The organism is Streptomyces sp. NPDC051569 (assembly GCF_044454085.1).
GTDB lineage: Bacteria > Actinomycetota > Actinomycetes > Streptomycetales > Streptomycetaceae > Streptomyces.
Map to the genome: position 1 here is coordinate 27,346 of NZ_JBITDJ010000001.1, position 114,757 is coordinate 142,102.

The following is a 114,757-nucleotide window of genomic DNA, read 5'->3' on the forward strand; positions in this document are numbered from 1 at the left end:
GGGGGGGGGGGCCCCCCCCCGCCCCCCCCCCCGCGCCCGCCGCCCCGCCCCGGGGGGGGGGGGGGGGGGGGGGCCCCCCCGCGGGCGGGGGCCCCCCCCCCCCCCCTTCCCATGACCGAGAACAGTGCTTGTCGACACCGTTCAGGGCGAGCCCCTACCACCGATTCCCGGCCTGGTGAAACCTTCGTATCTCCGGATCCTGACCAGGCCGTCGCCAGTTCCGCGACGCGGTTCACGCCCTGCCGCCGGGAGATCTTGCATGCCGCCGATTCCGAACCTTCGTACCGCCCCCGCCATTGCCACCGACGACCCGTGGAGCCGGTTCTACGAGTTCATCGGTTACGCGGTCGGACAGCAGTGGAGGGATCAGGGCGCATCGCTCAGCTCCTCCAGTGGCTCGTCGTCGACGCGGGCAACCGCCGGCCCGCCGAAGGCGCGCCCTGGAGCCGGCAAGGCCGCCTGAGGGCTGTACTTCTCGGCATCCTCGATTGGGATGATCCGTACCTTGTCCTTCGTGCCACGAGGCCCGGGGCGGACCGCGATCCGGTGAACGACCATCGACAGGGCTTGACGCTTCGCCCAGGCCTCCAGCCCCTCCCACTCGGTGAGGATGCCCCGGAAAACCTGAGGGCTCGGGGCCACGGCCGGCACCGGCACGCTCTCCCGCTGCTCGATCTGCGCCTCCAACTTGGCGATCGCGTCGGTCAGCTCCCGATAGCGGTGCTCGTAGCTCTCCAGCTTGATCATGCCCTTGGTGTAGAGCGTGACCAGCCGCTCCAGTTCGGCGTTCCGCTCGTTGAGCTGCGCATACTGATCCACTTCAACGGGCCGTGCCACCGGGGTCGCCGCGGCCTCCCTGGCCGAAGTCGCCGCGATGGTGTCTCCCTCCGGAGTGACCCGCGACACCAGGAACGAGCGGACTGCCTCTTCCACGACGGTGAGGAGCACCGTGCCACCCGTGCACGTGGCCCCGCGCACCTTCGCCGAGCAGCGGAAGAACACCGAAATCCCGCTGTCACCGTTCTTCCGCTTGTACTTCGTGCTACCGGACACCATGCGCCAGCCGCACAGATCGCAGTAGATCAGGCCCGTCACGCTGTGAGCCGGGGAATTGTCCCGAGTGCTGCCCGCCCTGCGTCCCCGCCGCGCCTTGTACGCCGTCCAAAGATCCTCGGGAACGAGCGGATCGTGAATCCCCTTGATCCACTCGATGCCGGGAGCGTCTACATGGCTGCTCCCGAGCTCCTTCCGGTACTTGGTCGGCTGGTGGCGTACGTAGCCCGCCTGGTAGCCGCTGTCGAGCATCCGGTACCACTTGCCGATGGTCAGGACCGCGCCTTCGCGGGTGCGCAGGCCGCGGGCTGTCATGTCGACCACGATGCGGTTCATCGGCTCTCCGGCCGACAGGCGCTCGAACATCTCCCGTACGTAGGCGGCTTCCGACTCCTCGACGTGGAGGGCTCCCACGCGGCACTTCTCGCAACGGGAGTCAGGATCCCCCTCCAGCGGGCGCCGGCACTTTCCGTAGCCGAATCGGAGCTGGCCGTCGTGAGTGACGCCGCGGTTGCGTCGGTGGTCGTGGGTCTCCATCCAGGATTCGCGACTGCGGTCGACCTCGTACTCGGCGACGATCAGGTGCGTGTTCCGGCCGAGCCGACCGCCGCTGCTGGAGGTATCGATATCCTCCTTCGCCGCTCGGATCTCTCCGCCGGCCTGCTCCAGGCGCTTGATGTTGTACGAGCTCAAGGTCGCATCACGCCCGAACCGTGACCAACGCCACACCAGGACGACGTCCGCTTCGCCCCTTTTAATCCGCTGGATGATCTGCTCCACCTGGCGTTTCGCGAAGTACTTGCCACTCAGGTTGAGGTCCTGCAGGACGTCAACGACGACCATGCCCTCGCGCTCCGCCAACGTGTTGCACGCGTCGATCTGGAGTTCGGGTGAGATCTTCTCGTCCTTGTCCCTGTACCGTGATACGCGCACGTAGATGATGGCGCGCTTGGGCTGCTGTGGAAACGGGGAGCCGGTGAGCAAGCCTGGAGTCACGGCCGATCCCACCCTTCTTGATCCTGAGCGGACGTTTGCTTCATGAGTACTAGTATCGGAATCGTCGGTCTGCCGAATGTCGGCAAGTCGACCCTGTTCAACGCCCTGACCAAGAACGACGTGCTGGCGGCCAACTACCCGTTCGCCACCATCGAGCCCAACGTCGGCGTGGTCGGCGTGCCGGACGCGCGCCTGACCAAGCTCGCGGAGGTCTTCGGTTCCCAGCGGATCCTCCCCGCCACCGTCGACTTCGTCGATATCGCCGGCATCGTGCGCGGCGCCTCGGAGGGTGAGGGCCTGGGCAACAAGTTCCTGGCGAACATCCGTGAGTCCGATGCGATCTGCCAGGTCATCCGCGCCTTCAAGGACGAGAACGTCGTCCATGTCGACGGCAAGGTCTCGCCCAAGGACGACATCGAGACGATCAACACCGAGCTGATCCTCGCCGACCTCCAGACGATCGAGAAGGTCCTCCCGCGCCTCCAGAGGGAATCGCGGATCAAGAAGGACGTCCTGCCCAAGGTCGCGGCCATCGAGGCGGCCCAGGCCATCCTGGAGACGGGCGAGACGCTCTTCTCGGCGGGCATCGTCCAGGGCACCGAGAAGGCCGAGCCGCTGCACGACCTGCACCTGCTCACCACCAAGCCGTTCCTCTACGTCTTCAACGTCGACGAGGACGAGCTGACGGACGACGCCTTCAAGGACGAACAGCGCGCCCTGGTCGCCCCCGCCGAAGCGATCTTCCTCAACGCCAAGCTGGAGTCGGACCTCGCGGAGCTGGACGACGAGGAGGCCCTGGAACTCCTCCAGTCGGTCGGCCAGGAAGAGCCGGGCCTGGCCACCCTCGCCCACGTCGGTTTCCGCACCCTGGGCCTCCAGACCTACCTGACGGCAGGCCCCAAGGAATCCCGCGCCTGGACGATCAAGAAGGGCGCGACGGCCCCCGAGGCGGCCGGTGTGATCCACACCGACTTCCAGAAGGGCTTCATCAAGGCCGAGGTCATCTCCTTCGCCGACCTGGTCGAGACGGGCTCGGTGGCCGAAGCCCGCTCGGCGGGCAAGGCCCGCATGGAGGGCAAGGAGTACGTCATGCAGGACGGCGACGTGGTGGAGTTCCGCTTCAACGTCTAATACGTTCAGCGAAAGGCCGTCTGACCTGCGACGGAGCGGGTCGGGCGGCCTTCGCGGTCCGTACAGAGTCCGCAGCGTGCTGGATGAGCCCGGCACGCGGGGGAGCGGCTACGCCGCTTCGTCGACCTGTGGCTGGGCCTCGGCGGACTGGTCCGCGTACGCCTTGTCGACGGCGGCCCGGGTCCGCTCCTCGGAGTCGGGCCACAGGTGGGTGTAGATGGTCAGCGTCATGGCCGCGTTGGTGTGGCCGAGGCGCTCGGAGACCGTCTTCACGGACTCGCCGTGCTTGATCAGCAGGCTGGCGTAGTGGTGCCGGAGGGCGTGGGGTCCGGTGCCCTTCGGTATGCCGGCCTTCGCGCAGGCCGGCCGCCAGGACCCGTCCATGAAGTGCGTGTAGACCACGGGTCCGCCTTGCGGCGCCGTGAAGATCCAGCTCTCGGGCCCATCGGCGGGGAAGTCCCGCAGGTGGGCCTTCATCGAATCCACCGCTATGCGGGGGGAGCGGGACCGTGCGGTGCGATCGAGCGGTCTTGGGCGGGCAGACGTACACGCCGTGCCTGGCGGTCTGCTGGATCTGCTGCTCGACCGAGACGGTGGCGTGCAGCAGGTCCACGTGCCGAAGCTGGAGGCCGAAGAGCTCGCCAGGGCGGAGCCCTGTGCAAGCGCCCAGCAGGACCAGGCCCCTGTAGCGGCCGGGTATCTCCTCGGCCGGCGTCCGCACCTGCGCGACCGCGAGCGGTAACACCTTCTTCCGGGGCGCGGAGGGCAGCTTCGCGTCGGTGCAGGGGTTGTGCGGAATCATGCGGTCGCGGACCGCTGCCCGGAAGACCGCGTTGAAGACGGTGCGGGAGGTGCTCGCGGCGAGCTTGTGGGTGGTCGTCAGGCTGGTGATCCAGCTCTTCACGTCACCGGGCTTGATCAGCCCAAGATGTGGCGTCCTCCCAGAAGCAGACGGGGCAGATCTCGTACGAGCCGGGCATGGCGTCGAGCACGCGGTGCCCGCAGCAGGGACAGGGGTAGGAGTCGCTCACCTGCGCAGTCTCGTTGCAGGTCCGGCCGGTGCGCCATGAATTTCTCCGCCTCGGGACCCCCGGCCAGTCCGCAGCCAGTCTGCAGGAGCCCCGTAAACAGCCGTCGGGAGCCAACGCATGCCAACCGGGAAATCCCAGGTCAGAGCCCTGGAGGGGGCTCCGTCGCAGGTCAGGATCAGACCGCGGACGTTCCGCTTCAGTCTGGCCAGTCCTTGATGGCAGCCTTGAATGTGAGGGCTGCAAGTCCGCTCTCCGTCCCTCGGTGTCGTTGGGGCGGTGGCACAACCTGGTGCGGGGGCCGGGGCCAGCGGTGCCCTATCGCCCAGGACCGCGAGTCGCTCGGGTCGCCTGGCCTTTCGTCGTGATACGACTGGGCCCTATGGGGGATTTGCGCTTTTATGTAGCCACATGTGGCTTCGTCCTGGAACCCTGTCGAAGGTGCGGAGCGGTGGTCCCGGCAAGGCTTGTCCGTCTCCTGGACCAGGGGCAGGAGAATTGAGGAGCCGAGCATTTCCGGCGTCCGTCCTGGCCGGGGTCGGATCGTGTGTGCCGTCGCGCCGGGTGGCCAACGAGGAGTTGGCGGAGCGCTTGGGCCGGTCGCCCGAATGGATCTTCCAGCGCTCCGGCATCCGGTTCCGGCACGTTGTGGAGCCGGGTACCACCAGCGGAGACCTGGCTGTCGCTGCCGGTCGCGAGGCGCTCTCCCAGTCGGCACTGGGCGATGTCGCAGCCGTAGTCGTGGCCACCACATCACCGGACAGGCCGTGCCCCGGTACCGCCCCGAGCGTTGCCTCACGCCTGGGGATGACCGGGGTGATGGCGCTCGACGTCCAAGCAGTGTGCGCTGGCTTCGTCTACGGCCTGGGGGTCGCCCAGGGCCTGATCGCCGCGGGCACGGCTGACAGCGTCCTGGTCATCGGCACGGACACGCTCTCGCTGAGCGTCGACCCGGGCGACCCCACGAGCATGCTCTTCGGCGACGGCGCCGGCGCCGTCGTGCTGCGTTCGGGCCGTCGCGAGGAACCCGGCGCCCTCGGGACCTGCGTTCTGGGCAGTGATGGCGATGGTCGCGATCTGATCACCGTACGCTCCGGCGGATCCGAGGAGCGCTCACAGGCCGGCGGGGCTCCGGCAGACCCATATATGCGTCTGGAGGGGCGCGAAGTGTTCTGGCGAGCCGTGGAGCACATGGCTTCCGCCTCACGCGCGGCGCTGGACGCCGCGGGGTGGAAGCCGGAGGAAGCGGACCGGATTGTCGCGCACCAGGCGAACGCTCGGATCTTGACCATGCTCGCGCAGCGGTTGGGCGTCACGGCGGACCGTGCGCTGTCCAATATCGAGCAGGTCGGTAACACCTCGGCTGCGTCGATTCCGATCTTGCTCGATCACGCCAGCCGCGCAGGGGACCTTGAGCCCGGACACCGGATCCTGCTCACGGCCTTCGGCGGCGGCCTCACCTGGGGTGCCACGACTCTTGTGTGGCCACATCTCGAACGTTCGCACTGACTCGTCCCGGAGGAACGGCATGTACGACACTTTGGCGCACATCCTGATCGACAGGCTTCAGGTGAGGCCCGAGCTGGTTTCCCCCGAGGCCACGCCGGCGGCCCTCGGACTGGACTCCTTGTTCGTGGTGGAACTGTCCCTGGTGCTGGAAGAGGAGTCCGGACTCAGGGTCGGCTTCGACGAACTCTCAGAAGCGAACACCATCGCCGAGATCGCACGGTTGCTGCAGGACAGGCAGAACGCGCCGGCCTGAGACCTGAGGCAGCAGACCGTCCCGGCGTGGACTGTCGTCGATGCTCCCGGGCACCGGTTCGGAGGGGCCCGCCGATGTAGCGGATCCCTCCGAACCGTAGGCGCGAGGCGCTGCCGAGAGTCCGTCAGCGGCGGATGGCACCCGGAGGGCGCCGGAATACCAGGGCGTGCACCGTGAAGCGCGACCCGTCGAATTCCGCCCGCCCCTCCGCCCGCAGTTCCTTCAGACGGATCTGCAGGGTCTCCCTGTGCTCGGCGTACGCCAGCAGCGGGATGTCCATCTCGAAGATCTCGAGCGTCTCGGCCTCGTAGCCACGCGAGGTGAGTTCCGTGACGGTTCGGGGGATGTCGGCGAGGGAGGAGTGCGCCATGAGCAGGGAGCCGCCCGGCGCCAGGAATCCGTCCACACGGTCGACGACAGCGTCGTACACCGCGCGTCCACCCCTCCGGGCGACGAGGGCCGTCTCCAGCCCGTCCCCCCTGGCATAACTCGGATCGTGGGGAAGGTGCGGCGGGTTGGTGATCACCAGGTCGAACCGCTCTTCCGGTGTGTACTCCTCCAGCGGCGAAGTGACACACGTCAGCCGTGAGCCGTCGAGCCCGTTGGCCGTCACGTTGGCCACGGTCTGGGCGACGAAGGCGGGATTGATGTCCAGAGCGGTCACCCTCTCGGCACCGGCCGCGAGCAGGGCGACGCTGTAGAGCCCGGAACCGGCTCCGAGGTCCAGGGCGTTGACGCCCTTCAGCACGGGGGCGTCGTCACCGTTGAGCGCGCTGAGCAGGCTCAGTCCGCAGTCGGTCGGGAACAGGACCTCTGTGGGGTCCTCCACCATGAGCCGCAGACGCATGCCGCGGAACTCGAAGATCCCGCACGAGGGCCGGGCCTCCCACAACGAACCGTTCTCGTCGGCGGGCAGCACACGGCGCCGTATCGGCGTGCGGTCAGGAGCACTGGTCATCGGAGCGGAAACCTTTCAGGGGGGAGGGGACAGCCGACGGGGTCCGACGGGCGGAGGGCGGAACCACGGGGGGTTCCGCCGCTCCCGGCGCGTATCCGGCTCGGTCGGTTACTCGGTGAGGGCGGACAGCACGATGCGTACGGAGTCGTCGGCGATGCGCTGTGCGCGCGACGCCGGAACCAGGCCCTCGACGTAGCCGAAGTTCCACGCGAGCCTGCCGTGACTGGTGGTGGCCGCCGCCACGATGGCGCCCATCACCGAGACGCCTGTGAGGAACTGAGCGCCGTCGATCCGCCAGTGGCCCGACTGTTCGGGGAAGTCGTAGCGGCCGACGTTGGACAGGCACAGGTTGATCGGCCCCTCCTCGTCCATGAACCGCATGAACGACTCGCTGTCCGCCAGCGACCCGGGGCCTGCTACGCGCGGCAGGCTGATCGTGGCCAGGTGGTCCTGCCGCTTCCGGCGCCGCACCACGTCTTGGCTGATGCTCCGGGCCATGGGCCACAGCGACTGGCCGGGCTCGTATCGGACGCGGGACGGGACCGTGGCCACGTAGGTGCCGACCTCGTCGGCAGAGACGGGTGGTTCGAGGTCGGCGCGGAAGTCGACCGGCGAACCGATCGAGAAGTGCGCGGCGGCCGGGGTGCCCGCGTCCCGGGCGACCGCCGACACCATCGCGGCGGCCAGGGCCCCGTGAACGGTGGTGCCGTTCCGCTTGGCGGCCCGTACCAGGAGTTCCATCCGGTCGGCGGAGAGGGACCGGTGCTCCATCCGGGTGCGCCGCTGCTCGAACGGGACGTGCTCGCTGGGGACGACCCGCTGTGCGGGGCGGGTCAGGGACGCCTGTTCCTCCCGTCGCATCATGGCCTTGAACCCGGTGATACCCGACGGGCCCCGGTGGCGGCGCGGGAGCAGGTCGTCCGTCGCGGGAAGGACCCGCCGTGGAACGGCCTGCGGCGATGCGCCGTCGTCCAGCCGCGCTGCGAGTTCGATCCATTCGCGGACCAGGGACAGGCACGTCTTGCCGTCGGCGATGACGTGCGAGACCGTCAGCAGCAGGTCGTGGACGTCTCCTCCGTCCTCGTCCTCCGTCCCTCCCGAGGTGATCACCACCGCGCGCAGCAGTGGCCCGGTGCGCCAGTCCAGGCCCTCCGCGAGTTCGCGGCCGTCGACCTCGCGCTGCCACCGGGTGTCGGCGGCGGGATCGTCCGGTGACACCCGGACGTGCCGGAGCGGGATCTGCCGCCCGTCCAGGGGGACGAAGGCGGGGTGCGCTCCGGTGCCGTCGTCGGTGATCGCGACGCGCAGCAGGGGGTGCCGCAGCTGGAGGATGTCCAGGGCGCGGCGGTGCAGCGACGGGGACAGGTTTCCGTGGACCCGGGCGCGGGCGATGACGTTGAGCGGTGAGGTCAGGTCGGCGATCCAGTACAGCCGTTCCAAGGGGCTCAGGTCCCGTCGGACGCTGCCGGGTCCGGCGGCCGGCCCCTCCGGGTAGGTGAGGGCCTGGGAGGTTTGCCGGACGAGGACACGGCGGGGTACCAGCCGGAAGTAGGTGTCGCGGATCAGACGCCGGTGCGGGCGGGTTCCCTGGGTCAGTCTGTTCATGCTGCGGGAGCCGGCCACCATGGCCCGCGTGCGGTCGCGGCGTAGTTCCTCGTACGCGCGTAGGGCCCGCACCGGATCGTGGTTCGCCGTCAGCTCGGCCAGCGTCCGTGCCAGCACGACGGCGTCCTCCATGGCCATGCCGGCCCCTTGGGCGAGCGTGGTCAGCATGGGGTGGGCGGCGTCGCCGAGGAGGGTGACGGGACCGTCGCCCCACCGTTCCAGGAAAGCCCGGTCGCGTGAGGGAACGGTGAGGATGTCCGCCTCGGGGGTGGTCTCGATCACCGCCCGTACCTCCTCGGCCCACCCCTCGTACGCCTGTCGGACGGCGTCCTTGACATGACGCGGGGCGGGCGTCCCACGGGCGGTGCTCATGGCGGCCCACCAGTAGCACCGGCCGTGGCCGATGTCGATGAGGCCGAAACGCTGTCCGCGCCCCCAGTAGTGGCGTACGGCGCCCCTGGTGAGGCGCGGGTGTTGGAAGGGGACGATGCCGAGCCGGAAGAGGTGGTCACAGTCCCGTGACCGCTCGGGTCCGACGAGGTGGCGTCGTACGGCCGAGTGGAACCCGTCGGCGCCGATGAGGACGTCCCCGCTCGCCGAGCGGCCGTCCGTGAAGCGGACGGTGACCCCCGGGCCTGCGGTCTCGAAGCCGGAGGCGGTCGCCCCCAGGTGGACCGGGCAGTCACCGGCTTCCGTCAGCAGGGCCTCCTGGAGGTCCGCGCGGCTGAGGCAGAAACTCTGCGCGCCCGCCTGCTCGCAGGCGTCCTCGAACGGCAGGTCTCTGATGAGACGGCCGCGTCGGTTCATGATCGTGAACGACTCCACGGCCTGACCGCGCTTGTCCAGGCCCAGGTCGATGCCGAGGCCGGTGAGGGCGGTGACGGCGTTACTCATGACCGACAGACCGGAGCCGGCTTCGCGCAGCTCGGTGGCGCGTTCGTACACCTCGACGTCGACGCCGACGCGCCGGAGCGCGACCGCACACGTCAGACCGCCGATACCGGCGCCGATGACGAGGGCTTTCACAGGACGTCCCGATGACATGGTGTCAGCCCACCCGCCCGCTTCGGCCGGAGTCGGCGATCAGCTCGGCGACGCTGTTCGCCAGATGTGCCACGTGCGGCTCTTCCATGATCGTCAGGTGGTCTCCGGGGACGCGGACCGTCCGGATCCGTCCGCTGGTCATGGCGCTCCAGCCGTTGCAGGGGTCCTGGTGACGGGTTCGGGCGGCGCCGTGCATGGCGGACAGGACGGTGGGCAGCGGTTCCGCGGCGCGGATCAGCGTGAGGTCCTGGTCCTCGCGCGGGGGGCGGTAGGCCAGGGTCGCGTGCCAGTTCGCCCGGTAGACGTCGAACAGGCGGCGGACGACGGCCCCGGAGCTGCCGGCCGGCAGGACACCCCGCTCACTCGCGACGCGGGCCATGTACGTGAACATCTCCTCCAGCGAGCCGAGCCCGTCCGGGACGGTTCGAGCGGGTGCCGTGCCGCCGTCGCGCGGCCAGAGCAGTTCGTGGAAGAACCACTCCGGCATGGCCTCGTCGTCGTGCGGGGAGCGCGCTCCCTGGTCCAGGGCGGTGGTGTCCACCACCAGCAGGGTCACCCGCTCGCCCTCCGCCCGCAGCCGGCGGGCGATCTCGAAGGCGACGAAGCCGCCGAAGGACCATCCGCCGACGGTGTAGGGACCATGCGGCCGTACCGTCCGCAGCGCGGCGAGATAGCTGTCGGCGAGGTCCTCCACCGTGCACAGCGGTGTGGTGCCGGGGTCGGCTCCGGCCGCTTGGAGCGCGTACAGCGGCTGGTCGGCCGCGAGGTGCCGGGCGAACGCGACGTAGCACAGCACGGTGCCACCCATCGGGTGGACCATGAACAGCGGCGGGCGGGCGCCTTGCGGGCGGATCGGCACCAAGGGGTTGAAGGCGGCTTTCGCCCCACCGTCGCGCAGCCGTGCCGCGAGCCCGGCGGGGGTGGGCGTCGCGACGAACTCGGCCAGAGGGAGGTTCACCCGGTAGCGCTGTTCGATCCGGATCACCAGCCGCATCGCGGTCAGCGAGGTGCCGCCGAGATCGAAGAGGCTGTCGTGCGTCCCCGCTGTGTCCAGTCCCAGCACGTCCGCCATCATCTCGGCGAGCGTCTGCTCGTACGCGTCGCGCGGCCCGGCGTCGGGAGCGCGGCCGGGGGCGCTCAGCGGGGTGCGGCGCAGCGCGGCGTCGTCGCGCTTGCCGCTGGGGGTCAACGGCCACCGGGACACCCATTGCAGGTGCGAGGGGACCATGTAACCGGGCAGGGTGGCGCGCAACCGCTCACGGATGCCGGACAGGTCCTCGTCCGTTCCCTCGCCGAGGAGGAAGGCGGCGAGGAAGGTCTCGCCGTCCGCCCGCTCGCGGGCCACGACCGCGGCGTCACGCAGACCGGGGTGCCGTTCCGCCAGGCCGGCCACGGCCAGTTCCACCTCGACTGGTTCCACGCGGAAGCCCCGTACCTTGACCTGGGCGTCATCGCGTCCGAGGAAGACGACGTCGCCGCCCGGAAGCACCATGCCGACGTCGCCCGTGTAGTAGAGCCGGCGGTCTTCGTCCGCGAAGGGGTGCGGGAGGAAACGCTCCTTGGTCAGGTCCGGGCGGCCCTCGTAGCCGTCGGCCAGGAAGTTGCCGCCCAGATAGATGTCGCCCCGTGCCCCGGTCGGCACCGGACGCATCCGCTTGTCCAGGACGTGCACCTCGGCCCCGTCGATGGCGCGGCCGATCGGCGGCAGCGCGGGGAAGGCCGCGGGGTCCCCCGTCATGGTGAACGCGGTGACCACGTGCGTCTCGGTGGGACCGTACTGGTTCTCCAGGACGCCTCCCGGGAGCCTGGCGCAGAACGCGCGGATCTCCGGGGTGACGCGCAGCTGCTCGCCGCAGGTGATCACCATCCGCAGGGTTGGTGGTGTGATGTCCAGCGTGCCGGCTGCTTCCGCGAGTTGCTGGAGGGCCACCGGGGGGAGGAAGACCTGCTCGACGCGCTCACGGTCGAGCAGGCGCAGCAGCGCGGGCATGTCGCGCCGCTGCGCGTCGTCGGCCAGGCACAGGGTGCCGCCGGAGCACAGGGTGGAGAAGATCTCCTGGAAGGAGATGTCGAAGCTCAGTGGTGCGAACTGGAGTGTGACGCCGCCTGGGACCGCGCTGGGCGCCGCCGCCTGCCAGGCCACCAGGGCGGCCAGGGTGCGGTGCGGCATGACGACGCCCTTGGGGGTCCCGGTGGAGCCCGAGGTGAAGAGGACGTACGCGGTGCTCCCGTTGTCCGATCCACCCCGCGCCGGGCACACAGGTGCGGGTGCGGCCACCGACTCGGCGGGCAGCAGCAGCGCCGGGTCACCGGCGAGGTCGGCGTGCGCGGACTCGGCCACGACGCGGAAGGGCCGGGCCTGCTCCACCATGGTGGCCAGCCGGGCGGGCGGATAACTGACATCCATGGGGACGACCGCGCATCCGGCGCGCATGACGCCCAGGAGCACCGCCATGGTCAGCGGGGACCGGTTCATGGCGACCCCGATCCGGGCGTTCGCCGGCGCGCCGAGCGCGTACAGCCGCCCGGCCACGTTCTCCGCTGCCTCGGCCAGCCGGGCGTAACTCCACCGTTCCCCGCCCGCCACCACGGCGGTCGCGTCCGGAGTGCGCGCGGCCTGTTCGGCGAAGCGGGAGACGACCGTGGGGTGCTCCGCCGGGGAGGCAAGGAAGGGGCGGGGGGCGAGGAAGGCAAGGTCCGGCGCTTCGTCCGGGTGGTCCACCAAACGGCGCAGGACGCTCAGATAGCCGTCCGCGTAGAGGTCGCCCTGCTCGGCCGCGAAGGTCTCTCCGTCGCAGTCGATCCGCAGCCACGTGCCGGTGCCGTCCGGTTCCGTGATCGCGTTCACCAGGAGGCGGAAGTCGTTCTCCTCCCAGGTGCGGAACTCGACGAGGCGCACACCGGGCAGATCGAATACCCGGGAAAGCTGGTGGAAGTGCACGTAGTTGAAGGCGGTGTCCAGCACGGGGCCGCCGTGGTCCTCCTGGATGGCGCTCAGGGGGTAGCGGCGGTGGGGGTGGTCCTCCTGCTCCTGGCGGAAGCTTTCGCGCGCCACCTCCAGCCAGTTGTCCCGCGCGGTGTCCAGGCGTACGGGCACGGTGTTCAGGAAAAGTCCGGCGGTGCGTTCCGCCCCGGCCATTTCGGGCCGACCATGGGTGATGAGACCCGTGGTGACGTCACGGGTGCCGGCGAGCGCCGCCAGCGTCAGGGTGTGCGCCGCGAAGAGCACGGACTTGACGGGCAGAGCGTGCTCGGCCGCGAAGCTCCGCATCCGCTCGACGAGGGCGGCGGGCAGGTCGAGCCGTCGGGAGGCCGGACGGTGTCCGGTGCTGGGCAGATGGGGCGAGAAGGATTCGACCGGCAGGGGCTCACAGCCGTCCAGCCTCTCGCGCCAGTAGCGCCGGGACTCCGGCGAACGCAGGGCGGCCTGCTCCGACCGCACGTGGGTCGCCGGTGAGGGAGGCGCCGCTACGTCCACGGGACCGGTGTCCAGGCCGAGGCCGTGGGCGTAGTCCTGGAGCAGTTCCTGGAGCAGCGTGGCGACGCTGCCGCCGTCGAGGAGTGCGTGGTGGAAGCTGAGGACCAGGTCGACGGCGGCGGGACGCACGTGGGCGCGGAACAGGTACAACGGCGGCCGGTCGAACGCGTAGGGGTGACGACGGCGTTTCTCGATGTGCGCGACCACCTCGGCCTCGGCCGTCGTACTGTCCAGCGGACGCAGGTCGGCGATCTCCAGGCCGCCGTGCACCCGGGGCAGGACGACTTGCAGTGGTTCGGCGCCCTTCAGGTCGAAGGCCGACCGTAGCGCCGGATGCCGTACCGCCAGCCGTTCGAAGGCCCGACGGAACTCCTTCTCGTTCCAGGGCATCTCCAGGGTGTACCGGAAGACGTCCCGGTACCTGGCCGACGATTCGTGCCTGCGGCTGTGGTAGAGCAGGCCGAGTTGGAGCCGGGTCAGCGGGTAAGCGTCCTCGGCCTCCTGGAGACGGGCCCGGTCCACGTCGGCCACGAGGGCGAACGGAGCCGGGCCGACCTCGGACTCGGACGCGTCGCACTCCACGGCGTACGGAGCGAGGCCGGATACCGTCGGGTTCCGCAGGAGGTCGGTGAGCGAGAAGCGCAGGCCCCGGGCCTCCGCCTCGGCGCGCACCCTGAGCATGGTGATCGAGTCGCCGCCGAGGGTGAAGTAGTCGTCGTGCACTCCCACGGTGTCATGGCCCAGGACGTGGGCCCAGACCTCGGCGAGGACCGCCTCGGTACGGTTGCGCGGCTGCTCACCCCCGGCGGCACTCGGGGTCTCGTCCGGCGGTGGAAGGGCGCGGCGGTCGGCCTTGCCGTTGGGGGACAGCGGGATTGCGTCGATCCGGGTGAAGGACGCCGGAACCATGAACGCCGGCAGCGCCTGTCCGAGCCGCTCGCGCAGCAATACTGTGTCGATCGCGGTCTCGGCGACGTAGTAGCCGGCCAGGACGGTTCCCCGGTCGGCGGTAGTGCGTCCCACCACGACGGCGTCCCGAACCCCGGGGACCGCGCGCAGGGCGGCCGCCACCTCCCCGGGCTCGACGCGCTGGCCCCGGATCTTGACCTGGTCGTCGATCCGTCCGAGGTACTCCAGGGTGCCGTCCGCGAGCCACCGGGCCAGGTCCCCGCTGCGGTACAGGCTGCCACCCGGCACGAACGGGTCGCTGCCGAACTTCTCGGCGGTCATCTCCGGACGGCCGAGATAGCCCCGGGCGACTCCGGCTCCGCCGATGCACAGTTCGCCGGCGACGCCGACGGGTTGTGGCAGGTCGTCGGCGCCCAGCACGTACAGCCTGGTGTTGTCGATCGGTCGTCCGATGGGAACCCTTCTGACGCCGCGGGCGGGGTCGGACGGGCAGTCGTAGGACGAGACGTCGACCGTCGCCTCGGTCGGGCCGTACAGGTTCACGAGCCGCGCCGAATGTCCGGCGCCGCTCTCGCGGCGGCACCGGTCGGTGAGGCGGTTGAACCGTTCGACCTGCGGCCCGGGCAGGGCCTCGCCGCTGCAGTAGACGTACCGCAGGGTCGCGATGCCCCGGCGTGCCGCCGCCGACTCCTCCAGCAGGTCGAGGAACGGGCCGAGCATCGAGGGGACGAAGTGCACGGCGGTGACCCGGTGCTCGCGGATCGCCCGGAGCACCTCGCGTGGGTCCCGCTGGCCGCCGGGTGGCAGCAGGGCCGCGGTCGCGCCCTCGACGGCCCACCAGAACAGCTCCCACACCGAGACGTCGAAGGAGACCGGCGTCTTCTGCAGGAGCACGTCCCCTTCTACGAGCGGGTAGCGGCGCTGCATCCACGCGAGGCGGTTGACCACGCTGTGGTGCTCGACCATGACGCCCTTGGGGTGCCCGGTGGAGCCGGAGGTGTAGATGACGTAGGCGAGGTCACGGGAGGTGGCGACCGGCTCGATCGGGGCCCCGCTGCCGGTCAGCAGGTTGTCCATCCGCCGGGCCGCCACGTCCGGGGGGAGGCCGGCGGGGTCGCCGTCATCGACGATCACCAGCTTGGCGCGGCTGTCGCGCAGCAGGAAGTCCACCCGCCCGGCCGGGTGGCCGGGGTCCACGGGTACGTAGGCGCCTCCGGACTTCAGGATGCCGAGCAGCGCGACCGGCAACCGCGGCCCCCGCTCCATCATCAGCGCGACGCGGTCGTTCGGGCCGACGCCCTCCGCCCGCAGGGCCCGGGCGACGCGGTTGGACTGCTCGTCGAGCTCGGCGTAGGTCAGCGTCCTGCCGGACGCCGTGACGACGGCGATCCGTTCCGGTCGGGCGGCGGCCTGGGCCTCGAACAGCCCGTGAAGGGTGGCCTGGTCCGCGTAGCGCACCTGAGTGCCGTGCGCGCGTCCGGCGGTGAGGTCCTCGTGCTCGGCCGGCGTCAGCATGGGGACATCGCGGAGCGGTCGGTCCAACAGGTCCAGACCGTGTTCCAGGAGCGTCGTGAGGTGACCGGCCACGGCGGTGATGGGGAGGTTCTCGTCGAAGACGTCGCGGGCGTGGTCCAGGTCGACACGGACATCGTCCGTGTCGTCGAAGGCGGAGACCAGGACGCCCAGTGCCTCCTGGTCGTGCGAGGGGGCCATTAGGGCGCTGCGCCGTACGACTCCCGGAATGTCCGACCGGGACCAGTTCACGGAGGAGAGCGTCACGTCGAAGAGCTGCCGCGGGACCCCGGCCGCCGGGGAGGTCTCGCGCAGGATGTCGCCGAGCGGGAGCCGCTCATGACGTCGGAGCCGGCGGGTCGTGCCCTGGATCTCGGCGAGGAGTTCCCGGACGGTCAGCCCGCCGGGGGCCGTGACCCGTAGCGGAAGGGTGTTGGCGAACTGGCCGAGGACATCCCTGTGCCGCCGCGTCGGACGGTTGAGGAAGGGGACGCCGAGGACCACTTCCTCGCTGCGGTGCTGACGCGTCAGGCAGGTGGCGAGCATGGCCGCGACGTAGGTGAAGGGCCAGTGGCCCATGGCGCGGACGCGGCCGATGAGGGCGCCGTCGATCACGAACGAGTGGCGCCCTCGTTCGCGCGGGCCGTTGCCCGTGGTACGAGTGAACAGCGCGGGTGTCACGCCCGCGAGGTACTCCCGGTAGAAGGCGCGGTCGCGGTCGCCGTCGGTCCCCGCGCGGTAGGCGGAGTCCTCCTCGATGAACCCCAGGTAGGAGGGGGCTTCTCCGGTGGTGTTCAGCTGGTCGCTCTCCTGGGCCCGGGTGTATTCCCGGAGGACCTCGTGGCCCAGCCGGTCGAGGGTCCAGCCGTCGGCGACGATGTGGTGCGCCTTGACGTACAGGTGCGTGACGTCCGTGTTCTCCAGGAGGACCGTGGCCTCGACCAGGGGGCCGCCGTCGAGCGGCAGGGCGCGTGCCATCGACGCGCGCATCCACTCAGCGCGGGCGGTGTCCGGTTCGGGCGCGTGGGAGAGGTCGATCACGGCGACCGGGACCGTCTCCTGCGCCACCCGCTGGAAGGGGACGCCGGCGCTGTCGGCGAACCGCAGCCGGAACGTTTCGTGGCGGTGCAGCACGCGTTCCGCGCAGGCAGCGAGCCTTTGCGGGTTGACACCACCCTGCAGACGCTCGTGGAGCACGCAGTTGAACTGCGGTGATTCTGGCGCTCGGGATCCGATGGACCAGACGTCTCGCTGGTACGACGTCAACTGGTGCGGTGATCCGGGGTTGATGCTCAACTGTGGCAGTTTCCTTCGAGCCGAACCGGGATCTCCCGGTGGCCGTTGAAGATGAGGGAGGGCAGCGGGGTCAGGCGGTCGGATCCGACGGCGAGTTCGAGGGCCGGGAACCGGGAGAAGAGCGCGGACAGCGCGATACGGCCTTCCAGGCGGGCGAGTTCCGCTCCCAGGCAGTAGGTGGGACCGTGGCTGAAGGCCAGGTGCTCGCGGGCGGTGGAACGGGTGATGTCGAAGAGGTGGGCTCCCGAGCCGTGTACTCCGGGATCGCGGCCGACAGCGGCGTAGTTGATGACGAGGGCGTCGCCCCGCTCGAACGTCAACCCTGTCAGTTCGTCGTGCAGGTCCTCGGTGGGGAAGCGCATCATGAAGTTGGCTACCGGGGCCTGGTGGCGCAGCGTCTCCTCCACGACCCGGTCCCAGCCGACCCGGCCCGACACGGCCAGGTCCAGCTGTTCCCGATGGGTGAGCAGGTTGACCACGGCGTGGTCGAGCAGGTTCGCCGTGGTCCCGTAGCCGGCCCCGAGCACCAGCCAGATGTTGTCGGCCAGCTCCCGCTTGTCGAGCAGGCCCTCGCGATGTGCGTCGACCAGTGCGGTGGCGATGTCGTCACCGGGCTGATCGGTTTTGAGCACGATCAGGTCCGCGAGGAGCCGCGCGGCCTCCGCCTCGGTGTCGCTCGCCTGCTCCGCGCTCAGGTCGGTGGTGAAGACCATGTCGTTGACAGCCTGGAAACCGTCGTGCATGGCCTCTGGTAGTCCGACCAGCGTGGTGACCGTCCGCCACGGTAGCCGTGTAGCGAACCACTTCCGCAGGTCCACGACCCCGTCGGGGGCCAGGGCGGCCTCCCGGGCGAGGTCGTCCAGCAGTGCGGTGGCAGTCTCCTCGATCCACGGGGCGAGCGCCCGTACGCGGCGGGCACTGAACGCTGGCACCAAGGGATGACGCAGCCGGCTGTGGTCGGGCCCGTAGGCGGTCTGGACGGTGCGGATGTCGACCCAGATCCGCAGTGGCCAGTCGGCGGGAAGGTCACCGTTGACGAAGGCAGGCCAGTGCTGGTGGGCGTCCTTGGAGATCCGGGGGTGGACCAGTAATCGGCGGACGAGACCCGGGTCGGTCACCGACCACGCCAGTACGCCACCGGGCAGTTCGACCCGGGCGGCGGGACCCAACGCACGCAGTGTCCCGGCTTCGCCGTGGACGTCTTCGGCGCTGCCGTCCAGGCGGTAGGGGCAGCGGTTCCGGGAGGGCGGGGAGGGCATGGCTTACGACCTCGGCGGCGGTAGTGGTTGCTCAGTGGCGAACGGCGGTCAGGAGTGCGTAGCGGAGCTCCGGGACCTTGCAGAAGAACCACTCGCCCAGGTCGGCCGCCGCCGCCCATTCACGTGACGTCTCGCCACTGGAGTTGTTCGCGGCGTTCCGCCAGCCGCTGATCATGCTGTCGTAGCAGCGCCGGACGTTCTCGGTGATGTCGACGTGGTCCACCACCTCCAGCCCGGCTTCCCGCAGCAGCTCCCCGTACGTGTCGGTGGTCAGCGAGAACTTGAAGTAGGCGTACGCGTGGGCCATACGGGCCGTGTCCGGGCCGTCGAGCTCACCTGCGAGGCTGTGCTCGGCGATGACCAGCCGTCCGCCGGGACGCAGGACCCTTGCAATGTGTCCGAGAGCTGCCTTCTTGTCCTTCATGTGCATCAGTGACTCGATGGCGTACGCGCCGTCGAAGGTCTCGTCGTCGAAGGGGTTTTCCATGGCGTCGGCCAGCCGGAAGGCGGCTCGTCCGGGAAGCTCCGGCGGCTGGGGACGGCTGTTGGCCAGGTCCACCTGGTAGTCGCTGACGCTGATGCCGGTGATCTGCACGGCGTGGTGTGCGACGATGCGCGCCGCGGTGCTGCCGTGGCCGCAGCCCACGTCGAGCAGATGCTGGCCCTCGGACGGGGCGAGGCGTTCGGTGACGAGGTCCGTCAGCCGGTCGGTCGCCGCCTGCATCGGGCTGTCGTCCGCTTCGTCGTCCCAGTAACCGACGTGGATGTTGCCGCCGAGAGCACGGTCGTACACATCCGTGTGCTGGTTGTAGAAGGTCCCCACGTCGCCGGACGTGTGACGGTGTTGCGTCAGCATGAGGGTGTTCTTTCACGTCGTAGAGCCACGCACGATGGCTGCGGCGGCGGATCGGCCGGGCCTGCGCGACTAATCCTGTGATGCGAGGAGCGGTAAGCGTGTCGATCATGACAAGCACGCTGGTCAGTTCGGGCGGATGAGGTGAGGGTTCGTCGTTTCGGGAGACCGGTGTCACCCGTCCGGCAAAACGGCGCGGGTTCGAGCAGCAGCGGAAGGGCCATGAAGTGCCCCTGGTGGCACCGCGGCTGAACGCCGCAGGTCACGCGGTTACCTGGTCGTATCCATCAGGCCGGGAGCCGCAACCGCACTCCGAGTGCCACCTGCCGGTCGGGCAGGGGCCGCTACCTGTGGCACGCGCCCGCCCGGGGCGGGTGAGTGGATGCAGGGAGTGCGGTCGCGGTATCAGCGTGTGTGGATCAGATCCGCTCAGACGCGCCCGAAGAAGAGGCTGCCCGGTGCGTTCGGGTCGTTCGACAGGAAGTGCTCACGGACAGCGCGGATGAACTCGTGGCGCGAGATCGCGCCGTCTCCGTCGGTGTCCAGCTTGGTGAACATGTCCATCGCGTCGGGTGCGTCGCTCTTCCACACGTCCCTCAAGAAGCGCGCGAACTCGTCCTTGCTGATCTCGTTGTCGCCGTCCACGTCGATGACGTCGAAGATGGCGTGACCGCCGCCCTCGGTCACGTTGAGTCGGCTGGTGTCGATGACCGCGAGGCGGTTGGCCGTGACGAACTGGTCCTTCGTGAGCCGGTCCCCGTCCACGCCCGCGTGGCGCAGAAGCTCCAGCCAGTAGATCTGGCAGAAGGTCTGGAGCGCCCTGGCCCGGCGGTCGTTCTTGTCGAGGCGGTACGCCTGGATGTAGCGGTCGGCGAGCTTCTGGTAGTCCGACCAGTCCAGATAGCCGTCGTTGTTGGCGTCCATGGTGTCGAAGGTACGTTCGAGCTTGGTGGTGATGACGTCCTGCTCAGCAGTGGTCACGTGTCCTCCTTGGGGACGAAGGGCGGGTGTCGCGAGAACCTTTCCTCGGGGGGCGCCTAGCGGAGGAATGCCCGACCCCTCTCTTCACCGGTTTGGCCCAACCGTGCCACCCGCAGGAGTGCATCCGGCAGAAACTCTCGCACTCATCGAGGCCCTGCTCAACGGGTACGGAATGCGGCGCACGCTTGCCGGACGCCGCTGATCACGGGTTCCGCGGACAAGGGCTCCACGCGAATCCATCCAGGGCCGTCCGGCAACAGCCTTTACTGTGAGGCACTCAATACCGGCTAGGGGCGGGCAAACCGGAAACCGACTGTGCGGCCAGCGCCCGAACGGCAGGCGGGCGAGCGGCACGTCCACGGATCGCTGGGGATGCGGCCCCGTCCGCCTCAAAGTTCTCCACGGGAGTGAATGCGTGTCCAAAACGTCGAGTTTGATGTCACCTACGGGTCGGGCCGTTCTGATCACCGGGGCCTCCTCCGGCCTGGGGGAAGCCTGTGCGCTCCATTTGTCCCGAGTCGGCTTCCATGTTGTTGCCGGAGTTCGTCGGCCCGAGGACGGAGAACGGCTGCGCGCAGCCGCGACCGGCCGGCTGTCCCCGGTGATCGTCGATGTGACGGATGAAAAATCGGTCCAGACAGCTGTGAATGAGGTCACCGAGCTGGTCGGTGAGGCCGGGCTGTGGGGGCTGGTCAACAACGCGGGCATCGCGGTCACGGCTCCACTGGAATGCGTGCCCATGGAGCAGATGCGCCGGCAACTCGACATCAACGTCATCGGCCTGGTGCAGATGATCCAGGGATTCCTGCCGCTGCTGCGAGCCGGTGCCGGGCGGATCGTCAACGTGTCCTCCGGCCTGGGGAACGTGGCTCTTCCCTACCTCGGCCCCTATGCCGCCTCCCAGTTCGCGAAGGAGGCCCTCAGTGACGCCCTTCGCCGCGAGCTCGCCCCGCAGCACATCCCCGTCGTGGTGGTGCAACCGGGCGCCGTCCTGACCCCTCTTTGGTCCAAGATGGCCGACGCGGGCAACCGGGCTCTGGAGGGCGCTCCCGAGCCGGTCCAGGAGCTCTATCACCAACCGTTCCTCGGGTTCATGGAGGCCAACGAAACCTCGGCCCGCGCCAGCCGCACGACCGTCGACGATGTCGCGCGGGTGGTTTTCCGCGCGCTGGTCGCCAAACGGCCCAAGACCCGGTACACCATCGGCCGGGACGCGACCGGCAGCCGGGTGCTGTCCAGGCTGATGCCCGACCGGGCCCTGGACCAGATCTTCGGTGGCACATCGGTATGGACGAACCTCAGGAACTGAATGAGCTTCGGCCGCTGCCGTACGGTCCCGCAGAACGCGATGCGGCCGGCGCCCCTCATCGAGGCGGACCAGGCCGAGACGACGACCGGATCCGGCGTCAGCACCCAGGCGGCGGGTCGAGGGGCGGCCTGTGAGGCGACTGAGCTGCCGGTGCTGGGATAGAACTCCCGTGCTGGCACGGTGCTGGGATGGGCACCCCAAAAACCGCGTTTTCGCAGGTGGGAGCTCTGCACCAAACATTCCGCTTCAACGCGGGATCAGCTGCCCTGGACGGTGGAGCGATCCCCGACGTGCACGACCCGCACCACCGGCTCACCGTTGTCGACCGTGCAGGCGACGCGATGGTCGCCCACTCGTAGCCGGCGGCGTCCGGGCCGGGAAGCGCCAGGAGGTGTATTTGCTAAGGCTGGTTGACAAAGTAGCCTTAGTATATGAACGAGGACCTGGACCCTGACGCGGTCGCCTCAGCGCTGCTGGCGAGTATCAGCGTGCTGGTGCGACGGGTACGCCAAGTGCCCACCGACGGCGGACTCACGATGCCCGAGCGGACCGCCCTGTCGCACCTGGACCGCTCGGGCCCGACCACTTCCTCGGCGCTGGCCCGGGAGGTGCAGATCACCGCACAGGCCATGGGGGCGACGCTCAGCACGCTGCGGGCCCGTGGCCTGGTCGAACGCCGCCCGGACCCGAACGACGGCAGGCGCGTGGTGCTGAGGGTGACGGACGCCGGTCTGGAGTCGCTGAAGAACAAGCGCAACGCGCGGACCGAACTCATCGCCGGGGCCCTGACCAGCGGCACGTTCACCCCGACGGAGCTGGAGCGGCTCGCGGCAGCCGCGCCGCTGCTGGAGCGGCTGGCACAGAACATCTGATGCCGAGGGAACCGTGAGGAAGCAGGCCGATGACGGATCCCCCCGAGAAGCGCGCCCCCGAGCCCGGCAGCCGGCCGACATCCACAGGAGAGGCAACCATGGCACTGACAACGATCGACCCCCTGTCCGCGCTCGTCGTGATCGACCTGCAGAAGGGCGTTGTCTCGGCCCACACCGACGATCCGGTCACCGCCGTCGTCCAGCGGGCGACTCACCTGGCCACCGCGTACCGGCGGCACGGGCTGCCCGTGGTCCTGGTCAACGTCACCGGACGCGCGCCGGGACGCACCGAGGCCGGATGGTCCGGAAGCGGCGCCGCACTGCCGACCGGCTGGGCCGATCTCATCGACGAACTCGATGTCCGGCCGACCGATCACCTGATCACCAAGCGGCGGCGCAGCGCGTTCCACGACGCCGGACTCGACACCCTCCTGCGGGACCTGGGCGTCACCCAGATCGTGCTCGCCGGCATCTCGACCAGCGCGGGCGTCGAGTCGACCGCACGTTCGGCCTCCGACTACGGCTACCACGTCGTCCTGGCCACCGACGCCATGAGCGACCCCGATGCCGACGCCCACCGCCACAGCATCGAACGCGTCTTCCCCAGGCGCGGCGAAACCGCCACCACCGCCGAGGTCATCGACATGGTCGGGGCCACGCGATGACCCTGCTCGGCCGACTCCTGAAGAATCGCAGAGCGGGCGAGACCCACACGGCGTGGAACCTGCCCAACCTGCGGGGCCCCGAGCTGCTGGCCCTCACCAGCCGACACTTCGGCGACGGCGGCTCCATGCCGCTGGAGCACTGCGCGAAGACCATCGGCGGCGCCGATCTCTCCCCCCACCTGGCCTGGACCCCGCTCCCGCCCGGCACCGCACAGCTCCTGCTGGTCGTCGAGGACATCGACGTTCCCATGGCCAAACCCGCCGTGCACTGCCTCGCCCTGATCGACCCGGCAGCCGGACACCTGGAGCCCGGTGCCCTGGCCGCGCGGCGACCCGGCCCCGGGGTGCGGGTGCTGCGTTCCACCCTCGGACGGGGCTACCACGGTCCCGCGCCCATCAAAGGGCACGGGCCACACCGCTACACCTTCCAGCTGTTCGCCCTCGCGACCCCCGTGGACAGCGCCCGCGACGCGACGCCGGTGGACCGGGCGCGGCCCCGCGCCCTGCTGCCCGCCATCACCGCACCCGTCCTCGACCGCGGCCGGCTGACCGGCGTCTTCGAACGCTGACCCCAGGCCCAGGACCAGGCCGCCACACAGGCAGCGTGCCCGGGGCCCTCCATGACGCGACCGCCGAGGCGTGCGGCAGCGTCCGTCCTCGCTGGAGCCGCACCGGCGGGCGCCACATGGCGTACGCGGACTTCACGTAGCCGCAGCCATGTGGCTGCGGCTACGGTCCGGGCCGCCGGAGTCGTGCCCGCGGTGTCCCCACGGTCAGCTCTCCTGCGTCCGGTCGCGGAGCGCCCGCTCGACGGCGTTCTGTACGAGGGCGTCCTCACGCAGCTTGCGCCGTGCGCGGTTGCGGCGCGTGACCAGGAACGCCACGACGATGGCGGCGATCACTACGACGACCAGCAGCGACAGCGTCCACGGGACGGCCCAGCCCTGCGTGGTGGCCTCGACCGGCTTGAGCAGGTTGGTGGAGCCCGACGGGTCGGCGAGTACGGGCGTGAGGGTCGCGGTCGCGGTCAGCTTGAAGCCGGGTGCCACGCCGTGGACGGGTACCTTCACCTTCCAGCTCTCACCGGGGAGCAGCTCCGGCGACGGGGGGATCTCGCCCGCGTCGGTCCGCAGCCACCCGAACGGGCCGGAGACGGAGGCCTTCTGCTGGGCCGACAGGCTGGCGTTACCGGTGTTGTGGATCGTGTAGGTGATGTTGGCGTCGCCCTTGGCGAACGGGTTGAGCGAGCCGGCGTAGTCCACGCGGAGGTTCTCGATCGCGAGGCTCGGCTTCAGTTCGCCGCTGACACGCAACTTGACCCGGATGCCGAGGCGCCGGTCCACGTTGATGCCCTCGGCTTCGTCGGACTGCTTCAGGGAGGTGAGGATGCCGCCCACGTAGTCGCCGGGGGTGGCGTTGTCCGGAACGGTGACCGTGAAGGGGACCTGGACGGTCTTGCCGGGCTTGATCACCACGTGGTCGCTGCCGGCGTGGACCCAGGCGCCGATTCCCTTGGACTTCTTGTCCTTGGTGAGCAGGTCGAGCTGGCCCGTCTCGGTGGTGTATCCGTCGGCGGTGTAGACCGCGAGTTCGAGCGGGACCTTGCTGCGGTTGGCGACGACCATGGCGTCCTGGATCTGGCCACCGGGGTTGATGCTGTGGCTGAAGCTGGAGCGGTCGTCGCCGTAGCTGTTCTCGGCTGTCCGGACCGTCCAGGCGACGTCGCCGTCCTCCGCCTGGGCGGGGCCGGCGGACACCCCCGCGACCGCGATGGCGGCGAGCAGGGCCAGGACGACGGTGCGAACGAGGGCGGCGAGGGTGCCCGTCCGGCGCGGTGGGGGCGCGTGCATGTCAGGGTTCTCCTAGAAACGGGAGGCGGGGTAAGCACCCGAAGGTGCCTACCCCGCCGGTGAAACGGATCGATCAGCTGCTGAGCGCGGTGATCGTGAGGGTGGCGCGGTAGCCACCCTTGTCGACGCTGCCCGGGATCTTCAGATCCAGGTCGGCGCCGAGCTTGGCCGTGCCCTTGGCGTGGCCCTGCTCGGCCCAGCCGAGGCCGCGCGAGACGGAGAGACCCTCGCGGCCGTCGTCGTAGCCGGAGGCCACGGACCCGTTGGCCTTGGCGCCGGCGCCGGCTTCGAGGACGTTCGGCGTCCAACCGAGGTAGGCACCGGAGAACTTCTTGCCGGCGTCCTGGAAGTCACCCACGCTGGCCGAGATCGACCACGGAGCGCGCGAGCGGCGGTTGTCCGACACGGCGATGGGGTTGATCTTGCCGGTCGCGGCGAAGTAGTCGCCGTCGTAGTCCTTGGCGGTGCCGAGGTCCACCAGGCCGTTGTAGCCGTCGATCGTCCAGCCGAACTCACCCGGAGCGGCGTCAGGCACGTTGACCTGGAGGTCCTGGCCGTTGCCGTGGTACGGGCGCACGGTGACCTTGTCGACGAGCGAGCCGACGGGCTGGTCGGCGCTGGTGTTCTTGCACAGGCTGCCGGCGTCCGCGTTCGGGGCCGCGCAGGTGCCGCTGCGGAGGTTCTCGACGACGAGCTTGTCGTTGCGCACCTGGACCTTGACGTAGGTGCGGACGTGCTCCTGGTTCTGAACCGAGTTGTACCAGTAGCTGTTCGGGTTCAGCGGGTCGGCGCCGTTACCGGCACCGCTCGTGCCGCTGCTGTCCGGCTTCGTGATGTCGTAGTACTTCGAGCCCGAGGCCGAGTTCGCCGTCACGTAGAGGACGCCGCCAGGACCGGCGGTGACCTCGGAGGCACCGGGCTGCTCGTCCGGGTTCGCCTTCGCGCCGTTCTTGATCAGGTAGCTACGGGAGTAGCTGTGGTCGTGGCCCTGGAGGACCACGTCGACACCGAGCTTGGAGAAAGCGGTCGGGAAGTCGACACGACGGACCTTGTTGTCCGAGTCCTTGGCGTGGGAGGCCGGCGAGTAGATCGCGTGGTGGTACGTGAGTACCTTCCACTTGGCCTCGGCGCCGTGCTCGTTGATGACGTCGGTCACGTACTTGATGTGCGCCGCGTCACCGCCGCCACCCTGGGAGGTGGCGTAGCTGTTGCTGTTGAGGTTGATGAACAGCACATCCTTGTAGATGTACCAGTAGTCACCACCGGACGTGTTGGACGACGGGTTCCCGTTGGAGTACAGCGGGCCCGAGCGGTCGGTGTTCGGGGTGAACATGTGCTGCTCGTAAGCCTTGCCACCGACGTCGTGGTTGCCGATGGTGGCGGCCCACGGGTACTGGCGCAGCTTGTCGGGCGCGAGGAAGGAGGACCAGTGCGACTCGTTGTTCGCGGTCTCGACCTGGTCACCACCCGACACCAGCATTTCGGCGTTCGGGTTGGCGGCGAGGGCGACGTCCAGCGTGTCCTTCCAACCGGCCTGGTCCTGCGCCAGGTCCCCGGAGGAACCGATCTGCGGGTCGCCGAGGAACAGGAAGTCGTAGTCGCCTTCGAAGTCCTGCGTCTTGAAGGAGTACGCCGGGGACCAGTCGCCCTCGGAGCCGGCGCGGTAGGAGTACTGCGTGTGCTCCTTCAGGCCGGTGATCGTCGCGTGGCGGTTGAAGCCGCCACCGGTGGCGACGTTCGCTCCGCCGACAGCGTCGAAGGTGGCGGAGTCGGCCGGGAACTGACCGTTGACCAGGTCCGCGGTCCGGGCGACCTGGAGCTTCTGGGCGGTGTCGGCCGTGGTGTACCACGTGACGATGCGCTGCGACTCGTTGGCGCCCACACCGAGGATGATGCTGCCGGGCGTGGCGGAGTCCGCCGCGCTGGCGGGCGATGCCATGCCGCTGCCCAGGGCAACGGTCAGGCCCAGGAATGCTGCTGTGACCCCTGTGGCGACGCGGCGCCGCGCGGACCCGGAGGTCTGTGCCGAGGTGCTCAATGTCATCAGTTTTCGTTCCTTTTGTGCACGTGAGTGCATGGAGTGGAGAATATGAAGATCTCGTCGCTGGGTGAACTGATGGCAAATGCGACCTATGGACCGGCTGAACTTCCCAAGAGGCCTGAGCGGTATCAGAAACCCAAAACCCGCTGCATGAACCACAGAAGACCCATGGCGGCCACTCCTGCCGAGATCGTGCCGGTCGCCCAGAGGCCGGCCTTCGGCGCACGGCGGCGCAGCAGGATCAGCAGGGGGAAGAGTGCCGCGATGATGGCCAACTGCACGGCCTCGATACCGACGTTGAACACCAGCAGGGACCACAGCAGGGTCCACGACCACGCTTCGTCGATGCCGAGCGCGCCCGCGAAGCCCAGTCCGTGCACGAGGCCGAAGGCGAACACCACTCCGAGGCGGAGCCATCCGGCCCGGTCCAGGGCGAAGTGCCCGCGTCCCGCCGTCTCCAGCTCGGTGGTGTGGTCGTCGCCCCGCCGGATCCGCCACAGGTGCCAGCCGGCGACCACGGCGATCGACAGCGCGATGACGGGCTCCACGATGCTCGCGGGCACCTCGACCAGCCCCAGGGCGGCGAGCAGGAATGTCACCGAGTGCGCCAGGGTGAAGCTCGTGGCCGTGAGCACGATTTCGCGCGGGCGGCGTGATCCCGCGATGAGCGCGAGCAGGAACAGGACGTGGTCGATCCCGCCCAGCAGGTGCTCGGCGCCCAGGCTGAAGAACTCCCAGAAGCGCTCGTACCACGCCTGGCCCATGGAGAAGGACGGGTGATCGGCGTCGAGCGCGGCGCTGCCCGAGCGGCCGTCGATCTCGTAGGTGACGATCGTCTTGGTGTCCTTCACGAAGCCCTGGGCATCGGGGAACAGTTCGCTGCGCACCGTCGGGTCGTCGGCCACTCCTGAGCAGGCCCAGTCCAGCGTCAGAACGCTGTACGGCACGCCCTCCCGCTGGCGCATCGTGAAGTCGCCGACCTGGGTCGGCGTGCACGCCGTGCCGTCCGAGGCGACCGAGAAGCGCTCGGTGGCGTAGCTGACGGCCGACTTCTTGTGGGCGTTGAGCGCCGCGGCCTGTGCGTCGGTGTCACCGGCCTCGAACGCTTCGGTCCCCGCCTGGAAGAGGGGGTCGTCGCCCGCCGCGTCGGCGGCGGATACGACGAGGAGGTCGTACTCGAGTTCCAGCGTCGTCCGTATATGACCCTTGTCGTCAGCTGCGACATGGGCGTACACGGTCGACGAGAACCCGTGGGCGAGCGCCGGCTGGCCGGCGCCCAGGAAAGCGATCACGGCCGCGGTGATCCCGATGATGCTGCGGCGGACCCTGGGTGACATGTTGCTCCTTCAGGTTGCCACTGCACGTTGAGCGCCGGAAGTGAACAACATCCGGCCCATCGGCGAACTGCGGAACAACATGTTCGAAAACGACACGCGTGGAGGAAGGCGGCAGGAAAACAGATAGGAGGATGTAGGTGCACCATCCCCCCTTACTCGGAGGAAGATCGCCTTGCGCACCCCACTTCGGGCCTTCGCCATGCTGGCCGCGGCCGCCGCGCTGGTCACCGCTTGCGGCTCCGGCGACGACTGGTCAGGGCCGCACCCCGCACCCGCCGCCATCGGGGCCCTCGGCCCGGGGTTCGCCGACTCGCCGCCCGCCCCGGAGGCGACCGTCACGCCGCGGCCCGGCTCCTGGACCGGCGTCCGTCCGTCGAAGGGCTACCGCGTGGTGCTGCTCACCTCGGGCGACGACCGCCCGACCAAGAACCTGGTGGCGGCGGTCAAGGACTGGGCCCAGGAAGAGGACGTCGACCTCAGAACGGTCGTCCCCGAGAATTCGTCCGACTTCATACCCAGCATCGTCAGGGCCATGGACATGGGACCGGACCTCATCGTCAGCGCGGGCAACGACCTGATCGACCCGCTCGCGGCGGTCACCGCGAGCCACCTGTCCCAGCAGTTCCTCGTCGTGGGCGCGGAACTCGCCGAGCCCACCGGGAACGTCACGGCGGTCGACTGGTCCGGCGCGTCGTTCCGCGGCGAGGGGCTCGGTATGTCCTCGACGTACGACGCCGGCTCGTTCACCCCCGAGCGCTGCGCGGCAGCCATCAGGGCGGGCGCCGCTGCGGTGCTCAGCGACCTGACCGGGATCGTGCTCTGGCTCGACAAGCACTGAGGGCTCTCCCGCGACCACGGGTCGGGGAAGAGCTGCCGCGCCGGTCCGCGCCGGAGACCCGGGGCACGGTGGGGAGTTCGAAGCGGCGTTCGCGCTGCTTGCACGTTCGGCGGGTGGCCAGGCACCACCTCGCCGATCCGGCACACAGGAAGCCCAGAAGGGGCCGACTCCTCCGGGAGGCGGCCCCTTGCCGTATCCCGTCCCGGGCCGGCGCCGGACGTCCGGCTCGCGCGGGACGCCCTGATCCGCCGTCAGCGTTTGCTCGTCAGCGGGAATCTCCGCGTGGGTGCGTGGGTGCGTGGGTGCGTGGGTGCGTGGGTGCGTGGGTGCGTGAGTACGCGGGGGGTCGGTTGTCGGTGCCGGACGGTTCTCATCTGCGCACCTGCGTGTATCCCCCCTGCCCCCTTCCCTTGTAGTTCGGTGTCGGGCCAAGAAAGATGCAGGTCATCGCGGGCGCGACGGTGCGTCGAACATCTGATGTCCCACTACCGGGCCCGGGCTCTCCGGGCCGCCGGAGGCACCTTTCATGTCACCACACGTTTCACGCCGATCTGTGCGCGCGCCTGGCCGCGCGGGCCTGTCGGTCCTGCTCGCCATGGCGGCGGCCCTCAGCGTCACGGGTGCGGCGCTTCCCGCGCGGGCGGCCGGACCGGCGGCGGCGACCGCCACCGATCCCGCGCCGGTCACCGAGACACCCGCGCTGGTCGACGGTCTGGCCGACTCGGCGGACGCCTCCGTCCCCGCCGCGACGGCGGCCCGCGCCCACCTGAGCGGGCACCGGGACCGTTACCGGATTCCCTCGCCCGACCGGGACCTGGTCACCGACAACGTCAGCACCGACGCCGACGGTTCGGAGACCGTGCGCCTGGACCAGCGGCACAAGGGGCTGCCGGTCCTCGGCGCCCAGTACGTGGTGCGGATGACGCACCAGGACGGCAAGCGGACCGTCACCGGCACCTCCGGCTCGTACTTCACCGGGCTGGACGTGGACACCGCCGGGGCGACGCTGCCCGCCGCAACCGCCGTGAACCGTGCGGTCCAGCAGGTGCGGGCCGGGCTGGCCCAGGGCCCGCACCGGTCCGCTCCCGCGAAGGACGACTCCGCCGGTCTGTCCGGTACCGACCGCGGGCTGACCGTCCTGCCCACCGGCAAGGGCGTACTCACCCGGCACGTCACGGTGCGCGGCACCGACCCCGCCACCGGCACGCCGGTGGTGCAGGAGGTTTTCGTGGACGCCGCCACCGGCGTCACCCTCTTCCAGTACGGCGGGCTGCGCACGTTCACCGCGCCCCCGCGGACGCCTGGCGCCCCGTACGGTGGCGTAGCGGCCGGCTCCGGACACAGACCCGGCACGCCGGCCAAGCCCACCAAGCCCGCGACGCCGGCCAAGCCCACCAAGCCCGCGACGCCGGCCAAGCCCACCAAGCCCACCAAGCCCGGGAAGCCCGGCAGCGGGTCGACCGCCGTCACCGGCAGCGGAGCCCTCCTCGGCGGCGGCACCGTGTCGCTGAACCTGACCAAGGACGGAGCCACCGGCCAGTACCTGCTGCGCGATACCGCGCACATGGCGGACACCAGGCAGAAGAACGTCATCGAGACCTGGGACGCCTCCAGCCTGTGGTACCAGGATCTCTCCGGCGAATGGCCGGACGGCATCGTTCCGCTGACCTCGCCCACCCCGAAGACCGGCCCGGAACTCACCGAGTCCGGTGCGGTCGACGCGCACTGGGCGGCCGGGAAGGTCTACGAGTACTACCGCGGCACCCACGACCGCGACAGCCTCGACGGCCAGGGCATGTCGATCAACTCCCTCGTCGGCGTCACCGACTACGGCTACCAGTGGGTCAACGCGTCCTGGGACGGCACCAAGATGGTGTACGGCACCGGGGACGACGAGTACCGCTCGCTCGCGTCCGACATCGACGTGGTGGGCCACGAGATGACCCACGGCGTGGTCGAGCACACAGCGAACCTCGTCTACGCGGGCCAGTCCGGCGCCATGAACGAGGCGATAGCCGACTACTTCGGCAACGCCATCGACGTCACCGTCGACCGCACGCCGATGAGCGATCCCCGGGCGAGTCTGATCGGCGGGGACCTGTGCCGGACCCTGGCGCCGAAGGACTGCGCGTTCCGTGACCTCAACGACGGCGCCACCACGCAGAAGAACTTCACCGGCCTGCCCCTCGGCTCGTCCTTCGACAACGGCGGCGTGCACCTCAACTCCACCATCTTCGGTGGCGCGCTGTGGGACATCCGGGAGAGCCTCGGCGGCACGCTCTCGGACCGGATCGTCTACCGGGCGCTGACCTCGTACCTGGCTCCGCTCGACGGTTTCGACGAGGGCCGGGACGCGGTCGTCGCCGCGGCGAAGTCGCTCGGTGTGAAGGGCGCTCAACTCACCGCGGTGAAGAAGGCGTTCGAGGACCACGGCATCGTCCCGGGCTGGGAGAAGGCCCTGGGCGTGGACAGCGACACCCTGCTCGGCAGGCTCGGAACCCAGAAGCAGTACGTCGGCTCCGGTAACGAGCCCAGCGCGGCGGGCGGCTGGTGGGCGGTCTCCAAGTCCAGCGCCGACAGCACCGCGCCGTACGCCGTGTGGGTCGGCCGCACCGACGGCAAGGGCAAGCCCCGGCAGGTCTCGGCCGACGACGGCCGGTACCACCTCAGCCCGGTCACGGACGGCAAGCGCGTGGTCTGGGTGGCCGTCGGGGACACCTTCGACATCATGTCCGCGCCGGTGGAGGGCGGGAAGGCGAAGAAGCTGTACAGCACTCCCGACGAGATCAGCGGCCTGAGCGTGGACGGCGACACGGTGGCCTGGTCCGAGGCGGGGGAGACCGGTCTGCAGCGCGTGTACTACCTGAAGGGCACCGCCACCTCCCCTCGGACGGTCCCGGTGAGCAAGGACTACGACGGGGCACAGGCGCCTTCCGTCAAGGACGGGCGCATCGCGTACAACCACAGCGGGCTGTTCGGTGACGCCTATGGTGTCGTCGTCGAGATCTACACCATCAAGACCGGCAGGACCGCGCAGCTCGGTACGCCCGCACAGGCGGAGTGGATCAGTACGCCCGTCGCCACCGCGTCGGGTGTGTACTGGCTCGTCGACAGCGACTGGACCGACGATGATTTCACCACCCTGCGCCGGGCCGGCCTCGACGGATCCGGCGTCACCGATCTCATCCCGGAGAGCGCCCCGAACGCGGTCCGCGGCTGGGGCGTCACCGCCTCCGAGACCGTGATCACCCTGACGGTGTACCCCTCGTACTACGCCGTGCCCGCGTCCTACAACGACACTCTGGCGAAGCTCCACCAGTTCACCGCGAAGGGCGCCCCGATCGGCCGCGTCTCGTGCGCCCGTGGCCAGCAGTCCGGGGCGGCGGCCGACACCGGCAACCGCGTGGTCTGGATCGACACCACCACCACGGACACCGATCTGGTGACCCGTGGCCGCCCGGCGGGCAGCTGCGCCTGACCGACGCCGTCCCCCCTGCGGGGACCGTGACCTGACAGCCTCTCCATGTGACAAGGGGCCGGCTCCTCCGGGGGCCGGCCCCTTGTACGGCACGGAGGATCTGCCGGGCGTGGAGCACGGTATGCGGGCCGCACGCACAACTCATCACTTCGGGTGAAACTCTGGCCCATGCTTGCGGCAAACAACCTACGGTTGCGAGGCTGTTGCTGTCTGTCAACCTGATGGGAGTGGCCAGTGGCCTTCGGTGAGCAGCCCGCCTATCTGCGCGTTGCGAGCGATCTGCGCGAGAAGATCGTCAACGGTGCGATGCCGCCGCATACCCGTCTTCCCTCGCAGGCCCGCATTCGCGAGGAGTACGGCGTCTCGGACACGGTCGCGCTGGAGGCGCGCAAGGTCCTGATGGCCGAGGGGCTGGTGGAGGGCCGTTCCGGGTCCGGTACGTACGTACGGGAGCGGCCGGTCCCGCGCCGGATCGCCCGCGCCGGCTACCGCCCGGCCGCCGGTTCCAGCCCGTTCCGTCAGGAGCAGGGGGAGAGCGGCGCGCACGGCACCTGGGAGTCCCGCAGCGAGCAGGACGAGGCGAGTCCGGAGATCGCGCTCCGGCTCGGCATTCCGTCCGGCGACCGGGTGATGCGTACGCGCTACCTCTTCCGGGAGTCCGGGGAGCCGCTGATGCTCTCCACCTCCTGGGAGCCCCTCGCCGTCACGGGGCGCACGCCGGTGATGCTGCCCGAGGAGGGGCCGCTCGGCGGCTGCGGGGTGGTCGAGCGGATGGCGGCCATCGGCATCGTCGTGGACAACGTGCTGGAGGAGGTCGGCGCGCGCCCGGGGCTCGCGGAGGAACTCATGGCGCTCGGCGGTGTGCCCGGTCATGTCGTCATGGCCGTCGAGCGGACGTATTACGCGTCGGGGCGGGCCGTGGAGACGGCGGATGTGATCGTCCCCGCCGACCGGTACCGCCTCGCGTACCACCTCTCGGTCAAGTGACCGCCGTTCGGGCGCCGTCGGTCGACCGGGGGCGCCCGAGGGGCTGATGTGCCGACAGGTCGGATGTCGCCGTATCGGCCCCATGGATCCGCGCTCGACCGTCGTCGTGGCGCGTCGTGGCGCGTGGTGGCCGGATGGGCATCTCTTTGGAAAAACCCGCATCCGCTGAGTGAAGGTCAGGCGTAGGCTCCGGCATATGCGGATTGCGGTTTCCTGGGGATGTGCGGAGATAAGCGGGCCGGCGGCCGGAGGGGTGCGATGATCGACGACGGTGCTGCGCTCCCCTGGCTCGTGATACGGCAGGACGACAACGGCAACCGCTACCGGGTCGGCCGGTACGCGACCCAGGACGAGGCGCAGAAGGAAGTCGACTCCCTCGGCGGGCGCGGACACAAGCAGCTCTACTGGGTGGAACGCGTCGGCCAGGCGGCCCTCTGACGGAGCGTCCCCGACCCTCCCCGGACGGGTACCCCGCGTTACGCTCCGGCCCATGAGCGATCGTGTGGTGGTGGCGGGTGCCGTGTACGACCGGGGGCGGCTGCTGGCCGCTCGCCGCAGCGCGCCGCCCGAGCTGGCGGGCCGCTGGGAGCTGCCCGGGGGCAAGCTGGAACCGGGGGAGGGGCCCGAAGAGGCCCTGGTGCGCGAGCTGCGGGAAGAACTGGGCGTGGAGACGCGGCCGGTGGAGCGGATCCCGGGCGAGTGGCCGCTGAAGCCCGGCTATGTGCTCCAGGTGTGGACGGCCCGGCTCCTCTCCGGCGAGCCCCGGCCCCTGGAGGACCACGACGAACTGCGCTGGCTCGGCCCGGACGAGACGGACACGGTCGACTGGCTCGACCAGGACCGCCCGGCCGTGGCCGAGGCCGCTCGCCTCCTCCGCGCCGCCTCGCAGGACGCCGCGAGCTGAGAAGCTGTTGTCCGATCCCCGCTGGGCTCGGAACGCCTGGCACGGACGGCGAAGCGCGTCCTGCGGACGAACCCGCTCCCGAGCGGCGCACCCCGTCCTGAGCCGGTCTTCGCCGGCACCGTCATGGAGGCGGCGCTGAGGGGGCGGGTGCTGACGGGCCGTGCGCCCCCCACGGGCCGTGCGTACTCCATTGGTGCCACCGTGCGCCCGCTGTGACGGTAGGTGCCGTAAATATCGGGTATGTGGCAATCAACCCCCCTAAAAAGGATGTGGGCCCCCGTCGGTCTTGGGAGTGATGGGCTTGATCCACCCCGAGGGCGCCGGCGCCGAGTGGATCTTCCCTGGCGAGCCGGGCGCCGTGCGGACCGCCCGTCACGCCGTCCGTGACACGCTCCACACCTGGAACACTCCCCCTGCCGTCGCCGATGTGGCGGTCCTGCTGGTCAGTGAGCTGGTGACCAACTCCCTGCGTCACGCGTCGGGCCCGATCGGAGTGCGGCTCGCGCTCCGCCCCGTGGCCCCCGGCCCGGACGGACCCGAGGGCGCCGTCGCCACCGAGCGCGCCTCGCTGCTGGTCGAAATCTCCGATCCGCTGCCCGATCCGCCGACCGCGCGCCTCGCGGGTCCCGACGACGAGGGCGGCCGGGGGCTGCAACTCGTCGCCTGCTCGGCCCGCCGGTGGGGCACGCGGAGGGGTAAGACTGGTAAGACCGTGTGGTTCGAGCTGCCCCTCCCTGGTTAGAAGTGGGGAGGGACAGCGATCACGCCGGAGCAGGTTCGGACAGAACGAGACCGTGCTGTGATCGTGAACGCCGTGCCGACCGGGGCCGCGGTGCTGAATACTGCGGGTAAGGCCGGTCCGGTGCGTGAGCTGGAGGGGACGGTCGCGTGAGCGAAATATCCGGTACGACGGGCGACGTCGTATGGCAGAGCAGTCCGCCGGGCTCGATCTATGACTACATCAGGGCGGCTTCTTTCTCGATCGGTCCTGACGGGCTGGTCGAGCAGTGGAGCCTGCGGGCCACGGAACTGTTCGGAATAGCCCCGCACGAGGTCAGGGGCAAGGATCCGGTCGAGGTGTTCATGCCCGCCGAGCTGCGCCGGCGCGGGCACCGCAAGATCAGCGAGATCCTCGACGGCAAGGAATGGACCGGCCTGGTCCCCTTCCGCTGGGACGGCGCGCACGCGGGCCGGGGCGCGCGGGGGGAGCACAGCGCACGCGAGGGGCGCGGGGCGTACGGGGAACGCGCGGCGGACGGGCTCGCCGAGGTCTATGTGATGCCGAGCGAGACGGAGAGCGGCGAACGGGGCGCGCTCTGCATCGTCGTGGACGTCCGGGCACTGCGCCGGATCGAATCCGACATCGCTTCCTCACAGGCCGTTTTCGGCCAATCTCCCTTCGGCTTCCTGCTGTTCGGTACCGACCTCCGGGTCCGCCGCGCCAACCAGCGCTTCGCCACCGTCTTCGGCGGGGCGGCCGACGACCATCGCGGCCGTACGGTCCACGACTACCTCTCCCGTCCCGAGGCCGAGCGGATGACCGCCGCGCTGAAGCGGGTCCTGGAGACCGGCGAGTCCGTCACCGACCTGCCGCTCGTCGGCAGCAGGCCCGGCGGCAACGAACGCCGCCACTGGACGATCAACCTCTATCGCGTGCACAGCGGATCCGGCCGCCCCATCGGCGTCGCCGGCATCGGTACCGATGTCACCCGCCGCCATATCGCCGCCCGCGAGGCGGCCAGCGCCCGCCGCAACCTCGCCATCCTCAACGAGGCCGGCTCCCGCATCGGCAACTCCCTCGACCTGGAGACCACCGCCCGCGAGCTTCTCGGCGTCGCCGTCCCCGGCTTCTGCGATCTCGCCTCCGTCGACCTCTACCAGTCCTTGCTCACCGGCGAGGAAGCCGCCCCGGGACACTGGGGCTCCTCCCGGGCCGAATCCGGCGGCGGCAGCGCGCGACTGCGCCGGGTCGCCTTCGCCAGCGCCGTCTCGGACTCCCCGCTGGCCGTTCCCGGCGGGGCGGACGACGAGAAGGGCGTCCCGCCGGAGGTCGGCGCCGTCCACCGGTTCCCGTTCAGCTCACCCAGCGCGAACGCCCTGCGCACCGGCCGGGTGCAGTCCGTCCCCGGCGAGGCCGGCAGTCTCGTCCAGTCCACACTCGCCGTCCCGATGGTCGCGCACGACACCGTCGTCGGGCTCGCCCAGTTCTCCCGTACGAAGGGGAGCGAGCCCTTCGGCGAACGGGACCGGGCGCTCGCCGTCGAGCTCGCCGCCCGCGCCGCCGTCTGCATCGACAACGCCCGTCTCTACCGCAGGGAGCACGAGCGCGCGCTGATCCTGCAGCGCAGCCTGCTCCCGCCGGGCGATCCCGAGGCCGCCGGGCTGGACATCGCCTGCCGCTACCTGCCGGGCAACACCGCCACCGAGGTGGGCGGCGACTGGTTCGACGTCATCGAACTGCCGGGGCATCGCACCGCCCTGGTCGTCGGCGATGTCATGGGACGCGGCCTGCGGGCCGCCGTCGCCATGGGCGAACTGCGTACCGCCGTACGCACGCTCGCGCTGCTCGACCTGGAGCCCGCCGAAGTCCTCTCCGCGCTCGACGAGATCGCCCGCGGCCTCGGCACACCCGGCGGAACCCAGCAGTCCTCGCGGGCCGCCCACAAGTCCCGTGACGCGGACCTCTCCGAGGTCTACCTCGCCACCTGCGTCTACGCCGTGTACGACCCGGTCACCCGGCGCTGCACCTTCGCCAACGCCGGTCATCTGCCGCCGGTCGTCGTCGAACCGGGCGAGAAGGCGCTGCTGCTCGACGTACCGCCCGGCATGCCCCTCGGGGTGGGCGGGGAGCCCTTCGAACAGGTGGAGGTCGATCTGGCGGAGGGCACGCTGCTCGCGCTCTACACGGACGGACTCGTCGAGTCCAGGGACCACCCGCTCGACGAGGGCCTGAGCGGCCTGCGGACGGCCCTCACCAACTCCGTACGCCCGCTGGAAGACGTCTGCGACCACGTCCTGAACACCCTCGACACCCGGCACGGCGAGGACGACATCGCTCTTCTGATGGCCCGCATCCAGGGGCTGCCGTCCGAGGCGGTCGGCGACTGGCGGCTGCCGCGCGAGCCGCGCTCGGTGGGCCGCGCCCGGGAACTGGCCCGCACCCAGCTGCTCGCCTGGGACCTCGAACCCCTGGTGGACACCGTCGAGCTGCTGGTCAGTGAGCTGGTCACCAACGCCATGCGCTACGGAGAGGGCGAGATCCGGCTGCGCCTGCTGCGCGACCGTACGCTCGTCTGCGAGGTATGGGACGGGGGTCTGGTGCAGCCGAGGCGGCGGCGGGCCCGCGAGACCGACGAGGGCGGCCGCGGGCTGCAACTGGTCGGGCTGCTCAGCGCGGCCTGGGGGTCGCGCCGGACACCGCACGGCAAGACGGTCTGGTTCGAACTCGCCCTGCCGGACGGCGACTCGGCGGCCGAACCGTCGGTCGACCAGCTGCTGAGCATGTTCTGACCGGGGGGCGCCGCCCGGACCCGCTCGCCGCCCCGGTTCGCGTCGGCCGCTCCTGGTGAGCGCGGGCGGAGGGGAGGCGGCGTCAGAAGAGGCCGCCGCCTCCCATCCGGCCGCGCGTGCCACTTCCGCCGAAACCGCCCGGACCGCCGCCGGACCGGCCGAACCCGCCATCTCCGCCCTGCCGCCCGTATTCCCCCGGCCCGTATCCGCCGCGCCCGTACCCGTACCCGCCGCCGTCCCCGCCACCGAACGGGCCGCCGTACCCGCCGCCGTCCCCGCCACCGAACGGGCCGCCGAACGGGTCGCCGAGGAGGATGCCGCCGAGCACGCCGCCCGCCAGCCCGTCCTCCGCTCCTGACGCACCGCCGGGGTCGTACGGGGTCCCGTACGACCGCACGTCCCGCTCGGCGAGATCCTGGGCCTGCCGGGCCAGCGCGTCCGCGCGCCGCGCCTCGGCCGGCGCGCTCTCCGGGTCGCCGGTCGCCGCGAGGCCCCGGGCCCGTTCCAGCCGGCGCTGCGCCTCCGCCAGCCGGGTACGGGCCTGGCTGCCGACCGCCCCGCGATGGGTGGTGACGTAGTCGGCGGCGGCGCCGATCGCCGACCGGGCGGCGAGCATCGCCTGGTCGAGCAAGGTCCGCGCCCGCAGGCCGTTCTCCTCGCGCGCCCGGGACCCCGCCAGCGCCTCTTCGAGCACCGCGGCCGCCTCCACGACCCGGCGCAGGGCGTCGATCGGGTCGTACCGCCCGGAGTCCCGCTCGCGCCGAACCTCCGTGACCACCGCTTCCGCGCGGCCGATCCTGCCCGGGAGGCCGTCCGTCGGGGCGTCCCCCGCCGTCCCCCGCAGCAGGGCGCGGGCGTCCGCCAGGTCCGTCTCCGCCTCGATGAGCGCGCCGGGGAGCTTTCCGGCCGCCTCCGCCAGCTCCAGCGCGCGCCGCTCGACGGCTTCGACGAGGGTGGTCGCCTGACCGGCGGCGCTCTCCGCCGCACGCACCCGCACGGCCGCCTTCCGGTTGTCGCCCGCCTCGATGAATTCCCGGGCGCCGGCCAGCGCGGCCGAGACGAGGACCAGCCGGTCCCCGGCCTGCTCGGCACTGTCCGAGACCGGCGAGGACGCCGTGTCGGCATACCGCGTGAGCAGTGCGGTGAGCGTGGACCGCGCGGTGGTGACGCGTCCCGTCAGCTCGCGGAAGGACGCGGTGACCGTGTCGACGTCGCCCGGCGCGTTCCGCTCCCGGTCGCGCAGCCGGTCGAAGGCCCCGGACTCGGCGTCCAGCCTGCTGTCGGCCTCCGCGCACCGGGAGATGATCTCGTCCAGCATCCGGCGCCGGGTCGCGTCGTCCGCCGGGAGGGCGTCGTCGAGCTGCTGGCGCAGCCGGAAAGCGGCGGTCAGCTCGCTCTTCGCGAAGGCCACGGCGGCGGTGAAGGGCGCGGTGGCCTCCTCCCCGAACCGGGCCGTGGCGAAGCCGAGTTCCTCCTGGCTCGTGCGTACGGCGTCGTCCGCGCCGACCAGAACCAGACCGGCCTTGTCGTCGAGTTCCGGCAGCGGGATCCCCGCCGGCTGGAGGGTCCGCCCCGGCCTGCCCCAGACCCGCAGGGCGCTCTGCGGTGTGGTGCGGTCGGCGGCCCGCCGCTTGCGGCGCGTACGCGTGTACGCGGCGAGGACCAGGGCTCCGCCGGCCACGACGATGGGCAGCACCAGATTGCCCGCCGCCCCTCCGTCGGCGGCGCCGCCGCCCGGGTCGGCCTCTCCGGGGGTGCGCGCGGGCGCCGGTGCGGACCGGCCCGTGAGCACACCCGCGTCCCGCCCGTGCGCGAGGGTGACCGGACCCCCGGCGTGCGCGTACGCGGCGGACGCGACCAGCCACCAGGCCGTGACCAGCACGGCGAGGAAGGCCCGGCCGGCTATGTGCGTCCTGGTACGGCTCACGAGGGGCGTCACAAGGGGGAGGCTATGTCCGCTTCCGGGCGTCCGCGACCGGACATCGAGCCGTCTTCGTACGGTCTCCGTCGGCGTCGGTCGGTCTGCGTACGGTCCCCGCGCTGTCTCCGTACGGTCCCTGGGCTGTCCCCGTACCGTCTCAGGGCTGTCCCCGTACGGTCTTCGCGCCTGCCTCCCGCGGACCGGCGCATAGTCTGGGCGCCTTCCCGGCCAGGGGGCCGGGTCGCGGGGGAGGGGACGGCTTTGCGCGCAGGGCTGCGGGGACTCGGACGGATACCGGTACGGGTCTGGCGCGGTCCGCGCGCCCGGTGGCCCAAACGAGTCGCCCTGGCGCTCGCCCTCCTGCTCGTCGTCCCGATCGCCGCCGGCGCCGTCGCGCTGCGGCTCACCTACGCCGGCGACCTCCAGGACGGCACCAGGACCCGGGGCCGGGACGCCATCTGGCTCGGCCACGCCTGGGTCGACGGCCGCAAGAAGGACGCGGATCTCGCCGCTTTCGCCCAGCGTGTCCGGGGGACCGGCATCCGCGACCTCTACGTCCACGCGGGACCGCTGGAGCATGACGGCACCCTGCCCGCCGCCCGCTATCCCCGGGCGCGGTGGCTGATCGACGCCGTGCACCGCACGATGCCGGGTGTCCGGGTGCACGCCTGGCTGGGCGACGTACTGGCCACCGAGACCCCGGACGGTCTGCGCCTGGGACGGGCCGCGACCCGCGCCGCCGTGGTGCGCTCCGCCGGGCAGATCGTGGACGCGGGCTTCGAGGGCGTGCACATGGATCTGGAGCCGCTGCACTCGGGCGACCGTGACTACCTCTCGCTCCTCGACGACCTGCGGGCGCTCACCCGTGCCCACGGGGTGGCGCTCTCCATCGCCGCCCACCAGATCGATCCGCTGCCCGCGCTGCACTCCGTCGCGGCCATCGTCACCGCGCACCCCAAGTGGTGGTCGCAGGCGTTCTTCGCCGAGGTCGCCCGGCGCGTCGACCAGATCGCCGTCATGTCGTACGACACGGCGATGCCGCTGGAGAGCCTGTACGGCGGATATGTAGCGCAGCAGACCACGCTGGCCCTGGAGGTGACGCCCGAGGACACGGACCTGCTGATGGGCCTGCCCTTCTACTACGAGGAGGACATGAGCCATCACGGGCATGCCGAGACGGTCGCGGCGGCGGTCCGTGGCGCTCGACTCGGGCTGGGACGTACGGACCGCGACCGTGAACACTTCGGCGTCGCGCTCTACGTGGACTTCGCGGCGGACGAGACCGACTGGACGGCCTACCGCGAGGGATGGGGCTGCGTCGCCGCTCCCTGCTGAAGGCGGGCGCGGCGGCGGTCCCGCCCGGGAGGCCCGTCGGTGATGCGGCTACCGTCGCGCTCATGCCCGCGTCCTTCCCCGCGTTCCCGGCCGAGTCCCGGACGGAGCTCCCGGCCGATTTCCGGGCCGCCTTCCCCCACGGTTTTCCCTTCGATCCCGCCTACGGCCGGACCTTCTCTCAGCTGCTCGCCACCCCGGCGCCCGCCCCGCCCGCCGGGTTCGACGCGTTCTGGCGAGGCCGCCATGAAGCCGCGCTCCAGGTCCGGACGGAACCGGAGACCGGCCCGCTGGAGGAGGAGCGCGACGGCTTCCGGATCTTCGGTGTGTCCTTCACCTCCGTCGGCGGGGCGCGCCTCGGGGGCTGGCTCGTCCTGCCCGCAGACGGTCCGGCGGAGCACGGTTTCGTCGTGGGCCATGGCTACGGCGGACGCCAGGAGCCCGGCCCCGAGGTGCCGCTGCCGCTGCCCCGGTCGGCCGCGATCCTGCCCTGTGTACGGGGGATGGGTGCCCGAGGCGGCTCGCCCGGCATCCCGGGCGACGCCGACCGGCATGTCCTGCACGGCATCGCCTCCCGCGACACGTACGTCCTCGGCGACTGCGTGGCCGACCTCTGGTGCGCCGCGTCCGCGCTGCTCGAACTGGTGCCGGAACTCACGGCTTCGCGGCCCGCCCGGCTCGGCTACCTCGGCGAGAGCTTCGGTGGCGGCCTCGGCGCGCTGGCGCTGCCCTGGGACGACCGTTTCGCCTGCGGCCAGTTGACCGTCCCCACCTTCGGCAACCATCCGCTGCGGCTGACGCTGCCCTGCGCCGGGAGCGGCGAGGCGGTACGCGCCCATCACCGCGAGCACCCTGAAGTGGCTGACGTCCTGCCGTACTTCGACGCCGCCACCGCCGCGCGCCGGATCCGCATGCCGATGATGGTCGCGCCGGCCCTGTTCGACCCGGCGGTCCCGCCGCCGGGGCAGTTCGCCGTGTACAACGGGCTGCCCGGCGCACGTGACCTGCACGTCCTGGCCGCCGGTCACTTCGACCACCCGGCCGCCGAGGCGGAGGCCGGGGAACTGACGGCGGCCCGGCGGCGCTTCTTCGCGCGGCTGCTGACCGGTCACCCGTAGCGAAGGGAACGCGTCCCGGGCGGGGGTGCCGCCCGCGAGGTGGCCCGACAGGAGAATGACAGGAAGCCTTGCAAGTTCGCCTGTTCACCTCCTACCGTGGAGACATGTCCCAACCGCCGGAAGACCCGACCCGGGAACCGACCGCCGGCCCGACCCGGGAACCGACCGCCGAGCAGGTCGCCGCCGAGCTCACCGCCGTCGTGGGGCGGCTGATGCGACGGCTGCGGACGGCGTCGCCCGAGAGCCGGCTCACGCCTTCGCAGCGTTCGGTCCTCGCCCGCCTGGACGTCGAAGGTCCGGCCACCACGGCGGCGCTGGCCCGCGTCGAATACGTACGGCCGCAGTCCATGCGGCTGACACTCGCCGCGCTGGAGGAGCAGGGCCTGGTCGAGCGGGCACCAGATCCCGGCGACGGCCGGCAGTCCGTCGTCTCCGTCACGGACACCGGCCGCACCGTTCTCGCCGGGGTCCGCGCGGCGAAGCGGGACTGGCTCTCCGGGGCGATCGCCGGCGAACTGGACGCCGCCGAGCGCCGGACCGTCGCCGAGGCCGCCGCGCTGCTGGCCCGGCTGGTGGAGAGCTGAGACCCCGCCGGGTCCCGGCCGGCCGCGCGCGCCGTGCCACGTATCCGTTCCTGATCCTGGTACCGCCCTCACAAGGAGCCGCATCATGACCGCCACCACGCTGGACCCCCGGACCGCCCTGGTCGTCGTCGATCTCCAGAAGGGTGTCGTCTCCCTGCCCGGCGTCCACCAGGCCGACGATGTCGTGGCGCGCTCCGCCGAACTCGCCGCCGCCTTCCGCGCCAAGGGTCTGCCGGTGGTCTTCGTCCGCGTCACGGGGGGTGCGCCCGGCCGCACCGAGAGCCCGGCGCGCGGCGGGACGCCGGCCGCCGACTGGGCGGACCTGGTCGACGGACTGGGTGTGCGGGACAGCGACATCGTCGTCACCAAGCAGGGATGGGGCGCCTTCTACGGCACCGACCTCGACCTGCGGCTGCGCCGCCGTGGCGTCACCCAGGTCGTGCTGACCGGGGTCGCGACCAGCAGGGGTGTGGAGTCCACCGCGCGCTCCGCCCACGAGTACGGCTATCACGTCACCGTCGTGACGGACGCGGTGGCGGACATGGACGAGGGCATGCACCGCAACAGCATCGACAAGGTCTTCCCGAAGCTCGGCGAGACCGACACGACCGACGCGATCGTGAAGCTCCTCGGCTGACCCGGGGGAGGGGCCCATGTCCAGGAGCCGGCGCGGGGGGGGGGGGGGCCGGCGCGCGGGGGGGGGGGGGGGGCCCCCCGCGGGGGGGGGCGGCGCGGCGCGCGCGCGGGGGGGGGGGCCCCCCCCCGCGCGGGCACCCACCCCCCCCCCGCTTGGGTCCCGCCCCGGGGCGGCCGGGGGGGTGGGGCCCTTGTCCTGGCGCGGGGGGGGGGCCCCTGGCCCCGGCGCGGGCTCGTGGACTGGGGCCCCCGCTGTCGTGTCACCGCTTCGATGACCTGACGGATCAGGGCGCCCGCCGGTCGCGTACTCCCAGGCCCTCGTCGTCCGAGTCCGTCCACAGAGCGCTGTTGTACGGGGTGTCGGAGATGGTGACGAGTTCGTGGGCCCGGCCGGCCGGCTGAGGCCGTGGCTCGCCGTCGCGCCGCTGCGCCAGACTCGCTTCCAGTTGCCCGACTGTACGGACCAGGTCGTCCAAGCGGCGTCGTACCGCTGTCAATTCGTCCTGTACGGACATGAGTTGCCCTCACTTCCACAGTCGCGAACGGCAGGGGGGTCTGAGGGTGACACCCCTCAGCGGGCTCTGTACGCGCCTGAGAGTGTCGCGCGTCACATGCCCGCTTGTGAAGGTGCGCCGGGCGGTACGGCTTTTTTCGAGGGCTCCTCCTACTCTTTCCCGGCTTTTCGGGCCTTCCGCGTGCCCGGCCGGGCGCCGCGCCCACCGCGCTGCCCGTCGCGCTGCCCGTTGGGCCGCACGGGTGGGTTTCGCGGCGCCTCCCGCCGTGTCTGCGCCGCCTCTCCGTGTCGGTCCCTTTCAGTGGGTGGGCAATAGGTGTGATCATCTCTAAATTCCACAAACAGGACGAAGAGGTACAAGCCATGTCCCACGTCGGCGCCCCACGCGGGAGGACATGCTCCCGGACGCTCCGCTCCGTCGCTCTCCTCACCTCCGGTGTGCTCGCCCTGCCCGTTCTGTCCGCGTGCGGCTCGGGCGGGAACGGGAACGACACCCCGGCGGCCGCCGCCCCGGACATCGCACCCGCCGGACGGAACTGGGTCAGCCAGGGCGGCACGCTGCGCTGGGCGATCGACACCATGCCCGCGACGCTCAACGCCTTCCAGGCCGACGCCGACGCCTCCACCAACCGGATCGCCGGCGCCGTACTGCCCGCCCTCTTCACCCTCGACGAGCGCGGCCGTCCGCAGCGCAATCCGGAGTACCTCGAATCCGCGAAGATCGTCGCCCGCGAGCCCAAGCAGGTGGTGCTCTACAAGCTCAACCAGCAGGCCGTCTGGAGCGACGGCCGGGAGATGGGGGCGCCGGACTTCGAGGCGCAGTGGCGCGCGCTGAGCGGCAAGGACTCCGCGTACTGGACGGCACACAACGCCGGGTACGAGCGGATCGAGAAGGTCGAGCGCGGGGCCGACAACCTGGAGGTCCGGGTCACCTTCAACAAGCCCTACGCGGACTGGAAGTCCCTCTTCACCCCCTTGTATCCCAAGGATGTGACGGGGACCGCCAACACCTTCAACGACGGGGCCAGGAAGACTCTGAAGACGACGGCGGGGCCCTTCACCGTCAAGTCGGTGAACAGCAAGGACCGGGAGGTCACCCTCGTCCGCGACCCGCACTGGTGGGGAGCGCCCGCCAAGCTCGACTCGATCGTCCTGCGCACGATCCCCAGGGGGCAGCGCGCCGCCGCGCTCGCGGCCGGCAAGCTCGATCTCGCGGAGATCGACAGCGGTACGACGAAACGTATCTCCTTGGCGGCCCGGGACGGCGGAGCCGGCGGGCAGCCGCTCACCCACGGTCCGGGCGCCGGAATCACCCCGGCCTCCGCGCTCCGGTCCTGGGCGCTGGCGCACGGCTCGGACGACGAGAAGGCCGAGGCGGCGCGGCAGGCCCGCGAGCAGACCGCCGCGGCGGTCGGGAAGTACGCCAAGGAGCAGCGGTCCCTGCGCGGCTTCGCCGTCCGCAAGTCGCTGGAGCCCGCGTACACCCAGCTCGCGCTGAACGGTGAGTCGGGACCGCTCGCCGATGAGCGGGTACGGCGCGCGGTGGCCCGCGCCCTCAACCGCCAGGAGCTCGCCGACGCCGTACTCAAGCCGCTCGGTCTGCCCTCGCGGCCGCTCGGCAGCCACCTGGCGCTCTTCGGCCAGCAGGCGTACGCGGACAACAGCGCGGCGCTCGGCAAGGAGGACACGCACGAGGCGCAGGCGCTGCTGACCGACGCGGGCTGGGTCCAGGGCGGTGCCCGGAAGAAGCCGGAGGGCGTCAAGGCCGGAAGCGTGGGGGAGAAGAGCGGCGGGAAGAAGGCCGACGAGAAGAAGGGGGCCTCCGGGACCGGCGCGAAGAGCGACACGAAGACCGGCGCGAAGAGCGACACGAAAACCGGCGCGAAGAGCGACGCCGCCTCCGACGAGGGCACGTACATCGTCGGTGACGACAAGCCCGGTCAGGCCGCGGCCACCCGCCCCGAGAAGGCCACGCACGTCCTCGCGCCCGCCCCCGCCGCCGCCTTCCAGGGCGCCGCCCTGCTCGGTCAGGCCGCGGCCCTCGACGACACCGAACCCCGGCAGCAGGCGCTGAAGGCCCAGGAGCCCCAGGACAAGAAGCCGGGTGGCATGGCGGGGGCCTACGCCCCGCGCGGCACGGCCGCCCCCGCCCCCCAGGCCGGTCCGCTCGGCAAGGACGGCAAGTCCCTCACCCTCCGTTTCGTCCTGCCGTCCGGCCAGGGCTCGGAGTCGCTGCGCGCCGTGGGCGAGCGGATCTCGCGGATGCTCGAACGCATCGGCATCCACACGGAGATCACGAAGGTCGCCGACGACAGCTATTTCAAGGACCACATCGCCTCGGGCGAGTACGACCTGGCCCTCTACTCCTGGCCCGCCACCGCCTACCCGGCGACCGACGGCCGGCCGATCTTCGCCAAGCCGGTGCCCGCCGGCGACGGCTCGCTCCAGGTGGAGCAGAACTACACCCGGGTGGGTACGGACCACATCGACCAGCTCTTCGACCAGGCGGCCTCCGAGCTGGACGAGCGCGCGGCCGGTGATCTGCTGAAGCAGGCCGATGCCCGGATCTGGGCGGCGGCCGGGTCCATCCCCCTCTATCAGCGTCCGCAGCTGATGGCCGCCAAGAAGGGGCTCATGAACGCGGGAGCCTTCGGTTTCGCCGCCCCCCGCTACCAGGACATGGGGTTCAGGAAGGGAGGCTCCTCCGGGCCGCTCCCGAGCCTGAAGCCCCGGAAGAAGTAGCAGGTCAGAGCCGCTTCACCGGCACGGAACGCGATCACTTCCCCGGCCCGCCGGCCTCCCCGGCGGGCCGGTCCGCGCCGGTGTCCGGGCGCTGTGCTCCCGCGTCCCCGATCGGCCCGGGAAGCCTCTGTCACGTCGGCCCCGTACCATGGGACAAGCCGTGGCGTGTCCGCCCGGTGGGCGTACGAGGAAATGACGCCGCATCCCACGATCGAGAGAAGCGCCAGCCAGCATGCCCACGCGCCACGACATCCGTAACGTCGCCATCGTCGCCCACGTCGACCACGGCAAGACCACTCTGGTCGACGCCATGCTGAAGCAGGCCGGCGCGTTCGCCGCGCACGCCGCCGAGCACCTCGACGACCGGATGATGGACTCGAACGACCTGGAGCGTGAGAAGGGCATCACGATCCTGGCCAAGAACACGGCCGTGAAGTACCACCCCAAGACGGGCGGCGACCCGATCACGATCAACATCATCGACACCCCCGGCCACGCCGACTTCGGTGGTGAGGTCGAGCGCGGCCTGTCGATGGTGGACGCCGTCGTGCTGCTCGTCGACGCCTCGGAAGGCCCCCTTCCGCAGACCCGCTTCGTGCTCCGCAAGGCCCTCGCGGCGAAGATGCCGGTCATCCTGTGCATCAACAAGACGGACCGCCCGGACTCCCGGATCTCCGAGGTCGTCGACGAGACGTACGACCTCTTCCTGGACCTGGACGCGACCGAGGAGCAGATCGAGTTCCCGATCGTCTACGCGTGCGCGCGTGACGGTGTCGCCTCGCTGACCAAGCCGGAGAACGGCACGGTTCCGTCCGACAGCGACAGCCTGGAGCCGTTCTTCAACACGATCCTGGCGCACGTCCCGGCTCCGGAGTACGACGACGAGGCGCCGCTCCAGGCGCACGTCACCAACCTGGACGCCGACAACTTCCTCGGCCGTATCGCGCTCTGCCGTGTCGAGCAGGGCTGGCTGCAGAAGGGACAGACCGTCACCTGGATCAAGCGTGACGGCACGATGTCCAACGTCCGCATCACCGAGCTGCTGATGACCGAGGCGCTCACCCGCAGGCCGGCCGAGAAGGCGGGCCCGGGTGACATCTGCGCGATCGCCGGTATTCCGGACATCATGATCGGCGAGACCCTGGCCGACCCGGAGAACCCGATCGCGCTGCCGCTGATCACGGTCGACGAGCCCGCGATCTCGATGACCATCGGTACCAACACCTCGCCGCTCGTCGGCAAGGGCGGCAAGGGCCACAAGGTCACCGCCCGCCAGGTCAAGGACCGTCTCGACCGCGAGCTCATCGGTAACGTCTCGCTGCGCGTCCTGGACACCGAGCGTCCGGACGCCTGGGAGGTGCAGGGCCGTGGTGAGCTGGCCCTGGCCATCCTCGTCGAGCAGATGCGCCGTGAGGGCTTCGAGCTGACCGTCGGCAAGCCCGAGGTGGTCACCAAGCAGGTCGACGGCAAGACGCACGAGCCGATCGAGCGCATGACCATCGACTCCCCCGAGGAGCACCTGGGTGCCATCACCCAGCTCATGGCGACCCGTAAGGGCCGTATGGAGACCATGACGAACCATGGCTCGGGCTGGATCCGCATGGAGTGGATCGTCCCGTCCCGCGGCCTCATCGGCTTCCGTACGGAGTTCCTGACGCAGACGCGTGGCACGGGCATCGCCCACTCCATCTTCGAGGGCCACGAGCCGTGGTTCGGCGAGCTGCGCACCCGTAACAACGGCTCGCTGGTCGCGGACCGTTCGGGCTCGGTGACCCCCTTCGCGATGATCAACCTGCAGGAGCGCGGTGTCATCTTCACGGAGGCCGGCACCGAGGTCTACGAGGGCATGATCATCGGTGAGAACTCACGCGCCGACGACATGGACGTGAACATCACCAAGGAGAAGAAGCTCACCAACATGCGTGCGGCTTCCGCGGACAACACGGAGAACGTGGTGCCGCCCCGGAGGCTCTCGCTGGAGCAGTCCCTGGAGTTCTGCCGCGACGACGAGTGCATCGAGGTGACCCCGGAGACGGTCCGTATCCGCAAGGTCGTCCTGGACCAGAAGCAGCGTGGCCGCACCGCCTCGCGCGCCAAGCACGGCTGATCCGGCGGGCGTCCGGCGAGACGCCTGACGTTTTCGTCACACCGACGGCCCGGCCCCCCGCGACATCGCGGGGGGCCGGGCCGTTCGTCAATCGATTTTCGCTTCCCCGATGTCCGGATATCGACCGCCGCTCTCCGGAACTTGTGTTAACGGTCCGTTTCGCGGGTGTCTGTCTGTACTCACTTTGTCCGGATTTCGGGCGTACGGGGTGCTTCGATGTTGTCAAAACGAGACCCTTTAAGTGTGGTTTATGGCCCCGCTGTACTTAATAGTTGGCTCCATTGAGCTCGGGTCAATGGGTCATGCGCTGTGGGAGCGCCGACTCACGAGCACACTCAGGGCGCTCATACGTGCTCGCTGTCAGGGGTGTCAGCGCGCGTAGAACAGTGCCCTTCTTGTAGTGATCAGTGGACTCATGAGGAGGAACCCATGCGTGGTGCCAAGAGCGCCAAGTGGGTCGTGGGCGCGACCATCGTCGCGCTGGCTGCGACCGCTTGCGGTAGCAGTGATTCCGGTAGCAAGGGCGAGAGCAAGTCCGCCGTGAACGCCAAGGGCGTTTACAGCTACCAGAGCACCGAACCGCAGCACCCGTTGCAGCCCGCCAACGCCATGGAGGTCGGCGGCGGTCGCATCGTCAAGAACCTCTTCCGTGGCCTGGTCGACTACGACCCGTCCAACGGCAAGCTGCGCAACGCCATGGCCGAGAAGATCGAGACCACGGACGCACAGCACTACGCGGTCACGATCAAGGCCGGCTGGACCTTCCACGACGGCACCCCCGTGACGGCCGCCTCCTTCGTCGACGCCTGGAACTGGGCCGCCAACACGAAGAGCAACCAGATCAACAGCAACTGGTTCTCGGACATAGCCGGCTACGCGGACGTCCACCCCGAGAAGGGTGACCCGAAGACGGACAAGATGTCCGGCCTCAAGGTCGTCGACGACACGCACTTCACGATCGACCTGACGGCCCCGGTCTCGTACTTCCAGTACAAGCTCGGCTACACCGCCTTCTCCCCGCTGCCGAAGGTCTTCTACACCGACCCGGCCAAGTACGGCGAGAGCCCGATCGGCAACGGCCCCTACAAGTTCGTCAAGTGGGAGCACAACAAGGCCGTCACGCTGGCCGCCTACGACGGCTACAAGGGCGACGACAAGCCGAAGAACGGCGGCATCGTCTTCAAGAACTACACCCAGGCCGAGGCTGCCTACAAGGAGCTCACGTCCGACACGCTGGACGTCCTGGACCAGGTCGACCCGACCGACCTGACCAACTACAAGGCCGACCTGGGTGACCGTGCGGTCGACCAGGCGCAGGGTGGCATCACCTCCATCGCCTTCGCGATGTACAAGCCCGAGTGGAAGGCCGCCGACAAGGCCCAGGTCCGCCAGGGCCTGTCCATGGCGATCGACCGCGACACCATCACCAAGACGGTGCTCCAGGGCTCGCGTCAGCCCGCCGACAGCTGGGTTCCCCCGGGCGTCGCGGGTTACAAGAAGGGCATCTGCGGCGAGGCCTGCGTCTACAACCCGGCCAAGGCCAAGGAGCTCATCAAGGCCGGCGGTGGTGTGCCGAACAACAAGGTCACCATCCTGTACAACGCCGACGGCGGTCACAAGGAGTGGGTGGACGCCACCTGCAACTCCATCCGCCAGGCCACCGGTGTGGACTGCACCGGCGCCCCGAAGCCGGACTTCAAGACCGCGCGTGACCTCATCGACGGTCACAAGGTCGACAGCATCATGCGCTCCGCTTGGGTGCAGGACTACCCGCTGAACGCCAACTTCCTCCGGGACATCTACGGCACCGGCGCCTCCGCGAACGACTCGCTGTACTCCAGCCCGGAGTTCGACAAGCTGACCAAGGAGGCCGACAAGGCCACCTCGGTCGACCAGACCACCGAGCTGTACCAGCAGGCCGAGGCCGTTCTGGCCAAGGACATGCCGTCCATCCCGCTCTGGTACTACAAGACCAACTCCGGCTGGTCGAAGAACGTCCAGAACGTGAAGTACGACTCGTTCGGTGACCCGGTCTTCACCCAGGTCGAGGTCAAGCAGAAGTAATTCAGGTGGTCGGCAGAGCTCGGCCCACCCCCACGCTCCGTACGCGGAGCAGGCACCTGTGAAGACGGCAGCCGGCGTTCTCTCTCTCCTGCGAGGGGAGGAGTGCGTCGGCCGCCGTCGCGCCGACACACCAATGGAGGCACGATGGGGCGTTATGTCGCGAGGCGACTGCTCCAGATGATCCCGGTCTTTATCGGGACCACCCTGCTCATCTTCCTGATGGTCTACGCCCTGCCGGGCGACCCCGTCAGGGCCATGTGGGGCGACAAGGCGGCGGACCCCGCCCAGCTCGCCGCCATCAAGCATCAACTCGGTCTGGATCAGCCCCTGTGGAAGCAGTACGGGGACTACATCTGGAACCTGCTGCACTTCGACTTCGGCACCACGATGGCCGGCCGCAAGGTGACGGACGTCATCGGCGAGGCCATCCCGGTGACGATCCGGCTGGCTCTGCTGGCCTTCCTCATCGAGCTGGTGCTCGGTGTGGCTCTCGGAGTCCTTTCCGGTATCCGACGCAATAAACTCGCCGACAAGCTCGTGCTGGTGCTGACCCTCGTGGTCATCTCCATACCGGTCTTCGTCCTCGCGTACGTCTTCCAGACGATCTTCGCGGACAACCTCCACTGGGTCACCCCCACGGTGCAGGACTCGATGAACATGACGCAGCTGCTGCTGCCGGCCATCGTTCTCGGCTCGCTGTCCCTGGCCTACGTGGCGAGGCTCACCCGCACCACCGTCGTGGAGAACATCCGCGCCGACTACATGCGTACCGCCGTGGCCAAGGGTCTGCCCAAGAGGCGGATCATCGTCCGCCACCTGCTGCGCAACTCGATGATCCCGGTGGTCACCTTCCTCGGCACCGACCTCGGGGCCCTGATGGGCGGCGCGATCGTCACCGAGGGCATCTTCAACGTGCAGGGTGTCGGAAACGCCCTGTACCGGGCTGTCAACCAGAAGGAAGGCGCCACGGTCGTCGGCTTCGTCACCGTCCTCGTGCTCGTCTACCTGGTGGCCAGCCTGATCGTCGACCTGCTCTACGCGGTCCTGGACCCGAGGATCCGGTATGCCTGACGCCACCATCGAGAAGACCCAGATCGAAGAGCCGGGCACGCCGCCGGTCCTCGCAGAGAAGTCCGAGAAGGCCCGCAGCCTGTGGTCCGACGCCTGGCGTGAACTCCGCCGCAAGCCGATCTTCATCGTCTCGGCGCTGCTCATCCTGGGCCTCATCCTCATCACGCTGGCCCCCGGGCTGTTCACCTCGGTGGACCCCCGGGCCGCGGACCTCCGCAACCACTACCTGACGCCGCCGAGTTACGGTCACCTGTTCCAGGCCGACTGGTTCGGCTACGACGGCCAGGGCCGCAGCATCTACTCCCGCATGCTGTACGGCGCCCGTGCGTCGATCACGGTGGGTATCTGCGTGACGGCGGCGGTGACGCTGCTCGGCGGCCTCGCCGGTATGGCGGCCGGTTACTTCGGCGGCTTGATCGACACGGTCATCTCCCGGGTCACCGACATCTTCTTCGGTATCCCGATCATGCTCGGCGCGCTGGTCATCCTCAACGCGTTCACCAACCGCACGGTGTGGAGCGTCGTCTTCGCGATGACGTTCCTGGGCTGGACCCAGATGGCCCGTGTCATGCGCGGCTCCGTGATCACCACGAAGGCGGCCGACTACGTCACCGCCGCCAAGGCGCTCGGGGCGGGCACCGGCCGGATCATGCTGCGGCACATCCTGCCGAACGCCGTCGCACCGGTGATCGTGGTCGCGACGATCGCACTGGGGGGCTACATCTCCCTGGAGGCCACGCTGAGTTACCTCGGCATCGGCCTGCAGGACCCGACGATCAGCTGGGGCATCGACATCTCGTCGGCCAAGAACGTGATCCGGACCGCTCCGCACGCCCTGTTCTTCCCGGCGGGCATGCTCAGCGTCACGGTCCTCGCGTTCATCATGCTCGGCGACGCGGTACGCGACGCCCTCGACCCCAAGCTGCGCTAGGAGGACGTACGTTGACCATCAACGACAAGACCGCGAACGTCCCGACGCCTCGCGCCGGAGACAACGACAGCAGCCCGCTGCTCGAAGTACGGGACCTGCACGTCGAATTCCACACCCGGGACGGCGTGGCCAAGGCCGTCAACGGAGTCAACTACTCGGTGGGCGCCGGCGAGACCCTCGCCGTGCTCGGTGAGTCGGGCTCCGGCAAGTCCGTGACCGCCCAGGCGATCATGGGCATCCTCGACATGCCGCCGGGCAAGATCCCGCGGGGCGAGATCCTCTTCCGCGGCCAGGACATGCTCAAGATGTCCAACGAGGAGCGCCGGAAGATCCGCGGCCAGAAGATCGCCATGATCTTCCAGGACGCGCTCTCCGCGCTGAACCCGGTCCTCTCCGTCGGCACTCAGCTCGGCGAGATGTTCCGGGTGCACCAGGGCCTCTCCAAGAAGGAGGCCAAGCTCAAGTCCATCGAGCTCATGGACCGCGTGCGCATCCCGGCGGCGAAGGAGCGGGTCAACGACTACCCGCACCAGTTCTCCGGCGGTATGCGCCAGCGCATCATGATCGCCATGGCGCTGGCCCTGGAGCCGGACCTGATCATCGCGGACGAGCCGACCACCGCGCTCGACGTGACGGTCCAGGCCCAGGTGATGGACCTGCTCGCGGAACTGCAGCGTGAGTTCAACATGGGTCTCATCCTGATCACCCACGACCTCGGCGTGGTCGCCGACGTCGCGGACAAGATCGCGGTGATGTACGCGGGCCGGATCGTCGAGACCGCGCCCGTGCATGAGATCTACAAGCGGCCGGCCCACCCGTACACCAAGGGCCTGCTGCAGTCGATCCCGCGCCTGGACCAGAAGGGCCAGGAGCTCTACGCCATCAAGGGCCTGCCGCCCAACCTGCTCAAGGTCCCGGCGGGCTGCGCGTTCAACCCGCGCTGCCCCATGGCGCAGGACATCTGCCGTACCGACGTTCCGTCGCTGCTGCAGGTGACCGAGCGGGACGGCGGCGAGCTGGCCGGTCGCGGCAGCGCGTGCCACTTCTGGAAGGAGACGATCCATGGCTGAGGTCGGTAAGAACGAGGCCGGAGCTGTCTCCGACGAGGTGGCGCGGGTCGAGGCCGCGATCAACGCGCCCGTGGAGCGCGGGGAGCCGATTCTCCAGGTCCGCAACCTGGCCAAGCACTTCCCGCTGACCCAGGGCATCCTCTTCAAGAAGCAGGTCGGCGCGGTCAAGGCCGTCGACGGCATCTCGTTCGACCTCTACCAGGGCGAGACCCTCGGTATCGTCGGCGAGTCCGGCTGTGGCAAGTCCACCGTCGCCAAGCTGCTGATGACGCTGGAGACGGCGACGGCGGGCGAGGTCTTCTTCAAGGGCCAGGACATCACCAAGCTGTCCGGGCGCGCGCTGAAGGCGGTCCGCAGGAACATCCAGATGGTGTTCCAGGACCCGTACACCTCGCTGAACCCGCGTATGACGGTCGGCGACATCATCGGCGAGCCCTTCGACATCCACCCCGAGGTGGCTCCGAAGGGCGACCGGCGCCGCAAGGTGCAGGAGCTGCTCGATGTCGTGGGTCTGAACCCGGAGTACATCAACCGGTACCCGCACCAGTTCTCCGGCGGTCAGCGCCAGCGCATCGGCATCGCCCGTGGTCTCGCGCTCAACCCCGAGATCATCATCTGCGACGAGCCGGTCTCGGCCCTGGACGTCTCCGTCCAGGCGCAGGTCATCAACCTGATGGAGAAGCTCCAGGACGAGTTCAACCTGTCCTACATCTTCATCGCGCACGACCTGTCGATCGTCCGGCACATCTCCGACCGGGTCGGCGTGATGTACCTCGGCAAGATGGCCGAGATCGGTACGGACAGCGAGATCTACGACCACCCGACGCACCCCTACACCCAGGCGCTGCTGTCGGCGGTCCCTGTGCCCGACCCGGAGGCCCGCGAGGGCCGCGAGCGGATCATCCTCACCGGTGACGTCCCGTCCCCGGCGAACCCGCCGTCCGGCTGCCGCTTCCGCACCCGCTGCTGGAAGGCGCAGGAGCGGTGTGCGACCGAGATGCCGCTGCTGGCGATCCCGGAGCGCTTCCGGGGTGTGGACACGCTGGCCGCACACGAGTCGGCGTGCCACTTCGCGGAGGAGAAGGACGTCATCCACGCGGCGTGATCCGCGCGGTGTGACCTCTTCCCGTAGGCGTGGGCGTGCACGTGCGCGTACGGGAGGAAGAGCGAGCGATGTACGGAGCGGCGCCCGGAACCTTTCGGTTCCGGGCGCCGCTCCGTATGTGTGCCTGCTACCGGACACGGCGTCGCGTGTCGACCGCGACTCGCAGCAGCCGGTGGACCTGCGGGCCGTGTGTGCGCCACCAGGTCCGTGCCCACAGCAGCTGGAGTCCCGCCACGATGACGAACGTCGTCGCGGCGTCGGCCGCCTCCAGCCAGCTCCGGGGAGCTGAGAGGCGGTCGAACGAGTGGCGCAGCAGGGGCCAGGACACCTGCGTGGTGGCGAAGAACGCCAGCGTGAGAGCGGCGCACGTGCCGACCATGAGCAGGACGGTGTACGTGCGCAGAGCGCGTCGCTCGCCGACGCGCATGCCCGCACTCGCGAGAGGATTGGTCGGCCGGCGGCCCACCGACCGAGCGATGACGTACCTCAGATACCTGAGCGAGTCGCCGTACATGTTGCGGCAGCGCGTCAGATCCTGGAGTGCGAAGTAGAGGTCGGTACGCGTGAACACCATCAACTGGAGTGATACCGCTACCAGTCCGGTGAGCGCCATCAGCGACAGCAAGGGATGCTTCCCGAATATCGCCATGGCGAGCAGGGACCCCCCGCTCACCGCCAGATCCACCACCATGCCGGACAGATAGACGGTCATACGCGTCCGGCGATCCTTCAGCCAGATGCCGGAGACATCTGTCTGGACGACAAGGAACTGCAGCCTTGTGCCCAGCCGGATCGTCCCCAGGACTCCCGCCGCGCGAGCGGTGAACAGATGGGCCAGCTCATGCAGTGCGATGAACAGCCAGGTCAGTGCTGACTGACCGAGCAGGACGAAGGTGCCGTGACTGGTCCAGAGGGCATCGCTCCAGCGCGGGACGATACGCGGGTGCGTCGCCGCCGCCACCAGCCCTGACACACCGACCGTCAGCAGGGCGCCGTGCAGCAGTGGGTTGAGCGTCCAGCGCACGTGCCGCGGGCGGACTCCGGGGAGCGTGGGCGACGCGATGTCCCGCGCGGGAACGGCCCTGCCGTCGATCGACGACACGAGCCCCACCCGGGCCAGGTCGCGGACGAAGCCCGCTACATCGACGGTGCGTTCCGTCTCGGCTCCCAGCCGTCTCCGTGTCTCCTCCACCGTGGCCCCGGACGCCAGGAGCCGGACAGCGAGAGCCCCTTCCGGAGGCAGCGCGACGCATACTCCCGTCCCCGCCCGGCCCACGATCCATTCGTCGCCGTCCTCGCGGAACCCCAGGCGATGAAAGTCCACACGCGTCATCGCGCCCGCCGGTGAGCCGTCGCTCCGCCCTGAGTCACGCATGGCATGTCGTGCAATCCGCCCGCGCGGGGTGCCGGACGTAGATCAGTTGATCGGGAGCGAGCAGATTGATTCCGCGCACATAGCCGGGGGGTTGCGGTGCGACGCCGGTCAGGAGGGAGATGATCTCGTAGGCGAGCAGATGACCGGAGATCCCGGCCGAGGGAGCGATCACACCGGGTCCTCCGAGGTGCGGGACAGGCCCCGGTCTCAGACGGGCTTCCTCGCCTGCCGCGACGCACTCGCAGCACGGGCCCTGAGGTGCGTAGACCCCCACCGTGATCAGGGGACCGTTGTAGCCGGCGGAGACCCAGGGAAGACCGGCGGCGGCACACGCACGGCTGGTCGTTCTGTCGATGTCCTCGTCCCGGGGTTCATCCGCGCACAGGGCGAGTACATCGAAGCCGGACACCAGGTCGAACAGAGCCTCTTCCGAGTCCACCATGCGCTGTTCGCAGGTCACCGCCGTTTCGGAATTCAGCGCTTCGAGAGCTTCGGCGGCTGCTTCGACCTTCGGCCGGCCGATGTCGGATTCGGTGTAGAGCGCCTGCCTCGTCAGATTGGAGACCTCGACGATGTCGGGGTCCACACAGTGGAGTCGACCGACGCCGGCCGCAGTGAGGGCCCACGCCGTGTGGCTGCCCGTGCCGCCCATTCCGAGGACGACGACCCGAGACTGCTTGAGCCGGGTCTGCGCGTCCCACGCGTCCGCCCCCGGCCGCAGGTCCACACGCCGGAAGAACGCGTGATTGCGTTCGTACCGCACCATCTCCCGACAGCTCAGCCCGGCGGGCGCCGGAGTCTCCGCTTCCTCGATGTAGCCGGATGACATGAGCTGATCGACCAGGTTCGCGGCGGTGTCCTCGCTCAGGGAAGCGTCCCGCTCGCGCAAGGCGAGGGCGATCTGCTCCGGCGTGTGCCGTCCGTCCATGAGGCCGAGCGCCGCCCACACCCGGCCGGACGCGTCCTTGATCTCTGCGGCGATGGGGTAGATGCCCGCACCGATCCGAATGGTCCCGTCGTCGTATCGGTGTGGGCTGTGCTCAGGCCTTATCCGTGGAAAGCGCATGGTGTATCCCCCGTCAATATTCGATCGGCGGGACGGACGGCCACTCTCCGCACCGTTCGTCCCGCCGACACGTGAGGCAGCCTGATCAGCGAGTCATTGACTTCGCGACAATCGTCTCGATCTTGTCAAGGACTCTGATCTCGATCACATCGGGCCGCTTTTCCTCGGCCTTCTCGTGCGGCGGGCGCACATCCGGCTCTCCTGCCATGTCCACTCCTCTTATCGTTGATCCCCCGTCAAGGACCGATAGTGCTTCCCCGGTCTGTCCGATGTCTTTCGCCGCCCTGTCATCTGTGGGTGGGCCGCCGTGAAAGATCGCTGAAAGATGTACGTCAGGTGCTGCGACAAAACTGTGCTGACGGCGCCAGAGGGGCGCGGCCCGATCAGGGCAGGTACACGACGGGAGAAATCGTGATGAGCGGAATGGTTCGTCGATTCGGGGCCAAGGTCGCTGAGAGGCTGCTTCCGCAGACGTCCGCGGCGGCCGGCTGCGCACCTGGATGCGAAAGGATTCTGAACAGCAAGAACGGCCAGGGTTACTGGCTGACCTGCTGCTACACCGTGGGCTGCCAGTACGAGTGTCACTGATCCGTTCATGACGATGGCTCTTACGGTTGCCACGAAACGAAAAAAATTCCTTCTCATCCCATCGGAGATGCCATGGCGCTGTACCCCGTCGTCATCCTTTCCCTCATAGTCGCCTGCGCTGCTTGTGCTCTTTCTCTCGCGGTTTCCTTGAGGGTGAAAAAGCTGCTTGATCCTCTCATCGAGGAAGGAGCGTTCAGGAACGACAGGCCCCCGACGGTGCCGGTCGGCACAGAGGTCCCGGACTTCGGGAAACTCATCGATGTGAACGGGAACACCGTCGAACCGGCCGCCGATGCCGGCGATTCCTGGATTTTGGCCTTCTTGTCCACGACATGCAGCGGATGCAAAGCTCAGCTTCCACTCTTTCGGGAATACATCCTCCAGCAGGGCGTCTCCCCGGACCGGGTTGTCACCGTGGTATCAGGAGAAGTTGCAGACCTCGGGGACTTCGTAACCGAGATCGGCGGGACAAGTCGAATCGTGCATGCGGACGACTCGTCGACCATCGGATCCGATCTCCATGTATATATCTGGCCCACGTTCCTGGTCGTCTCTTCCGAGCGAGTAGTGGAATTCTCAACGACGAGTGTTTCCAAACTTCCCGGACTCGTCACACCAGGGGCGGAAGCACCCGCAATGCTCTGACGCCGCCCTATCTCTCCGAACTCTTTCCACGGGAGCAGCAAACGAGTGCTATTTATACTTTCCATACTCGCCCTGCTCGCATCATGCGCAGCGTGTGCCCTTGCCGTGGCTCTAACCCTTCGCGTGCGGAAGACCATCGGTGCCGGCCCTGACATCAGTGCGATCCGTTCTGCCTCTGCCGCCCCGGTGAAGCCGGGCACGCGGATCGTGGAGAACCAGGATCTGATGGACGTGAACGGCAACCCGTTCTCCCTGCCGACCGACACGACGGAGCCGTGGGTTCTAGCTTTCCATTCCCTTGACTGCGGTGGATGTCAACAGCAGCTTCCCGATTATCGGAAGTTCCTCGCAAAACATGGGATCCCGAGGGAGCGTGCTGTCTCCATAGCTACGGGTGATCCGTCCAAACTGAATTGGTTGAAGGACGGCCTGGGTGACGCCGGACGGGTTGTCCATGTCGCGGAGGATTCGCGGATCGTGCTGGATCTTCACATCGCAGCATGGCCCGTCTATCTTGTCGTCGGACGGGATGCCACCGTTAAATACGCGACTCAGAGTGCGACACGGTTGTCCGCGATCCATCTCGGTGAGCTCTCCAGCTCACCGGTCCCCGGCGGGGATCAACCGAATAGATAGAACCATCAGGTAAGGGAAGTCATGGAATGCCGGTCATATTCACGACGGTGATCGCCTCTGTTGTGGGAACGGCTCTGACCATTCATTGGGCCGTCCGCTCCATCGTCCTGGTAACGGTCCAAGGCCTGAGCATGAAACCCACACTGCAGAACGGAGACCGAGTACTGGTCTGGCGTGGCAGGCTTCCTGAGCGCGGGCAAATAGTCGTGGTGCAGGAGCCGTCAATCGGTGCACATATATGGCCGAGCGAGCCTGCGGGTCTCGGCTGTCCGGACAGGCATCCGTCCCGTCAGCGATGGCTTATCAAGCGAGTTGCCGCCATAGCAGGGGACCCCGTATTGCCAGGCCAGCTCGGAGGAACCCACACCCCCGGGGAGCGAGTTCCCGAAGGACATTACATTCTGCTCGGCGACAATCCCAGGGTGAGCCTCGACTCGCGACAGGTCGGCTTTTTCCCTTGCAGCAGAATCCTCGGCAAGGTCTGGCGGAAGATCTGACCAGGCTAAACGTCACTAAACTCCGCAGGACGATTGAAGTATCGATCCGATACGACGATTGATCCACGCGGCAATCAAAAAAGAAAGGAGGTGAAGAGAATGAGAATTCTTCAGAATCTGGGCGCGAAAGTAGCCGACCTTCTTCTCCCGAAGACGTTGGCGGCTGCCGGATGCGCTCCCGATTGCTATTGCAAGATGTGCTCGATGGGCGGCTCGTACTGCGACCCCAGTGGCATCGTCACCGGCGGCAATCGCTGTGTGATCCGGTGCTGCAACCTGCCTAACTGCACCGCCAGTTGCGCGAGCATATAACCACCCGAGGCCGGCCGGAAGAAGCTGATGCTCCTTCCGGCCGGCCTTGCAGCCGTATTTCCCGCAGTCAACGAAGATCGCGAGCAGCTGATGGAACTCCTTCTGGCATTCAGTAAATTGTCACTTATCTCACTCTTTGGTATATCGGCGGCAATGAAGGCAAAGGATCTCGCGCCACTTGTTTCACACCTGACCCTCACTCTTCCTCTGAGTAGGCCGTTCGCTCGCGTACTAGCCTCGGCGACGGTTGTCATGGAACTGCTCGCCGTGGTCGCCCTACTAATTTTTCCGTTTCTCGGGTTCGTTGTCTCACTCCTTCTGCTCGTCGGTTTCACAGCGCACTTGAGTCGAGTCCTTGCGTCTGGCGTGACCACATCATGCGCCTGCGCAGGAAGTTCCGAATCCACAGTCTCCGCAATCCATCTTCTTCGTAACGCAATTCTGATCGTGGTGGCCGTCGCAGGCATCACATCGCTGGCATTTCAACCCGATCCGAGCGCCGTAATGCAACTGATGCTCGCCGGCCCCGCCGTTCTTTTCGGAGCAGGCATGCTCCGGCTGGATGAAATGACTACTTTCTTCTCTCCTCGCTATTCGCGATCGAGCTGAGACCATGGAGCTGCACATAAAGGCGACGATCAGTAAAGTTCGGATCGCCTTCCGGCGTATCAGCCTTGCGACCCGGCTCTGCTTCTCGGCCGCGTCGCCCATGTTGAGCCTGCACATCGGTTTTGCTGCCACCAACGCGCTTCTGCCCGTGGCTGCCGCATGGCTCACCAAGTTGACACTCGACGAGATCGTCGATGGAAACGGAGTGCGGGCGGCCGTGACGCCGGGCGCGGCACTTGCTGTCCTAGGCCTTGTCAAAGGCGTCGTGCCTCACGCCTCCACACGTGTGCGGTCCCGCATGGAACGGCAGGTAGGCCTGCATGCGCAGAGGAATCTCTTCGAAGCGGTGGAGAGGATTGTCGGCCTGGGCCCCTTCGAGAACCCTGCCTTCCTGGACCGACTCCGACTCGCCAAGCAGGCTGGTGGACGATCGCCTCTACAGGTGGTTGACGGCTTCATCGGCATCGCCCAATCCGTCGTCGCAATGACGGCGTTCGTCGCTTCACTCGCGGTCATGGCACCAGAGTTGTCGGTCTTCGTGATGGGTTTCGGTATCCCGGTCGTCATCGCGGAAGTCCTGCTGGCCCGGAAGCGCACCGGGATGCTATGGAGCATCAGCCCCACCGAGCGCAGGGAATTCTTCTACGACCAACTGCTGTCCAACGTGGATGCAGCGAAGGAGATCCGTCTCTACGCCCTGGGCCGCTTCCTACGCAATCGAATGCTCGATGACCGTCGACGGATCAACACCGCCCGCGAAAAGATGGACCGGCATACCTTTCGTATCCAGGCTGGGCTGGGGCTGATGGCGGCCCTCGTCGCCGGGGCAGGTTTTCTGTGGGCGGTGCAAGCTGCCGGCTCGGGCATCCTGACCGTCGGGGACGTCACCATGCTCGTCGCGGCAATCGCAGCTGTGCAGGCCGGGCTTGCCCAATTCGCGATGCAGACCGCTACCGCGCACGAGGCTCTCGTCATGTTCGCTCACTACGAAGCCGTCACGAAAGCAGAACGAGACCTGCCCCTTGCCGTAGGGCCCCGCAAAATTGAGCCGCTGAGGGGCGAAATAGAGCTACGGGATGTCTGGTTCCGCTACTCCGACAACGACCCCTGGGTGTTGCGAGGAGTGAACCTGCGCATAGAAGCCGGTAAATCCGTGGCGCTCGTCGGTCTCAACGGTGCGGGAAAATCGACGCTTGTGAAACTTCTCTGCCGCTTCTACGACCCCACACGGGGCAAAATTCTTTGGGACGGAATAGATGTCCGGGACTTGGATGTAGAAGAGTTCCGTGACAGATTGGGTGCCGTTTTCCAGGACTTCATGCATTATGACATGACTGCCGCGGAGAACGTGGCGATGGGTGATCTGAGCGCTCTCGGCAACTCTTCACGAGTCCAGGAAGCGGCAGGACATGCAGGCATCCACAAGAAACTCATGAGCCTTCCTCGCGCTTACGAGACCCTACTGTCAAGGATATTCTTTCTGGAGTCGGAGAAGGGCAACGAAGAATCGGGAGTTCTGCTGTCCGGTGGCGAATGGCAGCGCGTGGCCCTTGCGCGAATATTCCTTCGCAGCGATCGAGACTTTTTCATTCTCGACGAACCGACCTCGGGACTGGACCCGGAAGCCGAGTACGAGATCCATGCGGCGCTCAGTCAACTACGGACCGGGCGTACGAGCCTGATCATCTCCCACCGGTTGGGCACCGTCCGCCATGCCGATCAGATCGTTGTTCTCGCTGACGGCGGCATTGTCGAATTGGGATCGCACGACGATCTCATGGAAGCAGATGGTGACTACGCGAGGCTCTTCGGAACGCAAGCGGCGGGTTACGTCGAGTCATCAGAAAATCTTCGATCTTAGCCGGGCAATGTCTTTGTCTGTCCGGAGAGGGTCCCCCCCGGGCAGGCTGACCTGCTCGGGGACAACCGGCAGGTCAGCCCGGACGCCAGGCAGCTGGGCTTTTTCCCGTCCGGCGACTGCTGGGAACCGTGTGGTGCCGGCTAGACGGGCTCGTAGGTGCCCTGGTGAGTTGCTCCGCCGGGAGCGCGACCGGGGCCGCGGCCCCGAGCCCAACGTCATGTGCCGGAGGAAGTGTGCGAAGCAGCGACGTGCAGGGACGGATCCCGCCGCAGGACTCGGCTGTGCAACTGGTGCAGCGAGGCGCCGGGGCCGTCGCCCAGCTCTTGGACGAGCCGCTGACGGATGCTCGCGAAGCAGGCCAGGGATTCGCCCTGGCGTCCGCTGCGATACAGCGCCTGTATCAGCAATTCCGCGATGGCTTCGTCCAGCGGGTGTTCCTCGGCGAGCTGATACAGGGAGGGGACACTCTCCAGGTGTCGGCCGAGGCTCAGAGCCAGTTGGGAGCGGTCGACCCGCACCGACAGCAACTCGCGCTCCAGCCCGACCCGTACCCTGTCCGACCAGGACGATCCGAGGTCCAGCAGAGGCGTACCGCGCCAGAGGGCCAGCGCCTGGTCGAAGAGGTCCAGGGCTGGTGTCCTCTCCGCCCGGCGGACCGCGTCGCGGGCCGACCGTACGAGGAAGCGGAATCTGTGCAGGTCGACCGCCTGAGGATCGACGCTGAGGAGATAGCCGCCTCTGCGCCTGGAAAGGAGATCGGCCGGCCGGCCGCGACTGCCGCGGAGAGCTTGCCGGAGCCTGCTGGCACAGGTGTAGAGCGCGTCCCTCGGGCGCACGGGCCGGTCATCGTCCCAGACACGATCGATCAGGAAGTCGTCGGCGACGAACTCGAACGGTTGCCGCGCGAGCAAGGCCAGGAGGCGTCGTGCCCGCTCCGAGCGCAGCTCCACCGGTAGGTCGTTCACCCGCGCTTCAACAGATCCCAGGATTCGGATCTCCATCACAGCCTCCTATGCCGGCTCTCTGCCGAGTTGGCTGTGATCCTCGCAACCGGGCGCACGATTTCCGCATGGAGATCGCATGGCCCCGGACCCCCGGCGTGCGGCGTCTCCGTGTCGGTCACCGTTTCGATTACGGTGGTCCGCGTGATATCTGCGCCTGTCTGCTTCCGCCTCCTCGGCACCCTGGAAACCACGGTCGAGGGCAGGCCGGTGACGCTCACCGGCAGGCAACGTGCCCTGATGTCAGTCCTGTTGCTCCGGGCCAACCGTGTGGTGCCGGTGGACCGCATCGCCGACTCGCTCTGGGGCGAGAGTCTTCCGGCCTCCGCCGCGGCCCGGGTACGGGCGCTCATCGCGGAGGTCCGCAGAGCCCTGGGGCCGCACGGGCAGGAACGCGTCGTCACCCGCAGTCCCGGCTACCTGGTGAACGTCTGCCCCGGGGAGCTCGACATCGATGAGTTCGAGGTCCTCGTCGGCGAGGCACGCCGAGCGGCGCGCGGCGGTCGTCACGAGGAGGCGATCGCGCTGTACGAGCGGGCGTTGGAGCTATGGCGGGGAGAGCCCTTCCCGGATCTGAACGGCCCCGCCGCCGAGTCGGAGAGACACCGGTTCGAGGAGATGGGAGCGGGGGCGGTAGAAGGTCGCGTCGAAGCGAATCTGGCCTTGGGCCGCGGTCAAGCCGTCGTAGCCGATCTGATGCGCCTGATCGCCGATCAGCCCCTGCGGGAGCAGCCGCGGCGTCAGCTGATGCTGGCGCTCAACCAGCTGGGACGCCTGCCGGAAGCCCTTGAGGTGTACCGGGACTTCCATACCCGCTTGGTGACGGACCTGGGGGTGGAGCCCACACCGCGACTTCGGCAGCTCCATCAGCGGATGCTTGTCGGCGGCCCCGAGCTGAGCGAGGGGGCCGACAGTCCTCGCGAGCCCGCGGGCGAGAGGCAGCGCACGCTCCCGCGCCAGGTCCCCGCGGTCGGTCGTTTCGTGGGCCGCGAGGACCAGCTCCGGCAGCTCGACGAGTACCGGGCCGGTGCCGACCGGGTCGTCCTCATCGTCGGTCCCGCAGGGGTGGGAAAGACCTCCGTCGCCGCTCACTGGGCGCACCGGAACGCCGAGTACTTCCCCGATGGTCAGCTTTTCCTCGACATGCGGGGCTTCGACAGGGCGGAGCCGATGTCGGTGTCCGAGGCGCTGCCACTCCTGCTGCAAGGACTGGGGCAGCCGCTCCGGGACATCCCGGTCTCGGTGGATGCCCAGATCGCCCTCTACCGGTCGTTGCTGGCGAGACGCCGGATTCTGCTGGTGCTGGACGACGTGGCGGAGCCGGCGCAGGTCCGCGTGTTGTTACCGCCGAACCCCCAGTGCCTGGCCGTCATCACGAGCCGTGACCGGCTGCGGAGTCTGGTGGCGCTGGACGGAGCGAGGCGCCTCACCCTCGACGTCCTGAGCCAGGAGGAGGCGCTCGGCCTGATCGCACAGGGTGCCGGCTCCCGCCGTTCTCACGACGAGCCGGAAGCGGCGGCGGAGTTGGCCGAGCTGTGTGACCGCCTGCCGCTCGCCCTGTGTGTCGCCGTGTCCTGGCTGGCCGATCAGGAACACCGGACGATCGGCCAGTATGTACGCGAGCTGACGGACCGCGGGCGTTTGGCGCAACTGAGGGTGGAGGGAGACGAGCACGCTGCGGTCCGAGCGGCTCTTGAGCTCTCCTACGTCGCGCTCCCCGCGTCGGCCCGGCGCGTGTTCCGCCTCCTCGGGCTGGTACCGAGCGTCGATGTCACGGTCGCGGCGACCGCCGCTCAGGCCAACTCCGGCCTGGAGGAACTGCGCGTCCTGCTCGCGACGGTGGCGCGGGTGCACCTCATCCAGGAGGTTGCTGTCCGCCGGTACACGTGCCACGACCTGGTACGCGAGTACGCGGCCGAGCGAGGGCGGGAGGAGGACACGGAGGCTGACCGGCACGGCGCGGTCCGCCGGCTCCTGGACTACTACGTGGACATGATCACGAGAGTGAACGAGGTCTGCGGGTTCCTGGCGCCCAACCTGGCGCGTGAGGCGGAGGCACCTGTTGCCCCGGTGGAGGAATTCAGCGCCGAGGCGGATGCCACGACCTGGTTCGACGCCGAGTGGGAGAACCTGCTTGTCGTCATCGCGCACGCGGCCGAGCATGGGCCCCGCCGCTATGCGTGGCTGCTGGTCGAGGCGATGCAGGACCTGCTGCACCATCGGCGGACCCACGTGGAGTGGCTGCGCGTCGCGGGAACCGCCCTGGCCGCGGCGAAGCTCGACGGCGACCTCGTGGGGCAGGCAGCCATGCATCTCTCGCTCGGGATGGTCCGCTGGCGTATGGCGGATCTGCGCACGGCACTGACGGAGAACGAGCGGGCACTGACACTCTCGCGACGGGCGGGCTGGCTCCACGGCGAGGCCATGGCCCTGACCGGGTGCGGTGTGGCGCTGAAGCAACTCGGAGAAGCACGCAGGGCGCTGCCCCGGTACAGGAAGTCACTGGAGATCAGTCGCCGGCTCGGTCACGCCCGCAGCGAGGTGCGCGGCCTCAACAACCTGGCCTCCGCCTATCTGATGCTCGCCCGTCTGGAGAGCGCCGAGGAGTGCCTCCTGGCCAACATCCCGCTGACCGAGGAGTCGGGCGACCGGCATCTCCAGTCGCTGACCCTGGTCAACCTCGGGATCGTCCGGCAACAGCGGGCGCGGTTCCCCCAAGCGCTGGAGGCGCTGGAGAAGGCCATGGAGGTGTCGCGCTCCACCGGCCTGATCTACGCCGAAGGCGTGACCTTCGAGACGTTCGGCTGGGTGCACAGCGACGCGGGCCGCCACGAGCAGGCCGTCGCCTCGTTCGACGCCGCGTTGAGCATCGCCAGGCAGGTCGAGAACAGGAACAGCCAGATCGATTCCCTGACCGGTCTGGCTGTGGTCGAGCTCAAACTGGGCCGCGTGGACACTGCCCTCGATCGACTGGGTACCGCGCGTGACGTCGCCGAAGGCGTGGGCACGGGGTTCGTCGGAGTGCTGATGGGGTTGGCGAGAGTCCATTTGCGCCAGGGCCGGTACGAGCAGGCGCACGACGAGGCGTCCCGGTCTCTTCGGCTCGCCGCGGAGGGCAGCCCGCTCGACCTGCCAAGGCTGCACGGTCTGCTGGCCGCCATCCAGTTGGCGGCCGGTGACAGCGAACAGTGTCTGCGGTCGTGCGATCAGGCGCTCCAGCTCGCCCGCCGGTCCGGACAGCGACTGGAACACGCTCGCGCCCTGATCACCCTCGGTCACGCCCATCGCCTGGAGAAAAGAGAGCGGGCCGCTCGAAGTGCCTGGCGGCGCGCGCATGGGCACTTCACCGCCTTGGACACCCCTGAGCAGCGCGAGACGGCCGCCCTGTTGGCGTGACCGACGCGCCTGTTCCGCCAGGTCCTGTCCGCCGCCGGACAGGACCTGGGACCCCTGCGGCGCCCCGAAGGCGCGAGCCCCGGGGCGGCGGTGGTTCGGGCCTCCGGTGCCGAGACGGTTCAGGCTCCCGCGTCGGTGACTTCGGGGGTGGTGCCGAGCCCGGGTGTGCCCAGCGTCCTGCCGGCCGTCGTGGACACCACCGTGCTGGCCTCCTCCGGGTAGTGGCAGGCGGTCAGATGACCGTTCCCGCTGCCCGCCACCCGTACCAGCGGCGGAGCCTCACTCGCGCACTTCTCCGTCGCCTTCCAGCACCGGGTGCGGAAGCGGCAGCCGGACGGCGGGTGGACCGGGGAGGGCACGTCACCGACGAGGCGGATGCGCCGGTCGGCCGGGGCGTCGTCCGCGGTGGCCCGGGGCACGGCGGAGAGCAGTGCGCGCGTGTAGGGGTGACGCGGGTTTCCGTACAGCTCGTCGCGTTCGGCGATCTCCACGATCCGGCCGAGGTACATCACCGCGACGCGCTGCGAGAAGTGCCGTACGACGGCGAGGTCGTGGGCGATGAAGATGAAGGCGATGCCGAGTTCCCGCTGAAGCTTCTGCAGCAGGTTGACGACCTGCGCCTGGATCGAGACGTCGAGCGCCGAGACCGGCTCGTCCGCCACGATCAGCTTCGGCTCCAGGGCCAGCGCCCTGGCCACGCCGATCCGCTGCCGCTGGCCGCCCGAGAATTCGTGCGGGAAGCGGTTGTAGTGCTCGGGGTTGAGGCCCACGGTCTCCAGGAGTTCGCGCACCCGGGCCTCGCGGCCGCCGGGCGGGTGGATGCCGTTGACCTCCATCGGTCCGGCGATGATCTTGCCGACGGTCTGCCGGGGGTTCAGCGAGGCGTACGGATCCTGGAAGATCATCTGGATCTCGGAGCGCACGGGCGCCAGCTGCTTGCGCGAGGCGTGGGTGATGTCCTGCCCGCGGTAGGTGATCCGGCCGGCGGTCGGCTCCAGCAGCCGGGTGATCAGCCGGCCCGTCGTCGACTTGCCGCAGCCGGACTCGCCGACCAGCCCCAGACTCTCGCCCGCGCCGACCGAGAAGTCCAGCCCGTCCACGGCCTGGACCGCGCCGACCGTCCGCCGGATCGGGAAGCCGCCCAGGATCGGGAAGTGCTTGGTGAGTCCGGAGACGTCCAAGAGGGGAGTCGTACTGCTCATGGTGGTCAAGTCCCGTCTCGTGTACGTCAGTGGGGCCGGGAGCCGGCGAGATCGGCGGCGAACTCGGTGCGCTGCCCGTCGGTGAGGTGGCAGGCCGCCCCGCGCCCGTCGGCCAGCTCCAGCGCCGGCCGCTCGGTCGGGCAGCGCGCGCCGCTCACCTGGTCGGTGAAGGCGCACCGCGGGTGGAAGCAGCACCCCGTCGGCGGGTTGAGGAGGCTGGGCGGGGTGCCGGGGATGGGTGACAGCGGTATGTCGACCCGGGAGCCGAGCCTCGGCATGGAGCGCAGCAGGCCCCAGGTGTACGGGTGCTGGGGCTCCGTCAGCACTTCCGCCTTGGTGCCGCGCTCCACGCACCGGCCGCCGTACATGACCAGCACGTCGTCCGCGACGTCGGCGATGACCCCGAGGTCGTGGGTGATGAAGATGATCGAGGTGCCGGTCTCCTGCTGGAGGTCCTTGAGCAGGTCCAGGATCTGGGCCTGCACGGTGACGTCCAGTGCGGTCGTCGGTTCGTCGGCGATGAGCAGCTCGGGGTCGCAGACCAGGGCGATCGCTATCATGGCGCGCTGCCGCATACCGCCGGAGAACTGGTGCGGATAGTCGTCGACCCGCAGGTCCGGCTGGGGGATGCCGACGCGCTTCAGCATCTCGACCGCGCGGTCGCGCGCCTCCTTCCTGGAGGCGCCGGTGTGCTTGCGGTACGTCTCCGAGATCTGCCGCCCGATCGTGTGGTACGGGGACAGGGAGGCCAGCGCGTCCTGGAAGATCATGGCCATTTTGTTGCCGCGCAGCCGCTCCAGCTGCCGTTCCGTCGCCGTCAGCAGATCCTGCCCTTCGAGGAGGATCTCGCCGTCGATCGCGGTGTGTTCGCGGTCGTGCAGCCCCAGGACGGCCAGGTTCGTGACGGACTTCCCGGAGCCGGACTCGCCGACGATGCCGAGGGTCCTGCCCTTCTCCACCTCGAAGGAGAGCCCGTCGACGGCCTTGACGGTGCCGTCCTCGGTGGAGAAGTGCACACGCAGGTCGCGTACGGAGAGGAAGGGAGTGCTCATGGGGTCTCTCCTAGGCGAGGCGCACGCGCGGGTCGATCAGGGCGTACACGGCGTCGACGACGATGTTGAAGAGGACGATCGCGGCGGCGGCGACCAGGACCACGCCGAGCAGCAGGGGCAGATCGTTGTCCTGGACGGCCTTGACCGAGAGCGCGCCGATGCCGTGCAGGCTGAAGGTCTTCTCGGTGATGATGGCTCCGCCGAGGAGATAGCCGACGTCCAGTCCGAAGATCGTCACGATCGGGCCCATCGCGCCCCGCCAGGCGAACCGGAAGAAGACCGTCCTGCGGGACAGTCCCTTGGCCCGGGCGGTGCGCACATAGTCCTCGCTGAGTGTCTCGACCAGCTGGGAGCGCGCCATCCGGGTGTAGTTGGCGGTGAAGATCAGCGCGAGGACGAGCCAGGGAAGCAGCAGCCCGTTGAACCAGCCGACCGGGTCCTGGGTGAAGGGAACGTCCCGGGGGCGCCCCAGGATGTGCCACTGGTCGCAGAGGTAGAACATGGCGACCACACCGACGATGTAGATCTGGAGCGAGGAGCCGATCAGGGACGCCGAGGAGGCCACCTTGTCGAGCGTCTTGCCCTGCTTGACCGCGGCGATCATGCCGGTGCCGATGCCGGCCACCACGAACACCACCGCGCTGCCGACGGAGAGCGAGAGCGTGGTCGGGAAACGGTCCAGGATGGTGCCGAGCACGGGTTCCTGGTTGTGGAAGGAGTAGCCGAGGCAGGGCGCCGGGCAGTAGCCGAACGACGTGTAGTCACGCCCGGTGAAGACGCCCGCCAGCCAGTGCCAGTACTGCACCGGGATCGGGTCGGAGATCCCCAGATTGTGCCGTACCAGCTCCAGGGTCTGGGGGGTGCAGATCTTGCCGCAGGCGACCCGCGCCGGGTCGCGCGGCGCGACGTAGAAGAGCGCGAAGGTGATGGCGCTGATGATCAGCAGGATCACCAGCGCGCCGAGGGTCCGGCGGACGATGAAGCGGAACATGGCGATGGGTATCCCTGGCAGACGCCGACGAGGGGGCGGGGGAGGGCGGGGCGCCGCGCGGGCGCCCCGCCCCGGATGTGGGCGTCAGGCCTTGACGTACAGCTTGTAGAAGACGGCGGAGGAGTTCAGCGGGTCGAAGAGCGCCCCGCCGACCTTGGAGCCGTACAGGTAGAAGCGGCGCGAATACGTCTCGGGGATGATCGGCGCCTCCTCGGTCATGATCCGCTTGTCCAGCGCGGCCCAGGCCTTGCCGGCCTCGGCCGGGTCCGCGATCTCGGCGTTCTTCTTGATCGCTTCGTCGACCCAGTCCACCTTGAGCTGGGAGATGTTGTTGGCACCGTTGGCGACGGTGCCGCCGTCGAGGAGCGGCTGGATCATCGTGTAGCCGGTCGGCCAGTCCGGGGCCCAGCCGAACCACATCACGTCGAACTGGTTGTCGATCTGCTGGATCTGGTCGTAGTAGCTGGTCGAGTCGATCGGCTTGATGACCGGGTTGAAGCCGGCCTTCTTCAGCGCGTTCTCGATGACCACCTTGGTCTTGTCGTAGGTGGGGGTCTGCGGGAAGGCGTAGACGATCTTCTGGCCCGTCTTGCCGGCCTCGGCCAGCAGCTTCTTCGCGGTTTCCGGGTCGCCCTGCGGCTTCGTCAGCTTGTCGTAGACGTCGAACTTCTCCCGGCCCAGGATGTCCGGGCTCAGCAGGGTGGTGGCGTAGTCACCGGCCGAAGGGCCGCCGTAGAGCTTGCGGATCTGCTCCAGCGGCCAGGCGTGGATGAGCGCCTGACGGACCTTCAGGTCGGGGATCCGCTTGGTGTTGATGGCGTAGTAGTAGGTGCCGGTGAGCAGGCCGTTGAAGCTGCGCTTCTTCAGCTCCGGGTCGGTGAGCACCTTCTGGATGCGCTCGGCCGGAACACCGCCGTACGACATGAACGCGTACTGGTCGTCACCGGAGTCGGCGATCATCCGGTCCGCGGTGGCCAGTCCCTCCGGCCCGAACTCGAAGGTGAAGGTGTCCGGGTAAGCGGTGCGGATCGGGTCGGTCTTCTCGTCCCAGTGCGGGTTGCGCGCCAGGGTCATCGACTTGTCCACGGCGTGCTGCTTGATCCGGTACGGGCCCGCCGAGACCGGGTCCTTGTCGTACTTCTCCTTGGTGTCGAGCTTGACCGGCACCGCGCCGTAGGAGGCCATGGCGAGCGTGAAGTTGAAGTCGGGGCGGGCCAGCGCGAGCTTGAAGGTGATGGTCTTCTTCGCCGTGTCCGTCACGACGGAGTCCAGGTGCTTGCCGCTGTACGGGCCCTTGTAGACCGAGCGGAAGTCCGTCTTGCCGGTCAGGGCGGTCTGGGCGTAGCCCGCGCCCTCGGTGGTGAAGCTCGCGAAGCCGCGCTCGATGCCGTGGCGGACGTCGTCGACGGTCAGCTCGCTGCCGTCCTCCCACTTCAGCCCGTCCTTCAGGGTGAAGGTCCAGGTCTTGCCGCCGTCGGACTCGGTGCCGGTGTCGGTGGCGAGGTCACCGACCAGCTTCATGGAGCCGTCGGCGGCTATCTTGTAGCCGGTCAGGCAGCGGATGAAGAGGTTGCCGACCGCGGAGTTCCACGCGTAGTAGATCCGCTGCGGGTCGAGGTGGGAGAAGTCGTCGGGGGCGATGCCCCGGATGTCGCCGCCCTTGCGCGCCCCGGCCACCGCGGGCGCCGGACCGGCCGAGTCCTGCGCGGTGCCGATGGCGACGGTGCTGCCGGTGTACTTGCCGGTGCCCGCCTGCCCGCCGCTCTTGCTCCCGGTGCTTCCCGTGCTGCCGCTGGTGCACGCGGACAGGAGGGAGGAGGCGCCGGCCGCGACGGACGTGGCGATGATGAAGTTTCTGCGGGAAAGGGACATGGCTGCCTGCCCTGGTCGATGGAGAGGATGGGTCGGCTCCGGCGGGCCCCGTCGCCCTGGCCGGAGTGGGAGTCGTACGTCAGCGCTTGGTCTTCGGGTCCAGTGCGTCCCGGACGGAGTCCCCGAGAAGGTTGAAGGCGATCACGAAGATCACCATGGACACACCGGGGAAGAGCATGAACGTGATGTCGTTCTGATAGACGTCCGAACCGCGCTGGATCATCACGCCCCAGTCGGGTGTCGGCGAGCTCAGCCCCACACCGAGGAAGGCGAGACCTGCCTCGGCGGTGACGTACATCGGGAGCGCCAGGGTCGCCTGGATGAGGATCGGCGTCCACAGGTTGGGCAGCAGCTCCTTGAAGATGATCCGGACGGGAGAGGCCCCGGTCACCCTCGCCGCCTCCACGAACTCCCTTTCGCGCAGGGCGAGTACCTCGCCGCGCAGCAGTCGCGCGATGGAGGCCCAGCCGAACGCCGTCATCACCGAGATGAGGCTGACGACGGTGAGCCAGACCGGGGTGTTCTCCTCCGGCGAGACCAGGATGGAGAGCATCACCGGCCAGAAGGCGATGAAGAAGAGCGTGGAGGGAAAGGCCAGCAGGATGTCGATGACGCGGCCGATGAGGTAGTCGGTCCTGCCGCCCAGGTAGCCCGCGGTGATGCCGATGACGATGCCGAGCGCGGTGACCAGGAGCGTCGTCACCGTGGCGATCAGCAGAGAGTTACGGATGCCGTAGAGCAGGAAGGTGAAGACGTCCCGGCCGAGGCCCGGCTCGACACCGAACCAGTAGTCGCCGCTGATGCCCCCGTTCGGGAGGATGGGGAAGCTGAATTCGTCGAGCAGACCGGGATCGTCCTGGCCGTAGGTGTCGTACGGATTCTTCCCGTACAGCTTGGCTATCAGCGGGGCGCAGAGCGCCACCACGAAGAAGAAGACCACGACGTATCCGGAGATCATCCCGGTGAGGTCGCGGCGGAACCGCAGCCAGGCGAGCCGGCCGGGCGAGCGTCCGGCGCCGCCCTTGGGCGCGGAGGACTCCGGTTTCCCGGCGCTGTTCGCGGCAACCGCCTCAAGAGGGTTGTTGACCGCTGAAGTTGGGAGAGTCATGGCGCTCCTGGCCCGGAGGGGACGAAGGATTCCGCGGTCGTGCCCACGGGCTATGCGGACCTTTTCAACGGGATTGATTCAGGGTCAATGAATCACTGGTCGCCTTGGTCCCCTCTTTGAAATCTTGACGAATACATGACCAAATATTGAGCATATCTTGACCTTGATCGCGCGTCTCGGCGTGGATCTTCTCGACTTATCCGGAAGCATCCGGCAATGCGTCCGATATGCGGGCGTCGAGTCCCCGGATTGCGTACATCCGGATATCGGCCCCGCCCGTACAGCCGCCATGAAAGTGCGGTTGGGCAACCTATGGGGTGTATTGGGGGCAAGTGAGACTTGCGCCTGACGAGGAGGCACTTTCATGCGTGGAGCCACGCACGCCAAGTGGGCCGCATGCGCGGTGGCCGTCGCCCTTGCTGCGACAGCCTGCGGCGGAGGAAGCAGCAGCGGCGGGAGCAGCAGCGGCAGCGGCGGGTCCGGCGGCGTGGTGCGCTCCTCCTGGGGCGACCCGCAGAACCCGCTGGAGCCCGCGAACACCAACGAGGTGCAGGGCGGCAAGGTCCTCGACCTGATCTTCCGGGGCCTCAAGCGGTACAACCCGAAGACCGGCGCGGCCGAGAACGCGCTCGCCGAGAAGATCGACAGCACGGACTCGACGAACTTCACCGTCACCGTCAAGAGCGGATGGACCTTCAGCAACGGCGAGAAGGTCACGGCGAAGTCATTCGTCGACGCGTGGAACTACGGCGCGAATCTCAAGAACAACCAGAAGAACTCCAGCTTCTTCCAGTACATCGCGGGCTTCGACCAGGTCCACCCCACGACCGGTCAGCCCACCGCGCAGACCCTCTCGGGGCTGAAGGTGACGGGCCCCCAGACCTTCACCGTCAAGCTGGCGCAGAAGTTCTCCACATGGCCCGACACCCTCGGCTACGCGGCCTTCTCGCCGCTGCCCCAGGCGTTCTACACGAACCACGCGGGCTGGCTCTCCAAGCCCATCGGCAACGGCCCGTACTCCGTCGAGAACTACACCAAGGGCTCCCAGATGTCCCTGCGCACATGGAAGGGATATCCGGGGTCCGACAAGGCGGTCAACGGCGGTGTCGACCTCAAGGTCTACACCGACAACAACACCGCCTACACCGACCTGGTCGCCGGCAACCTCGACCTGGTCGACGACGTCCCGGCCGCGCAGCTCAAGAACGTCAAGTCCGACCTGAGCGGCCGGTACATCAACACCCCGGCCGGCATCATCCAGACCATGGCCTTCCCCTACTACGACAAGGGATGGAACACCGCGAACGGCGCCAAGGTCCGTACCGGTCTGTCCATGGCGATCAACCGCAAGCAGATCACCGAGACGATCTTCCAGAAGACGCGCACCCCCGCCACCGACTGGACCTCCCCGGTCCTCGGCGTGGACGGCGGCTACAAGGCCGGGCTCTGCGGCAAGGCGTGCCAGTACGACCCGGCCGCGGCGAAGACGATGATCCAGGCGGCCGGCGGCATCCCGGGCGGCCGGCTCTCGATCTCCTACAACGCCGACACCGGCTCCCACAAGGAGTGGGTCGACGCCGTCTGCAACAGCATCAACAACGCGCTGGGCAACGACAAGGCCTGCGTCGGCAGGCCGATCGGCACCTTCGCGGACTTCCGCAGCCAGATCGGCCAGAAGAAGATGCCCGGCCCGTTCCGGGCCGGCTGGCAGATGGACTACCCGCTGATCCAGAACTTCCTGCAGCCGCTGTACTTCACCAACGCCTCGTCCAACGACGGCAAGTGGTCCAACGCCCAGTTCGACAAGCTGGTCAACCAGGCCAACGCGGAGACCGACCAGAAGAAGGCGGTCCAGGTCTTCCAGCAGGCCGAGACGGTCGTACGGGACCAGATGGCGGCCATCCCGCTCTGGTACCAGAACGGCAGCGCCGGTTACTCCGACCGGGTCTCGAACGTGGCGCTCAACCCCTTCAGCGTCCCGGTCTACAACGAGATCAAGGTCCACTGACGGAGGCCGCCGGAGGGCGGGCGGCCCGGCGCGGGACGCGCGCCGGGCCGTACACCTTTCGCCCGGCCCGCGCCGTCCACGCAACCGACGACCCCGACCCCCGGAGCCCTTCATGGGACGTTATGTGATCCGGCGTCTGCTGCAGATGATCCCCGTCTTCATCGGCGCCACGCTGCTGATCTTCCTGATGGTCAACGTGATGGGCGACCCCATCGCGGGGCTCTGCGGCGACAAGCAGTGCGATCCGGCGACCGAAGCCCAGCTGCGCAAGGACTTCGGCCTCGACAAGCCCGTGTGGCAGCAGTACCTGACCTACATGGGCCATGTCTTCACCGGCGACTTCGGCACCGCCTTCAACGGCCAGAAGGTCGTCGACCTGATGGGCGCGGCCTTCCCGGTCACCATCCGGCTGACGATCGTGGCCATCATCTTCGAGATCGTCATCGGGATCCTCTTCGGTGTGATCACCGGGCTGCGCCGGGGCCGCCCGGTCGACACGTCCATCCTGATCCTGACGCTGGTGGTCGTCTCCGTCCCGACCTTCGTCACCGGCCTGCTGGCGCAGCTGCTGTTCGGCGTGAAGTGGAAACTCATCGAGCCGTCGGTGTCCTCCTCCGCACCCTTCGACCAGCTCATCCTGCCCGGACTGGTGCTCGCCTCGGTCTCGCTCGCGTACGTCACCCGGCTGACCCGTACCTCGATCGCCGAGAACGCGCGCTCCGACTACGTCCGCACCGCGACCGCCAAGGGCCTGCCCCGGCACCGGGTCATCATCCGCCATCTGCTGCGCAACTCACTGATCCCGGTGGTGACCTTCATCGGGACCGACATCGGCGCCCTGATGGGCGGCGCGATCGTCACCGAACGGATCTTCAACATCCACGGCGTCGGATTCCAGCTCTACCAGGGCATCCTGCGCCAGAACACCCAGACCGTCGTCGGCTTCGTGACCGTACTCGTCGTCATCTTCCTGGTCGCGAACCTGCTGGTCGACCTTCTGTACGCCGTTCTCGACCCGAGGATCCGGTATGCCTGAGCCGCGCGAACCCCGACCCGATGAAAGCGACCCCGCCATCGCCGGTACCGGAGCCGGCGGAGCGATGGACCTCGCCACCAGCGAGGGATCGACCCTGGAGACCGGACGCGAGGGCCCGGACAGCGGCGGCCCCGCCGGAAAGCCCCGCAGCCTCTGGTCGGACGCCTGGCACGACCTGCGCCGCAACCCGATCTTCATCCTCTCGGGGCTGTTCATCGTCTTCCTGGTGATCATCTCGATCTGGCCGCAGCTGATCGCCGACGGAAACCCGCTCTCCTGCGACCTCGCCAAGGCCCAGGAGGGCTCCCAGTCCGGCCACCCCTTCGGCTTCAACGGGCAGGGCTGCGACGTCTACACGCGTACGGTTTACGGCGCCAGGACCTCGGTCGTCGTCGGTGTCCTCGCCAGCCTCGGGGTCGCCGTCGTCGGCTCGGTCCTCGGCGGTCTCGCCGGCTTCTTCGGCGGATTCTGGGACGCGATCCTCTCCCGGATCACCGACATCTTCTTCGGTATCCCGGTGGTCCTCGGCGGTCTGGTGCTGCTGTCCGTGGTGACCAGTGCCACCGTCTGGCCGGTGATCGGCTTCATGGTGCTGCTCGGCTGGCCCCAGATCTCCCGGATCGCGCGCGGTTCCGTGATCACCATCAAGCAGAACGACTTCGTCCAGGCGGCACGGGCGCTGGGTGCCTCCAACTCGCGGATGATGCTGCGGCACGTCCTGCCCAACGCCGTCGCGCCGGTGATCGTCGTGGCGACCATCGCGCTCGGTACGTTCATCGCGCTGGAGGCGACACTCTCGTTCCTCGGCGTGGGGCTCAAACCGCCGACCGTGTCCTGGGGCATCGACATCTCGGACGCCTCCCCGTACATCCGCAACGCCCCGCACATGCTGCTCTGGCCGGCCGGCGCGCTGGCGGTCACCGTGCTCGCGTTCATCATGCTCGGCGACGCGGTACGCGACGCCCTCGACCCCAAGCTGCGCTGAGGAGCCCTGTCCCATGTTGCTCGAAGTGCGCGACCTGCTGGTGGAGTTCCACACCCGCGACGGGGTGGCCAAGGCCGTCAACGGCGTCACCTACTCGGTGGACGCGGGCGAAACCCTCGCCGTGCTGGGCGAGTCGGGCTCCGGCAAGTCCGTCACCGCGCAGGCGATCATGGGCATCCTGGACATGCCGCCCGGCCGGATCGCGGGCGGTGAAGTGCTGTTCAAGGGCCGGGACCTGCTGAAGCTCAAGGAGGACCAGCGGCGGAAGATCCGTGGCGCCGAGATGGCGATGATCTTCCAGGACGCGCTCTCCTCGCTCAACCCCGTACTCAGCGTGGGCGACCAGCTCGGCGAGATGTTCATCGTCCACCGGGGGATGTCCCGCAAGCGGGCGAAGGCGAAGGCCGTCGAACTGATGGACCGGGTCAGGATCCCGGCGGCCAAGGACCGGGTGGGCGACTACCCGCACCAGTTCTCCGGCGGCATGCGTCAGCGCATCATGATCGCCATGGCGCTGGCGCTGGAGCCCTCCCTGATCATCGCCGACGAGCCGACGACCGCCCTGGACGTGACCGTCCAGGCCCAGGTGATGGAGCTGCTCGCCGAGCTCCAGCGCGAACTGAACATGGGCCTGATCCTGATCACCCACGACCTGGGGGTGGTCGCCGACGTGGCCGACAAGATCGCGGTGATGTACGCGGGCCGGATCGTGGAGACCTCGCCCGTCCACGACATCTACAAGCGTCCGGCCCACCCGTACACCCGGGGCCTGCTGGACTCGATCCCGCGCCTGGACCAGAAGGGCCAGGAGCTCTACGCCATCAAGGGCCTGCCGCCCAACCTGCTGCACATCCCGCCCGGCTGCGCCTTCAACCCCCGCTGCCCGCTGGCCCAGGACATCTGCCGGGGTGAGGTCCCCCCGCTGTTCGAGGTGGCCGGGGACCGGCGGAGCGCCTGCTACTTCTGGAAGGAGACGCTCGATGGCTGAGGCCATTCTGGAAGTCCGGGACCTGGTCAAGCATTACCCGCTGACCCGGGGAATCCTGTTCAAGAAGCAGATCGGGGCGGTGCAGGCGGTCGACGGGGTCTCCTTCGACCTGGCACCCGGCGAGACCCTCGGCATCGTGGGGGAGTCCGGCTGCGGCAAGTCGACCGTCGCCAAGATGCTGGTGAACCTGGAGCGGCCGACCTCCGGCCGGATCCGCTACCGGGGCGAGGACATCACCCGGCTGTCCGGACGGGCGCTGAAGGCGGTCCGCAGGAACATCCAGATGGTGTTCCAGGACCCGTACACCTCGCTGAATCCGCGCATGACCGTGGGCGACATCATCGGGGAGCCGTACGAGATCCACCCCGAGGTGGCTCCCAAGGGCGACCGGCGCCGCAAGGTGCGGGAACTGCTGGACGTGGTCGGGCTCAACCCGGAGTACATCAACCGGTACCCGCACCAGTTCTCCGGCGGGCAGCGCCAGCGCATCGGCATCGCCCGGGGCCTCGCCCTCCAGCCGGAGATCATCGTCGCCGACGAGCCGGTCTCGGCCCTCGACGTCTCCGTCCAGGCGCAGGTCATCAACCTGATGGAGCGCCTCCAGGCCGAATTCGGCCTCTCGTACATCTTCATCGCCCACGACCTGTCGATCGTGCGGCACATCTCCGACCGGGTCGGGGTGATGTATCTGGGGCGGGTGGCCGAGATCGGCTCGGACGCGGAGATCTACGACCACCCCACGCATCCGTACACCCAGGCGCTGCTCTCCGCCGTGCCGCTGCCCGACCCGACGGCCCGTGAGCACCGCGACCGGATCATCCTGGTGGGCGATGTCCCGTCGCCGGCCAATCCGCCGTCCGGCTGCCGCTTCCGCACCCGCTGCTGGAAGGCGCGGGAGCGGTGCGAGCTGGAGGTGCCCCTGCTGGCGGTCCCGGCGGTCTTCCGGGGGCAGCCGGGGCCGGCCGCGCACGCTTCGGCCTGTCACTTCGCGGAGGAGAGGCCGACCGGGCCCACCGAGGGCGGGCGGCGCGACGGCGGAGCGGGGGAGGGGCCGGGCGGCGGGCCGGTGCCGGAGCCGGGCGGTGGGCCGGGTGTGGAGCCGGGCGACGGGCCGGGCGAAGGTCCCGATTCGGGGGGCAAAGCGCCGTAAATCACGGCAAGGCCGTTAACACACAGGCAACTCGGCGGACGCGGTACCGATATACGGACACGGCATGGTGATCAGCGTACGGCCGTGCGGGTGCCGTTGACCGGCCGGGACTCCAGGGTCCTGGCCGGTCGCCCACGGCGTCGCCGCCGTGTCCGTCCCTCAGGCCATTCCGAGCGACCGCTTGAGGAAGTCCACCTGGAGCAGCAGCAGGTTCTCCGCGATCTGCTCCTGCGGTGTCATGTGGGTCACCCCGGTCAGCGGCAGCACCTCGTGCGGCCGGCCCGCGGCGAGCAGTGCCGCCGAGAACCGCAGCGAGTGGGCCACCACCACATTGTCGTCCGCCAGGCCATGGATGATCATCATCGGCCGCGCCGGCTCCGCCGGGGCCGAGAGCCCGTCGTCCGTGACGAGCGAGTGGGCCGCGTACACCTCCGGCGCCTCCTGCGGGGTGCCGAGATAGCGCTCCTGGTAGTGGGTGTCGTAGAGCCGCAGGTCGGTGACGGGAGCGCCGACGACCGCCGCGTGGAAGACATCCGGGCGGCGCAGGGCCGCGAGCCCGGCGAGATAGCCGCCGAAGGACCAGCCACGGATCGCCACCCGCCCGAGGTCGAGCGGGAACCTGCCGGCCAGCCCGTGCAGCGCCTCGACCTGGTCGTCCAGGGAGTGCAGCAGATTCCGCTTGACCGACTTCTCCCAGGCGGGCGAACGCCCCGGGGTGCCCCGGCCGTCGGCGACGATCACCGCGAAGCCCTGGTCCGCGAACCACTGCGAGGTCAGATGCGCGCTCTGGGCGGCGACCACCCGCTGTCCGTGCGGGCCACCGTAGGGATCCATCAGGACGGGCAGCGGGCCGTCCGACTCCTGATAGCCCGTGGGGAGGAGTACGGCGCACGGGATGCGCCGCGTGCCCGCCTCGGTGAGCAGCGCGTGCGCCGTGAGCGCCGGCTGCTCGGCGTACGAGGCAACGGTGGCGAGCTCCTTACCATCCCGGAACACCTGTACGGATGAACCGGCGGTCTCCGGCCGGGCCGACACCAGCACGGTCACCGCGCCCGCACGGACGGCCGAGTGCACCCCCGCCCCCGCCGAGTACCGCTCGATCCCGAGCTCGCTGACCCGGTAGACGTGGATCTCGCCGGTCTCCGGGTCCTCGGCCTCCTCGCCGGCCGACGCCGAGACCAGCACGTCGTGCTCGCCGATGTCCAGCACCGACCTCAGATGCAACTGCGGTCCGGTCAGGGGCCGGTCGCCGACCACCAGGACCCGCGCGCCCCCCTCGTCGGCGATCCGGACCAGCCGCCCGTCCGGCGCCCAGGCGGGCGCCCCGGGGAACAGTTCCAGCCACGCCGGGTCCTCGTCCTGGTGCACGATCCGGGTCACGCCGGTCTCGGGGTCCACCGTCAGGTAGAGCTGGCTGCCCTGGTCGCGGCTCTGTACGAGCAGCAGCGGAGCGCCCGCCGCCGACCAGTGGACCCGGGCCAGGTACGGATAGCGGGCCCGGTCCCAGGTCACCTCCGTACGCGACGCGTCCTGCTCGTCCTGCCCGTCCTGCTCGGCGTGCCCGTCCAGGGCGACCAGGAAGAGCCGTACCTCGGCGTTGGGCGTCCCGGCCGCCGGGTAGGCGACCTGGGTCGGCTCCCGGTCCGGGTGCGCGGGGTCGGAGATCCACCAGCGCCGCACCGGCGTGGTGTCGACCCGTGCGACCAACAGCCGGTCGGACGCCGGGGACCACCAGTAGCCGCGTGAGCGGCTCATCTCCTCGGCCGCGATGAACTCCGCCAGCCCGTACGTGATGTCCCCGCCACCGGCCTCCGAGGGCCCCGCCAGCAGGCGGTCGCCCGAGCCGTCCGCGCCCACCACACGCAGCCCGCCCCGGGCCACGTACGCGATGTGCCGCCCGTCCGGCGCGGGCCTGGGGTCGATCACCGGCCCCGGCACGGGCAGTTCACGCACCGAACCGTCCCGCAGTCCGGCCGCGTACAGCCGTCCGGAGAGCGTGAACGCGGCGAGTTCGACCGCGCCGTCCACCGCGTACCCGACGATGCCGGTCTGCCCCTCACGGCTCCGCTCCCGCCGCGCGCGCTCCTCGGCGGAGAGCCGCTCCGGTGCGCCGCCCAGCAGTGCCTCGGGATCGGCGGCCACCCGTTCGCGATCCTGGCCCGTGGGCGAGCCGTCGAGATCGAGCACCCAGAGGCGGTTCACCGGATCGGTGCCCGACAGGGAACGGAGGAAGACCACTCGCCCGCCGTCGGGGGACACCGTGAAGGCGCGGGGGGCGCCCCGGGTGAAGCGCTGGGTTCTGGCGTGCTGGCGCGGGAAGGAGAGCTGCTGTCGCGAGGTCATGTCACCGAACCTAGCGGGTGCCCCGCGGATCTCGCGGGCCCGCGTGCGCCCCCGGAGTGCTGCCGTGCACCGATCGATGCGCACGCACGGATAGTTATGATCCGTAGCGTTAGGTGGGTAGGAATCCGCCCGGCACATGCATGCCGCGTTTTCCCGACTGAATATCTATGGAGGTGAACCGCCGTGGCACTCTCGATTTCGGCGGTGGTGCTGCTGGCGATCGTCGTCTTCCTGCTGGTCCGGAAATCCGGGCTGAAGGCCGGACACGCGGTGGTCTGCATGCTGCTCGGGTTCTACATCGCCAGCTCCTCCATCGCCCCCACCATCAGTGAACTGACCACGAACGTGGCGGGGATGATCGGTGGCATCAAGTTCTAGCCATTGTCCGTCGGCTATCGGCCAATCTTCATCCGGCAAGGGAGGCCGAGGGAGACCGAGGGAGAGCACGCGCCGCCTCGTAGGCTGTCCCCATGACCGATCTATCCGCCCGTCGTCTGCTGCTGGTGCACGCGCACCCCGACGACGAGTCGATCAACAATGGCGCCACCATGGCCAAGTACGCGGCTGAGGGCGCCCGGGTCACCCTGGTGACCTGCACCCTCGGCGAAGAGGGCGAGGTCATTCCGTCCGGCCTCGCCCACCTCGCGGCCGACCGGGACGACCGCCTCGGCGCCCATCGCATCGGTGAACTCGCCGGGGCGATGCGCGAGCTGGGCGTCACCGACCACCGCTTCCTCGGCGGCCCCGGGCGGTTCCGCGACTCCGGGATGATGGGCCTGGCGCAGAACCACCGCGAGGGCGCCTTCTGGCACGCGGACGTGGACGCCGCCGCCCCGTACCTCGTCGAGGTGATCCGCGAGGTGCGCCCGCAGGTCCTCGTGACGTACGACCCGGACGGCGGCTACGGCCACCCCGACCACATCCAGGCCCACCGCGTCGCCACGCGCGCCGCCGAGCTGGCCGCCGACCCCGCCTTCCGGCCGGATCTCGGCGCCCCGCACACCGTCGCGAAGCTCTACTGGAACCGTGTGCCGCGCTCGGTCGCCGAGCAGGGCTTCGCCCGGCTGCGCGCCCGGGGCGCCGGCTTCCCCGGCGTCGCCGCGGTCGACGACCTTCCGGGCGTGGTCGACGACGCGGAGATCACCGCGGTGATCGACGGAGCGTCCTACGTGTCACGGAAGGAGGCCGCGATGCGCGCGCACGCCACCCAGATCGCCGTCGAAGGACCCTTCTTCGCGCTCTCCAACGACCTCGGCCAGCCGATCTTCGCCGCCGAGTACTACCAGCTGGCGCACGGTGAGTCCGGAGCGCCGGACGGCGAGCGCGAGACCGACCTCTTCGCGGGGGTGGACGCGTGAGCGGGCAGAACCAGCCCGGCGGCCTGTTCGCGGGACCGCCCAGACCAGGACGTATCGCCGCCTATCTCGCGCTGATCGTGCTCGGCGCCCTCGTCGGCACCGCGGGCTCCCTCGTCCAAGGCGGCCTGTTCCCCGGCGGATTGCTGCTCGCGCTGCTCGCCACGGCCGGACTCTTCTACGGTGGGCTGTACGCCACCCGTACCCAGCTGGGGGTAGGGGCGCCCGCCGCCGGCTGGCTGGCCGCGGCCATCCTGCTGAGCACCGGCCGTCCGGAGGGTGACGGAATCTTCGCCGCGGGGGCCGGGCCGCTCATCTACCTCTTCGGTGGCATGGTGGTCGCTGTGATCTGTGCCACCATGTCGCGGTTGCCGCAACCGGGCGTGAAGTCCGGCCGACTTGAGAAGTGACGCGTCCGCCTGCTGCTGAATTGACCCTCTCCGTACGGCCCGCGGACCCCCCGCTTGCCACGGCCGTCAGGTGTCTGCCCCCGGAGGCCAGTATGGTGGTGCGCGCTCCGGGCCTTCCCCTCGCCTCCGCGGCATGGGGGGACCTGAACAGTTGCGTACCAGTAAGAACGGGCGGCGGAGCCAACCGGGAGAACTTGCTTTGAGTCGTGAAACTGACAGTTCGTCCTCCTCCGGCCCCCAGGGGCGCGGCGGAGCCGCGTACCCCTCCGGGACACCGCCGTACGGAGCCCGCCAGTATCCGTCGCTGCATCCCCAGCAGGACGCTCCGGAGGACACGGACACCGCGCCCGCCCCACGGCCGGACGAGCCCAGAACCGAGACCACGCTGACCACGCGCATCCGGATCAACATCCCGGGTTCGCGGCCGATCCCGCCTGTCGTGATGCGCACCCCCATGGGTGACGGCGACACCACGGACGGCCGGGGCAACCCGGCGGCCGAGCGCACCGGCACCACCGGGCCCGACGCGGCCCGGGACGCCGCCGACGCGCGGCGGGCCGACGCCGGGGAGGAGAAGCCGCCGGGCGACAAGCCCCCCAGCGACTGGTTCGTGCCGCGCAAGCCCGGCGGCCCCGGCGGGGCCGCCGGCATGGGCGCGGGCGCCGCCGCGGTGTCCCCCGTGTCGGGGGGGACGGTGCCGTCCCCGGGAGATCCGGTCGACGACTGGCGTCCCGGACAGCCGTACTACTCCGGTCCCTCCGAGGGAGCACGGCCGCAGACGCCCGAACCGGGTTCCGCCGGCAACGGCTTCACGTCCGGCGGTCCGCCGCCCGGGATCCGTCCCCCCGGCGCCGCAGGCGGTCCCACAGGACCGATGGGACCCACAGGACCCATGGGACCCACAGGACCCACCGTCCCTGCCGGGCCCACCGGTCCGACGACGGGACCGGTCACCGGCAGCTCGCCGATCGGCGACCCGCCCTCCTCCCTGACGGGTGCGGACCAGGGTGGCCTGCCCCGGATGTCCGACGACACCGCCGAACTGACCCCCCAGCACCGCGTGTCCGAGCCCGGCTCCGGCGGCCATGTCTCCGGAGACACGCTCACCAGCGGCATCCCCGTGGTGCCGCCGGAGCACCGCTCGCCCTTCCAGGGGCCGGGTCCGCAGGGCACCGGTCCGCTCGGACCGGGTTCACCCGGCCCGGGACCGCTGGGCCCCGGCCTGACCCCCCGTCCGGGCGGGCCTGTTCCGGGCGGCCATGACCAGGACTTCCCGACGGCGGGCTTCCCCGGGCCGACGGGCCCGGCCGGCGCCGACCGGGCCACTCCTCCGGCGGTACCGGCCCCGGCACGCGCCGCCGCCCCGGCCAAGGCCGCGAAGAAGGGCCGCTCCAAGCTGACCCTGCTCGTCGTCGGCCTCGTGGTGGTAGCAGGCGGGTTCTACGGTGCCGGGCTGCTCATGAACCGCTCCGACGTGCCGAAGGGCACGTCGGTCCTGGGCGTCGACATCGGCGGCACCCGCGATCAGGCCGTCATCAAGCTCGACACCGCCTTCGGCAAGCGCGCCTCCGCGCCGCTGCGGCTCAGTGTCGGCGGCAAGACGCAGGAGCTGTCCCCGGACAAGGCGGGCCTCAGCCTGGACAGCCAGGCGACGGTACGCGCCGCGGCCGGCAGCGACTACAACCCGGTCTCGGTGATCGGCTCGCTCTTCGGCGGCCGGCGTGTCGCCGAACCGGTGATCCCCGTCGACGAGGAGAAGCTGAGCGCCGCGCTCACGGATCTCGCCGGCACCTCCGGCTCGGCCACCGAGGGAACCATCGCGTTCGAGCCGGACCACGCCGTCGCCGTACCCGGCAAGGCGGGCACGGCGCTGGACGTCGGCCACTCGATCATCTCGGTACGGGACGCCTACCGTGCCCAGGTCCAGACGGGGAGGACGAACAGCGTGGAGCTGCCCGTCACCACCCGCGAGCCGACGATCAGCCAGGCGGAACTGGACCGGGCCATGAAGGAGTTCGCCGAGCCGGCGATGTCCGGACTGGTCACGATCCAGGCGGGCGGGAAGCAGATCCAGTTCGGCCCCGCCAGGTCGCTTCCGAAGATCCTCTCCATGAAGGCGGTCGACGGGAAGCTGGTGGAGGTCTACGACAGGACCGCCATCGACCAGCTCCTCGAAGGCGTCTTCGACGGCATCACGATCACCAAGGGCGACGGCCGGCAGTACCCCGTCTCGGCCGCCGACGTGGCCCAGGCGATGCGGCCGGCGCTGCTCGGCAAGACCCCCGCCGAGCGCACGCAGGTCATCAACCTGAATCCCAGCTAGGTCCTGTCCGGCCGCGGTACCGGTGCCGCGACCACCGGGCCGGTCATACGCGTGTGACAGCCCCCGCCCCTGCCGGGCGGGGGCTCTGTCATACCCCCGGGCATACCCCCGGGCATACCCTCGGCGATGACAGATGTCATCCCTGGTTCGGGATCAGTGACACTGACGCCGGGGCCGGTTCCGGGCCACGCTGGATCCATGACGACGACAGCCCCGGGTAACCCGGACAACTCTGAAAACCCCCGCGAACTCACCTCCGACCGGCACGGGCCCGGGGCGTGGCAGCCGGTCACCCTCACCGGTGTGATCCGGGCGGGCATCCTGTGTCGTGCCGCGCTCGGATCGGCGCGTCACGGGCCCGGCGAAGACCGGCCTGACAGGTCCCCGCCCTGTTCGGCCGGTCTTCGCAGGACCAGGCGTCCGCCGTCAGTTGAGCATGGCCCGCGCCGCGCGCGCCTTGCGGCGGATCGCCTCGGCCGTCGACGGCTCGACCGCCGCCACCACCTCCGCGTACGCGTCCATCTCCGCCGCCCCGGAGAGGAAGTTTCCGCGCTGTACGAGCAGCTGGGCCCGGTCGTAACGCAGTCTCGCCGGGTGGGACGGCAGGAGCAGGGAGAGTTCGACCGCCCAGAGGGAGACATCCATGCGCTCGGGGCGGGTGGCGGCCCAGGCGCGGATGTTGTTGAGGATCCTCAGGACGACGGTGAGCGGATCGGCCGGGGTGAACAGGTCGGGGGTGGCCGGCGCGCCCGTCGTGCCGGTGACGAGCAGCTCCGCGTCCTGGCCCGTCAGCATCCGGCCGGCGGCGAACGGATCGGCCAGTACCCGCTCGGCCGGATCCCCGAAACCGACCACGAAATGCCCGGGCAGAGCCACCCCGTACACCGGCGCTCCCGCCCGCCGCGCGACCTCGATCCAGACCACCGAGAGCAGGATGGGAAGCCCGCGCCTGCGCCGCAGCACCTCCGGCAGCAGGGAGGACTCCAGGCGCTGGTAGTCGGTGGAGGAGCCGTGGAAGCCGTACCGGGCGCCCAGCAGGTCCGCCAGCGCGGTCGCCCAGGCGCGCGCCCCGGTGATGCCGAAGGGCAGCAGCCCGGCCAGCCGGTCCAGCTCCGCCTGGGCCGCGTCAAGACCGGCCTCGCCCAGGGCGGGATCGGCCTCGGCGCCCACCAGCAGGCAGAGCGTCGCCAGGTCGGGGCGTGCCGAACGGGCTTCCTCGGCGAACCGCCGGCGCCGGTCGGTGGATTCCGGATGCATACGCGCCTCGTACCCGCTCAGGGCGATCGGAAGTGGTGATAGCGGTGATGGATGGCGAAACCCATGGACGCGTACAGCGCACGGGCCCCTTCATTGTCCGCCTCGACCTGGAGCCAGGCGGCGGACGCGCCCTCCTCCAGTGCCCGGCGGGCCAGCGCGGTCATCACCGCCGTGGCCAGGCCCTGCCGGCGGCGGGCGGGATCGACCTCCACCGCCATGAATCCGGCCCAGCGCCCGTCGACGACACACCTGCCGATCGCCGCCGGGGTGGCCGTCCCCCCTGATCCCGCGTCTCCGGGCCCCGCGTCTCCCGGTCCTGCGTCTCCCGGCACCGCGTCTCCCGGCACCGAGGCGAACCACACCGAGGGACCGCTGCCCAGCACCCGGAGCACGGCGGGCCCCGGCGCGCCCGACCGCTGGTAGCGCCGCAGCCACGCCTCGTCACAGGCGCGGTCCAGCCGCACCCCGGAGATGTCCGCGTCCCGGTCGCCGAGGGGGGCGAGCGCGCCGATCCGCACCTCCGCCGTCACCTCCGAGCGCCAGTCGCGCCGCTCCAGCTCCGCGCACAACTGCTCCTGGGTCCCTTCCGCGCCGGTCGCTGCCTGGATGTAGGCGGGCAGTCCCCGGTCCTCGTACCACCGCCGGACCCGCGTCAGTGCCTGGTCGAGCTCCACCCCGGGGTCGCCGAGCGGGAGTACGGAGTTGGCCCGCCGCGTGAATCCGGACGCGGCCCGCAGCCGCCATCCGCCGAGCGGCTCGCTCTCCACCGGCTGCCAGGCCCGGGCGCCGGCCCGGGTCAGCTCCTCGAACGTCGCGGCGGGGCCCCGCCGCCTGGCGGGCGCAGCCGGCACCACCTTGCCCGCGACCAGCGCCGCCTCGGGGACCCCGACACGCTCACCGGTCCGCCGTGTGATGAGCAGCACACCGTTGTCCCACGATGTGAGAACACCCACCGTGTCGGTGAACTTCTCCGTCCCCGCACCGCCCCCGACCAGCTGCCTGACTGATACCCGTTTGCCCACGTCAGCCCGTGTCAGACGGATCTCGAACCGTCCGCCCGCAGTGAATTCCACAGCTCTCTCCGCCCCTCCTGTTCGGATCGTGCCCAAGAACGGAGATACTAGGTGCGGGCATCGACGACGCCGCGCTCCCGCGCGCCCGTGGACGGAGCCGCAGATCGGCCCGCCGCGCCCTATCGAGGAGGAACGACAGCGTGACCTACGTCATCGCGCAGCCTTGTGTCGACGTCAAGGACAAGGCGTGCATCGAGGAGTGCCCGGTCGACTGCATCTACGAGGGCTCCCGGTCCTTGTACATCCACCCGGACGAATGCGTCGACTGTGGTGCCTGTGAACCGGTCTGCCCGGTCGAGGCCATCTTCTACGAGGACGACACCCCGGAGGAGTGGAAGGACTACTACAAGGCGAACGTCGAGTTCTTCGACGAGCTCGGTTCGCCCGGTGGCGCTTCGAAGCTCGGCCTGATCGAGCGCGACCACCCCTTCATCGCCGCGTTGCCGCCCCAGAACGGCTGACAGCGCGCCCCCGGTCCCGTACGGCTCTCCGCCGTACGGGACCGCGGTGTTTTCCGCGCCGGGTTCCACGCGCGGTTCTTGCGCGCGGTTCCCGTGCCGGGTTCCCCGCCCGTCCCCAGCCGTCCTTCCACCGTGGTGTTTCCGTACGTACGAGAAAGAGTGAGCACCGTGCCCGCAGTCTCTTCGCGCCTTCCCGACTTCCCCTGGGACAAGCTGGAGCCCTACAAGGCGACGGCCGCGGCCCACCCGGACGGGATCGTGGACCTCTCCGTCGGCACTCCGGTCGACCCCGTCCCCGACGTGATCCAGCGTGCCCTCGTGGCGGCGGCCGACTCGCCCGGGTATCCGACGGTGTGGGGGACGGCCGAGCTGCGCGACGCGCTGACCGGTTGGGTGGAGCGACGGCTCGGCGCGCACGGGATGAGCCACGCGAACGTACTGCCGGTGGTCGGCTCCAAGGAGCTGGTGGCCTGGCTGCCGACACAGCTCGGTCTCGGCGCCGGTGACCGGGTCGCGTATCCGCGGCTCGCTTACCCGACGTACGAGGTGGGGGCGCGGCTGTGCGGCGCCGAGCCCGTCGCGTACGACACGGAGGCATTTTCGGCCGCCGCCGGGGGGACGGGGCTCGACCCGGCCGGCCTGAAGCTGCTCTGGCTCAACTCGCCGGCCAACCCGACCGGGCAGGTGCTGGCCCAGGAGGAGCTGACCCGGATCGTCGCCTGGGCGCGGGAGCACGGCGTCCTCGTCTTCAGCGACGAGTGCTACCTGGAGCTGGGCTGGGAGGCGGACCCCGTCTCCGTACTGCATCCGGACGTCTGCGGCGGTACGTACGAGGGGATCGTCGCCGTCCACTCACTCTCCAAGCGCTCCAACCTCGCCGGATACCGTGCCGCGTTCCTCGCGGGCGACGCGGCCGTCCTCGGCGAGCTGCTGCAGGTCCGCAAGCACGGCGGGATGATGACCCCCGCGCCGGTGCAGGCGGCGACGGTCGCGGCGCTCGGCGACGACGTCCACGTACGGGAACAGCGGGAGCGTTACGCGGCACGCCGTACCGCGCTGCGTGCCGCGCTGGAGGTCCACGGCTTCCGTATCGACCACAGCGAGGCCGGCCTGTATCTGTGGTCGACCCGGGACGAGCCGTGCTGGGACACCGTGGCGCACCTGGCGGAGCTGGGCATTCTGGTCGCCCCCGGTGACTTCTACGGCCCGGCGGGCGAGCGGCACGTGCGGGTTGCGCTGACGGCCACCGACGAGCGGATCGAGGCGGCGGTCAAGCGGCTGGGCTGAGGCGGGGGGTCGTGCGGCGGTGCGGCCGGGCGGCCGTGACGACACGAAGCACGACACGAAGCACGACACGAAGAGGCCCGCCGTGACGACACGAAGGGGCCCGGGGAGCGTCCTCCCCGGGCCCCTTGCCGCGCGTGGGGGCGCGGCGTACGTCAGCCGAGGGGCAGGCCGCTGACCGGGAGGCCGCCGGTGGGGAGCCCGTTGGTCGGCAGGCCACCGAGCGAGCTGGTGGGGGTGGCGCCCTGTGCGGCGGAGGCGGCGGTCGAGGCGGTCTGGCCCAGCACCTCGCCGGCGCTGCCCGCGGTCTCGCCGGCCAGCTTCTGCGCGGCGGGCGTCGCCGTCCTGCCGGCCTTGCCGACGGTCTTCCCCGCCGTGGGGACCGCCGTCTTGACGGCCTTGCTGCCGACGTCGCCCGCCACCTCGGTCGCCTTCTGGGCGCCGCTGTCGAAGGTGTCACCCACGGCGGCGCCGTCCAGCGCGGTCACCGCGCCGAGGTCGGTGGTCTGCGGAAGGGCCGCCGCGGACGCGGAACCGACCGCACCGACCACGGGGGCAGCGCCTGCCGCGATGAGCAGAGCGGCGCGGGCGATCCGACGGGACAGGGGGAGGGACATGATGCTCCTTTGACGGGGGAGAAACTGTGCTTGTCCGTCGATCGGACACAGTGACAACCCCTCGAAGGGCCTCGAAGGTTGCGGTGGGCGCGGGTAAAGAGTCCGCAAGGGGGCGCACCATCGGCAACGGATAAAAACGGGCAAACAAACCCGTGACACCGGTGCGGCCGAACCGTCACTTCCCTTGCGGAGCAGGTGATTTGGCCAATCGGACACCCAGCGCCGAATGGGCGGACGCGATGTCCTCCCGAGGGGACCGGACTACCCCGTCCGGGTGACTCGCCGTACTACTGCGCGGTACGGATGCGCACCTCTCCCGCGCCGGCCTTCCCCGAGCCGGATCCCGCCCCGTCACCGGCCTCCCGCCAGCCCTTGGCGGCGTCCTCCGCGCTCCATACCCGGCCCGCGTAGCTGACCCTGTCGATCCGCAGGGCGGTCGCCTGAGCCACCGCCCAGTGCGCCAGCTCCCAGCCGCGCGGCGACGACGCCCGGTCGCCCGCCGGATCTCCGCCCGCCGGATCTCCGCCCACCGGGTCACCGCCCCGGCCCGCGCTCCCGGCGGCGGCGGCCGCTACGGGCACGGCCAGCTCACCGGCCGCGCTCGGGGCTCCCGCCCCGCCGGCGGCCGTCTCCCCGTCCCCGGGCAGCACCTCGGACCCGAACGCCCGCACCAGCGCGGCCCGCACCTCCGCCGGGTCGCCCGGTGTGCCGCCGCCCGGGGCCGAACAGGTCAATGAGGCGGCGGCGCGGCCGGTCAGCGCCGCGGCCAGCAGGGTCGCGTCCGGCTCGTGCTTCGCGTACGCCTGCGGGAAGCCGCTGCGCTGCACCCGCTGCGCCGCTTCCGTGAGCGGCAGCCGTGAGTAGCCGGGGACCTCAGCGAGATGGTCGTAGAACTGCCCCGCCGAGTAGACGGGATCGAGGATCTGTGCCGGGGTGCCCCACCCCTTCGAGGGACGCTGCTGGAAGAGCCCGAGCGAGTCCCGGTCGCCATGGTCCAGATTGCGCAGCGCGGACTCCTGGAGAGCCGTCGCGAGGGCGATCGTGACCGCGCGCTCGGGCAGTCCGCGCGTGGTGCCGACCGCGGAGATCGTCGCCGCGTTCGCGGCCTGCTCCGGGCTCATCCCGTATGTCGGGCCCTCGCCGTCCGCCGTGTCCGAGGCGCGGACCGCGCACCGGGGGGCGCCAGGGCCGCCGGACCGGTACTGCACCGCCGCGTAGGCGGCGAGGCCCAGCAGGACGACAAGGGCGGCCGCGGTGCGCAGGAGGCGGCCGCGGCGGGGAGGAGAGGCGGTCTGGGACACGAGGCCACGTTACTGGAGGGGAAGGACGGCACCGCCGTGGCCATCGGACGCCGCGAGCACGCCCGAGGGGCGGACAGCGTCGCGCGCCGGAGAGGGCCTAGGGTCGAAACCATGTCTGAGACCCCGCTCGACCTCACCCTCGATGCCCCCGCCCTCACCGCCCGCCTGGTCGACTTCCCGTCGGTCAGCGGCGAGGAGAAGCCGCTCGCCGACGCGATCGAGCAGGCGCTGCGCGCCCTGCCGCATCTCACCGTCGACCGGCACGGCAACAACGTGGTGGCGCGGACACGGCTCGGGCGCGGCGAGCGGATCATCCTGGCCGGGCACATCGACACCGTTCCCATCGCCGACAACGTGCCCTCCCGGCTCGACTCCGACGGGGTGCTGTGGGGCTGCGGCACCAGCGACATGAAGGCGGGGGTCGCCGTACAGCTGCGGCTCGCCGCGACGCTCCCCGAGCCCAACCGCGATCTCACCTTCGTCTTCTACGACAACGAGGAGGTCGCCGCGCACCTCAACGGACTGGGCCAGGTGGCCGAAGCCCATCCGGACTGGCTGGAGGGCGATTTCGCCGTTCTGCTGGAGCCGTCGGACGGACAGGTCGAGGGCGGCTGCCAGGGCACGCTGCGGGTCCTCCTCCGGACGACAGGGGAGCGGGCGCACTCCGCGCGGAGCTGGATGGGCTCCAACGCGATCCACTCCGCCGGGCCGATCCTGGAGCGGCTGGCCGCGTACGAGCCGAGGCGGCCGGTCATCGACGGCCTGGAGTACCGGGAAGGCCTCAACGCCGTACGGATCGAGGCGGGCGTCGCCAACAACGTCATCCCCGACGCGTGCGTGGTCGTCGTGAACTACCGCTACGCCCCCGACCGCAGCGCGGAGGAGGCCGTCGCGCACGTCCACGAGGTCTTCGCGGACTGCGGGGTCGCCGAGCTGACCGTGGACGACCACTCGGGAGCGGCCCTGCCCGGCCTTTCGCATCCCGCCGCGGCCGCCTTCATGGCCGCCGTGGGCGGCACGGCACAGCCCAAGTTCGGCTGGACGGACGTCTCGCGGTTCGGCGCGCTCGGCGTGCCCGCGGTCAACTACGGGCCCGGTGACGCGCTGCTCGCCCACAAGCGTGACGAACGGGTGGCCGTCGAGCGCATCACCCACTGTGAGCGCCGGCTCCGGGAGTGGCTCACCGGGTGAGCTCCGTACGGGAGGGGAGGGGCCTCCGGGAAGTGAGGGCCGGACGGACTGCCGGAATTTCGCCGTTTGTCACGCCCGTGGATCTACCCTTGCCCAGAACACGGACAGCAGCGGAGGGAGCAGGTCATGGGCATGCCTGACGGAGCGGAGAGGCCGGAGGAACAGCGGCTCGGACCGGTACTCCGCCGCCGGGAGCAGGTGCAGTCCGGCACGACCGATCAGCGGCTGCTGGACACCGAGGGCGATTCGGAGTGGGTGCACACCGACCCCTGGCGGGTCATGCGCATCCAGTCGGAGTTCGTGGAGGGCTTCGGCGCGCTCGCCGAACTCCCCAGCGCCATCAGCGTCTTCGGCTCGGCGCGCACCCCGGTCGGCTCCTCCGAGTACGAGGCGGGGACCCGGATCGGCAGGGCCCTGGTCGAGGCCGGGTTCGCGGTGATCACGGGCGGCGGCCCCGGCGCGATGGAGGCGGCCAACAAGGGGGCGCGGGAGGCGGACGGCGTCTCCGTGGGGCTCGGCATCGAGCTGCCCTTCGAACAGGGGCTCAACGCGCATGTCGACATCGGCGTGAACTTCCGCTACTTCTTCGTCCGCAAGACGATGTTCGTGAAGTACGCGCAGGGCTTCGTGGTCCTGCCGGGCGGACTGGGCACCCTGGACGAACTGTTCGAGGCGCTGACCCTGGTCCAGACCGGGAAGGTCACCCGCTTCCCGATCGTCCTCTTCGGTACGGAGTACTGGGGCGGCCTCGTCGACTGGCTGCGGAACACCGTCGTGGGGCAGGGCAAGGCGTCCGAGAAGGATCTGCTGCTCTTCCACGTCACGGACGACGTGGACGAGGCGGTGGCGCTGGTGACCAAGGAGACCGGCAAGTAGCGGGAGGGGTGGCCGGGGCGCCGTTACGGGCGGCCTGGCCGGCCCCGGCCACCGCCGCCCTGTCGGCCCCGGCGGCTGTCGGCCCTGTCGGCCCCGGCGCCTGTCGGTCCCCGGTGGCCCCGGCGCCTGTCGGTCCAACGACCCGGCGCCGTTGGACCGCCGCTGCTCCGTCGTCGCCGCCGGACCGTCAGGCGAGTCCCCGGCGGGCCACCGCCGGGGCGCGGTGGCCCGCGAGGGACGCCACCATGTCCAGCACCTGCTTCGTCTCCGCGACCTCGTGCACGCGGTAGATCCGCGCGCCGAGCCACGCCGACACGGCGGTCGTCGCGAGTGTCCCGATCACCCGTTCCTTGACCGGCTTGTCGAGCGTCTCGCCGACGAAGTCCTTGTTGGACAGGGAGACCAGCACCGGCCAGCCCGTCTCCGCCATCTCGCCCAGCCTGCGGGTCGCCTCCAGCGAGTGCCGGGTGTTCTTCCCGAAGTCATGCCCCGGGTCGATCATGATTCCGTCCCGCCGGACGCCCAGTTCCAGGGCGCGCTCGGCCAGCCCGAGCGTCACCCGCAGGATGTCCGCCATGACGTCGTCGTACCCGATCCGGTGCGGCCGGGTCCTCGGCTCGGCGCCGCCGGCGTGCGTACACACCAGGCCCGCGCCGAAGCGCGCGGCGACCTCGGCGAGTCGGGGGTCGACCCCGCCCCACGCGTCGTTGAGCACGTCCGCGCCCGCCTCGCAGACCGCCTCCCCCACGTCGTGCCGCCAGGTGTCGACGCTGATCACCACATCCGGATGGCGGCGGCGGACCTCCGCCACGAAGCCCACCGTGCGACGGGCCTCCTCCTCGGCGGTGACCTCGTCGCCGGGCCCCGCCTTCACCCCGCCGATGTCGATGATGGCGGCGCCCTCCGACACCGCCCGCTCGACGCGCTCCAGCGCGGGCTCGTCGCGGAAGGTCGCGCCCTGGTCGTAGAAGGAGTCCGGGGTCCGGTTGACGATCGCCATGATGACCGGCTCGTGCGCGTCGAATTCCCGACGTCCCAGCCGCAGAGTCCCGCTGCGCATCCCCTGTTTCCTCCTCGCGTCCGTTCGCTGTGACCTTAGACGGTCCTTCCCCGGCCTTGATTGTCGGTGGCTCATGGCACGATCGGCACCGGACGTTTTCCTGCCCGGGGAGAAGCTCGTGTTCTTGTTCTTGCTCATCGCCATGGTCGTGGTCGTCGCCGCGGTCACGCTCGCGGTCATCGGCGGCGGCGACCGCGCGGTCCTCACGGACACCGCTCCGGAACAGCTGGTGGACCCCCTGCCCGAGACGCGGCCGGTCGGCCGCGCCGACGTCGAGGCGATCCGGCTGCCGGTCGGCGCGCGCGGCTACCGGATGGCGGACGTCGACGACGTCCTCAGCCGCCTCGGCGCGGAGCTGGCCGAGCGTGACGCGCGGATCGCCGAGCTGGAGGCGGCGCTGGCCGGGGCGTACGCGACGGCCGTCTCCTCTCCCGACCTTTTCGAGAAGCCGGCGGAGGGGAGCGACCAGTGACCGCCGGGACCACGGTGGCGGGGCCCGACGGGCTGCCGCGCTGCCCCTGGGGGCTGTCGACCGAGGACTACCTCGCCTACCACGACACCGAATGGGGCCGCCCGGTCCACGGCGACGACGCCCTCTTCGAACGCCTCTGCCTGGAGGCCTTCCAGTCCGGGCTCTCCTGGATCACGATCCTGCGCAGGCGGGAGGGCTTCCGGGCCGCCTTCTCCTCGTTCCACATCGCGTCCGTCGCCGACTACACCGACGCGGACCGGGAACGCCTGCTGGGGGACCCGGGCATCATCCGCAACCGAGCCAAGATCGACGCCACGCTCGGCAACGCGCGCGTCCTGGCCGACTGGCCCCCCGGTGAGCTGGACACCCTCATCTGGTCGTACGCCCCCGACGCGAAGAAGCGCCCGGCCCCGAGGACGGCCGCCGACATCCCCGCGGTCACCGACGAGTCCACGGCCCTGGCCAAGGCCCTCAAGAAACGCGACATCCGCTTCGTGGGCCCCACCACGGCCTACGCGCTCATGCAGGCCTGCGGTCTGGTCAACGACCACGTGACGGGCTGCGCGATGCGCACCCCCTGAACCAGCGCCCCGGCCCAGCGCCCCGGCCCAGCGCCCCGGACCCAGCGCCCCTGAACCAGCGCCCCGGACCCAGCGCCCGCGCCGCGTGGCACGGGCGCACACCCGCACCCGCGGCCTCAGCGCCCCACGTACCTCGGCTTCTCCTTCGCCAGGAACGCCCGCACCGCGATCGCGTGGTCCTCCGACGAGCCCGCCCGTGTCTGGAGCTCGTCCTCCTTCTCCAGCGTCTGCGCCAGCGAGTGCCCCGCCCCGTACGCCAGCGACTCCTTGAGCGACGCGTACGCCAGCGTCGGCCCCCCGGCCAGCGCCCGGGCCACGGCGGTCGCCTCGGCCGCCAGGTCGGCCGCGGGCACCAACTTGTCCACCAGGCCCAGCTCGTACGCCTCGCGCGCCGGTACCGACCGGGGGAACAGCAGCAGATCCGTGGCGCGGCCCCGCCCGACCAGCCGTGGCAGCGTCCACGAGACCCCGGAGTCGGCCGTCAGCGCGACCGCCGCGAAGGACGTGTTGAACGCGGCCGTGTCCGCCACCACCCGGTAGTCCGCCGCCAGGGCGAAACCGAACCCGGCCCCCGCCGCGACCCCGTTGACCCCCGCCACGACCGGCTTGGGCATCTCGGTGATCGCCCGCAGGATCGGGTTGTAGTGCTCGCGCACGGTGCTCATGGTGTCGCCGGTGCCCGCCGCCCGGTCCGCCTCCAGCAGGGCCGTGTGCTCCTTGAGGTCCTGCCCCACGCAGAAGGCCCGGTCGCCCGCCGCGGTGAGCAGGACGCCCCGTACGGCGGTGTCGGCCGCCGCGGCCTGGAGCGCGTCCCGCAGGGCCGCCTTGGCCGCCGCGTTCATCGCGTTCATGGCGTCGGGCCGGTTGATCGTGATCGTTGCGAGTCCGTCACTCATCTCGTACAGCACGGTGTCGGCCATGATCGGTCCCCTTCGCGGCTCGGGCAGTCCTGTCCGGGCCCAGCATGGCGGAGATCATCGGCGGCGGGCATGTGACCTGCGTCAAGAAAGTCGGGCCGGAGCGTCGCGTACGGCGGCGAAGTATCGCAGGCGGATCGCCGAATTGAGTGGTTTTGCGGGAGCGCGTTGCGCAAGCGATGCCGACCGATGTTGGTCATCGGGTCCAGCCATGCGGGATAATGGCCTTGAAGCAATGTGTTCGATGCCGGTGAGACAGCGCCTGTCATGGGGCCGCCGGCTGAGATGAGCTGGTTTCAGGAAGGGGAACGAGCATGGCGGCCATGAAGCCGCGGACGGGCGACGGCCCGCTCGAGGTGACAAAGGAGGGGCGGGGCATCGTCATGCGCGTTCCGCTCGAAGGCGGCGGTCGGCTTGTCGTCGAGCTGACTCCGGACGAGGCGGATGCTCTCGGCGACGCGCTGAAGAAGGTCGTCGGCTGAGCGGAACGCTCACAGTCTTCGGGGTCGAGGGTCACCCCCGGATCGACTCTCCCCGCTGCCCCGGTACGGATTCCGTGCCGGGGCAGCGCTCTGTCCGCGCCTCTTGGTGCCTGCTGGTGCCTGTTGGCGAGTCGTCCCCGCTCACGTGCGCGTGAGCCGGCCGTACGGCGTCAGCCGCGCCGTACCGCGCACAGCAGTCCGTCGCCCACCGGCAGCAGCGACGCGAGCAGCTCCTGGCTCTCCCGTACCGCCCGCAGCAGCTCCCGCTGCCGCAGCACCTCGGCCGGCTGCGCCGCCGAGTCCGTCGTCCGGCCGTCCGCGAACACACCCTCGAAGCAGACGAGCCCGCCGGGTCTGAGCAGCCGCAACGATTCACCGAGATAATCCAGGCACTCCAGCCGGTCCCCGTCGCAGAAGACCAGGTCGTAACCGCCGTCCGCGAGCCTCGGCAGTACGTCCAGGGCGCGGCCCGGGATGAAGCGCGCGCGATTCCCGGCGAACCCGGCGGCCCGGAAGACCTGCCGGGCGAACTGCTGGCGCTCGGGCTCCGTGTCGACCGTGGTCAGCACACCGTCCGGGCGCATCCCCTGGAGCAGATACGTCCCCGAGACGCCGGTGCCCGTACCGATCTCGGCGACCGCTTTCGCGTCCAGCGCGGCCGCGAGCAGACGCAGCGCTGCGCCCGTGCCTGGTGACACCGGGCGGAACCCCGCGTCCTCGGCCCGGTCCCGGGCCCAGAGCAGTGTTTCGTCCTCGGCGACAAAGGCGTCGGCGAACGCCCAGCCCGTCGGCCGGTTGGCGGTAATGACCCTCTCCTTGTCCCCGTTGTCGGCGCAACGGTGACTGTATCCGCTGCGCCCGGGAACCCGCAGATGGGACCGGACGTTATCTGCAGACGGGAAAGACACGGATCGGGATCCGGTACGGGTCGCAAAACCGCGTAAAGATTCTTATCCGGAGCTAACGGGCGGGGTGGCTATGGTAGGGGCTCCACTGGACACCACCAGAGCCGACAGGGGAGGTGCGGCTGCGCCTGTGGACCGGGGAGGAGCGTTCAGGCGCTTCCTCAGGCCGGCGGGCGAGCCGAGATCCGTGACCAACATTGCTGACCGTTCCCGCTCCATCGACTCCGCAGTTACGGCGACCTTCGCATCGGATGCGGAATCGCAGGCGTGGACGCCTCCCACCTGGGAGGAGATCGTCAGCACGCACAGCGGACGCGTCTACCGCCTCGCCTACCGCCTGACGGGCAACCAGCACGACGCCGAGGACCTGACGCAGGAGGTCTTCGTCCGCGTCTTCCGGTCGCTCTCGACGTACACCCCCGGCACCTTCGAGGGCTGGCTGCACCGCATCACCACCAACCTCTTCCTCGACATGGTCCGGCGCAAGCAGCGGATCCGGTTCGACGCGCTCGGTGACGACGCGGCGGAGCGGCTGCCCAGCCGCGAGCCGTCGCCCCAGCAGGTCTTCCATGACACGCACTTCGACGCGGACGTCCAGCAGGCGCTGGACACCCTCGCGCCGGAATTCCGCGCCGCCGTGGTGCTCTGCGACATCGAGGGGCTCTCGTACGAGGAGATCGCCGCGACGCTCGGTGTGAAGCTGGGCACCGTACGGAGCCGTATCCACCGCGGCCGTTCCCATCTGCGCAAGGCGCTCCAGCACCGTTCCCCCGAGGCCCGGGCCGACCAGCGCGTCTTCGTGAGCGTGGCCGGGGAGGGCGGAGCGGCGTGAGTGGCACCATCCCGACCCCCGCCGAACAGCACCTGGGGGACCGACTCGCCGCCCTGGTGGACGGGGAGCTGGGGCATGACGCGCGCGAGCGCGTGCTGGCCCATCTCGCGACCTGTGCCAAATGCAAGGCGGAGGCCGACGCGCAGCGCCGGCTGAAGAACGTATTCGCCCAGGCGGCTCCGCCTCCGCTCTCGGCGGGGCTGCTCGCCCGACTGCAGGGGCTGCCCGGCGTGCCACCGGCGGAGGACGACGACGGAAGAGGACCGTTCGACGCGGGACGGTTCGGTAACGGTGTCTTCGGCGTCCGCACCGACGGCTTCGGTCATCTCCCGGGCGGCGGCCACTCCGACGTGCTTCCGGGCGGCTCCGGCTTCCGTATCCACGAGGTCGGCCGCCAGGAGGCGGAACGCTCCCCGTGGCGCGGGCGGCGGTTCGCCTTCGCGGCGGCCAGCGCGGTGTCGTTCGCCGCGATGGCCCTGGGCGGCACGATGCCGCTCGGTACGGCGGCCGATGTCATGCCCCGTGGCGCGGGCAACAGCGTGACCCCCCTGCGGGCCCCCGGCGCCGCGACCCCGGCCGCCGTGGGTGTGGGTGTGGAGCGCTCCCGGCGTCAGGCGAAGGGTGCCGGGATCCCGTCCGAGCCCGCGGGCCGTCCGGCCACGGTCACTCCTTCCGGCATGCTGCAGACCCAGACGCTCACCGAGCGCCGGTTCACCCCGAGCGTGCTGAACACCTTCCCGAGCGTGCTGAACAGGCCGAGCGTGCTGAACGGCTCGTCGCCGGCGCCGTTGATACGGCTTCCGGTCACCGCTCTCCAGATGTCCGCCGTCCCCGCCACCGTCCCCGTCCCCGTCCTCACCGGGGGCACCACCCTCGCGGCCACGCCCGCCCCCGGCGGACTCGTGGTCCCGGTGCTGCCCGCCGAGCGGCTTGCGTCGGAGCACTGACCGGATCCTGCGCGGACACGCGTCAACCTGGTTGAATCCCCTGCAGGCGTGGCCCCGTCGGGGCGCGGAGAAGCGGTTGCGGGGAGAACATGGACGACGGGAAGCCCACCGGTCCCCAGGCGAAGTGGTGGAGCCGTCCCACGACGGGACGCGCGATACCGGCCGCGATGCCGGAGGATTCCGCCGCGGAACCCTTCCGGGGCGGTGGGGCGGCGACCGAGCGGCCCGCCGCCACTGACGCTCCGCCGGCCCCGACCGAGCCCGCGCCGACCGAGCCCGTGCCGATACCCGCCGACGCGGCTCCCGTGCCCGGGCCTCCCCAGGAGCGCCCGCGGCCGCTGCACGACGCCGACGCCTACAGCACGCCGCCCTACGGCGGCCCCGGCCCCTGGGCGCCCGCACCCCCCGTACAGCTCCCGGCGCCGACCCCGGCCCACGGCACGCCCCTGCCGCCGCCGTACCCCGCTCAGGGCGCCTTCGGCGGCGGACCGCCGCTCCGGCCCGCCCACCCGCCGGAGCGGCAGGTCCAGGCCCTGTCCCGGCCGCCCGAGACGGCCCAGGCGGCCGAGGCGGCCGAGGCGGCCCAGTGGCTCACATACGACCCCTGGAGCTCCCCGGGGCAGCCCCTGACCGTGCATCAGTCCCCGGCCGGGTACGGCGAGCCGCGCCGGGAGCGGCGCCGGGCCGGGATCGCGGTCACCGTGCTCCTCGCGCTCTTCACCGGTGTCGTCGGCGGCGTGGCCGGCGCGTACATCGACCGCAACAACGGCTTCAGCAGCGTGGAACTCCCGCAGGCGGGCCCGGACTCCGGCGGCCGGGCACCGGACAGTGTCGCGGGCATCGCCGCGAGCGCCCTGCCGAGCGTGGTGACCCTGCACGTCAGCGGCGGCGACGAGTCGGGCACCGGCACCGGCTTCGTCCTCGACCGGCAGGGCCACATCCTCACGAACAACCACGTCGTCTCCCCGGCGAACTCCTCGGGCGAGATATCGGTCACGTTCAGCAGCGGTGAGACCGCCCGCGCGAAGCTCGTCGGCAAGGACAGCGGCTACGACCTCGCCGTCGTCAGGGTGACCGGGGTCTCCGGGCTCACACCGCTGCCGCTGGGCAACTCCGACAACGTCCGCGTCGGTGACCCGGTCGTGGCCATCGGGGCCCCCTTCGACCTGTCCAACACGGTGACCTCCGGGATCATCAGCGCCAAGCAGCGCCCGATCACCGCCGGAGGGGAGAAGGGCGACGGCAGCGATGTCAGCTATGTGGACGCGCTCCAGACCGATGCCCCGATCAACCCCGGCAATTCGGGCGGACCGCTGGTGGACACCCGGGCCCGGGTCATCGGGATCAACAGCGCGATCCGCGCCGCGGACAGCGGCGAGGGGCTCGGCGGCGGCCAGTCCGGATCCATCGGCCTCGGCTTCGCGATACCCATCAACCAGGCCAAGCGGGTCGCCGAGGAGCTGATCAACACCGGCAGGGCCACCCATCCCGTGATCGGGGTCAGCCTCGACATGGAGTACGGGGGCGACGGTGCCCGGGTCGGCGACAAGGCCACCGACGGCGGTCCCGCGGTGACCGCCGGCGGACCCGCCGCCAAGGCCGGGATCAAGCCCGGGGACGTCATCACCGAGGTCGACGGGCAGCGGGTGCACAACGGCGAGGAGCTGATCGTCAAGATCCGCGCACACCGTCCGGGCGACCGGCTGCGGCTGACCCTGGTCCGCGGAGGTAAAGAGCGCACCATGACGTTGCCCCTCGGCTCCGCGGACGGCAGGTGACGGTCACCAGAAGGTACCGTCCGGACAGTTCGGGCGGGTACCGTGGTCCGGCCCGGACCTTGACCCATCCCCCAGGCCAGGACGGACACGTCCAGCCCCGGAGAACGCGAGGAGCAGCAAGGTGTTCAACGACATAGGCGGCCTTGAGCTGGTGACGCTCGTGGTCCTCGCCGTGCTTGTCTTCGGACCGGAGAAGCTGCCCAAGGTCATCCAGGACGTCTCCCGCTTCATCCGGAAGATCCGTGAATTCTCCGAAAGCGCCAAGCAGGACATCCGCTCGGAGCTGGGCCCGGAGTTCAAGGACTTCGAGTTCGAGGACCTCAATCCCAAGACCTTCGTCCGCAAGCAGCTGTTGGACGGCGACGACGAACTGGGCCTGAAGGAGATCCGCAGCAGCTTCGATCTCCGCAAGGAGATCACCGAGGTGGCGGACGCGGTGAACGGCCATGAGAGTGGATCCTCCGTGTCGGGCACACCGTCCGTTCCCGCCCCTTCGGCGACGGGTTCCGGCGGTACTCCGGACCTGCTCAAGAAGCGGGAGCAGCCCGAGGCGGCGGTCCGCCCGCCCTTCGACGCGGACGCCACCTGAGTCCGGGTAATCCCGGCGAGCCCGGGCCGGGTGGCTATCCTCCATCTGTCCGGCAGTGAGGCGCCCGTCGGGGGCGGGCCGCTCCGGACGCCGAGATCGAGGAGGCGCCGGCCAGATGGAGACGACGAGCCGGGCAGGGGCGCGGGACACGGCCAGCTCATCCACCGCCGAGGGGGCGTCGTCGTCCCGGCGGACGGCCGAGGAGTATCTGCGCGCTCCCTTCCCCTGGTACGGACTGGACGAGGCGTTCAGCGGGCCGCGCCGGCTGATGCAGGTCGCCGTCGCCGCCGACGGCACGGTGCGGCACGGCTCCACCGGCCATGGCGAGGAGCCGTCGATAAGACCGGACGCGTCCGGCGCGGACAAGGAACGCTTCGCGGTGGTCGTCACGGTGGCCGCCAGCCCCGTGCGGAGCAGCGGTGACGGTACGGGGCATCTGGAGGCCACCACGGTCTCCTCGGCGGCCTGGCTCGCCGGTTCGGGGCTGCTGACCGCCACCTGGCCCGCACAGCTCGACCACGCCCTGCGCGACGACTGGCTGACCCAGCAGACCGAGACCGCCTTCGAACTGGCCGACGACCTGACCGGGCCCGCCTGGTCGGCCCTGTCGCTGCCGGTCGACGGTGTGCCGACGCCCTTCCACTACCGCGAGTCCGAGTTCGGCTGGGTGCTGGCCGGGCCGACGCGCGGGGAGGTGCACCTCGGGGCTTACGGCCGCGGGATGAGCGCGTACGGTCTCGGATTCTCGGTGATCGGCGACATCACCTCGTACGCCTCGTAGCGGCGCCCCGGGAAGCGCATCGGTGAGGGGCGGCCGCGCGGCGGCCGCCCCTCACCGGTGTAGCGGGACCCAGCGGCTCAGAACTTGTTGCGCGGGGTGATCCCCAGCGACATGCCCGACAGCCCACGCTGCCGGCCGCCCAGCTTGCCCGCGATCTCGCGCAGCGCGGTGGCCGCAGGTGAGTCGGGGTCGGAGAGCACGATCGGCTTGCCCTCGTCGCCGCCCTCCCGGAGCCGTACGTCGATCGGGATGGCGCCGAGCACCGGTACGGTCGCGCCGGTCGTCTTCGTCAGGCCCTCGGCGACCAGCTTGCCGCCGCCGGTGCCGAAGACGTCGATCATCTCGTCGCAGTGCGGGCACGGCAGGCCCGACATGTTCTCGACGACGCCGACGATCTTCTGGTGGGTCTGTACGGCGATGGAGCCGGCCCGCTCGGCGACCTCGGCCGCGGCCTGCTGGGGGGTGGTGACCACCAGGATCTCGGCGTTCGGTACGAGCTGAGCCACCGAGATCGCGATGTCGCCGGTGCCCGGCGGCAGGTCGAGCAGCAGGACGTCCAGATCGCCCCAGTAGACGTCCGCGAGGAACTGCTGGAGCGCACGGTGCAGCATCGGCCCGCGCCACACCACCGGCGCGTTGCCCGGGGTGAACATGCCGATGGAGATCACCTTCACGCCGTTCGCCGACGGCGGCATGATCATGTTCTCGACCTGGGTGGGGCGGCCGTCCGCGCCGAGCATCCGCGGCACGCTGTGCCCGTAGATGTCCGCGTCGACCACACCGACCTTCAGCCCGTCGGCCGCCATCGCCGCCGCCAGGTTGACCGTCACCGACGACTTGCCCACACCGCCCTTGCCGGACGCCACCGCGTACACCCGGGTCAGCGATCCCGGCTTGGCGAACGGCACCTCACGCTCGGCGGTACCGCCGCGCAGCGAGGCCGCCAGCTCGCGCCGCTGGTCGTCGCCCATCACGTCCAGCGTGACCTCGACCCGGGTGACACCCGCGACCCGCGTCACCGCGTCCGTCACGTTCCGCGTGATGGTGTCCCGCATGGGGCAGCCGGCCACCGTGAGATAGACCGTGACGGCCACCGCGCCGTCAGCGCCGATGTCCACCGATTTGACCATGCCCAGATCGGTGATCGGCCGGTGGATCTCGGGGTCGTTCACCGTCGCCAGCGCTTCGTGCACCGCTTCTTCAGCGGGGGCGGCGGTTCCGTACGTCTCGGTAGCCATACCGAGATGGTACGGCGCCGGGCACGGCCCCGGGAAAGCCCGTCGAGCACTCCCCGGGGGAGGGCGTCGGCGGCCGGCGTCAGCGGCCGGAATCCTCCCGCCCGGGCTCGACCTCCGCCGGGGGCAGCAGGCGGTGCTCGCCCAGGTCCTTCACCAGGTCCTGCAGTTCGGAGCGGATCCAGTCGCGGGTCGCCACCTCGCCCAGGCCCATCCGCAGCGCCGCGATCTCCCGCGTCAGGTACTCGGTGTCCGCGATCGAGCGCTCGTTCTGCTTGCGCTCCTGCTCCTGGGTGACCCGGTCCCGGTCGTCCTGGCGGTTCTGCGCCAGCAGGATCAGCGGCGCCGCGTACGACGCCTGGAGGGAGAGCATCAGCGTCAGGAAGATGAAGGGGTACTCGTCGAAGCGCAGGTCCTTGGGCGCCGCGATGTTCCAGACGACCCAGACGATGATGATCAGGGTCATCCAGACGATGAAACGGCCCGTCCCCAGGAAGCGGGCCACCCGCTCCGAGAGCCGCCCGAACGCCTCGGGGTCGTATTCGGGCAGCAGCTTGCGCCGCTGCGGCCGCGGCTGGTCGAGCCGGACCCGGGAATTGCGCGTCATCGCCGTCGACCCGACGATCGTCCGCGGACGCTCCCTGCCGCCGCCGTCCTTCTCCGGACGCTCATGCACCACCGGCCGCCTCCTCCAGGCCGTGGTAGCCCGTCTCCCGCCAGTCGTCCGGCAGCAGGTGGTCGAGCACGTCGTCGACCGTGACCGCGCCGAGCAGCGACCCGCTGTCGTCCACGACCGGCGCCGAGACCATGTTGTACGCGGCGAGGTGACTGGTGATGGCGGGCAGCGGGGTGTCCGGGGCGAGCGGCGGCAGGTCGCTGTCCACGATCGAGCTGACCAGGGTGAACGGCGGGTCCCGCAGCAGCCGCTGGAAGTGGACCGTGCCCAGGTACTTCCCCGTGGGCGTCTCGTCGGGCGGCCGGCAGACGTAGACCTGCGCGGCGAGCGCCGGGGAGAGGTCCTGCTGCCGGACCCGGGCCAGCGCGTCGGCGACCGTCGCGTCCGGCCGCAGCACGATCGGGTCGGTCGTCATCAGACCGCCCGCGGTGCGCTCCTCGTACGACATCAGCCGCCGTACGTCCGCCGCGTCGTCCGGCCGCATCAGCGTCAGCAGCCGCTCCTTGTCCGCCTCGGGCAGCTCGGAGAGCAGGTCGGCCGCGTCGTCCGGGTCCATCGCCTCCAGGACGTCCGCCGCGCGCTCCTCCTTGAGCTTCCCGAGGATCTCCACCTGGTCGTCCTCGGGCAGCTCCTCCAGCACGTCCGCGAGGCGGTCGTCGTCGAGCGCCGCCGCCACTTCCGCCCGCCGTTTGGGTGACAGGTTGTGCATCACGTTGGCGAGGTCGACGGGGCGCAGCCGTTCGAAGGTGGCGACGAGGTTCTCCGCGCCCTGCCCCTCCTCCTCCAGCGAGAAGCCGGTGACCGCCGACCACTCGACGGTCAGCGTCTCGCCGCGCCGGCGCAGCGCGCCGCCCTTCCTGTCCCGCCGGACGAATACCTTGTCGATCTCCCAGTCGCGCCGGGCCGGCAGCTGCTGGATGGCGACGTCGAGGACCGTCACCTCGTCGTCGCTGTCCACGAGCCGCACCCGGCGGTCGAGCAGTTCGCCGAGGACCAGGCGCTCGGTGGGGCGCTGCTCGAAGCGCCGCATGTTGACCACGCCCGTGGTGATGACCTGACCGGATTCGATACCGGTGATCCGGGTCATGGGCAGGAAGATCCGGCGCCGGCCGAGCACCTCGACGACCAGCCCGAGCAGCCGCGGCGGGCGGCGGCCCACGCGCAGCATCGCGACCAGGTCGCGGACCCGGCCGACCTGGTCGCCGCTGGGGTCGAAGACCGGTACCCCGGCGAGATGCGAGACGAAGACACGGGGGGCGCCTGCCGCCATACCGAGCGCCTCCTGGTCCGTGATCGCACCTGCGCGGCTTGGCCGCGCTGGTGCCGCTTCGTCCTTCTATCCACCGGGATTACGGGTTCAGGCTAGCCCGTACCGCTGCGGTACGCCCTGGCGGATCCCTGGTCAAGGCTCCGCGTCGAAGCGTGTGTCAGGCCCGGGTACGCTGCGGTCTGCCACCCCGACCCGCGTGTGAGAGGCAGTGCGTCTGTGACCCTTCTCCTGTCGTTCGAGCGTGCCCGCCGGGCCGCGTTTCCCGTCGCGCTCTGTGTCGGCCTGGCCGCCGTACTCACGGGGTGCGCCGAGGATCCGGACGAGGGGACGAACGGGGTCGGCAAGCTCTCCGCCGCCCAGATCGAGAAGAAGGCGCAGACGGCGGCCGGCGGCGCGGACTCGGTCCGGCTCTCCGGCGCGCTGGTCGTCAAGGGGGAGACGTACAAGCTCAACATGCGGCTCAAGGAGACCGGCGGCATGGGGTCCGTCAGCTCGAAGGACAGCACCTTCATGCTGCTGCGGGTCGGGGACGCGCTCTATCTGAAGGCCGACGCCGGCTTCTGGAGCCACACGGGCGAGGACGGCAAGGAGAGTGCCGAGCCCAGCGAGTCGGACGCCGAGGTCGCGGGAAAGCTCCAGGACAAGTACGTGAAGATCCCGCGGGACGACCCGTCATACCAGCAGATGAGCGGCTTCACGGACATGAAGGTGCTGCTCGACGGGCTGCTGACGCTGCACGGCACGGTGGCCAAGGGCGACCGCGACAAGATCGGCGGCGTGCGGACCATCAAGATCACCGGCGGCGAGGGTGACGGCGGGACGCTGGACGTCGCGCTGGAAGGCGACCCGTACCCGCTGCAACTGGTGCGCGCCGGTGGCGCCGGGACGCTGACCCTCGCGGACTGGGGCAAGGACTTCGCCCTGGAGGCCCCGGCCAAGGGCCAGACGGTCGACTACGGCAGCCGGCTGCCGGGCGGCGGCGAGTAGGACCCGACCGGTGTCAGTAGGACCCGCCCGGTGTCCTGGTGTCCCTCCCGTCGTCCTGGTGCCGGGAGGGACTAGCGCTTCTTGCGCCGGAGCAGCAGCCGTCCCAGTGCGGCGGGGACAGGCTGACGGGTCGTCGCCCCGGTCGGCAGCGGTACGGCCGCCAGAGAGCCCTGGGGCAGCTCCGTGATCACGTCCTGGGGCGCCAGCCGCAGCACCCGGCACTCGCGCGCCCAGCGCTCCGTCATCACCTCGGCGTCCGGCGCGTTGAGCCGCTTGCCCTTGAGCTCGGCCACGGCCGCCTCCCAGCCCTCCGAACCCGGGGCGAGCTCCGTGACGGCCGCCGTCCAGCCGACCAGCCGGCCGCCCTTGTCCTTGCTGCGTACGGTCACCTCGGCGACGGACCCGTCCGCGAGCCCCGGCAGCGGCTGCTCCCCGGGGCCGTCCCCGACCAGGTGGGCCGCGCCGTCGAGCCAGACGTGCCACAGGGCGCGCGCGGGCTCCGAGCCCCGCACCCAGATGAGGCCGGACTTCTTGGTGGCCTCCTCGACGAGTGCCTGGCCGAGCAGCAGTTCATCCATGCCCGCAGCTTAGGCCCTGTCGGATGACCGGCCCCGGCCCGGCCGTCCGGGCCGTCCTGTCGGGGGCGGGGCGGCCCGGGGGCGGGACGGTGGGCGCTACAGCCAGCCGTTGCGCTTGAGGGTGCGATGGATCGTCAGGCAGATGGCGCCGATCGCGACGAGCACCATCGGATACCCGTACTTCCAGCGCAGCTCGGGCATGTGATCGAAGTTCATGCCGTAGATCCCGCAGACGGCCGTCGGTACGGCGATGATCGCCGCCCACGACGTGATCTTGCGCATGTCCTCGTTCTGCGCGACCGTCGCCTGCGCCAGATTCGCCTGGAGGATCGAGTTCAGCAGTTCGTCGAAGCCGATGACCTGCTCGTGGACCCGGGCCAGGTGGTCGGCGACATCGCGGAAGTACTTCTGGATGTCGGGGTCGACCAGCCGCATCGGCCGCTCGCTCAGCAGCTGCATCGGCCGCAGCAGCGGCGAGACGGCCCGCTTGAACTCCAGCACCTCCCGCTTGAGCTGGTAGATCCGGCCGGGGTCCGAGCCTCGCGGGCTGCCCTTCGCCGGGGCGGAGAACACATCGATCTCGACCTCGTCGATGTCGTCCTGCACGGCCGTCGCCACCGCGACGTACCCGTCGACGACGTGGTCGGCGATGGAGTGCAGCACGGCGGAAGGCCCTTTGGCGAGCAGCTCGGCGTCGTCCTCCAGGCGGTGGCGCAGGTTGCGCAGGGAGCCCTTCCCGCCGTGCCGCACGGTGATGACGAAGTCCCGGCCGGTGAAGCACATGACCTCACCGGTGTCGACGACCTCGCTGGTCGCGGTCAGTTCGGTGTGCTCCACGTAGTGCATGGTCTTGAAGACGGTGAACAGCGTGTCGTCGTACCGCTCCAGCTTGGGCCGCTGGTGCGCGTGCACCGCGTCCTCCACCGCGAGCGGGTGCAGCCCGAACTCGGCCGCGATACCGGCGAATTCCTCCTCGGTCGGCTCGTGAAGCCCGATCCAGGCGAAGCCGCCGCCCTCGCGCACCCGCAGCATCGCCTCGTGCGGGGTCACACAGGGGTCCTCCTTGACCCGGCGGCCGTCGAGGTAGACCGCGCAGTCGACGACCGCGCTCGACGCGGACGGGTCACGGGTGGCGTCGTACGTCTCGTACTTGCTGTACGCGGTGGTGCTCTTGCGCAGGGACGGACGGACCGCTGCGCGCAGATCACGGATCATCGACATGACTGGCTCCCTCACGGAGAGGCCGTCGGCGAGGGGTGGCGCAGCCCGGAATGGGGACGTGATGCGTACGTCCGCAAAGCGGGCGGCACCGCGGGTCGCGGTGACGGCGTTCGCTACAGACAGGCGAAAACACAAGCGATAAAAGAAGTGCTCTTCCGTCGTGCGATGTGCCGCGGGCCTGGGCGGACGGGCCTCAGACCACTGAAGAAAGCGGCCGGGCGGAAGAGCGGCTGGTACTGGCCGGATGACTTCGATCCACCGCAGCCCCACCTCCTCCTGCCGGTCCCCCGTAGGGGATGACGTGTCGTCGGGACCGGAGAGCGACGCTTCAGCATGCTGTCCCGACCGGCGGCCAAGACTATCAGCTGACAGACGGCCAATCCTTTCCCATCCCCCATTCGGACGGGATCTATGCTCCCGGCATGGAAGAAATTCTCGCTCTGGTGGAGGACCGGCTCCGTACGGCGCTGGGCGAGCCGGACGCGCGCGCCGCGGTCACCTTCCTGGGGACGGACCGTGTCGAGGTGCTGCGCTTCCCGGACACCCGGAGCGGCCGGGGCATCGTGCGGTACGCGACGCTCGGGATGTCGGCGCAGCCCATGGCGGACCCGGCGGCGCTGCTCGCCGATCCGGTGAGGGGACCGCGGGCCGAGCTGATCCTGTCGGTGCGGGCCGGGCTCGCCGACACCGACCAGGTGCTGCGCCCGCTCGCCGTGCTGGCGGCGTCTCCGCAGGTCGAAGGGGTGGTCGTGGCTCCGGACGGCTCGCTCGATCTCGGGGAGCCGCTCTGGCCGGGGGCGCCGTTCAGCTCTGTACTGGTCGGGGAGCCCGGCGGACTGGTGGCGGACCTGGAGCCGGCCGCGCCGCTGGATCCCGTACGGTTCCTGCCTCTCCTGCCGATGACGCCCCACGAAGCGGCGTGGAAGCGGGTCAGGGGCGCGCGGGAGCTGCGGGAGCGGTGGCTGACGCACGGCACGGATCTGCGTGATCCGCTGCGCCGGTCCGTCCCGCTCGACTGAGGCGCGCCGGGCGCCGACCGGTCCCCGGTGCGCGGGGTCTCCGTCCGGACGGGTGATCGTCCTTGACGTGTCGGCGGCCAGGGAGGACCGTGGGGCGGTATGAGGGGCGAACCAAGTTGCCCGAAGTGCGGTGGCCGAGTCAGGGCGCCCGGCCTCTTCGCCGACTCCTGGCAGTGCGACGTACATGGCGCGGTGTACCCACTGCAGCCGGTGATACCGCCCAGCGCCGAGGCGCTCGACGCCGTGGTGCACCGGGCCCAGGTCCCGGTCTGGATGCCCTGGCCGCTGCCCATAGGCTGGCTGTTCACCGGTGTGGCGTACGCGGGCGACGACCCCGGTGGCGGCCGCGCCACCGCCGTGGCCTGCTCGGGACCGGCCCCGCTCGGCGGCGGCGGCGAACTGCTGCTGGTCGCCGAGGAGCCGGGTGTCGGGCTGGGGGCCCGCTACGCGGGGATCGGCGGACCCGATCCGGGCCCGGACATCTGCGCGGACAAACCTCCGCAGGCCAGACTGCTCGCCGCCGGACGGCCGACCCCGCTCTGGCTCGTCGCCGACGCCCCGCGGGACCGTGCCGTCTTCGCCGGTGAGGCGCTGGGACTGTGGCTGTGGGCGATCGTCTGGCCGGAGCAGTCGGGGCTGCTGCTCTACGAGGAGCTGGTGCTGACCGATCTGCGGGACGAGGACGCGGGGTCGGAGCTGCTGCCCTGCGGGGCGCTGTCACCGCGGCTGCTGTCCTGAGCGGGGCACGCGCCGCTCAGGAGGTCTCCTGAGCGGGGCACGTGCGGCTCCCGGGGTGTTCGCGCGGCCGGAACAGGGCGTTCGAATCTCCCGTTACCCTGGAGCTTCCCCTGTCCGCCTCGAGCCCCCGGAGTCAGCGTCGTGCGCATCGATCTGCACACCCACTCCACGGCCTCGGACGGTACGGACACCCCCGCCGAACTGGTCCGCCACGCGGCCGCCGCCGGACTCGACGTCGTCGCGCTGACCGACCACGACTCCACCCGCGGCCACGCCGAGGCGATCGCCACGCTCGCGGACCTCGACCGGAACCTCACCCTCGTCACGGGCGCCGAGCTCTCCTGCCGGCTCGGTGGCGTGGTGCTGCACCTGCTCGCGTACCTCTTCGACCCCGCCGAGCCGGCTCTGCTGCGCGAGCGCGAGCTGGTCAGGGACGACCGCGTGCCGCGCGCGCGGACGATGGTCGGCAAGCTCCAGGAGCTGGGCGTCCCCGTCACCTGGGAGCAGGTGACCCGTATCGCGGGTGACGCGTCCCTCGGCCGCCCGCACATCGCCACCGCCCTGGTCGACCTCGGGGTCGTACGGACCGTCTCCGACGCCTTCACGCCCGAGTGGCTGGGGGACGGCGGACGCGTCTACGCGGAGCGCTACGAACTGGACGTCTTCGAGGCGATCCGCCTGGTCAAGGCGGCCGGTGGGGTCACCGTCCTGGCGCACCCCCAGGCCGTCAAACGCGGCGCGGTCGTTCCCGAGTCGGCCTTCGCCCGGTTCGCCGCCGCCGGCCTCGACGGTATCGAGACCGACCACATGGACCATGACGAGCCGACGCGCGCCCGGCTGCGCGGGCTGGCCGCCGAGCTCGGCCTGCTGACCACCGGGTCCAGTGACTACCACGGCAGCAGGAAGTCCGTGGCGCTGGGCGCGTTCACCACCGACCCGGAGATCTACGGCGAGATCACCCGGCGCGCTTCGGGCGCGTTCCCGGTGCCGGGTGCGGGCGGACGCGCGTAAGTCACGCCGTACGGCCGCACCGCGCCATCACCTCACCACCGGACCCGCCACACCTCGTCACCTCGCCACCGCCTCACTCCTTCAGCGCGCCCGCGCGCCTCCGCTCTCTCCCCACAAGGCATCACTGTGTTCGACTTCGCCGTTTTCGGATCCCTCTTTCTCACGCTTTTCGTGATCATGGACCCCCCGGGGGTCACGCCGATCTTCCTCGCCCTCACCTCCGGCCGGCCCGCCAAGGTCCAGCGCGCCATGGCCTGGCAGGCGACCGCCGTGGCCTTCGGTGTGATCACCGTCTTCGGCATCCTCGGCCAGCAGATCCTGGATTATCTCCATGTCTCCATACCGGCGCTGATGATCGCCGGTGGTCTCCTCCTGCTGCTCATCGCGCTCGATCTGCTGACCGGCAAGACCGATGAGCCCAAGCAGACCAAGGACGTCAACGTGGCGCTCGTACCGCTCGGCATGCCGCTGCTCGCGGGGCCCGGCGCGATCGTGTCCGTCATCCTCGCCGTGCAGAACGCCGACGGCGCGACCGCCCAGATCTCGGTCTGGGGGGCCATCGTCGCGATGCACCTCGTGCTCTGGATCACGATGCGCTACTCGCTGGTGATCATCCGGCTGATCAAGGACGGCGGGGTGGTGCTGGTGACCCGGCTGGCCGGGATGATGCTGTCGGCGATCGCCGTGCAGCAGATCATCAACGGCGTCATCCAGGTCATCCAGGGGGCCTGACCCGCAAGGGACGTGGGCTTCGGGCGACCCGGCCTCCGGGCCCGGCCCTCGGGCGACCCGGCCTCCGGGCCCGGCCCTCGGGCGACCCGGCCTCCGGGCCCGGCCCTCGGGCGACCCGGCCTCCGGGCCCGGCCCTCGGGTGGCCTGGCATCCAGGGGCCGGACACAGCAGCGCCCCCTTACGGGTGATCCCGTGAGGGGGCGCTTCGTCGTACGGGTGCTTCGGGGCGTGCAAGAGTGACGAGGCCGGAATCCGGCCGGTTACGAGGCCGAGGATTCGGCCGGCCGGATGTAGATGCGCTGGCCCATCGCTGCGGCCTGCTGCACGATCCGGTTGACGGAGGCGGCGTCCACGACGGTGGTGTCGACGGCGGAACCGTCGACATCGTCAAGACACATGACTTCGAAGCGCACAGGCTTCTCCCTTCGTCTGATCCTCCAGCTGGAGAACTGTGGGTGACGGGCGGGCCGTCCGTTGTTACTAGTCTGTGCAACGGATTGCCCTCTGCAAACATTCCCTACGCTAAGGAAATTTTTTGGATGGCTAACTACTGGCGAGTACGGTGTCGTCCACAGAGAATGAACGGCGTATGAACGAGGCAGAGAACAACCCAGAGACCACCGACATCGGCGCCCGGCTGGAGCGGACCAACGCGCTGCTCCAGCGCATGCTCGCCGAGGTCGCCAAGACCCCGTCCACGCATGCCATTTTCGTCGACGCGGGTTACGTCTATGCTGCGGCCGGGTTGCTTGTAGCGGGCACCGAGGACCGGCGTTCCTTCGACCTCGACGCCGAAGGGCTCATCGAGGCGTTCATCGACAAGGCCCGGATCATCTTCGCGGACAGCAGACTGCTCCGCGTCTACTGGTACGACGGCGCCCGGCGCCGGATCCACACGACCGAGCAGCAGTCGATCGCCGAGCTGCCCGACGTCAAGGTCAGGCTCGGCAATCTCAACGCCAACAACCAGCAGAAGGGCGTCGACTCGCTGATCCGCACGGATCTCGAATCGCTCGCCCGGCACCGTGCCATCAGCGACGCGGCGCTGGTCGGCGGCGACGAGGACCTGGTGTCCGCCGTCGAGGCCGCGCAGGGGTACGGCGCCCGGGTGCACCTCTGGGGTATCGAGGCGGGCGAGGGGCGCAACCAGGCCGAGCCGCTGCTGTGGGAGGTCGACAGCCAGCGCACCTTCGACCTGGAATTCTGCAAGCCGTACGTGACGCGGCGCCCGGTCACGACGTACGAGCACGAGGGCGAGCCCCCGCCCTCCCGCGACCAGGTGCGCTTCATCGGCGCGCAGATCGCCGCGACCTGGCTGGCGGAACGGGGCCGGGAAGCCATGGGTGAGCTGCTGCCGGGCCATCCGTACCTGCCGGGCCCGGTGGACCAGGATCTGCTGATCGAGGCGGAGAGACTGCTCCAGCGGTCCCTGCGGGGTCACGCGATGCTGCGGCGGTCCCTGCGGGACGGCTTCTGGCAGCACCTTCAGTCCCAGTACTGAGTACGGGGACGCGCCCCGTACTCGGCGCCGTCACCGGTGGGCGCCGTCCCAGAAGTCCGTCAGCGCCGCCGCGGTCCGCAGCGGCTGGTCCGTGTTGGGCGAGTGCTCGGCGCCCTCGATGACCGTCCTGCGGGCGTCGAGCCGCTTCGCCATCACGTCGAGGAGCGGCACCGGCCAGACGTCGTCCCGCTCGCCGGACACCACGTGCTTGGGCAGCGGCCGTACGGCGGTCAGTTCGTCCACCCGGTCCGGTTCCACGGCCAACTGGCGGCCGGTGACGATCAGCTGGGCCGGGCGGGTCCGCAGCCAGCGCCGGCGCAGGTCCTCGCCGTCCGTGGGCGTCTCCTCGACGGGCCCCATCGCCCGTATGGCCTGCCAGACCTGCTCCATCGTCATGCTCGCCAGTGCTTCGCCGAGCACTTTCACGCGCTCCTGCTGGCCCGGGCTGACCTGTGCGGGCCCCGAGGACATCAGCGTCAGTGAGAGGAACGGGGACGGGTCGAGCAGCACGGCGGCGCGCGCGATCTGACCGCCGAGCGAGTGCCCGAGCAGGTGCACGGGAACACCGGCCGCCTCCGCCTGCGCCAGGACGTCGGCGGCCAACTCGGCCTGTTCGTAGGCCTCCTGGGTGTCCGGCCCGTCGGTCTCGTACTGGCCGCGGCCGTCCACGGCGACGGCGCGGTAACCGGCCTCGGTGATCGGCTCCAGGAGCGCGATGAAGTCCT

Annotated in this window: 99 protein-coding genes and 1 pseudogene (1 of these 100 cut by a window edge); 61 read left to right on the forward strand and 39 right to left on the reverse strand. The window is 70.0% G+C overall.

Translation table 11 applies throughout. The annotated features are described in order from the left end of the window. Positions 1-366: 366 nt before the first annotated feature. Positions 367-2,037: a recombinase family protein gene (locus ACIBAE_RS00065; RefSeq protein WP_399281432.1), complete on the reverse strand. Its 1,671-nt coding sequence runs from the start codon at positions 2,035-2,037 to the stop codon at positions 367-369. Between the two features lie 54 nt (positions 2,038-2,091). Here ACIBAE_RS00065 and ychF point away from each other — a divergent pair, with 54 nt between their 5' ends. Next, on the forward strand, positions 2,092-3,180 hold the full coding sequence (gene ychF, locus ACIBAE_RS00070; RefSeq protein ID WP_399281433.1) for a redox-regulated ATPase YchF: 1,089 nt from the start codon (positions 2,092-2,094) through the stop codon (positions 3,178-3,180). A 108-nt stretch (positions 3,181-3,288) separates the two neighbouring features. Here ychF and ACIBAE_RS00075 read toward each other — a convergent pair whose 3' ends face one another. Further along, the gene (locus ACIBAE_RS00075) at positions 3,289-3,657 is read right to left on the reverse strand and encodes a tyrosine-type recombinase/integrase (RefSeq protein WP_399281434.1); all 369 of its coding nucleotides are present in this window, start codon (positions 3,655-3,657) and stop codon (positions 3,289-3,291) included. Between the two features lie 76 nt (positions 3,658-3,733). On the opposite strand from ACIBAE_RS00075, the gene ACIBAE_RS00080 reads away from it, so the two are divergent. Further along, on the forward strand, positions 3,734-3,922 hold the full coding sequence (locus ACIBAE_RS00080; protein WP_399281435.1) for a hypothetical protein: 189 nt from the start codon (positions 3,734-3,736) through the stop codon (positions 3,920-3,922). Positions 3,923-4,085: 163 nt separating this feature from the next. Here the strand turns inward: ACIBAE_RS00080 and ACIBAE_RS00085 are convergent, their stop codons facing one another. Beyond that, the gene (locus ACIBAE_RS00085) at positions 4,086-4,211 is read right to left on the reverse strand and encodes a CPCC family cysteine-rich protein (RefSeq protein ID WP_399281436.1); all 126 of its coding nucleotides are present in this window, start codon (positions 4,209-4,211) and stop codon (positions 4,086-4,088) included. 561 nt (positions 4,212-4,772) lie between these two features. Between ACIBAE_RS00085 and ACIBAE_RS00090 the strand changes: the two genes are divergently transcribed. Together ACIBAE_RS00090 and ACIBAE_RS00095 are read left to right on the forward strand one after the other, a co-directional pair. Continuing rightward, the gene (locus ACIBAE_RS00090; protein ID WP_399281437.1) at positions 4,773-5,717 is read left to right on the forward strand and encodes a beta-ketoacyl-ACP synthase 3; all 945 of its coding nucleotides are present in this window, start codon (positions 4,773-4,775) and stop codon (positions 5,715-5,717) included. Positions 5,718-5,736: 19 nt separating this feature from the next. Then, positions 5,737-5,970 (forward strand): acyl carrier protein, encoded by a 234-nt coding sequence (locus ACIBAE_RS00095; RefSeq protein ID WP_399281438.1) that lies wholly within the window; start codon positions 5,737-5,739, stop codon positions 5,968-5,970. 124 nt (positions 5,971-6,094) lie between these two features. On the opposite strand, the gene ACIBAE_RS00100 is transcribed toward ACIBAE_RS00095, so the two are convergent. The 6 genes from ACIBAE_RS00100 to ACIBAE_RS00125 form a co-directional block, all read right to left on the reverse strand. Further along, positions 6,095-6,928 carry a methyltransferase gene (locus ACIBAE_RS00100; protein WP_399281439.1) on the reverse strand — a complete coding sequence of 278 codons (834 nt, stop codon included), beginning with the start codon at positions 6,926-6,928 and terminating at the stop codon, positions 6,095-6,097. A 108-nt stretch (positions 6,929-7,036) separates the two neighbouring features. Then, entirely contained in the window at positions 7,037-9,559 is a 2,523-nt protein-coding gene (locus ACIBAE_RS00105; protein WP_399281440.1) for an FAD-dependent monooxygenase, read from the reverse strand. A 22-nt stretch (positions 9,560-9,581) separates the two neighbouring features. Next, positions 9,582-16,772 carry an amino acid adenylation domain-containing protein gene (locus ACIBAE_RS00110; protein WP_399281441.1) on the reverse strand — a complete coding sequence of 2,397 codons (7,191 nt, stop codon included), beginning with the start codon at positions 16,770-16,772 and terminating at the stop codon, positions 9,582-9,584. Then, positions 16,769-18,031 (reverse strand): cytochrome P450, encoded by a 1,263-nt coding sequence (locus ACIBAE_RS00115; RefSeq protein WP_399281442.1) that lies wholly within the window; start codon positions 18,029-18,031, stop codon positions 16,769-16,771. Before ACIBAE_RS00115 ends, ACIBAE_RS00110 begins: the two co-directional genes overlap by 4 nt. A 31-nt stretch (positions 18,032-18,062) precedes the next feature. Further along, positions 18,063-18,887, reverse strand: coding sequence for an SAM-dependent methyltransferase (locus tag ACIBAE_RS00120; RefSeq protein ID WP_399281443.1), 825 nt, complete (start codon positions 18,885-18,887; stop codon positions 18,063-18,065). 426 nt (positions 18,888-19,313) lie between these two features. Then, positions 19,314-19,865, reverse strand: a complete 552-nt coding sequence (locus ACIBAE_RS00125) for an EF-hand domain-containing protein (protein ID WP_399281444.1) — start codon at positions 19,863-19,865, stop codon at positions 19,314-19,316. A gap of 436 nt (positions 19,866-20,301) precedes the next feature. Here ACIBAE_RS00125 and ACIBAE_RS00130 point away from each other — a divergent pair, with 436 nt between their 5' ends. Both ACIBAE_RS00130 and ACIBAE_RS00135 read left to right on the forward strand, forming a co-directional pair. Beyond that, complete coding sequence (locus ACIBAE_RS00130) at positions 20,302-21,174, forward strand: SDR family oxidoreductase (RefSeq protein WP_399281445.1); 873 nt, start codon at positions 20,302-20,304, stop codon at positions 21,172-21,174. After that, on the forward strand, positions 21,175-21,336 hold the full coding sequence (locus ACIBAE_RS00135; protein WP_399281446.1) for a hypothetical protein: 162 nt from the start codon (positions 21,175-21,177) through the stop codon (positions 21,334-21,336). It begins immediately after the preceding gene. 95 nt (positions 21,337-21,431) lie between these two features. On the opposite strand, the gene ACIBAE_RS00140 is transcribed toward ACIBAE_RS00135, so the two are convergent. Next, complete coding sequence (locus tag ACIBAE_RS00140; RefSeq protein ID WP_399281974.1) at positions 21,432-21,605, reverse strand: type II toxin-antitoxin system RelE/ParE family toxin; 174 nt, start codon at positions 21,603-21,605, stop codon at positions 21,432-21,434. Here ACIBAE_RS00140 and ACIBAE_RS00145 point away from each other — a divergent pair, their 5' ends adjacent. The 3 genes from ACIBAE_RS00145 to ACIBAE_RS00155 all read left to right on the forward strand — a co-directional run bounded on the left by ACIBAE_RS00145 (position 21,606) and on the right by ACIBAE_RS00155 (position 23,280). Beyond that, on the forward strand, positions 21,606-22,046 hold the full coding sequence (locus ACIBAE_RS00145; protein WP_399281447.1) for a MarR family winged helix-turn-helix transcriptional regulator: 441 nt from the start codon (positions 21,606-21,608) through the stop codon (positions 22,044-22,046). It begins immediately after the preceding gene. Between the two features lie 98 nt (positions 22,047-22,144). After that, complete coding sequence (locus ACIBAE_RS00150; RefSeq protein ID WP_399281448.1) at positions 22,145-22,711, forward strand: cysteine hydrolase family protein; 567 nt, start codon at positions 22,145-22,147, stop codon at positions 22,709-22,711. Next, a complete protein-coding gene (locus tag ACIBAE_RS00155; protein ID WP_399281449.1) occupies positions 22,708-23,280 on the forward strand; it encodes a YbhB/YbcL family Raf kinase inhibitor-like protein in 573 nt (190 codons plus the stop codon). The genes ACIBAE_RS00150 and ACIBAE_RS00155 overlap by 4 nt, the downstream gene beginning before the upstream one ends. Positions 23,281-23,484: 204 nt before the next feature. On the opposite strand, the gene ACIBAE_RS00160 is transcribed toward ACIBAE_RS00155, so the two are convergent. The 3 genes from ACIBAE_RS00160 to ACIBAE_RS00170 form a co-directional block, all read right to left on the reverse strand. After that, positions 23,485-24,561, reverse strand: coding sequence for a WxL protein peptidoglycan domain-containing protein (locus tag ACIBAE_RS00160; RefSeq protein ID WP_399281450.1), 1,077 nt, complete (start codon positions 24,559-24,561; stop codon positions 23,485-23,487). 73 nt (positions 24,562-24,634) lie between these two features. Beyond that, positions 24,635-26,605, reverse strand: coding sequence for a fibronectin type III domain-containing protein (locus ACIBAE_RS00165; RefSeq protein WP_399281451.1), 1,971 nt, complete (start codon positions 26,603-26,605; stop codon positions 24,635-24,637). Between the two features lie 125 nt (positions 26,606-26,730). After that, positions 26,731-27,939 carry a HupE/UreJ family protein gene (locus tag ACIBAE_RS00170; RefSeq protein ID WP_399281452.1) on the reverse strand — a complete coding sequence of 403 codons (1,209 nt, stop codon included), beginning with the start codon at positions 27,937-27,939 and terminating at the stop codon, positions 26,731-26,733. A gap of 172 nt (positions 27,940-28,111) precedes the next feature. On the opposite strand from ACIBAE_RS00170, the gene ACIBAE_RS00175 reads away from it, so the two are divergent. The 7 genes from ACIBAE_RS00175 (at position 28,112) to ACIBAE_RS00205 (ending at position 37,656) form a co-directional block, all read left to right on the forward strand. Next, the gene (locus tag ACIBAE_RS00175) at positions 28,112-28,777 is read left to right on the forward strand and encodes a hypothetical protein (protein ID WP_399281453.1); all 666 of its coding nucleotides are present in this window, start codon (positions 28,112-28,114) and stop codon (positions 28,775-28,777) included. Positions 28,778-29,330: 553 nt separating this feature from the next. Further along, positions 29,331-32,255: a M4 family metallopeptidase gene (locus ACIBAE_RS00180; RefSeq protein WP_399281454.1), complete on the forward strand. Its 2,925-nt coding sequence runs from the start codon at positions 29,331-29,333 to the stop codon at positions 32,253-32,255. 234 nt (positions 32,256-32,489) lie between these two features. After that, positions 32,490-33,242, forward strand: a complete 753-nt coding sequence (locus ACIBAE_RS00185) for a GntR family transcriptional regulator (RefSeq protein WP_399281455.1) — start codon at positions 32,490-32,492, stop codon at positions 33,240-33,242. A gap of 258 nt (positions 33,243-33,500) precedes the next feature. Further along, on the forward strand, positions 33,501-33,680 hold the full coding sequence (locus ACIBAE_RS00190; protein ID WP_399281456.1) for an SPOR domain-containing protein: 180 nt from the start codon (positions 33,501-33,503) through the stop codon (positions 33,678-33,680). Between the two features lie 52 nt (positions 33,681-33,732). Further along, positions 33,733-34,146, forward strand: a complete 414-nt coding sequence (locus ACIBAE_RS00195) for a (deoxy)nucleoside triphosphate pyrophosphohydrolase (protein ID WP_399281457.1) — start codon at positions 33,733-33,735, stop codon at positions 34,144-34,146. A 295-nt stretch (positions 34,147-34,441) separates the two neighbouring features. Continuing rightward, positions 34,442-34,888 carry an ATP-binding protein gene (locus tag ACIBAE_RS00200; protein ID WP_399281458.1) on the forward strand — a complete coding sequence of 149 codons (447 nt, stop codon included), beginning with the start codon at positions 34,442-34,444 and terminating at the stop codon, positions 34,886-34,888. 146 nt (positions 34,889-35,034) lie between these two features. Next, the gene (locus ACIBAE_RS00205) at positions 35,035-37,656 is read left to right on the forward strand and encodes a SpoIIE family protein phosphatase (RefSeq protein WP_399281459.1); all 2,622 of its coding nucleotides are present in this window, start codon (positions 35,035-35,037) and stop codon (positions 37,654-37,656) included. 82 nt (positions 37,657-37,738) lie between these two features. Here the strand turns inward: ACIBAE_RS00205 and ACIBAE_RS00210 are convergent, their stop codons facing one another. Next, on the reverse strand, positions 37,739-39,595 hold the full coding sequence (locus tag ACIBAE_RS00210; protein ID WP_399281460.1) for a TPM domain-containing protein: 1,857 nt from the start codon (positions 39,593-39,595) through the stop codon (positions 37,739-37,741). Positions 39,596-39,838: 243 nt separating this feature from the next. Between ACIBAE_RS00210 and ACIBAE_RS00215 the strand changes: the two genes are divergently transcribed. The 4 genes from ACIBAE_RS00215 (at position 39,839) to ACIBAE_RS00230 (ending at position 43,248) form a co-directional block, all read left to right on the forward strand. After that, entirely contained in the window at positions 39,839-40,912 is a 1,074-nt protein-coding gene (locus ACIBAE_RS00215) for a hypothetical protein (protein ID WP_399281461.1), read from the forward strand. 62 nt (positions 40,913-40,974) lie between these two features. Next, the gene (locus ACIBAE_RS00220; RefSeq protein WP_399281462.1) at positions 40,975-42,027 is read left to right on the forward strand and encodes an acetylxylan esterase; all 1,053 of its coding nucleotides are present in this window, start codon (positions 40,975-40,977) and stop codon (positions 42,025-42,027) included. Between the two features lie 104 nt (positions 42,028-42,131). Next, positions 42,132-42,611, forward strand: a complete 480-nt coding sequence (locus ACIBAE_RS00225) for a MarR family winged helix-turn-helix transcriptional regulator (RefSeq protein WP_399281463.1) — start codon at positions 42,132-42,134, stop codon at positions 42,609-42,611. Positions 42,612-42,696: 85 nt separating this feature from the next. Further along, a complete protein-coding gene (locus ACIBAE_RS00230) occupies positions 42,697-43,248 on the forward strand; it encodes an isochorismatase family protein (protein ID WP_399281464.1) in 552 nt (183 codons plus the stop codon). 283 nt (positions 43,249-43,531) lie between these two features. Here ACIBAE_RS00230 and ACIBAE_RS00235 read toward each other — a convergent pair whose 3' ends face one another. Next, positions 43,532-43,762, reverse strand: a complete 231-nt coding sequence (locus tag ACIBAE_RS00235) for a hypothetical protein (RefSeq protein WP_399281465.1) — start codon at positions 43,760-43,762, stop codon at positions 43,532-43,534. A 362-nt stretch (positions 43,763-44,124) separates the two neighbouring features. Between ACIBAE_RS00235 and ACIBAE_RS00240 the strand changes: the two genes are divergently transcribed. From ACIBAE_RS00240 to ACIBAE_RS00270, 7 genes are all read left to right on the forward strand, one after another. Next, positions 44,125-46,503 (forward strand): ABC transporter family substrate-binding protein, encoded by a 2,379-nt coding sequence (locus ACIBAE_RS00240; RefSeq protein WP_399281467.1) that lies wholly within the window; start codon positions 44,125-44,127, stop codon positions 46,501-46,503. A gap of 232 nt (positions 46,504-46,735) precedes the next feature. Then, on the forward strand, positions 46,736-48,610 hold the full coding sequence (gene typA / locus ACIBAE_RS00245) for a translational GTPase TypA (RefSeq protein ID WP_399281468.1): 1,875 nt from the start codon (positions 46,736-46,738) through the stop codon (positions 48,608-48,610). A gap of 429 nt (positions 48,611-49,039) precedes the next feature. After that, on the forward strand, positions 49,040-50,674 hold the full coding sequence (locus ACIBAE_RS00250) for an ABC transporter substrate-binding protein (RefSeq protein ID WP_399281469.1): 1,635 nt from the start codon (positions 49,040-49,042) through the stop codon (positions 50,672-50,674). A 144-nt stretch (positions 50,675-50,818) separates the two neighbouring features. After that, positions 50,819-51,745, forward strand: coding sequence for an ABC transporter permease (locus ACIBAE_RS00255; RefSeq protein WP_399281470.1), 927 nt, complete (start codon positions 50,819-50,821; stop codon positions 51,743-51,745). Then, entirely contained in the window at positions 51,738-52,676 is a 939-nt protein-coding gene (locus ACIBAE_RS00260; protein ID WP_399281471.1) for an ABC transporter permease, read from the forward strand. Before ACIBAE_RS00255 ends, ACIBAE_RS00260 begins: the two co-directional genes overlap by 8 nt. Before the next feature lie 11 nt (positions 52,677-52,687). Further along, the gene (locus tag ACIBAE_RS00265) at positions 52,688-53,746 is read left to right on the forward strand and encodes an ABC transporter ATP-binding protein (RefSeq protein ID WP_399281472.1); all 1,059 of its coding nucleotides are present in this window, start codon (positions 52,688-52,690) and stop codon (positions 53,744-53,746) included. Continuing rightward, the gene (locus ACIBAE_RS00270; protein WP_399281473.1) at positions 53,739-54,851 is read left to right on the forward strand and encodes an ABC transporter ATP-binding protein; all 1,113 of its coding nucleotides are present in this window, start codon (positions 53,739-53,741) and stop codon (positions 54,849-54,851) included. Before ACIBAE_RS00265 ends, ACIBAE_RS00270 begins: the two co-directional genes overlap by 8 nt. 127 nt (positions 54,852-54,978) lie before the next feature. On the opposite strand, the gene ACIBAE_RS00275 is transcribed toward ACIBAE_RS00270, so the two are convergent. From ACIBAE_RS00275 to ACIBAE_RS00285, 3 genes are all read right to left on the reverse strand, one after another. Beyond that, positions 54,979-56,175, reverse strand: coding sequence for a hypothetical protein (locus tag ACIBAE_RS00275; RefSeq protein ID WP_399281474.1), 1,197 nt, complete (start codon positions 56,173-56,175; stop codon positions 54,979-54,981). 43 nt (positions 56,176-56,218) lie between these two features. Continuing rightward, a complete protein-coding gene (locus ACIBAE_RS00280) occupies positions 56,219-57,292 on the reverse strand; it encodes a HesA/MoeB/ThiF family protein (protein WP_399281475.1) in 1,074 nt (357 codons plus the stop codon). Between the two features lie 85 nt (positions 57,293-57,377). Continuing rightward, positions 57,378-57,500 (reverse strand): hypothetical protein, encoded by a 123-nt coding sequence (locus ACIBAE_RS00285; protein ID WP_399281477.1) that lies wholly within the window; start codon positions 57,498-57,500, stop codon positions 57,378-57,380. 452 nt (positions 57,501-57,952) lie between these two features. On the opposite strand from ACIBAE_RS00285, the gene ACIBAE_RS00290 reads away from it, so the two are divergent. The 6 genes and pseudogenes from ACIBAE_RS00290 to ACIBAE_RS00315 form a co-directional block, all read left to right on the forward strand. Then, positions 57,953-58,525 carry a TlpA family protein disulfide reductase gene (locus tag ACIBAE_RS00290; protein ID WP_399281478.1) on the forward strand — a complete coding sequence of 191 codons (573 nt, stop codon included), beginning with the start codon at positions 57,953-57,955 and terminating at the stop codon, positions 58,523-58,525. Positions 58,526-58,648: 123 nt separating this feature from the next. Beyond that, positions 58,649-59,161 (forward strand): hypothetical protein, encoded by a 513-nt coding sequence (locus ACIBAE_RS00295; RefSeq protein ID WP_399281479.1) that lies wholly within the window; start codon positions 58,649-58,651, stop codon positions 59,159-59,161. Positions 59,162-59,187: 26 nt separating this feature from the next. Beyond that, on the forward strand, positions 59,188-59,658 hold the full coding sequence (locus tag ACIBAE_RS00300; protein ID WP_399281480.1) for a S26 family signal peptidase: 471 nt from the start codon (positions 59,188-59,190) through the stop codon (positions 59,656-59,658). A gap of 339 nt (positions 59,659-59,997) precedes the next feature. Then, positions 59,998-60,579: a MauE/DoxX family redox-associated membrane protein gene (locus ACIBAE_RS00305; RefSeq protein ID WP_399281481.1), complete on the forward strand. Its 582-nt coding sequence runs from the start codon at positions 59,998-60,000 to the stop codon at positions 60,577-60,579. A 4-nt stretch (positions 60,580-60,583) separates the two neighbouring features. Next, the gene (locus ACIBAE_RS00310) at positions 60,584-62,440 is read left to right on the forward strand and encodes an ABC transporter ATP-binding protein (protein WP_399281482.1); all 1,857 of its coding nucleotides are present in this window, start codon (positions 60,584-60,586) and stop codon (positions 62,438-62,440) included. 36 nt (positions 62,441-62,476) lie between these two features. Next, positions 62,477-62,584: pseudogene (locus ACIBAE_RS00315) on the forward strand (hypothetical protein); the annotation flags it as partial. A gap of 71 nt (positions 62,585-62,655) precedes the next feature. Here ACIBAE_RS00315 and ACIBAE_RS00320 read toward each other — a convergent pair. Next, positions 62,656-63,441 (reverse strand): BTAD domain-containing putative transcriptional regulator, encoded by a 786-nt coding sequence (locus ACIBAE_RS00320; protein WP_399281483.1) that lies wholly within the window; start codon positions 63,439-63,441, stop codon positions 62,656-62,658. A gap of 144 nt (positions 63,442-63,585) precedes the next feature. Here ACIBAE_RS00320 and ACIBAE_RS00325 point away from each other — a divergent pair, with 144 nt between their 5' ends. Then, entirely contained in the window at positions 63,586-66,837 is a 3,252-nt protein-coding gene (locus tag ACIBAE_RS00325; RefSeq protein WP_399281484.1) for a tetratricopeptide repeat protein, read from the forward strand. Between the two features lie 119 nt (positions 66,838-66,956). Here the strand turns inward: ACIBAE_RS00325 and ACIBAE_RS00330 are convergent, their stop codons facing one another. The 5 genes from ACIBAE_RS00330 to ACIBAE_RS00350 form a co-directional block, all read right to left on the reverse strand. Then, positions 66,957-68,039: an ABC transporter ATP-binding protein gene (locus ACIBAE_RS00330; RefSeq protein WP_399281485.1), complete on the reverse strand. Its 1,083-nt coding sequence runs from the start codon at positions 68,037-68,039 to the stop codon at positions 66,957-66,959. A gap of 26 nt (positions 68,040-68,065) precedes the next feature. Continuing rightward, a complete protein-coding gene (locus tag ACIBAE_RS00335; protein ID WP_399281486.1) occupies positions 68,066-69,091 on the reverse strand; it encodes an ABC transporter ATP-binding protein in 1,026 nt (341 codons plus the stop codon). A gap of 10 nt (positions 69,092-69,101) precedes the next feature. After that, complete coding sequence (locus ACIBAE_RS00340; protein ID WP_399281487.1) at positions 69,102-70,082, reverse strand: ABC transporter permease; 981 nt, start codon at positions 70,080-70,082, stop codon at positions 69,102-69,104. Positions 70,083-70,166: 84 nt separating this feature from the next. After that, entirely contained in the window at positions 70,167-71,954 is a 1,788-nt protein-coding gene (locus ACIBAE_RS00345) for an ABC transporter substrate-binding protein (RefSeq protein WP_399281488.1), read from the reverse strand. A gap of 79 nt (positions 71,955-72,033) precedes the next feature. Next, the gene (locus tag ACIBAE_RS00350; RefSeq protein WP_399281489.1) at positions 72,034-73,062 is read right to left on the reverse strand and encodes an ABC transporter permease; all 1,029 of its coding nucleotides are present in this window, start codon (positions 73,060-73,062) and stop codon (positions 72,034-72,036) included. Positions 73,063-73,426: 364 nt separating this feature from the next. Between ACIBAE_RS00350 and ACIBAE_RS00355 the strand changes: the two genes are divergently transcribed. From ACIBAE_RS00355 to ACIBAE_RS00375, 5 genes are all read left to right on the forward strand, one after another. Beyond that, on the forward strand, positions 73,427-75,070 hold the full coding sequence (locus tag ACIBAE_RS00355; protein WP_399281490.1) for an ABC transporter substrate-binding protein: 1,644 nt from the start codon (positions 73,427-73,429) through the stop codon (positions 75,068-75,070). Positions 75,071-75,182: 112 nt separating this feature from the next. Further along, positions 75,183-76,106, forward strand: coding sequence for an ABC transporter permease (locus tag ACIBAE_RS00360; protein ID WP_399281491.1), 924 nt, complete (start codon positions 75,183-75,185; stop codon positions 76,104-76,106). Then, complete coding sequence (locus ACIBAE_RS00365) at positions 76,099-77,091, forward strand: ABC transporter permease (protein ID WP_399281492.1); 993 nt, start codon at positions 76,099-76,101, stop codon at positions 77,089-77,091. Before ACIBAE_RS00360 ends, ACIBAE_RS00365 begins: the two co-directional genes overlap by 8 nt. A gap of 13 nt (positions 77,092-77,104) precedes the next feature. Beyond that, positions 77,105-78,079 carry an ABC transporter ATP-binding protein gene (locus tag ACIBAE_RS00370; RefSeq protein WP_399281493.1) on the forward strand — a complete coding sequence of 325 codons (975 nt, stop codon included), beginning with the start codon at positions 77,105-77,107 and terminating at the stop codon, positions 78,077-78,079. Beyond that, on the forward strand, positions 78,072-79,229 hold the full coding sequence (locus ACIBAE_RS00375) for an ABC transporter ATP-binding protein (RefSeq protein WP_399281494.1): 1,158 nt from the start codon (positions 78,072-78,074) through the stop codon (positions 79,227-79,229). The genes ACIBAE_RS00370 and ACIBAE_RS00375 overlap by 8 nt, the downstream gene beginning before the upstream one ends. A gap of 159 nt (positions 79,230-79,388) precedes the next feature. Here the strand turns inward: ACIBAE_RS00375 and ACIBAE_RS00380 are convergent, their stop codons facing one another. After that, positions 79,389-81,572 (reverse strand): prolyl oligopeptidase family serine peptidase, encoded by a 2,184-nt coding sequence (locus ACIBAE_RS00380; RefSeq protein ID WP_399281495.1) that lies wholly within the window; start codon positions 81,570-81,572, stop codon positions 79,389-79,391. A 183-nt stretch (positions 81,573-81,755) separates the two neighbouring features. Here ACIBAE_RS00380 and ACIBAE_RS00385 point away from each other — a divergent pair, with 183 nt between their 5' ends. From ACIBAE_RS00385 to ACIBAE_RS00400, 4 genes are all read left to right on the forward strand, one after another. Beyond that, positions 81,756-81,950, forward strand: a complete 195-nt coding sequence (locus tag ACIBAE_RS00385) for a hypothetical protein (protein WP_030352924.1) — start codon at positions 81,756-81,758, stop codon at positions 81,948-81,950. A 92-nt stretch (positions 81,951-82,042) separates the two neighbouring features. Then, a complete protein-coding gene (gene mshB / locus ACIBAE_RS00390) occupies positions 82,043-82,930 on the forward strand; it encodes an N-acetyl-1-D-myo-inositol-2-amino-2-deoxy-alpha-D-glucopyranoside deacetylase (RefSeq protein WP_399281496.1) in 888 nt (295 codons plus the stop codon). Further along, positions 82,927-83,337: a DUF6113 family protein gene (locus ACIBAE_RS00395; protein WP_399281497.1), complete on the forward strand. Its 411-nt coding sequence runs from the start codon at positions 82,927-82,929 to the stop codon at positions 83,335-83,337. The genes mshB and ACIBAE_RS00395 overlap by 4 nt, the downstream gene beginning before the upstream one ends. A gap of 199 nt (positions 83,338-83,536) precedes the next feature. Continuing rightward, entirely contained in the window at positions 83,537-85,660 is a 2,124-nt protein-coding gene (locus ACIBAE_RS00400) for a hypothetical protein (protein WP_399281498.1), read from the forward strand. Positions 85,661-86,086: 426 nt separating this feature from the next. Here ACIBAE_RS00400 and ACIBAE_RS00405 read toward each other — a convergent pair whose 3' ends face one another. Both ACIBAE_RS00405 and ACIBAE_RS00410 read right to left on the reverse strand, forming a co-directional pair. Further along, positions 86,087-86,917 carry a tetratricopeptide repeat protein gene (locus tag ACIBAE_RS00405; protein ID WP_399281500.1) on the reverse strand — a complete coding sequence of 277 codons (831 nt, stop codon included), beginning with the start codon at positions 86,915-86,917 and terminating at the stop codon, positions 86,087-86,089. Between the two features lie 17 nt (positions 86,918-86,934). Beyond that, positions 86,935-87,990 carry a GNAT family N-acetyltransferase gene (locus tag ACIBAE_RS00410; protein ID WP_399281501.1) on the reverse strand — a complete coding sequence of 352 codons (1,056 nt, stop codon included), beginning with the start codon at positions 87,988-87,990 and terminating at the stop codon, positions 86,935-86,937. 140 nt (positions 87,991-88,130) lie between these two features. Here ACIBAE_RS00410 and fdxA point away from each other — a divergent pair, with 140 nt between their 5' ends. Together fdxA and dapC are read left to right on the forward strand one after the other, a co-directional pair. Further along, positions 88,131-88,451, forward strand: a complete 321-nt coding sequence (fdxA, locus tag ACIBAE_RS00415; RefSeq protein ID WP_003985062.1) for a ferredoxin — start codon at positions 88,131-88,133, stop codon at positions 88,449-88,451. A 168-nt stretch (positions 88,452-88,619) separates the two neighbouring features. Next, on the forward strand, positions 88,620-89,738 hold the full coding sequence (dapC, locus tag ACIBAE_RS00420) for a succinyldiaminopimelate transaminase (protein WP_399281502.1): 1,119 nt from the start codon (positions 88,620-88,622) through the stop codon (positions 89,736-89,738). Positions 89,739-89,890: 152 nt separating this feature from the next. Here the strand turns inward: dapC and ACIBAE_RS00425 are convergent, their stop codons facing one another. Further along, complete coding sequence (locus ACIBAE_RS00425) at positions 89,891-90,352, reverse strand: ATP-binding protein (RefSeq protein ID WP_399281503.1); 462 nt, start codon at positions 90,350-90,352, stop codon at positions 89,891-89,893. A 287-nt stretch (positions 90,353-90,639) separates the two neighbouring features. Further along, positions 90,640-91,653 carry a hypothetical protein gene (locus ACIBAE_RS00430; RefSeq protein ID WP_399281504.1) on the reverse strand — a complete coding sequence of 338 codons (1,014 nt, stop codon included), beginning with the start codon at positions 91,651-91,653 and terminating at the stop codon, positions 90,640-90,642. Between the two features lie 111 nt (positions 91,654-91,764). On the opposite strand from ACIBAE_RS00430, the gene dapE reads away from it, so the two are divergent. Beyond that, the gene (dapE, locus tag ACIBAE_RS00435) at positions 91,765-92,844 is read left to right on the forward strand and encodes a succinyl-diaminopimelate desuccinylase (protein ID WP_399281505.1); all 1,080 of its coding nucleotides are present in this window, start codon (positions 91,765-91,767) and stop codon (positions 92,842-92,844) included. Positions 92,845-92,970: 126 nt separating this feature from the next. After that, positions 92,971-93,720 (forward strand): TIGR00730 family Rossman fold protein, encoded by a 750-nt coding sequence (locus tag ACIBAE_RS00440; protein ID WP_399281506.1) that lies wholly within the window; start codon positions 92,971-92,973, stop codon positions 93,718-93,720. Positions 93,721-93,907: 187 nt separating this feature from the next. Here the strand turns inward: ACIBAE_RS00440 and folP are convergent, their stop codons facing one another. Next, a complete protein-coding gene (gene folP, locus ACIBAE_RS00445; protein WP_399281507.1) occupies positions 93,908-94,780 on the reverse strand; it encodes a dihydropteroate synthase in 873 nt (290 codons plus the stop codon). A gap of 118 nt (positions 94,781-94,898) precedes the next feature. On the opposite strand from folP, the gene ACIBAE_RS00450 reads away from it, so the two are divergent. Together ACIBAE_RS00450 and ACIBAE_RS00455 are read left to right on the forward strand one after the other, a co-directional pair. Beyond that, entirely contained in the window at positions 94,899-95,252 is a 354-nt protein-coding gene (locus tag ACIBAE_RS00450; RefSeq protein WP_399281508.1) for a hypothetical protein, read from the forward strand. Next, positions 95,249-95,833, forward strand: coding sequence for a DNA-3-methyladenine glycosylase I (locus ACIBAE_RS00455; RefSeq protein WP_399281509.1), 585 nt, complete (start codon positions 95,249-95,251; stop codon positions 95,831-95,833). The genes ACIBAE_RS00450 and ACIBAE_RS00455 overlap by 4 nt, the downstream gene beginning before the upstream one ends. Before the next feature lie 116 nt (positions 95,834-95,949). On the opposite strand, the gene ACIBAE_RS00460 is transcribed toward ACIBAE_RS00455, so the two are convergent. Beyond that, on the reverse strand, positions 95,950-96,753 hold the full coding sequence (locus ACIBAE_RS00460) for an enoyl-CoA hydratase-related protein (protein WP_399281510.1): 804 nt from the start codon (positions 96,751-96,753) through the stop codon (positions 95,950-95,952). Positions 96,754-97,064: 311 nt separating this feature from the next. Between ACIBAE_RS00460 and ACIBAE_RS00465 the strand changes: the two genes are divergently transcribed. Further along, positions 97,065-97,232 (forward strand): DUF3117 domain-containing protein, encoded by a 168-nt coding sequence (locus tag ACIBAE_RS00465; protein ID WP_003966491.1) that lies wholly within the window; start codon positions 97,065-97,067, stop codon positions 97,230-97,232. A 170-nt stretch (positions 97,233-97,402) separates the two neighbouring features. Here ACIBAE_RS00465 and ACIBAE_RS00470 read toward each other — a convergent pair whose 3' ends face one another. Next, entirely contained in the window at positions 97,403-98,140 is a 738-nt protein-coding gene (locus tag ACIBAE_RS00470; protein ID WP_399281511.1) for an O-methyltransferase, read from the reverse strand. Between the two features lie 70 nt (positions 98,141-98,210). On the opposite strand from ACIBAE_RS00470, the gene sigE reads away from it, so the two are divergent. From sigE to ACIBAE_RS00495, 5 genes are all read left to right on the forward strand, one after another. Then, positions 98,211-98,969 carry an RNA polymerase sigma factor SigE gene (sigE, locus tag ACIBAE_RS00475; RefSeq protein WP_399281512.1) on the forward strand — a complete coding sequence of 253 codons (759 nt, stop codon included), beginning with the start codon at positions 98,211-98,213 and terminating at the stop codon, positions 98,967-98,969. After that, positions 98,966-99,916, forward strand: coding sequence for an anti-sigma factor family protein (locus ACIBAE_RS00480; protein WP_399281514.1), 951 nt, complete (start codon positions 98,966-98,968; stop codon positions 99,914-99,916). Before sigE ends, ACIBAE_RS00480 begins: the two co-directional genes overlap by 4 nt. 89 nt (positions 99,917-100,005) lie before the next feature. Beyond that, positions 100,006-101,694 carry a trypsin-like peptidase domain-containing protein gene (locus ACIBAE_RS00485; RefSeq protein WP_399281515.1) on the forward strand — a complete coding sequence of 563 codons (1,689 nt, stop codon included), beginning with the start codon at positions 100,006-100,008 and terminating at the stop codon, positions 101,692-101,694. Between the two features lie 121 nt (positions 101,695-101,815). Continuing rightward, entirely contained in the window at positions 101,816-102,283 is a 468-nt protein-coding gene (locus ACIBAE_RS00490) for a sec-independent translocase (protein WP_399281516.1), read from the forward strand. A gap of 115 nt (positions 102,284-102,398) precedes the next feature. Continuing rightward, entirely contained in the window at positions 102,399-103,064 is a 666-nt protein-coding gene (locus tag ACIBAE_RS00495; protein WP_399281517.1) for a hypothetical protein, read from the forward strand. Between the two features lie 77 nt (positions 103,065-103,141). Here the strand turns inward: ACIBAE_RS00495 and ACIBAE_RS00500 are convergent, their stop codons facing one another. From ACIBAE_RS00500 to ACIBAE_RS00510, 3 genes are all read right to left on the reverse strand, one after another. Further along, the gene (locus ACIBAE_RS00500) at positions 103,142-104,302 is read right to left on the reverse strand and encodes an Mrp/NBP35 family ATP-binding protein (protein ID WP_399281519.1); all 1,161 of its coding nucleotides are present in this window, start codon (positions 104,300-104,302) and stop codon (positions 103,142-103,144) included. Positions 104,303-104,381: 79 nt separating this feature from the next. Next, on the reverse strand, positions 104,382-104,906 hold the full coding sequence (locus tag ACIBAE_RS00505) for a DUF1003 domain-containing protein (RefSeq protein WP_399281975.1): 525 nt from the start codon (positions 104,904-104,906) through the stop codon (positions 104,382-104,384). A 61-nt stretch (positions 104,907-104,967) separates the two neighbouring features. Further along, positions 104,968-106,245 carry a magnesium transporter MgtE N-terminal domain-containing protein gene (locus ACIBAE_RS00510; protein ID WP_399281520.1) on the reverse strand — a complete coding sequence of 426 codons (1,278 nt, stop codon included), beginning with the start codon at positions 106,243-106,245 and terminating at the stop codon, positions 104,968-104,970. Between the two features lie 216 nt (positions 106,246-106,461). Between ACIBAE_RS00510 and ACIBAE_RS00515 the strand changes: the two genes are divergently transcribed. After that, the gene (locus tag ACIBAE_RS00515; protein WP_399281521.1) at positions 106,462-107,232 is read left to right on the forward strand and encodes a hypothetical protein; all 771 of its coding nucleotides are present in this window, start codon (positions 106,462-106,464) and stop codon (positions 107,230-107,232) included. A 71-nt stretch (positions 107,233-107,303) separates the two neighbouring features. On the opposite strand, the gene ACIBAE_RS00520 is transcribed toward ACIBAE_RS00515, so the two are convergent. Both ACIBAE_RS00520 and ACIBAE_RS00525 read right to left on the reverse strand, forming a co-directional pair. Further along, positions 107,304-107,810, reverse strand: coding sequence for a hypothetical protein (locus tag ACIBAE_RS00520; RefSeq protein ID WP_399281522.1), 507 nt, complete (start codon positions 107,808-107,810; stop codon positions 107,304-107,306). Between the two features lie 96 nt (positions 107,811-107,906). Further along, positions 107,907-109,031 (reverse strand): magnesium and cobalt transport protein CorA, encoded by a 1,125-nt coding sequence (locus ACIBAE_RS00525; RefSeq protein WP_399281524.1) that lies wholly within the window; start codon positions 109,029-109,031, stop codon positions 107,907-107,909. 422 nt (positions 109,032-109,453) lie between these two features. On the opposite strand from ACIBAE_RS00525, the gene ACIBAE_RS00530 reads away from it, so the two are divergent. From ACIBAE_RS00530 to ACIBAE_RS00545, 4 genes are all read left to right on the forward strand, one after another. Next, on the forward strand, positions 109,454-110,050 hold the full coding sequence (locus ACIBAE_RS00530) for a suppressor of fused domain protein (RefSeq protein WP_399281525.1): 597 nt from the start codon (positions 109,454-109,456) through the stop codon (positions 110,048-110,050). A 99-nt stretch (positions 110,051-110,149) separates the two neighbouring features. Next, positions 110,150-110,788, forward strand: coding sequence for a DUF6758 family protein (locus tag ACIBAE_RS00535; protein WP_399281526.1), 639 nt, complete (start codon positions 110,150-110,152; stop codon positions 110,786-110,788). 141 nt (positions 110,789-110,929) lie between these two features. Then, positions 110,930-111,799, forward strand: coding sequence for a PHP domain-containing protein (locus tag ACIBAE_RS00540; RefSeq protein WP_399281527.1), 870 nt, complete (start codon positions 110,930-110,932; stop codon positions 111,797-111,799). A 126-nt stretch (positions 111,800-111,925) separates the two neighbouring features. Then, positions 111,926-112,531, forward strand: coding sequence for a MarC family protein (locus ACIBAE_RS00545; RefSeq protein ID WP_399281528.1), 606 nt, complete (start codon positions 111,926-111,928; stop codon positions 112,529-112,531). A 260-nt stretch (positions 112,532-112,791) separates the two neighbouring features. On the opposite strand, the gene ACIBAE_RS00550 is transcribed toward ACIBAE_RS00545, so the two are convergent. Beyond that, entirely contained in the window at positions 112,792-112,944 is a 153-nt protein-coding gene (locus tag ACIBAE_RS00550; RefSeq protein ID WP_399281529.1) for a hypothetical protein, read from the reverse strand. Positions 112,945-113,120: 176 nt separating this feature from the next. Here ACIBAE_RS00550 and ACIBAE_RS00555 point away from each other — a divergent pair, with 176 nt between their 5' ends. Continuing rightward, complete coding sequence (locus tag ACIBAE_RS00555) at positions 113,121-114,032, forward strand: NYN domain-containing protein (RefSeq protein ID WP_399281530.1); 912 nt, start codon at positions 113,121-113,123, stop codon at positions 114,030-114,032. Between the two features lie 30 nt (positions 114,033-114,062). Here ACIBAE_RS00555 and ACIBAE_RS00560 read toward each other — a convergent pair whose 3' ends face one another. Then, positions 114,063-114,757, reverse strand: partial view of an alpha/beta fold hydrolase gene (locus ACIBAE_RS00560; protein WP_399281531.1) — the 3' portion only. It continues 151 nt past the right edge of the window; only the last 695 of its 846 coding nucleotides appear in the window; the start codon falls outside the window, past its right edge — the gene reads right to left on this strand; its stop codon occupies positions 114,063-114,065.

Excerpts from the sequence above, each read along its gene's own strand:
- ychF (WP_399281433.1), top strand. The coding sequence starts at position 2,092 with ATGAGTACTAGTATCGGAATCGTCGGTCTGCCGAATGTCGGCAAGTCG.
- ACIBAE_RS00075 (WP_399281434.1), bottom strand. The coding sequence starts at position 3,657 with ATGAAGGCCCACCTGCGGGACTTCCCCGCCGATGGGCCCGAGAGCTGG.
- ACIBAE_RS00095 (WP_399281438.1), top strand. The coding sequence starts at position 5,737 with ATGTACGACACTTTGGCGCACATCCTGATCGACAGGCTTCAGGTGAGG.
- ACIBAE_RS00100 (WP_399281439.1), bottom strand. The coding sequence starts at position 6,928 with ATGACCAGTGCTCCTGACCGCACGCCGATACGGCGCCGTGTGCTGCCC.
- ACIBAE_RS00115 (WP_399281442.1), bottom strand. The coding sequence starts at position 18,031 with ATGCCCTCCCCGCCCTCCCGGAACCGCTGCCCCTACCGCCTGGACGGC.
- ACIBAE_RS00120 (WP_399281443.1), bottom strand. The coding sequence starts at position 18,887 with ATGCTGACGCAACACCGTCACACGTCCGGCGACGTGGGGACCTTCTAC.
- ACIBAE_RS00130 (WP_399281445.1), top strand. The coding sequence starts at position 20,302 with ATGTCACCTACGGGTCGGGCCGTTCTGATCACCGGGGCCTCCTCCGGC.
- ACIBAE_RS00135 (WP_399281446.1), top strand. The coding sequence starts at position 21,175 with ATGAGCTTCGGCCGCTGCCGTACGGTCCCGCAGAACGCGATGCGGCCG.
- ACIBAE_RS00145 (WP_399281447.1), top strand. The coding sequence starts at position 21,606 with ATGAACGAGGACCTGGACCCTGACGCGGTCGCCTCAGCGCTGCTGGCG.
- ACIBAE_RS00150 (WP_399281448.1), top strand. The coding sequence starts at position 22,145 with ATGGCACTGACAACGATCGACCCCCTGTCCGCGCTCGTCGTGATCGAC.
- ACIBAE_RS00155 (WP_399281449.1), top strand. The coding sequence starts at position 22,708 with ATGACCCTGCTCGGCCGACTCCTGAAGAATCGCAGAGCGGGCGAGACC.
- ACIBAE_RS00160 (WP_399281450.1), bottom strand. The coding sequence starts at position 24,561 with ATGCACGCGCCCCCACCGCGCCGGACGGGCACCCTCGCCGCCCTCGTT.
- ACIBAE_RS00165 (WP_399281451.1), bottom strand. The coding sequence starts at position 26,605 with ATGACATTGAGCACCTCGGCACAGACCTCCGGGTCCGCGCGGCGCCGC.
- ACIBAE_RS00170 (WP_399281452.1), bottom strand. The coding sequence starts at position 27,939 with ATGTCACCCAGGGTCCGCCGCAGCATCATCGGGATCACCGCGGCCGTG.
- ACIBAE_RS00190 (WP_399281456.1), top strand. The coding sequence starts at position 33,501 with ATGATCGACGACGGTGCTGCGCTCCCCTGGCTCGTGATACGGCAGGAC.
- ACIBAE_RS00195 (WP_399281457.1), top strand. The coding sequence starts at position 33,733 with ATGAGCGATCGTGTGGTGGTGGCGGGTGCCGTGTACGACCGGGGGCGG.
- ACIBAE_RS00200 (WP_399281458.1), top strand. The coding sequence starts at position 34,442 with ATGGGCTTGATCCACCCCGAGGGCGCCGGCGCCGAGTGGATCTTCCCT.
- ACIBAE_RS00220 (WP_399281462.1), top strand. The coding sequence starts at position 40,975 with ATGCCCGCGTCCTTCCCCGCGTTCCCGGCCGAGTCCCGGACGGAGCTC.
- ACIBAE_RS00225 (WP_399281463.1), top strand. The coding sequence starts at position 42,132 with ATGTCCCAACCGCCGGAAGACCCGACCCGGGAACCGACCGCCGGCCCG.
- ACIBAE_RS00230 (WP_399281464.1), top strand. The coding sequence starts at position 42,697 with ATGACCGCCACCACGCTGGACCCCCGGACCGCCCTGGTCGTCGTCGAT.
- ACIBAE_RS00235 (WP_399281465.1), bottom strand. The coding sequence starts at position 43,762 with ATGTCCGTACAGGACGAATTGACAGCGGTACGACGCCGCTTGGACGAC.
- ACIBAE_RS00240 (WP_399281467.1), top strand. The coding sequence starts at position 44,125 with ATGTCCCACGTCGGCGCCCCACGCGGGAGGACATGCTCCCGGACGCTC.
- typA (WP_399281468.1), top strand. The coding sequence starts at position 46,736 with ATGCCCACGCGCCACGACATCCGTAACGTCGCCATCGTCGCCCACGTC.
- ACIBAE_RS00250 (WP_399281469.1), top strand. The coding sequence starts at position 49,040 with ATGCGTGGTGCCAAGAGCGCCAAGTGGGTCGTGGGCGCGACCATCGTC.
- ACIBAE_RS00255 (WP_399281470.1), top strand. The coding sequence starts at position 50,819 with ATGGGGCGTTATGTCGCGAGGCGACTGCTCCAGATGATCCCGGTCTTT.
- ACIBAE_RS00260 (WP_399281471.1), top strand. The coding sequence starts at position 51,738 with ATGCCTGACGCCACCATCGAGAAGACCCAGATCGAAGAGCCGGGCACG.
- ACIBAE_RS00270 (WP_399281473.1), top strand. The coding sequence starts at position 53,739 with ATGGCTGAGGTCGGTAAGAACGAGGCCGGAGCTGTCTCCGACGAGGTG.
- ACIBAE_RS00280 (WP_399281475.1), bottom strand. The coding sequence starts at position 57,292 with ATGCGCTTTCCACGGATAAGGCCTGAGCACAGCCCACACCGATACGAC.
- ACIBAE_RS00285 (WP_399281477.1), bottom strand. The coding sequence starts at position 57,500 with ATGGCAGGAGAGCCGGATGTGCGCCCGCCGCACGAGAAGGCCGAGGAA.
- ACIBAE_RS00290 (WP_399281478.1), top strand. The coding sequence starts at position 57,953 with ATGGCGCTGTACCCCGTCGTCATCCTTTCCCTCATAGTCGCCTGCGCT.
- ACIBAE_RS00300 (WP_399281480.1), top strand. The coding sequence starts at position 59,188 with ATGCCGGTCATATTCACGACGGTGATCGCCTCTGTTGTGGGAACGGCT.
- ACIBAE_RS00305 (WP_399281481.1), top strand. The coding sequence starts at position 59,998 with ATGCTCCTTCCGGCCGGCCTTGCAGCCGTATTTCCCGCAGTCAACGAA.
- ACIBAE_RS00310 (WP_399281482.1), top strand. The coding sequence starts at position 60,584 with ATGGAGCTGCACATAAAGGCGACGATCAGTAAAGTTCGGATCGCCTTC.
- ACIBAE_RS00320 (WP_399281483.1), bottom strand. The coding sequence starts at position 63,441 with ATGGAGATCCGAATCCTGGGATCTGTTGAAGCGCGGGTGAACGACCTA.
- ACIBAE_RS00330 (WP_399281485.1), bottom strand. The coding sequence starts at position 68,039 with ATGAGCAGTACGACTCCCCTCTTGGACGTCTCCGGACTCACCAAGCAC.
- ACIBAE_RS00335 (WP_399281486.1), bottom strand. The coding sequence starts at position 69,091 with ATGAGCACTCCCTTCCTCTCCGTACGCGACCTGCGTGTGCACTTCTCC.
- ACIBAE_RS00340 (WP_399281487.1), bottom strand. The coding sequence starts at position 70,082 with ATGTTCCGCTTCATCGTCCGCCGGACCCTCGGCGCGCTGGTGATCCTG.
- ACIBAE_RS00345 (WP_399281488.1), bottom strand. The coding sequence starts at position 71,954 with ATGTCCCTTTCCCGCAGAAACTTCATCATCGCCACGTCCGTCGCGGCC.
- ACIBAE_RS00350 (WP_399281489.1), bottom strand. The coding sequence starts at position 73,062 with ATGACTCTCCCAACTTCAGCGGTCAACAACCCTCTTGAGGCGGTTGCC.
- ACIBAE_RS00355 (WP_399281490.1), top strand. The coding sequence starts at position 73,427 with ATGCGTGGAGCCACGCACGCCAAGTGGGCCGCATGCGCGGTGGCCGTC.
- ACIBAE_RS00360 (WP_399281491.1), top strand. The coding sequence starts at position 75,183 with ATGGGACGTTATGTGATCCGGCGTCTGCTGCAGATGATCCCCGTCTTC.
- ACIBAE_RS00365 (WP_399281492.1), top strand. The coding sequence starts at position 76,099 with ATGCCTGAGCCGCGCGAACCCCGACCCGATGAAAGCGACCCCGCCATC.
- ACIBAE_RS00370 (WP_399281493.1), top strand. The coding sequence starts at position 77,105 with ATGTTGCTCGAAGTGCGCGACCTGCTGGTGGAGTTCCACACCCGCGAC.
- ACIBAE_RS00375 (WP_399281494.1), top strand. The coding sequence starts at position 78,072 with ATGGCTGAGGCCATTCTGGAAGTCCGGGACCTGGTCAAGCATTACCCG.
- ACIBAE_RS00380 (WP_399281495.1), bottom strand. The coding sequence starts at position 81,572 with ATGACCTCGCGACAGCAGCTCTCCTTCCCGCGCCAGCACGCCAGAACC.
- mshB (WP_399281496.1), top strand. The coding sequence starts at position 82,043 with ATGACCGATCTATCCGCCCGTCGTCTGCTGCTGGTGCACGCGCACCCC.
- ACIBAE_RS00405 (WP_399281500.1), bottom strand. The coding sequence starts at position 86,917 with ATGCATCCGGAATCCACCGACCGGCGCCGGCGGTTCGCCGAGGAAGCC.
- ACIBAE_RS00425 (WP_399281503.1), bottom strand. The coding sequence starts at position 90,352 with ATGTCCCTCCCCCTGTCCCGTCGGATCGCCCGCGCCGCTCTGCTCATC.
- dapE (WP_399281505.1), top strand. The coding sequence starts at position 91,765 with ATGTCTGAGACCCCGCTCGACCTCACCCTCGATGCCCCCGCCCTCACC.
- ACIBAE_RS00440 (WP_399281506.1), top strand. The coding sequence starts at position 92,971 with ATGGGCATGCCTGACGGAGCGGAGAGGCCGGAGGAACAGCGGCTCGGA.
- folP (WP_399281507.1), bottom strand. The coding sequence starts at position 94,780 with ATGCGCAGCGGGACTCTGCGGCTGGGACGTCGGGAATTCGACGCGCAC.
- ACIBAE_RS00460 (WP_399281510.1), bottom strand. The coding sequence starts at position 96,753 with ATGGCCGACACCGTGCTGTACGAGATGAGTGACGGACTCGCAACGATC.
- ACIBAE_RS00465 (WP_003966491.1), top strand. The coding sequence starts at position 97,065 with ATGGCGGCCATGAAGCCGCGGACGGGCGACGGCCCGCTCGAGGTGACA.
- sigE (WP_399281512.1), top strand. The coding sequence starts at position 98,211 with ATGGTAGGGGCTCCACTGGACACCACCAGAGCCGACAGGGGAGGTGCG.
- ACIBAE_RS00485 (WP_399281515.1), top strand. The coding sequence starts at position 100,006 with ATGGACGACGGGAAGCCCACCGGTCCCCAGGCGAAGTGGTGGAGCCGT.
- ACIBAE_RS00495 (WP_399281517.1), top strand. The coding sequence starts at position 102,399 with ATGGAGACGACGAGCCGGGCAGGGGCGCGGGACACGGCCAGCTCATCC.
- ACIBAE_RS00500 (WP_399281519.1), bottom strand. The coding sequence starts at position 104,302 with ATGGCTACCGAGACGTACGGAACCGCCGCCCCCGCTGAAGAAGCGGTG.
- ACIBAE_RS00505 (WP_399281975.1), bottom strand. The coding sequence starts at position 104,906 with ATGACGCGCAATTCCCGGGTCCGGCTCGACCAGCCGCGGCCGCAGCGG.
- ACIBAE_RS00510 (WP_399281520.1), bottom strand. The coding sequence starts at position 106,245 with ATGGCGGCAGGCGCCCCCCGTGTCTTCGTCTCGCATCTCGCCGGGGTA.
- ACIBAE_RS00520 (WP_399281522.1), bottom strand. The coding sequence starts at position 107,810 with ATGGATGAACTGCTGCTCGGCCAGGCACTCGTCGAGGAGGCCACCAAG.
- ACIBAE_RS00525 (WP_399281524.1), bottom strand. The coding sequence starts at position 109,031 with ATGTCGATGATCCGTGATCTGCGCGCAGCGGTCCGTCCGTCCCTGCGC.
- ACIBAE_RS00530 (WP_399281525.1), top strand. The coding sequence starts at position 109,454 with ATGGAAGAAATTCTCGCTCTGGTGGAGGACCGGCTCCGTACGGCGCTG.
- ACIBAE_RS00535 (WP_399281526.1), top strand. The coding sequence starts at position 110,150 with ATGAGGGGCGAACCAAGTTGCCCGAAGTGCGGTGGCCGAGTCAGGGCG.
- ACIBAE_RS00555 (WP_399281530.1), top strand. The coding sequence starts at position 113,121 with ATGAACGAGGCAGAGAACAACCCAGAGACCACCGACATCGGCGCCCGG.